83 protein-coding genes and 2 pseudogenes (1 of these 85 only partly in view) are annotated in these 86,625 nt (G+C 61.3%); 28 read left to right on the plus strand and 57 right to left on the minus strand.

The window, feature by feature from the left end; genetic code table 11:
- On the minus strand, positions 1-717 hold the 5' portion of the coding sequence (locus tag HGP16_RS16100; protein WP_168841019.1) for a flagellin. The gene continues 195 nt to the left of window position 1, outside the view; the window shows 717 of its 912 coding nt (coding positions 1-717); its start codon is at positions 715-717; the stop codon falls past the left edge of the window.
- 335 nt (positions 718-1,052) lie between these two features.
- On the opposite strand from HGP16_RS16100, the gene HGP16_RS16105 reads away from it, so the two are divergent.
- Entirely contained in the window at positions 1,053-2,996 is a 1,944-nt protein-coding gene (locus HGP16_RS16105) for a glycosyl transferase (RefSeq protein WP_168841020.1), read from the plus strand.
- Between the two features lie 53 nt (positions 2,997-3,049).
- Here HGP16_RS16105 and fliP read toward each other — a convergent pair whose 3' ends face one another.
- The 13 genes from fliP to flgF all read right to left on the minus strand — a co-directional run bounded on the left by fliP (position 3,050) and on the right by flgF (position 12,165).
- A complete protein-coding gene (fliP, locus tag HGP16_RS16110; RefSeq protein WP_112343820.1) occupies positions 3,050-3,808 on the minus strand; it encodes a flagellar type III secretion system pore protein FliP in 759 nt (252 codons plus the stop codon).
- Positions 3,805-4,299 (minus strand): flagellar basal body-associated FliL family protein, encoded by a 495-nt coding sequence (locus tag HGP16_RS16115; protein WP_168841021.1) that lies wholly within the window; start codon positions 4,297-4,299, stop codon positions 3,805-3,807. The genes fliP and HGP16_RS16115 overlap by 4 nt, the downstream gene beginning before the upstream one ends.
- 43 nt (positions 4,300-4,342) lie before the next feature.
- Positions 4,343-5,056: a flagellar basal body L-ring protein FlgH gene (gene flgH, locus HGP16_RS16120; RefSeq protein ID WP_168841022.1), complete on the minus strand. Its 714-nt coding sequence runs from the start codon at positions 5,054-5,056 to the stop codon at positions 4,343-4,345.
- Positions 5,053-5,595, minus strand: coding sequence for a MotE family protein (locus HGP16_RS16125; RefSeq protein ID WP_168841023.1), 543 nt, complete (start codon positions 5,593-5,595; stop codon positions 5,053-5,055). The genes flgH and HGP16_RS16125 overlap by 4 nt, the downstream gene beginning before the upstream one ends.
- On the minus strand, positions 5,592-6,710 hold the full coding sequence (locus HGP16_RS16130; protein WP_168841024.1) for a flagellar basal body P-ring protein FlgI: 1,119 nt from the start codon (positions 6,708-6,710) through the stop codon (positions 5,592-5,594). Before HGP16_RS16130 ends, HGP16_RS16125 begins: the two co-directional genes overlap by 4 nt.
- Positions 6,707-7,192, minus strand: coding sequence for a flagellar basal body P-ring formation chaperone FlgA (gene flgA, locus HGP16_RS16135; protein ID WP_409526844.1), 486 nt, complete (start codon positions 7,190-7,192; stop codon positions 6,707-6,709). Before flgA ends, HGP16_RS16130 begins: the two co-directional genes overlap by 4 nt.
- A 34-nt stretch (positions 7,193-7,226) precedes the next feature.
- On the minus strand, positions 7,227-8,015 hold the full coding sequence (flgG, locus tag HGP16_RS16140; protein ID WP_168841026.1) for a flagellar basal-body rod protein FlgG: 789 nt from the start codon (positions 8,013-8,015) through the stop codon (positions 7,227-7,229).
- Positions 8,016-8,112: 97 nt separating this feature from the next.
- Positions 8,113-8,463 (minus strand): flagellar hook-basal body complex protein FliE, encoded by a 351-nt coding sequence (locus HGP16_RS16145; protein WP_120662980.1) that lies wholly within the window; start codon positions 8,461-8,463, stop codon positions 8,113-8,115.
- Positions 8,460-8,876: a flagellar basal body rod protein FlgC gene (flgC, locus tag HGP16_RS16150; RefSeq protein ID WP_168841027.1), complete on the minus strand. Its 417-nt coding sequence runs from the start codon at positions 8,874-8,876 to the stop codon at positions 8,460-8,462. Before flgC ends, HGP16_RS16145 begins: the two co-directional genes overlap by 4 nt.
- A 16-nt stretch (positions 8,877-8,892) precedes the next feature.
- Positions 8,893-9,285 carry a flagellar basal body rod protein FlgB gene (gene flgB / locus HGP16_RS16155; RefSeq protein ID WP_168841028.1) on the minus strand — a complete coding sequence of 131 codons (393 nt, stop codon included), beginning with the start codon at positions 9,283-9,285 and terminating at the stop codon, positions 8,893-8,895.
- 117 nt (positions 9,286-9,402) lie between these two features.
- On the minus strand, positions 9,403-9,948 hold the full coding sequence (locus tag HGP16_RS16160; protein WP_168841029.1) for a flagellar protein: 546 nt from the start codon (positions 9,946-9,948) through the stop codon (positions 9,403-9,405).
- An 85-nt stretch (positions 9,949-10,033) separates the two neighbouring features.
- Positions 10,034-11,419, minus strand: a complete 1,386-nt coding sequence (fliI, locus tag HGP16_RS16165) for a flagellar protein export ATPase FliI (RefSeq protein WP_168841114.1) — start codon at positions 11,417-11,419, stop codon at positions 10,034-10,036.
- Between the two features lie 11 nt (positions 11,420-11,430).
- Positions 11,431-12,165: a flagellar basal-body rod protein FlgF gene (flgF, locus tag HGP16_RS16170; protein ID WP_168841030.1), complete on the minus strand. Its 735-nt coding sequence runs from the start codon at positions 12,163-12,165 to the stop codon at positions 11,431-11,433.
- Positions 12,166-12,388: 223 nt separating this feature from the next.
- Here flgF and motA point away from each other — a divergent pair, with 223 nt between their 5' ends.
- The 6 genes from motA (at position 12,389) to HGP16_RS16200 (ending at position 17,521) form a co-directional block, all read left to right on the plus strand.
- Positions 12,389-13,261, plus strand: coding sequence for a flagellar motor stator protein MotA (gene motA, locus HGP16_RS16175; RefSeq protein WP_168841031.1), 873 nt, complete (start codon positions 12,389-12,391; stop codon positions 13,259-13,261).
- A 5-nt stretch (positions 13,262-13,266) separates the two neighbouring features.
- Positions 13,267-14,211, plus strand: a complete 945-nt coding sequence (locus tag HGP16_RS16180) for a FliM/FliN family flagellar motor switch protein (RefSeq protein ID WP_168841032.1) — start codon at positions 13,267-13,269, stop codon at positions 14,209-14,211.
- Positions 14,212-14,279: 68 nt separating this feature from the next.
- Positions 14,280-14,810 (plus strand): flagellar motor switch protein FliN, encoded by a 531-nt coding sequence (fliN, locus tag HGP16_RS16185; RefSeq protein WP_168841033.1) that lies wholly within the window; start codon positions 14,280-14,282, stop codon positions 14,808-14,810.
- Between the two features lie 48 nt (positions 14,811-14,858).
- Positions 14,859-15,902: a flagellar motor switch protein FliG gene (gene fliG, locus HGP16_RS16190; RefSeq protein ID WP_168841034.1), complete on the plus strand. Its 1,044-nt coding sequence runs from the start codon at positions 14,859-14,861 to the stop codon at positions 15,900-15,902.
- A gap of 93 nt (positions 15,903-15,995) precedes the next feature.
- Positions 15,996-17,075: a flagellar biosynthesis protein FlhB gene (gene flhB / locus HGP16_RS16195; protein WP_168841035.1), complete on the plus strand. Its 1,080-nt coding sequence runs from the start codon at positions 15,996-15,998 to the stop codon at positions 17,073-17,075.
- A 5-nt stretch (positions 17,076-17,080) separates the two neighbouring features.
- Positions 17,081-17,521: a hypothetical protein gene (locus tag HGP16_RS16200; RefSeq protein WP_168841036.1), complete on the plus strand. Its 441-nt coding sequence runs from the start codon at positions 17,081-17,083 to the stop codon at positions 17,519-17,521.
- A gap of 52 nt (positions 17,522-17,573) precedes the next feature.
- Here the strand turns inward: HGP16_RS16200 and visR are convergent, their stop codons facing one another.
- The 13 genes from visR to HGP16_RS16265 form a co-directional block, all read right to left on the minus strand.
- Positions 17,574-18,320: a transcriptional regulator VisR gene (visR, locus tag HGP16_RS16205; protein WP_168841037.1), complete on the minus strand. Its 747-nt coding sequence runs from the start codon at positions 18,318-18,320 to the stop codon at positions 17,574-17,576.
- Positions 18,321-18,331: 11 nt separating this feature from the next.
- Positions 18,332-19,069 (minus strand): transcriptional regulator VisN, encoded by a 738-nt coding sequence (gene visN, locus HGP16_RS16210; protein ID WP_168841038.1) that lies wholly within the window; start codon positions 19,067-19,069, stop codon positions 18,332-18,334.
- Between the two features lie 526 nt (positions 19,070-19,595).
- Positions 19,596-21,272, minus strand: coding sequence for a flagellar basal-body MS-ring/collar protein FliF (fliF, locus tag HGP16_RS16215; protein WP_168841039.1), 1,677 nt, complete (start codon positions 21,270-21,272; stop codon positions 19,596-19,598).
- Between the two features lie 165 nt (positions 21,273-21,437).
- The gene (locus tag HGP16_RS16220) at positions 21,438-21,827 is read right to left on the minus strand and encodes a hypothetical protein (protein WP_168841040.1); all 390 of its coding nucleotides are present in this window, start codon (positions 21,825-21,827) and stop codon (positions 21,438-21,440) included.
- 16 nt (positions 21,828-21,843) lie between these two features.
- Positions 21,844-22,398 (minus strand): chemoreceptor glutamine deamidase CheD, encoded by a 555-nt coding sequence (gene cheD, locus HGP16_RS16225; RefSeq protein ID WP_168841041.1) that lies wholly within the window; start codon positions 22,396-22,398, stop codon positions 21,844-21,846.
- Positions 22,395-22,784: a response regulator gene (locus HGP16_RS16230; RefSeq protein WP_004128537.1), complete on the minus strand. Its 390-nt coding sequence runs from the start codon at positions 22,782-22,784 to the stop codon at positions 22,395-22,397. Before HGP16_RS16230 ends, cheD begins: the two co-directional genes overlap by 4 nt.
- A complete protein-coding gene (gene cheB / locus HGP16_RS16235) occupies positions 22,784-23,827 on the minus strand; it encodes a protein-glutamate O-methylesterase CheB (protein WP_168841042.1) in 1,044 nt (347 codons plus the stop codon). The genes HGP16_RS16230 and cheB overlap by 1 nt, the downstream gene beginning before the upstream one ends.
- A complete protein-coding gene (gene cheR, locus HGP16_RS16240) occupies positions 23,824-24,732 on the minus strand; it encodes a protein-glutamate O-methyltransferase CheR (RefSeq protein WP_168841043.1) in 909 nt (302 codons plus the stop codon). Before cheR ends, cheB begins: the two co-directional genes overlap by 4 nt.
- Positions 24,729-25,196: a chemotaxis protein CheW gene (locus HGP16_RS16245; RefSeq protein ID WP_168841044.1), complete on the minus strand. Its 468-nt coding sequence runs from the start codon at positions 25,194-25,196 to the stop codon at positions 24,729-24,731. Before HGP16_RS16245 ends, cheR begins: the two co-directional genes overlap by 4 nt.
- 4 nt (positions 25,197-25,200) lie before the next feature.
- A complete protein-coding gene (locus tag HGP16_RS16250) occupies positions 25,201-27,486 on the minus strand; it encodes a chemotaxis protein CheA (RefSeq protein ID WP_168841045.1) in 2,286 nt (761 codons plus the stop codon).
- Positions 27,487-27,502: 16 nt separating this feature from the next.
- On the minus strand, positions 27,503-27,868 hold the full coding sequence (gene cheY1, locus HGP16_RS16255; RefSeq protein WP_034488652.1) for a chemotaxis response regulator CheY1: 366 nt from the start codon (positions 27,866-27,868) through the stop codon (positions 27,503-27,505).
- Positions 27,865-28,161: an STAS domain-containing protein gene (locus HGP16_RS16260; protein WP_168841046.1), complete on the minus strand. Its 297-nt coding sequence runs from the start codon at positions 28,159-28,161 to the stop codon at positions 27,865-27,867. Before HGP16_RS16260 ends, cheY1 begins: the two co-directional genes overlap by 4 nt.
- A gap of 62 nt (positions 28,162-28,223) precedes the next feature.
- Positions 28,224-29,870, minus strand: a complete 1,647-nt coding sequence (locus HGP16_RS16265) for a globin-coupled sensor protein (protein WP_168841047.1) — start codon at positions 29,868-29,870, stop codon at positions 28,224-28,226.
- Positions 29,871-30,588: 718 nt separating this feature from the next.
- On the opposite strand from HGP16_RS16265, the gene HGP16_RS16270 reads away from it, so the two are divergent.
- The 3 genes from HGP16_RS16270 to secD all read left to right on the plus strand — a co-directional run bounded on the left by HGP16_RS16270 (position 30,589) and on the right by secD (position 35,420).
- Positions 30,589-32,118 (plus strand): glycosyltransferase family 39 protein, encoded by a 1,530-nt coding sequence (locus HGP16_RS16270; RefSeq protein ID WP_168841048.1) that lies wholly within the window; start codon positions 30,589-30,591, stop codon positions 32,116-32,118.
- A 237-nt stretch (positions 32,119-32,355) separates the two neighbouring features.
- On the plus strand, positions 32,356-32,772 hold the full coding sequence (locus HGP16_RS16275; RefSeq protein WP_168841049.1) for a hypothetical protein: 417 nt from the start codon (positions 32,356-32,358) through the stop codon (positions 32,770-32,772).
- 92 nt (positions 32,773-32,864) lie between these two features.
- The gene (secD, locus tag HGP16_RS16280) at positions 32,865-35,420 is read left to right on the plus strand and encodes a protein translocase subunit SecD (RefSeq protein WP_168841050.1); all 2,556 of its coding nucleotides are present in this window, start codon (positions 32,865-32,867) and stop codon (positions 35,418-35,420) included.
- A 97-nt stretch (positions 35,421-35,517) separates the two neighbouring features.
- Here secD and HGP16_RS16285 read toward each other — a convergent pair whose 3' ends face one another.
- Complete coding sequence (locus tag HGP16_RS16285) at positions 35,518-36,393, minus strand: SMP-30/gluconolactonase/LRE family protein (protein WP_168841051.1); 876 nt, start codon at positions 36,391-36,393, stop codon at positions 35,518-35,520.
- 267 nt (positions 36,394-36,660) lie between these two features.
- On the opposite strand from HGP16_RS16285, the gene HGP16_RS16290 reads away from it, so the two are divergent.
- Complete coding sequence (locus HGP16_RS16290) at positions 36,661-38,730, plus strand: ATP-dependent helicase (protein ID WP_168841052.1); 2,070 nt, start codon at positions 36,661-36,663, stop codon at positions 38,728-38,730.
- Positions 38,731-38,822: 92 nt separating this feature from the next.
- Here HGP16_RS16290 and mmsB read toward each other — a convergent pair whose 3' ends face one another.
- From mmsB to HGP16_RS16330, 8 genes are all read right to left on the minus strand, one after another.
- A complete protein-coding gene (gene mmsB, locus HGP16_RS16295) occupies positions 38,823-39,704 on the minus strand; it encodes a 3-hydroxyisobutyrate dehydrogenase (RefSeq protein ID WP_168841053.1) in 882 nt (293 codons plus the stop codon).
- An 83-nt stretch (positions 39,705-39,787) separates the two neighbouring features.
- The gene (locus HGP16_RS16300; RefSeq protein WP_168841054.1) at positions 39,788-40,846 is read right to left on the minus strand and encodes an enoyl-CoA hydratase/isomerase family protein; all 1,059 of its coding nucleotides are present in this window, start codon (positions 40,844-40,846) and stop codon (positions 39,788-39,790) included.
- A 39-nt stretch (positions 40,847-40,885) separates the two neighbouring features.
- Complete coding sequence (locus HGP16_RS16305; RefSeq protein WP_168841055.1) at positions 40,886-42,481, minus strand: GMC family oxidoreductase; 1,596 nt, start codon at positions 42,479-42,481, stop codon at positions 40,886-40,888.
- Positions 42,482-42,642: 161 nt separating this feature from the next.
- Positions 42,643-43,626, minus strand: a complete 984-nt coding sequence (locus HGP16_RS16310; protein ID WP_168841056.1) for a branched-chain amino acid ABC transporter permease — start codon at positions 43,624-43,626, stop codon at positions 42,643-42,645.
- Between the two features lies 1 nt (position 43,627).
- Positions 43,628-44,515, minus strand: coding sequence for a branched-chain amino acid ABC transporter permease (locus HGP16_RS16315; protein ID WP_168841057.1), 888 nt, complete (start codon positions 44,513-44,515; stop codon positions 43,628-43,630).
- A gap of 3 nt (positions 44,516-44,518) precedes the next feature.
- A complete protein-coding gene (locus HGP16_RS16320) occupies positions 44,519-45,220 on the minus strand; it encodes an ABC transporter ATP-binding protein (RefSeq protein WP_168841058.1) in 702 nt (233 codons plus the stop codon).
- A gap of 2 nt (positions 45,221-45,222) precedes the next feature.
- Entirely contained in the window at positions 45,223-46,005 is a 783-nt protein-coding gene (locus tag HGP16_RS16325; protein WP_168841059.1) for an ABC transporter ATP-binding protein, read from the minus strand.
- Positions 46,006-46,020: 15 nt separating this feature from the next.
- The gene (locus tag HGP16_RS16330; protein WP_168841060.1) at positions 46,021-47,229 is read right to left on the minus strand and encodes an ABC transporter substrate-binding protein; all 1,209 of its coding nucleotides are present in this window, start codon (positions 47,227-47,229) and stop codon (positions 46,021-46,023) included.
- Between the two features lie 172 nt (positions 47,230-47,401).
- Between HGP16_RS16330 and HGP16_RS16335 the strand changes: the two genes are divergently transcribed.
- Complete coding sequence (locus HGP16_RS16335) at positions 47,402-48,328, plus strand: LysR family transcriptional regulator (protein WP_168841061.1); 927 nt, start codon at positions 47,402-47,404, stop codon at positions 48,326-48,328.
- A gap of 46 nt (positions 48,329-48,374) precedes the next feature.
- On the opposite strand, the gene galE is transcribed toward HGP16_RS16335, so the two are convergent.
- From galE to HGP16_RS16355, 4 genes are all read right to left on the minus strand, one after another.
- Entirely contained in the window at positions 48,375-49,436 is a 1,062-nt protein-coding gene (galE, locus tag HGP16_RS16340; RefSeq protein ID WP_168841062.1) for a UDP-glucose 4-epimerase GalE, read from the minus strand.
- Between the two features lie 415 nt (positions 49,437-49,851).
- The gene (locus tag HGP16_RS16345) at positions 49,852-51,018 is read right to left on the minus strand and encodes a pyridoxal phosphate-dependent aminotransferase (RefSeq protein ID WP_168841063.1); all 1,167 of its coding nucleotides are present in this window, start codon (positions 51,016-51,018) and stop codon (positions 49,852-49,854) included.
- 142 nt (positions 51,019-51,160) lie between these two features.
- Positions 51,161-51,586: a large conductance mechanosensitive channel protein MscL gene (mscL, locus tag HGP16_RS16350; protein WP_168841064.1), complete on the minus strand. Its 426-nt coding sequence runs from the start codon at positions 51,584-51,586 to the stop codon at positions 51,161-51,163.
- Between the two features lie 261 nt (positions 51,587-51,847).
- Complete coding sequence (locus HGP16_RS16355) at positions 51,848-52,405, minus strand: TetR/AcrR family transcriptional regulator (protein ID WP_168841065.1); 558 nt, start codon at positions 52,403-52,405, stop codon at positions 51,848-51,850.
- A gap of 138 nt (positions 52,406-52,543) precedes the next feature.
- Here HGP16_RS16355 and HGP16_RS16360 point away from each other — a divergent pair, with 138 nt between their 5' ends.
- Positions 52,544-53,755, plus strand: coding sequence for an MFS transporter (locus HGP16_RS16360; protein ID WP_168841066.1), 1,212 nt, complete (start codon positions 52,544-52,546; stop codon positions 53,753-53,755).
- Positions 53,756-53,763: 8 nt separating this feature from the next.
- Here HGP16_RS16360 and HGP16_RS16365 read toward each other — a convergent pair whose 3' ends face one another.
- The 4 genes from HGP16_RS16365 to HGP16_RS16380 form a co-directional block, all read right to left on the minus strand.
- Positions 53,764-54,207, minus strand: a complete 444-nt coding sequence (locus HGP16_RS16365; protein WP_168841067.1) for a YybH family protein — start codon at positions 54,205-54,207, stop codon at positions 53,764-53,766.
- A gap of 101 nt (positions 54,208-54,308) precedes the next feature.
- The gene (locus HGP16_RS16370) at positions 54,309-56,519 is read right to left on the minus strand and encodes an FAD-dependent oxidoreductase (RefSeq protein WP_168841068.1); all 2,211 of its coding nucleotides are present in this window, start codon (positions 56,517-56,519) and stop codon (positions 54,309-54,311) included.
- 13 nt (positions 56,520-56,532) lie between these two features.
- Entirely contained in the window at positions 56,533-57,741 is a 1,209-nt protein-coding gene (locus HGP16_RS16375) for an acetyl-CoA C-acetyltransferase (protein WP_168841069.1), read from the minus strand.
- 95 nt (positions 57,742-57,836) lie between these two features.
- Positions 57,837-59,633 carry an acyl-CoA dehydrogenase C-terminal domain-containing protein gene (locus HGP16_RS16380; protein ID WP_168841070.1) on the minus strand — a complete coding sequence of 599 codons (1,797 nt, stop codon included), beginning with the start codon at positions 59,631-59,633 and terminating at the stop codon, positions 57,837-57,839.
- A gap of 478 nt (positions 59,634-60,111) precedes the next feature.
- On the opposite strand from HGP16_RS16380, the gene HGP16_RS16385 reads away from it, so the two are divergent.
- From HGP16_RS16385 to HGP16_RS16395, 3 genes are all read left to right on the plus strand, one after another.
- The gene (locus tag HGP16_RS16385) at positions 60,112-63,792 is read left to right on the plus strand and encodes a peptidoglycan-binding protein (protein ID WP_168841071.1); all 3,681 of its coding nucleotides are present in this window, start codon (positions 60,112-60,114) and stop codon (positions 63,790-63,792) included.
- A gap of 289 nt (positions 63,793-64,081) precedes the next feature.
- Entirely contained in the window at positions 64,082-65,005 is a 924-nt protein-coding gene (locus HGP16_RS16390) for a sulfite exporter TauE/SafE family protein (protein WP_168841072.1), read from the plus strand.
- Complete coding sequence (locus tag HGP16_RS16395) at positions 65,002-65,811, plus strand: TIGR02186 family protein (protein ID WP_168841073.1); 810 nt, start codon at positions 65,002-65,004, stop codon at positions 65,809-65,811. Before HGP16_RS16390 ends, HGP16_RS16395 begins: the two co-directional genes overlap by 4 nt.
- Here HGP16_RS16395 and HGP16_RS16400 read toward each other — a convergent pair whose 3' ends face one another.
- Complete coding sequence (locus HGP16_RS16400) at positions 65,812-66,315, minus strand: helix-turn-helix domain-containing protein (RefSeq protein WP_168841074.1); 504 nt, start codon at positions 66,313-66,315, stop codon at positions 65,812-65,814.
- Positions 66,316-66,427: 112 nt separating this feature from the next.
- Here HGP16_RS16400 and HGP16_RS16405 point away from each other — a divergent pair, with 112 nt between their 5' ends.
- Entirely contained in the window at positions 66,428-66,982 is a 555-nt protein-coding gene (locus tag HGP16_RS16405; RefSeq protein ID WP_168841075.1) for a dihydrofolate reductase family protein, read from the plus strand.
- 1 nt (position 66,983) lies between these two features.
- Here HGP16_RS16405 and pdeM read toward each other — a convergent pair whose 3' ends face one another.
- A complete protein-coding gene (pdeM, locus tag HGP16_RS16410; protein ID WP_168841076.1) occupies positions 66,984-67,727 on the minus strand; it encodes a ligase-associated DNA damage response endonuclease PdeM in 744 nt (247 codons plus the stop codon).
- A gap of 64 nt (positions 67,728-67,791) precedes the next feature.
- Positions 67,792-70,302 (minus strand): ligase-associated DNA damage response DEXH box helicase, encoded by a 2,511-nt coding sequence (locus tag HGP16_RS16415; protein WP_168841077.1) that lies wholly within the window; start codon positions 70,300-70,302, stop codon positions 67,792-67,794.
- A 177-nt stretch (positions 70,303-70,479) separates the two neighbouring features.
- On the opposite strand from HGP16_RS16415, the gene HGP16_RS16420 reads away from it, so the two are divergent.
- Together HGP16_RS16420 and HGP16_RS16425 are read left to right on the plus strand one after the other, a co-directional pair.
- Positions 70,480-70,998 carry an Rrf2 family transcriptional regulator gene (locus HGP16_RS16420; RefSeq protein WP_168841078.1) on the plus strand — a complete coding sequence of 173 codons (519 nt, stop codon included), beginning with the start codon at positions 70,480-70,482 and terminating at the stop codon, positions 70,996-70,998.
- Positions 70,999-71,014: 16 nt separating this feature from the next.
- Positions 71,015-71,476: a carboxymuconolactone decarboxylase family protein gene (locus tag HGP16_RS16425; protein ID WP_168841079.1), complete on the plus strand. Its 462-nt coding sequence runs from the start codon at positions 71,015-71,017 to the stop codon at positions 71,474-71,476.
- A gap of 348 nt (positions 71,477-71,824) precedes the next feature.
- Here HGP16_RS16425 and HGP16_RS16430 read toward each other — a convergent pair whose 3' ends face one another.
- The gene (locus HGP16_RS16430; RefSeq protein ID WP_168841080.1) at positions 71,825-72,865 is read right to left on the minus strand and encodes a glutamine synthetase beta-grasp domain-containing protein; all 1,041 of its coding nucleotides are present in this window, start codon (positions 72,863-72,865) and stop codon (positions 71,825-71,827) included.
- Between the two features lie 446 nt (positions 72,866-73,311).
- On the opposite strand from HGP16_RS16430, the gene HGP16_RS16435 reads away from it, so the two are divergent.
- On the plus strand, positions 73,312-73,503 hold the full coding sequence (locus HGP16_RS16435; protein ID WP_168841081.1) for a DUF2735 domain-containing protein: 192 nt from the start codon (positions 73,312-73,314) through the stop codon (positions 73,501-73,503).
- Positions 73,504-73,527: 24 nt separating this feature from the next.
- On the opposite strand, the gene HGP16_RS16440 is transcribed toward HGP16_RS16435, so the two are convergent.
- Positions 73,528-74,163 carry a YitT family protein gene (locus tag HGP16_RS16440; protein WP_168841082.1) on the minus strand — a complete coding sequence of 212 codons (636 nt, stop codon included), beginning with the start codon at positions 74,161-74,163 and terminating at the stop codon, positions 73,528-73,530.
- Between the two features lie 106 nt (positions 74,164-74,269).
- A complete protein-coding gene (locus HGP16_RS16445) occupies positions 74,270-75,214 on the minus strand; it encodes a methyltransferase domain-containing protein (protein ID WP_168841083.1) in 945 nt (314 codons plus the stop codon).
- A 166-nt stretch (positions 75,215-75,380) separates the two neighbouring features.
- Between HGP16_RS16445 and HGP16_RS16450 the strand changes: the two genes are divergently transcribed.
- Genes HGP16_RS16450 through HGP16_RS16460 form a run of 3 tightly spaced genes read left to right on the plus strand, consistent with a single transcriptional unit; the run spans position 75,381 to position 77,518 of the window.
- On the plus strand, positions 75,381-75,647 hold the full coding sequence (locus HGP16_RS16450) for a DUF6460 domain-containing protein (protein ID WP_168841084.1): 267 nt from the start codon (positions 75,381-75,383) through the stop codon (positions 75,645-75,647).
- 1 nt (position 75,648) lies between these two features.
- Positions 75,649-76,152 (plus strand): CAP domain-containing protein, encoded by a 504-nt coding sequence (locus HGP16_RS16455; protein WP_168841085.1) that lies wholly within the window; start codon positions 75,649-75,651, stop codon positions 76,150-76,152.
- A gap of 16 nt (positions 76,153-76,168) precedes the next feature.
- Entirely contained in the window at positions 76,169-77,518 is a 1,350-nt protein-coding gene (locus tag HGP16_RS16460; RefSeq protein ID WP_168841086.1) for an MATE family efflux transporter, read from the plus strand.
- Here the strand turns inward: HGP16_RS16460 and HGP16_RS16465 are convergent.
- Positions 77,494-78,582 carry a quinone-dependent dihydroorotate dehydrogenase gene (locus tag HGP16_RS16465; RefSeq protein ID WP_168841087.1) on the minus strand — a complete coding sequence of 363 codons (1,089 nt, stop codon included), beginning with the start codon at positions 78,580-78,582 and terminating at the stop codon, positions 77,494-77,496. The genes HGP16_RS16460 and HGP16_RS16465 overlap by 25 nt on opposite strands.
- Positions 78,579-78,935 carry a DUF952 domain-containing protein gene (locus HGP16_RS16470; protein WP_168841115.1) on the minus strand — a complete coding sequence of 119 codons (357 nt, stop codon included), beginning with the start codon at positions 78,933-78,935 and terminating at the stop codon, positions 78,579-78,581. The genes HGP16_RS16465 and HGP16_RS16470 overlap by 4 nt, the downstream gene beginning before the upstream one ends.
- Positions 78,936-79,040: 105 nt before the next feature.
- On the opposite strand from HGP16_RS16470, the gene HGP16_RS16475 reads away from it, so the two are divergent.
- The 4 genes from HGP16_RS16475 to HGP16_RS16490 all read left to right on the plus strand — a co-directional run bounded on the left by HGP16_RS16475 (position 79,041) and on the right by HGP16_RS16490 (position 81,926).
- A complete protein-coding gene (locus HGP16_RS16475; RefSeq protein ID WP_168841088.1) occupies positions 79,041-79,469 on the plus strand; it encodes a hypothetical protein in 429 nt (142 codons plus the stop codon).
- 138 nt (positions 79,470-79,607) lie between these two features.
- A complete protein-coding gene (locus HGP16_RS16480; RefSeq protein ID WP_168841089.1) occupies positions 79,608-80,273 on the plus strand; it encodes a helix-turn-helix transcriptional regulator in 666 nt (221 codons plus the stop codon).
- Positions 80,274-80,288: 15 nt separating this feature from the next.
- Complete coding sequence (locus HGP16_RS16485) at positions 80,289-81,335, plus strand: thermonuclease family protein (RefSeq protein WP_168841090.1); 1,047 nt, start codon at positions 80,289-80,291, stop codon at positions 81,333-81,335.
- Between the two features lie 177 nt (positions 81,336-81,512).
- Positions 81,513-81,926: a tellurite resistance TerB family protein gene (locus HGP16_RS16490; protein ID WP_112343752.1), complete on the plus strand. Its 414-nt coding sequence runs from the start codon at positions 81,513-81,515 to the stop codon at positions 81,924-81,926.
- Between the two features lie 65 nt (positions 81,927-81,991).
- Here HGP16_RS16490 and HGP16_RS16495 read toward each other — a convergent pair whose 3' ends face one another.
- The 3 genes from HGP16_RS16495 to HGP16_RS16505 form a co-directional block, all read right to left on the minus strand.
- A complete protein-coding gene (locus HGP16_RS16495) occupies positions 81,992-82,837 on the minus strand; it encodes a transporter substrate-binding domain-containing protein (RefSeq protein WP_246703486.1) in 846 nt (281 codons plus the stop codon).
- A 145-nt stretch (positions 82,838-82,982) separates the two neighbouring features.
- Positions 82,983-83,558, minus strand: a complete 576-nt coding sequence (locus HGP16_RS16500; protein WP_168841092.1) for an acyltransferase — start codon at positions 83,556-83,558, stop codon at positions 82,983-82,985.
- A 121-nt stretch (positions 83,559-83,679) separates the two neighbouring features.
- Positions 83,680-84,906, minus strand: a complete 1,227-nt coding sequence (locus HGP16_RS16505) for an MFS transporter (RefSeq protein ID WP_168841093.1) — start codon at positions 84,904-84,906, stop codon at positions 83,680-83,682.
- A gap of 105 nt (positions 84,907-85,011) precedes the next feature.
- Here HGP16_RS16505 and HGP16_RS16510 point away from each other — a divergent pair, with 105 nt between their 5' ends.
- Complete coding sequence (locus tag HGP16_RS16510) at positions 85,012-85,914, plus strand: LysR family transcriptional regulator (RefSeq protein WP_168841094.1); 903 nt, start codon at positions 85,012-85,014, stop codon at positions 85,912-85,914.
- 13 nt (positions 85,915-85,927) lie between these two features.
- Here the strand turns inward: HGP16_RS16510 and HGP16_RS16515 are convergent.
- Together HGP16_RS16515 and HGP16_RS33765 are read right to left on the minus strand one after the other, a co-directional pair.
- Positions 85,928-86,304 (minus strand): annotated as a pseudogene (locus HGP16_RS16515) (VOC family protein).
- 77 nt (positions 86,305-86,381) lie between these two features.
- Positions 86,382-86,625 (minus strand): annotated as a pseudogene (locus HGP16_RS33765) (hypothetical protein); the annotation flags it as partial.

The raw sequence follows: 86,625 nt of genomic DNA on the forward strand, positions 1-86,625 counted from the left end.
GCTGGAAACGGAGCCCAGCTTCGAGCCGAGGCTGGTCATGGAGTTCAGAGCGGTCTGAACCATGTTCAGGGCGCTGGAGATCTGACCGCTCGTCATGCTGGAGATGTCAAGGCTGAAGACCGAAGCGCCAACCGAACCATCCGACGTACCCAGGATGCCCGAAGTCGTGTCGATCGTGCCGCCGCTCGAGCCGAACAGAACGTTGCCGGTCGCGCTGGTGTCGAAGGCGTAAGAGGTCGTGCTGACCGAAACGGTGCCGTTGGTGCCGCGGATGAAGGACGAGACAACCGAAGCGGAGTCGCCGCTCTGAGCCATGACCCAGTTTTCGCCGTTGAACGAAGCCGACTGGGCAACGCTCTGCAGCTGCTGCTGCAGCTGGCCGATTTCTTCCTGAACAGACTTCTTGTCGACCGAACCTTCCATGGCGGTGGCAAGCTTGTTCTTGATCTGACCCACGATGTCGATGGCGCTGCTGACGGCCGTCGATGCGGTGTCAACCTTGGCGGCGCCGAGGCCGAGAGCGTCGGATACAGCGCCGATAGCGCCATTGTCGGACTTCATGCTGGTGGCGATCGACCAATAAGCAGCGTTGTCGGAAGCCTTGGAGATGCGCAGGCCGGAAGAAACGGCGCTCTGCGTGTCCTGCAGGCTGGAGCTGATGCCGCGCAGCGTCTGGAGAGCGGCCATTGCGGAATTGTTGGTGATGATGCTCGTCATTGAGTGTGTCCCCTGGAAACTGGATACGAAAGGAGGACATACCGGACTGGAAATACCGGCGATGACGGAGCAGCTTCATGCCCCTCGATCCAATTTTCCTGGAGGACCAAACCCGTCATGTTGCGAGGAAGGTCGCACCCATTGCTTGCCAATTTCTTAAACTTGGGACCACCGGGAACCGCCTGTCCTGAACTTGGCTAACAATGCGTAAAGGCACTTTCGACCAATGCTTCGGTTTCAGGCAAGCTACGTTAGAGATGATCAGGCGAATCCATGATGCCGGTGCTCGGCCTTTGTCGAGAGCCAGTTCAACATTCCGCTTGGAGTTCTCGCTCGTGAATACGAAAAATGCCTTTGTGACAGCGTCCGGCTTCTATCAAAAGGGGCAATATACGCGCGCACTCGAAACGTTGAACGAGCTGCTGAATAGCGACGGGTCGCCAAAGACCTACGCATTGCTGGCAAAGACGCTGCTCAAACTCGGCTTCAGATCGGATGCGGCAAGCGCCTATGAGCTGGCCGGCCGGCAAAAGCCCCAGCGAGACGAATTTCTGCGCGAAGCCCTCCTGCTGCACGGCGATTGCGGCAATGATGATCAGGCGCTCGCGGTTGGCAACCTGATCCTTCCAATGGCGTTCAAGGATCCGGATCTTGCCTTCATCCTCGTTCGCATTTTCCTGAGCCGACAGCAGAAAGAACTCCTCACCGGCTTCAAGACGGTACTGGTCGAGGGACCGGAGCTCAGGCATCGGCTCATGGCGGCGAAACTCCTCACCGACGATCTCTATGACGAAAGCAACCGACACCTGGTTGCGACGCTGTTCAAGAAACATCCCGAGAGCATTATCTCTCGCATACTCCATCTGATCTTCGCGCGAGAAATATCCGATCTCGCGGCTGTCGACAGGCACATGGCGCCGATCACAGCGGCACTGGCGAAGGGCAATCTCGACTACGTGATCCCGGACAACCCCTTCTTCCACCTGCATTGGTGTGGCGATGAAGCAATTAACAAGCACGCTGTCCACGACACGAAACCCCTGTCCGCCGGCCATGCCGAGGCTCGTCGCAAGTTGCCGCACGCGTGGAGCAACAAGATCCGCGTCGGCTATCTCTCATCGGATTTCTGGCCTGGCCACGCGACGATGAAACTGATGCAGCGGACCTTGGAGCTGCACGACAGGGATCGGTTCGAGATCACCCTCTTCGACCATTCCGATCTCGCTTCCCAAAAGGAACAAGCGTTCGACCATCAGAAGTGGGGAACGATGGTCGATGTTCGCGGTCTGTCCGACCAGGGCGCAGCAGAGGCGATCCGCGCCCGGAATATCGACATTCTCGTCGATCTCAAGGGACACACCAAAGGAAGTCGCGCGCTCATCCTCAACCATATGGCGGCTCCGATCCAGGTTTCCTGGCTTGGTTTTCCGGGCTCTGTCGTCAATATCGACCTCGACTATATCATCGGCGATCATTATGTGCTTCCAGATCATTCGAAGCCGCATTTCCACGAGAAGTTCTGCCGCCTGCCCGAATGCTACCAGCCGAACGATCCGCTCAACCGCCCGAAGCCACGGCCGACGACGCGCGCGCAGCACGGGCTGCCCGAAGACGCCTTCGTCTTCGCCTCCTTCAACGGCAACCGCAAGATCACCCCGCAGATGGTCGACGTGTGGTGCAATATCCTCAAGCGCAGCAAGAACAGCGTGCTTTGGCTGCTCTGTAACGGCGCCCGTGCAGAAGCCAATCTCTGGGCACGTCTGGAAGCGCATGGCATCAACCGCAAGCGCGTCGTCTTCACCACCCGCATTCGCTACGAGGATCACATCGATCGCCAGCAGCTGGCCGATCTCGGCCTCGACACCTTCCCGGTCAACGGCCACACGACTACGTCCGAGCAGCTCTGGGGCGGTCTGCCTGTTCTCACCGTGAAGGGCACCAATTTCGCCTCGCGCGTCAGCGAGAGCCTGTTGAACACCATCGGCCTGCCGGAACTGGTTGCCGATGACATCAAGGCCTATGAGGACATGGCGGTAGAACTTGCCGGCCAGCCGGAGCGCATTGCGCAGTTCAAGCAAACCCTTGCCGCCAATCGCCACATCAAGCCGCTCTTCGACGCGGAACGCTTCACGCACCATCTGGAAACCGCATTCGAGATGATGGCGGCCCGCGCCAAGCAGGGCCTCGCACCCGATCACATGGATGTGCCGGCGCTGCCGGTGCGCACGGAAGCCTTTATGGAAGAAGACCAGAACTCGGCGGCGATCGCGGCCGAGTAAGCTGTCGCGATTGCCGGGAGGATACTTCCGGCAATCGTTTCAAACTGGCTCTGTCAGTGGAAAGAGCGGACCAGGCTGCCGACCAGCAGGTTCCAGCCGTCGATCAGCACGAAGAAGAGAATCTTGAACGGCAGCGAAATCGAGGTCGGCGGCAGCATCATCATGCCCATGGCCATCACGATGGTCGACACGATCAGGTCGATGACCAGAAACGGCAGTACGACAAGGAAACCGATTTCGAAGCCGCGGCGAATCTCCGAGATCATGAAGGCCGGAATCAGGACACGATAATCGATCTTGTTGTCGACCACGGTCGTCTGACCGCGCTCCTGCGCCAGATCGACGAAAAGCTTCAGATCCTTGTCGCGCGTATTGTTCGACATGAAGGTGCGGAACGGCTCGGCGATGCGCTGCACGGCATCGGCTTCCGAAATCTGATTGGCAAGCAGCGGCTGCACGCCATCCTTCCAAGCCTGATCGAATGTCGGCGACATGACATAGAAGGTCATGAACAGGGCGAGGCTCAGCAGGATCATGTTCGACGGCGTCGACGAAAGGCCCATGCCGGTGCGCAGGATCGAAAACGCAATGATGAAGCGCGGAAAGCTCGTCACCATGATCAGGATGCCCGGCGCGATCGACAGGATCGTCAGGAGCCCGAACGTGCGGATGATCCAGGCGGCGACCGAGCCGTTGACCGGAGCGTTCAGAAGATCGGTGGGAAGCTGTTGCGACAATTGCTGCGCCATCGCCAGTTCAGGCGACAATACAGAAATCACTAATATAGACAGGGCAAGTATTAATCGAATCATTCGATCACGAAAGTTCTGAACATAACTTTCGATACTCGTCCTTCAGAGCGTAGGTCAACACGCTCCTGAATGTCATCCCGAAGATATTGCAGGCCCCGCGCACCCTCGATCTGCTGCAGGGAAACCGTGCGGATATAAGCAAGAATATCCTGATGGATCGCCTGGGCGAGCTGAGCATCCGTAGGTCCCTTGAAGACCAGGGCGAGTTCCAGCCTTACCCAGCTCTGCGAGGGATAGGCAAGATTGGTGGTGATCGGATCGAGCGCTATGATGCCGTTCGCCTGTGCCGCGGCGGCCGCTTGCTTGCTGTCGCCGGCGGCCTGGATCGTCATCTGCACGGCAGCGGTCGCCGCCTTGATCCTCGGCGCGACGACGGTTCCCAGCACCCAGCCGCCGCCGCCGCCAAGAACGGTCAGCACCAGCAGTCCGACGATCGTCATGATCAGCGGCGATCCCTTGCCCTTTGCCGGTTCGTCTGTCGCTGCTGCCATGTTCTCCGTCCGTCCGTTGTCTACTAGCCGATACCGTCAGCCGTCAGAGCGGCGACAGCAGGTCCACGGCCTGCTGGCCCCGCGGCGGCTGCTGTATTTCCGTCAGACGACCGCGTCCGCCATAGGAGATGCGCGCCTCGGCGATCTTGTCGTAGGAAATCGTATTATCCGCGGTGACGTCCTGCGGCCGCACGATGCCGGCGACATTGAGGATGCGGATTTCCTGGTTCATGCGGACTTCCTGCGAGCCGCTGATCATCAGGTTGCCGTTTTCGAGAATGCCTGTGACGACGGCAGCGACCAGAAGGTTGATCTGCTCGGAGCGCTGCATCTTGCCCTTGCTGTCGGTGCTGGTGTCGGAGCCTGAGGTGGCGTCGGCGTTGGTGGCGGGTCTCCAGCCGAAGATCTTGGCCGAAATATCCCAGTTCATGTCGCTCTTGTTCGTGCGATTGCGGTTGGTCTCGTTGTCCCAGTTCGCCTTGTCGTTGATCTGGATCGTGACGGTCAGGATGTCGCCGACATTGAGCGCGCGCGAGTCCTTGAAGAGCGCCGCCTGCGAATCGTTCCAGAGCGAATAGCCCTGCGCAACCTGGTGCGGCCGCTTTGGATATTGCAGCATCTGCGGCGTCTGCGCATATTGCAGGCCGCTGCCGATCGGACTCATGGCAGGCGCCCTGCCGATTTCCCTGAGGGCCTGCGACTGGCAACCGGCGAGAAAGACGACGATTGCGCAGGCGGCCGTAAGACGCGTGTTCATGAGGGGTCCTTCGACTTCGATGTATTCGGGTCGGATGCGCTGGCGATGATATTGGTGATGACGGCCGCCTTCTTCGCATCCATTTCCGCAAGGATCAGGCTCGATTGACGCGACGAAAGCTTCATGATGATCGCAGCAGCAATCGTGGTTCTGACGTCGTTGAGGCTCGCCGCCGCCGCATCCGGCTTCATGTTCTTGTAGATATCGACGAGGCCGAGATCGGCTGTCTTGAGGAAGTCGTCGCGGCGTTTCAGCCAGTCCTCGTATTCGGCCTTGCGCTTGTCCATGATGGCGATGCGCTGATCGACATCGGCCTGGAGCTTTTCCAGCTCCTGCTTCTGCAGCAGGTAGCGCTGATCGCGGGCCGGATCGGCAATATTGGTGCAGAACTGCCGGATCTCGTCCTGGCTGGAGGCCGGATCGGCGGCAACCGGCTTCGGCGCCTCCTGCGCCGCCGCCATGTCGAGCGGTAACAGCATGGCGACCGTTGCGAGACTGCAGGCAATCAGCATTTTTCTGGCGATGGCGGTCAAGATCATTGCAGCACGAGCTCCGCTTGCAGGGCGCCAGCCGACTTGATGCCTTGCAGGATGGCGATGATGCCGTCCGGCTTGACGCCGATATTGTTGAGGCCGGAGACCAGCGTCTTCAGATCAGGCCCTTCCAGCACCGCAACGCGGCCACCGCTCTTGGTGGCGGTGATGTCGGTCTGGTCCTGGATGGCGGTCTCGCCATCCGAGAAGGGTTCGGGCTGGATCACCTGCGGGTTCTCGCTCACCTGCACGGTCAGCGTTCCGTAGCTGACGGCGACGGGGGAGACGCGGACGTCGGCGCCGATGACGATCGTTCCGGTGCGCTCGTTGATGACGACCTTGGCCGGCGTATCGGTCTGGACGTTGAGGTTTTCGATGTCGGCCATCAGCCGTGTCAGATCCGCCATCTTCGGCTTGGCGACCGTCACTTCCTGCGAGTCCTTGGCCTCAGCGATCGGTGCGCCGAAACGCGAGGTCGCCCAGGTATTGACCGTGTCGGCGATGCGGATCGAGGTGGAGAAGTCCGGATTGCGCAGCTGCAGAACCAGGTTGACCGAATCCTTGAAGCGTGACGGCAGCTCGCGCTCGATGATCGCGCCGCCGGGCACGCGGCCGGCCGTCGTAACGCCCTCGGTCACCGTTGCGGCGGCGCCCTGCGCCTGGAAGCCGGAGACGATGACGGAGCCCTGCGCCACGGCATAGATCTGCCCGTCCGCACCGCTCAGCGAAGTCATGATCAGCGTGCCGCCGCGCAGCGACGAGGCATCGCCGAGCGAGCTCACCGTCACATCGATACGGCTGCCGGGGCTTGCAAAGGGTGGCAGGTTCGCGGTCACCATGACGGCGGCCGTATTCTTCGCGGCGGATTGACCGCCCTGGGTCGAGATGCCGAGGTTCTGCAGCATCGCGCGCATGGATTGCTCGGTAAACGGCGAGGAACGCAGGCCGTCGCCGGTCCCCTGGAGGCCGACGATCAGGCCGTAGCCGATAAGCTGGTTGTCGCGGCCGGATTGCAGCGACGCGATATCCTTGATGCGCGATTGCATCGCCGCGGCCGGATCGGCGACGATCAGGCTCGGCAACGCGAACAGGACTGCGAGAAATTGACGAAGCCGTTTCATTTCGCGACCACTCGGATCGTACCGTTTTCAAGAACAGTGCCGTTGACGATGATGCCCGAATCCATGTTGCGGGCGCGCACATTGTCGCCGACGGCGCCATCATCCAGCGGCGTACCTGCCGCCGTGATCATCATGCTGCCCATGCTCATCACCAGGCGAACATTCGAACCGCGCATCACCGCATAGGGCTGGCGCAGGGCGGAAATGGAAATCGTACGGCCGGGAAGAAGCGTCCGCTTCGATACCAACCCCGTGACGTCGCGAAGCCGCTTGGCATAGTCGCCGCTCAGATTGGGATTGGTGACCTCAACCTCCTCAAGCTGACCGCTGCCGATGATATCGCCCGGATAGATCGTCTCGGTCGGCACCACGGCGGTACCGAGCGCGGAACCATCGGCGCTCACAGCCCAGGCGGGCATAGCCGAAACAACCACGACGGAAAGGCTCGCCGCGGCGAACCATGCCATTGCTAAGCTTTTCATCCGGCGAAACCTCATGTTCGGCCCGTCCCTCTTGCTACTTCAGGTTCTTGCTGACGATCTGCGCCATTTCGTCGGCCGTCGTGATGACCTTGGAATTCATCTCATAGGCGCGCTGCGCCGTGATCAGATCGGTGATTTCCTTGACCGGATCGACGTTCGACGATTCCAGGTAGTGCTGCTTCATGTAGGCGAAGCCGTTCTCGTTCGGATCAGAAACGACCGGATCGCCGGAAGCCGGCGTCTGAATGAAGAGGTTGCTTCCCATCGGCTGCAGGCCGGCTTCGTTGACGAAATTCGCGATCTGCAACTGGCCGAGCACGGTCGGCGTCGTCGCAGTGCCGATGATCGCGGACACCTGGCCGGACTGGCTGATGGTGAGGCTGCTGGCATTGTTCGGGACGGTGATGCCCGGCTCGAGCACGTTGCCATCCGGTGTGACGATCTGGCCTGTGTCGCTCTTGTTGAAGGAGCCGGCGCGGGTGTAGGCGGTCGTGCGGTCCGGCATCTGGATCTGGAACCAGCCGCGGCCGACGAGCGCGACGTCGAGATCGTTCTGCGTCTGCGACAGTTCGCCCTGGACCTGGATGTTGCGGACAGCCACGGTCTGTACGCCGAGGCCGATATTGGCGCCCTCCGGTACCACCGCCTGGTTCGGCCTGTTGGCAATGCCCTTGGCACGCTCCGTCTGGTAGAGAAGGTCGGAGAACTCGGCGCGCGAGCGCTTGTAACCCGTCGTATTGATGTTCGCGATGTTGTTCGCGATTACTTCGAGATTGGTCTGCTGGGCATCCATGCCCGTCGCGGCGATTGCGAGCGCTCTCATGCTTTCGTCCTTGGATCTAGGGCGGAACCTTCGAAGCCGTGGAAGGGCTTTCGAAAGACTCTCGCCAAATCAGGTAATTAGAACGGAGAGATCCGCTCTATATCTGCATCTTCGTGATATCGAGAAACGCTGAGACGACCTTGTCACGCAAGGCGATCGCGGTCTGCAGGGTCTGGTCGGCCTGCATGACCTTGTCGACCACCTCGCGGGTGCTCATCGTGCCCTTGATACCGGCAAAGGAGGCGTTTTCCGCTTCCTTCAGCGAATTGACGGAATCCTTCGCGACGTTCGACATGACCGACGCGAAACTCATTCCGGCGTCCGCTCCCATGGCGACGGCCGGTGAGGCATTCATCGCGCTGGAGGCGGCAGAGGTCAGATCCGTGGCGATGCTGCCGAGGCCGCGGGTCGCCGAGAGGGAGGCTACATTCTTAATCGTGTCGATCATTGGTTCTTCAGCAGATCAATAGTGGAGGAGATGAGATCACGGGCCTGCCGGACCGTCTGCAGATTGGCCTCGTAGGAGCGATTGGCTTCCCGCATATCGGCCATCTCGACGAGGACATTGACGTTAGGCATCTTGACGTAGCCCTTCTGGTTCGCCGCCGGGTTGTCGGGGTCGTATTCTTCGACGAACTTGCCTGTGTCTTCACCGAGCTTCTTGACACCGACCGTGGTAAGGCCGTTGGCGCGATCCATTTCCGCGCCGAAGGTCACCGTCTTGCGCCGGTAGGGATCGGCGCCGGGCGTATCGCCCGTCGAGCGGGCGTTGGCGATATTTTCAGAGACGATTCGCAGACGAGTCGATTGAGCCTCCAGGCCGGAGCCTGCAATTTTCAATGCGGCTGATAAGGGGTCCATGGCATCTTCACTTCATCTATTGTTTTACGGCCATCAACATCATGCGATGAAAGGAGCCTATGAGCGCGGTGTTCAAGCTGTACTGGCGCTTGATGTCCCCGGCCTTGGCGAGCTCGTCTTCCAGGCCGACGGTGTTACCCGATTCCTGGACGCCAATTTCCTGATTGAGCGACGCTTCCTCGACGTTGACGTTGCCGCTCGTGCTGAATTCATTGCCCGAAAGATGCGCGGGATTGGTGCGGACCATGTTGACGTTCTGATTATCCAGAACGGCCTGGAACGGCGTCACATCCTTCGCGCGATATTTCGGTGTATTGGCATTGGCGATATTGCCGGCAACAACCTCCTGGCGCACCTGGAGCCACTCGGCTTGCCGCGAGGCCAGGTCAAAGAGCTGTATGGGTTGCATGGCCTTCTCTCCGTTCTTACACTAGGAACCTAGCGGGATAATCTTGCGTGGGACTTGCGGGAAATACGTTCCTGAGAAGTCTTTGAAATACTTGAAATCCCGGCGTTTGCGGGTTTTTCAATTATTGCCGTAGACATCGCCCGCCGACGTGACGATGACCCACTTTCCGTCCCGTTGTTCGATCGAAGCCAGCCGGCTGCTGTCGGGCAGAACCGAGCCGACCCGCACGACATACATGCCGGTGTCGTCCTCGATGAGCGCGCGGCCATTTGCGATATGCAGCAGATGGAACGGGGACTTGCCAGGAAAAGGCTGCTGGTCGGCCGGTTCCCCCTGGTCATCCTCGCGGCCGGCGTTGCTGACCGTCGCGGTCGTCAGCGGATCGGGAATGATATCCTTCGGCTCGCCGGGATTCCTGTTGACCATGGCAAGCGGCGACACGCTGACGATCTCGCGGCCTGGCCAATTCGGCAGATCGCGCGTGCGGTCGCCTTCGGCCACGTGGATGCCGAACTTGTCCGGATTGAGAAAGACATACCAGGGAAAGAAGGCCGAGGCGCCGGCAAGCACCAGCCCCGTGAAGGCCAGCGCCCTATCCGCAACGGTTCGCCTTCTCGCCTGCTTCGGCGGGGCGACCGGCTCATCTGCGTCGGATTCTCTCACTTCTGGCCCCTCTTTCGGCACGAAATTCGGCGATACCCTGCTGCATGCGGACAAGGAAAAATCGAGCTAAGCTTCCTGGCGATCATCACTTGCCCCTGACCGGGACGCCGCTCGAGGCGTTCCTGAGAGCGGTGGCAAGATCGGTGAAGGCATCCGCCGACGGCTCTTCGCCCGGGGTCTGCTTCAGGATGTCGTAGATGATCGGCACCTGGCGCACCGCGATATCGAGATCGGCATCGCTGCCCTGGCGATAGCCGCCGATCAGGCGCAGATCGCGCGTTTCCTCGTAGCGGTGCACAAGCGCCTTCAGCCGCGAAACCAGTTTTTCCTGATCGGATGACCAGGCCTTGCGGGCGAGACGCGATACGGACGCCAACGGATCGATCGGCGGGTAGCGGCCTTCCTCGGCAAGGCTGCGCTGGAGAACGATATGGCCATCAAGAATGCCGCGGGTGGAATCGGCGATCGGATCGTTGTGATTGTCGCCATCGACGAGGATCGAGATGATGGCGGTGATCGTGCCGGTACCCTCCGGTCCCGGGCCGGCGCGCTCGAGAAGGCGCGGCAGCTCGGTGAACACCGACGCGGGATATCCGCGCGCGATCGGCGGCTCGCCGGATGCGGTCGCCACCTCGCGGATGGCATGGGCGAAGCGGGTGACGCTGTCGACGATCAGCAGCACATTGTCGCCCTGGTCGCGGAAATGCTCGGCGATGGTGACGGCCGAAAGCGGCGCCATCTTGCGCAGCATCGGGCTTTCATCGCTCGTCGCGACGACCGCCACCGATTTCTGCATGTGCGAACCCAGCGTATCCTCGATGAATTCGCGCACTTCGCGGCCGCGCTCGCCGACGAGCGCGATAACCACCTTGTCGAAGGCATCGGCTCTTGCCAGCATCGACAGCAGCGTCGATTTGCCGACGCCGGAGCCGGCAAAGATGCCGAGGCGCTGGCCGAGGCACAGCGGCGAGAAGATATCGATGGCGCGCACGCCGGTCTTGAACCCGGTTTCGACGCGCTTGCGCGTCATGGATGGCGGAGCGGTGTTGGAGATCGAGCGCGATTCCAGGCCCACCGTCAGCGGCCCGAGCCCGTCGATCGGCTCGCCCAGCGAATTGATCGTGCGGCCGCACCAGCTCTCGTCGGGCGCGATGCGGAAGGCTCCCTTGCGGATGATGGTGTCCTGGATACCGATCGGTTCGCCCGGCTCGATCGGGCAGACATAGGTGAGCTCCGGCTCGACGCGGACGACCTCGCCGAGATGAATGCCGGTCTGGGAACGATGCGCGACGAAATCGCCGAGACGTACCTGCCTGGAGAGGCCCGCGACGGTGTAGTGCCCGGCGGCGATGGTGCGCACATGGCCGCCATGGGCCACGGCATTCTCCGCCATCGCATATTGGCCCGCCAGAACGGCCATATGCGAAAGCTTCGGCGACATCACGCCCTCCGGCAACCGATCCTCGACCATCATCCGTCTCTTTACTGGCTGCCGCCGAGGGTCTTGATCGCGTCGGTGAGGGTGCCCTCACTGCTGCTGGTGAGCGTGCTGATATTGTCGAAGGCGCGGCTGACCTCGATCAGGTTGGTCATTTCCCGCATGCCGTTGACATTGGAATTTTCGAGGTAGCCCTGGGCGATGCCCACGTTGGAGCGATCAACAACCGGCTGCGGGGTATCGGTCGGCAGAATGCCGCTGTTCTCGTAGCGCAGGAAACCCTTGGTGACGTCTGAACTGTAGAGACCGATCTGGCCCATGCGCTTGCCGTTTTGCGAGATGGTTCCGTCCGACGAGACGCTCGGTGCGCCGCCGGTCGGGTCAAGCTGTATCGGCGCGCCGCCGGGATCGAGCACGGGAAAGCCGCGCGTGGAAACCAGCGCACCGCTCTCGCTCATGGTGAAGCGGCCGTCACGCGTGACAACCAGCCCCGCCGGCGTGTTGAGACCGAAATAGGCGTCACCCTTGACGGCGAAATCGAAAAGATTGCCGGTATTTTGCAATTCGCCGTTGTCGGTCGAGAGATAGTCGTTGCCTTGGGATACGAAGGCGACCTTGGCGTTGAGCTTGTTTTCGGTATTGCTGAGAACCTGATTGAACTTGACCTCGGTACCGCGGAAGCCCGTGGTGTTCACATTGGCCAAATTATCGGCGATGGTGGTCAGCCGCCGCTCGAGCGCCATCTGGGACGATAGCGCGACATAAATACCAGACTGCATTTTCAACGCCCTCCGGACATTGGAGAATAACGGGAAAGGAAACGCTACCGGCGCTCCTACATTTCGTTAGCGGGGCATGGATGCCCTTACCCATCATCCTGCAGGGCTTGGCTTGTGCGAAGCTGACAAGGCAAAAAGCGCTTCCGCGGACACATCGAACAGCCTCACGCAAGGCAGCTCCCCTAGTTCATCATATGAAGCAACGTTCAGGTGTGGACCGACGATGAATATTATTATCGGATTTGTAGTAACCTGCGGCTGCATCATAGGCAGCTTCATGGCCATGGGCGGAGACGTAGGGGCGCTGTTCCAGCCCTTCGAATTTGTCATTATCGCAGGCGCCGGTCTCGGCGGCTTCATCATGGCCAATCCGATGAAAGTGGTGAAGGATTCGGGCAGAGCGCTCGGAGAAGCCTTCCGGCATGCGGTTCCCAAGGAACGCGATTATCTCGACACGCTCGGCGTGCTCTATTCCCTGATGCGCGACCTGCGCACCAAGTCGCGCAACGAGATCGAGGCCCATATCGACAATCCCGATGAATCGACGATCTTCAAGGCCGCGCCGACGGTCCTGAAGAACAAGGACCTCACCGCCTTCATCTGCGACTATGTCCGCCTCATCATCATCGGCAACGCCCGCTCGCACGAGATCGAGGCGCTGATGGACGAAGAACTCGAAACCATGATGCACGACAAGATGAAGCCCTATCACTCGATCACGATCATGGGTGATTCCTTCCCGGCGATCGGTATCGTCGCGGCCGTTCTCGGCGTCATCAAGGCGATGAGCCACATCAACGAATCGCCCGAAGTGCTCGGCCATCTCATCGGCTCGGCGCTGGTCGGCACCTTCCTCGGTATCATCCTGTCCTATTCGGTCTGCGCGCCGCTGGTCTCGCAGATCAAGGTGGTGCGCAACAAGCAGCATCGCCTCTACGTGATCGTGAAGCAGACGCTGCTCGCCTACATGAACGGATCGGTGCCGCAGGTCGCGCTCGAATATGGCCGCAAGACCATCTCGTCCTACGAGCGTCCCTCGATCGACGCCGTTGAGCAGGAGATGATGAACCCCGGCGGTGAAAGCAAGGCAGCTTGACGATCATGAGCCAGCAACCCGCGTATAAGACACAGACGATGGACCGCACCCTCTTTGCCAGACTTACCGGCAATCTCGGCGATCAGGCAGCGCTTGCCAAGCTTGGCGCCGCCTTCACTCAGGTCTATGCCGAATTCCTGCCCGACATCATCAAGAACGAGACCGGCCTGGATATCAACATCGCCTATGGCGGCTGTCAGTCCGGCCCGATGAGCGACCTGATCGCCGGACTGGGCGGCAACCATGCCCTCGTCAACGGCTCGCTGCGCAACTGGGCGCAGAAATTCATCCTCGGCTGCGGCGCCGGCTTCATCATGACGCTGACGGAACATATGCTGGGCGCCCGCCCGGAAGACATGGAAGCCGCGGTCGCCCGGCCGCTTTCCGCGATCGAGCTCGACCTTTCCGTCATGGTGTTCGACAAGATCGCCAATGTGCTGCGCTCGGCGGTCAGCGCGCCCGGAGGCTTCGAACCCTATCTCGACCCGCCCTACAACATCGAGGATCGCCTGAAGGCCGTCGGCGACGAGGGCAATGATTTTGCGGCAGCGATCACCATGGCAATCTCGCTCGGCAAATCGACTTCCCATATCGTCATCATCGTGCCGCAACGCGATCTGCTGCGCACCGTCGTCAGCGCCCCCCGCGCCAAGAACCCGACGGCCGCCTCCCAGACATGGTCCGATCAGCTCAGCGAGCAGGTGCGCCGCTCGCAGGTGACATTGGAGGCGCGCATCCGGCTGCAGTCGCTGACGCTCGACACCATTTCCAAGCTCGCGGTCGGCGACGTCATCCCCTTCATGGATGCCGGCGACGTCCGGGTCGAAGTCAGCGCCAACAGCAAAGACCTTTACATCTGCGAATTCGGCCGCTCTGGCGAAAATTATACGGTGCGCGTCAAGGATAACGTCAATTCCGACGACGAGCTTCTTCGACACCTTATGAATTGACCAGCCGGAGGTGGTCGGTCGCCCACCCACGGCAGCTTGAGGCAAGTTTCAACTGGAATAGTGATTTCATGGCTACGAAGACGACAAAGCAAAGCAGCGAGGAATCGCTGGAAATTTCAAACAGCGACGCCGCCTTGGACGAGGCCATCGACGGTCTGCGCGGCGTTCTGAAGAAGGATAGCGACGGCGATCTGCCTGACTTCGACGCCGATACGTTCGGCGCAGAGACAAGCACCGACCTTTCTACCTTCGGCGATTTCGGCGACGACACTTCCGGTCCCGCCTTCGACGACGGTGACTTCGGCGGCGTTTCCGCGGAACCTTCAGCCCCCGGCAGCGCACTGACGGCCAATCTCGATCTGATCATGGATATTCCGATCGACGTCCAGATCGTGCTCGGCAGCAGCCGCATGCAGGTGTCGGGCCTGATGAATCTGACAGAGGGCGCAATCATCGCGCTCGACAAGAAGATCGGCGAACCCGTCGAGATCACAGTGAACGGCCGCAAGATCGGCCGGGGCGAAATTACCGTTCTGGAACATGATGACACCAGGTTCGGTATCAAGCTCACAGAAATCTACAACACGAAGAAAAGCTGAACCGGCTCAGGATGAGCCCACTCCCCCTGCGGGATGGAGACGAAGACCATGATGGACTTTGACGATTTCAGCGGCGCGCTTGCCGAGAAACCGTTGACTCAGACTGAAAAAGCAGCCGCCGTCCTTCTCGCAATGGGAAAGCAGGTAGCAGGACGGCTGCTCAAATATTTCACGCAGAACGAGTTGCAAATGATCATCGCCTCGGCGCAATCGCTGAGGCTCATTCCGCCGGATGAGCTCGCCCAGCTCGTGGCGGAATTCGAAGACCTCTTCACCGAGGGCGCCGGCCTCATGGACAACGCCAAGGCCATCGAAAGCATTCTCGAGGAGGGCCTGACGCCAGACGAGGTGGACAGCCTGCTCGGCCGCCGCACCGCGTTTCAGGCCTATGAGACATCGATATGGGATCGCCTGGGCGAAGCCGATCCGGTCTTCGTCGCCAAGTTCTTCCTGCGGGAACATCCGCAGACCATCGCCTATGTGCTGTCCATGATGCCTTCGGCCTTCGGCGCAAAGATCCTGCTGCAGCTTCCCGAAGCCCAGCGCGCCGATGTCATGAACCGCACCGTCAACATCAAGGACGTCAGCCCCAAGGCCGCCCAGATCATTGATAACCGCGTGCTCGGACTGATGGCCGAGATCGATGCCGAACGCAACACTTCCGGCTCCACGAAGGTCGCCGACCTGATGAACGAGCTCGACAAGCCGCAGGTCGATACCCTGCTGAGCTCGCTGGAAACGATCAACAAGGAATCGGTCGAGAAGGTCCGTCCGAAGATCTTCCTCTTCGACGACCTCACGCGCATGCCGCAGCCGAGCCGCGTGCTGCTGCTCAACGACATCGCCTCCGACATTCTGACGATGGCGCTGCGGGGATCCGGCAACGAGATTCGCGAGATCGTTCTGTCCTCGATCAGCCCGCGCCAGCGCCGAATGATCGAATCGGACCTGCAGATGGGCAATACCGGCATCAATCCGCGCGAAATCGCCATCGCCCGGCGCGCCATCGCCCAGGAAGCCATCAGGCTTGCCAATTCCGGCCAGATCGAACTCAAGCCCCGAGAAAATACGCCTGTGGAAGAAGCGGCGTGACCTCGGCGCGACTCACCTAAATCGTCTTAAACTGTTCAGTACCGGGCCGCGTATGATGCGCGGCCTCTTTCCGTTTCGCAAAGGGCGGCTGCTTTGGCTGACGAAGACAAGGACAGTAAAACAGAACGACCGACGGAGAAAAAACTCCGCGATACCGTCGAGAAGGGCAATGTGCCCCACTCCAGGGAGGCGACGCTCTTTGCCTCCATGCTGGCAACGGTCATCTACGTCACCTTCTTTCTGCCGACGCGCATGGGCCGCTTGGGCGAGATATTGCGGGATCTCTTCGAAAAGCCGGATCAATGGCGGCTCGATACGGGTCCCGACGCCATCTCCCTGTTTACCCGCATAGGCTGGGAGGCCGGAAACATGGTGTTGCCTGCCGTGGTGCTGTTCTTCGTCTTCGGCATCGGCGCCTCGATATTCCAGAACCTGCCCACGCCTGTCCTGGAGCGGATCCAGCCGCAGTTTTCGCGCATATCGCCCGCGTCGGGTTTCAAGCGCATCTTCAGCACGACCGGCCTGGTGGAATTCGGCAAATCGCTCGCAAAGATCGTGCTCGTCAGCATCGTCATGTTTTTCGTGTTGCGCGGCCAGTTCTTCCACGCGATCGATTCGATGGTTTCCGATCCGCAGACCATCTTCGTGCGCCTGTCGACGGTGGTTCAGCGGATTCTCATCATCGTGCTGATGGCGACCGCGATCGTCGGCATCGCCGACCTGCTGTGGAGCCGCCATCACTGGTTCGACCAGCTGAAAATGACCAAGCAGGAAGTCAAGGACGAACATAAGCAGTCCCAGGGCGACCCCATCGTCAAGTCGCGCCAGCGCTCGGTCGCACGCGACCGCGCCCGCCGCCGCATGATGAAGCAAGTGCCGCGCGCCACGCTCATCATCGCCAACCCGACTCATTTCGCCGTTGCGCTGCGCTATGTGCAGGCGGAAAACGATGCGCCTGTCGTCGTCGCCAAGGGCCAGGATCTGATTGCCTTGAAAATCAGAGAGATAGCCGAGGCAAACAATATTCCCGTTTTCGAAGATCCACCGCTCGCGCGCTCCATGTTTGCGCAAGTCTCGGTTGATAGCGTCATACCGTCAGTATTTTACAAAGCTGTCGCCGAGCTCATCCATCGGATCTACGCCGCGCAGTCGAATAGAAAACGGGTACGATAAACCAAATGAAAAAATGCCCCTACTCTGCCCAACGTGAACAAATACTAGCCGAAGCCATCAGCCCCGTCGCCAGCGAGCTGCGCCTCCTTGATGCAGCCGACCTGATCTCGCTGCTGCGCTTCGAACGATACGGCAATCTTGGTGACCTCGTGGCCTCGGCCGCCGAGCTCTATTTTCTTCCAGGCATTGTCAATTTCGGTCTTGGCGGCGACTACAAGCTCGATTGGGGCGGTCCGGCGGAGGTCACGCTCGACCTGGAAATCAAGCCGCAGGGCGTCACCATCTATGCCAAGCTGGCGCTGACGGAGCACCTTGCCGGCATCGAGATCAATCACATCGCCTTCGATAGGGCATCGTCCGACCCGGATGAAAACACGGCGCTGCTCGCACACAGCCTGAGAGAAGCGCGCTACGTCGTCCGCGGCGAAGCGGCGCACGCAATCTGAAAAGATTCATCATTTCGAATTTGCAAAGGCGATTTGCCGAGGCGCTGCAACGTCAGCTTATGTAGCCGAAGCGGATCGCCTTTGCGATTGCCTGGATACGGTTGACGCTGTCGAGCTTGATCGTCGCCGATCCGAGATAGGCATTGACGGTGTGGACCGACAATCCCAGCTTTTCGGCGATTTCGTCGCTGATGCGCCCGTCACCGGCAAGCTGCAGGCAGGCAATCTCACGCTCGCTCAACGCTTCGGCGGCCTGTGAGCGGCGCTCATCCAGCGACAGGAGCTCCATCATGATCTGGCAGCTGCGGCCATGCAGCTCGACGATCATGTCACTCGCAAGATCCATGAACTTGGCCGTGAAGACGATATAGCCGTTGCCGACCGCGCCCAGCCGCACCGGAAAAGCCACGCCGGCAAAGGGCAGAAGATGCGGCTTCAGCCGCTGCGTGAAAACGGCAAAGTCCGGTGTCTCGGCCGTGCTGTCGCTATCGCGCCCATTCCACATGAGCGGCAGCAGCGATTTGTCGATATGCTCGATCATCGCCTCGCCGTAGGCTTCCAGGAAGGATTTACCGACGACGGAATTGGCCGAGCCCCAGTTGTCGAGCTCGCAGACCAGCCGCTGCTTGTGCGGCAGGCCGGAGCCATGAAGGCGATAGACGGCGAAATGCTGCGCATCGATCAGCTTCTGCATCGACACCAGCTTCGGAAAGAGATCGGAGCGGCCAGAAATCCTGCCGGAACGGGTAAGCCGCGATTCGCCGGGCCTGTCCGTTGTCCTGTCTGGCTGATAGCGCATCCGGTAAGCCCTTAAACGAGATTGTTTCGCACCGCGAAGGCGATGGCCTCCGAGCGGGTCTTGGTGGCGGTCTTGCGCATGACGCTGGTGATGTAATTGTTGATGGTATTACGCGAGATCCCGAGAATCATGGCGATCTCGTCGCTCGTCTTGCCCTCGGCAATCCAAAACAGGCATTCCAGCTCGCGATCGGTCAGATCGAAATCGCGCTCCAGCTTGCCTCCGGCGCACCGGGTGGAGCTCGCGAGATAGCTAGACAGAAGACCGACATCGCGCAACCGCTCCGATGACGGCGTTACCGATTCACGCACCAGCAGCAGCAAAGAGAAGCGTGTACGCCCGACATTGAAGCTCAGGGCGTGATATTGGCGGCCGATGCCGTCAGGCAGGGTGACGTCGTCCGGCAAGAGCGCCGCGCTCGGCTGAAACACCGACATGCATTTTTCGAGCTCGCCGATGCGGCCATAACCGCTGGTCAGTTCCGCCGCCAGGCGCCTGACGAGATCAAAGGGCCAATCGGAGGAAATGACGAAGTCGAGACCACTTTCCTGGATAAGATCGGAGCGCACGAGGAGGTAGTAGGAGGCGCCGGCGTAGCTGGTCAGCGCATGCAGGCCGGCTTGCAGATAGGCCGGGCCTGCAACGGCATTCAGCTGCAGAATGAGCTGCTCGCGTGACATGGCTCCGGCATGCACGACTGATCGCGCATCCCTATCGCTTCTGCTCACCTGCGATATCTGCATGTCCATACTTGCATTTCCTGCCGCTGTTGGGCGATCGGCCGTCAACGAGAGCATTGTTTCGCCGGAACCCGGCACATCGCCCTGGAAAATCGACAGGGATTTTCCATGAGGCATCAAAACCGGATCTTCTCTACCGCGACACGAACACAACCCGGCGGAAACGGGCGGATGAGCGTACCCATCCCTGAATTCCACGTCGGCAATCGAGCCCGCATATACCGCCGCGGGCACGATCTACGAACCATGAACCGATTTTTCCGCGCTCCGGAATCTGCAAACGCTTTAAACATGCGAAACGCGGAAAACGAGGGCCAATTGGCTCCGGATACAGGGCCGTTACCCAATAAGCATACTATTTGTAAGTCGATTCTTTCTACCCAGCAACTGGATATCCGGGGAATTCCATCTTACGAGCACGTCAATTTACTTGGCAGCGGCTAATTGATCACAGTTGAAATGGCAGATATCGGCAAGATCAACGCGCCGGCGTTCTCGCAACGAAAAAGGACCGGGATATCTCCCGGTCCTTTGTTCATGCCGCCTGGTCGACAGCCCATTTTCTGAGGATCTTTGCGGCGCGCTCTTCGCTGATTTCCACCATCCGAGACAGGCGACGCTCCGGCCCTTCCTTGACGCGACGGTTGAAGGTGCCGCCATCGTCGCCCATCGTCAGCAGATCGTCGGTGCTGTCGAAGCCGAAGTCCGAACCGAAGCCGTCCATCAGCGCCGCGCCGGGACCGCCGGCGGCGGGCGCGAAGTCCGGCAGCTCCAGCCCGGCCGCCTCCGGCAGTGCCGTGCTGCTTGCGGAGCCGCCGAGCGAGCGGATCAGCGGACGGAAGCCCATCCAGACGATCAGGAAGGCGACGGCGACGAAGGCCAGCGAGTTGATGATGCCGGCCATATTACGGCTCAGCGTGTCCGTGATGCTGAAGCTGGAAGACGTATCCTCAAGCAGCTGGTTGTCGACGAAGTCCATCGCATTGACGGTGACCATGTCGCCGCGCGTCGTATCGACGCCAGCGGCCGTCGCGACGATCTTCTGCATCTCGGCGGTATAGGCATCGATCTTGGCCTGATCCGCGCCTTCGCCGACCATCTGCGCGATGCGGCCCTTGTTGACCACCACCGCGACGGACAGCTTTTCGATCTTGTAGCTGTTGCGCGTCGTGGCTGTCGTCTTGCTGTTGATTTCGTAATTGGTCTGCTCTTCGCGCTTGTCCGACTGGTCGTTCGACGTCGGCGTGTTGCCGCCGGACTGCGGGGCCGCCTGCGGAATATTCTGTTCCACGGTTGCGGCGCTGTCGGGCTGGCTCTGCTGCGATTTCTGCGCTTCCTTCACCGTACGGACGGAGCGTTCGACCTTCGAGTCCGGATCGTAGGTGGTTTCCTGCACCTGCTGACTGTCGGTGTTGAGCTGCGCCGTGACGCTCGAGCGGAAGTTATCCGCGCCGAGGAACGGCGCGAGCGCCTTGTTGATGTTGGATTCGACTTCGCTCTGTACATTCTGCACGATGCCGAGATTGCGGTTCAGAGCGCCATTGCTCGGGTCATCGCCCGATGCGAGCAGCTGGCCCGTCGAGTCGAGGATCGTGACGTCATCGACCTCCAGGCCCGGAACAGCGGAGGCGACAAGGTGGCGGATAGCCGACGCGGATTTGCGGGCTGCTTCCGCGCTGGCGCGGATCATGACGGACGCCGTCGGCTTCTGATCCGCCTTCCGGAAATTGCCGACGTCCTGCATGACGATATGGACGCGCGCGGCACTGATGCCGGCGATCGAGGTAATGGTGCGGCCGATTTCACCTTCAAGTGCGCGCACGCGGGTGACTTCCTGCATAAAGGAAGTCAGGCCGAGCGAACCGACATTGTCGAACAATTCATAGCCGGCATTGCCGCTATTGGGGAGGCCGCGCTCGGCAAGCAGTGCGCGAGCCTTGCCGGTCATGCCGGCTGGAACGGTCAGGCTGGTGCCGTCGGAGCCGACCTGGAAATTGATCTTTGCCTCTGCGAGAGCGATGCTGATCTGATTGAGATCGGTCGCATCCAGGCCGACATAAAGCGTCTCTTGGGAGGGCTTATTGACGTAAAGGGCGGCAAAAAGGATCAGCAGCATGGAGACGGCGCCGACACCCCCCAGGATCATCAGCCGCGTTCTCCCGAGATTCTGAATATTCCGAAACAGGGGAACTAATTGATTTAACAGATTCATTCTGTTCTCGCACGATTCGTCAAAGACCTGATGGCTTTGTACCCTGCGGAGAAAATAGAAATCGAAACTTGTGCGAACGTTTCGTCCGGCTGAAAAACGGGAAAAAGTCGGGAGGAAATGATGAAGATTATATAAGAAAAACAGTATTTATAACCGGCAACCAGATCAGAAGAAATCAAAGTCGCCGGCGGCCTTCGCCATGGGCTGAGAATGCGCATGGAAACCACCGCCGCCAAGCGCCTTTTGCATCTCCGTCAGCTTGACCAGGCTCAATGCCGTTGCCAGATCGACCGTCCAGCCCTCGGGCATGGTCCCGGCGATGGTGTCGATGAATTCGGCGATGCCGCGGGTCTTCTGCACGGCAAGGTCGATGCCCTGAACAACCTTCATCGCCTCCGGCGAGGCCATTATATCGGTGCCGCTGAGATCGAGCAGCTGCGGCTCGATCCGCTCGATCAGATAGGCGACGTCATGCAATTCGGAAACGACCCGCAGGAGGATGGCGGGAAGCGTCTCCTCGATGGCGGCCGTTTCAATACGCTGGAAGGGGGTCATGCGGTAGCCTCGCTGATCAGAAAAATTCGATCGTATTGTCGACCGGCTTGGGAGCCACGACCGGACGCTGTTCCAGCGCAACGGTCTTCTGCGTCTCCGCGCCGGTCAGCGGGTATTGCCTGGCCCTTCCGGAGATCGGCCAATATTCGATTTTGCGTCCATGCTCGCCGCCCGTGCTGGAGCTGACGACCGGTATGCCTTCGTCTTTCAGAAACTGCATGGCGAAGACAGCATTCTGCTCGCCGACATTGGAGAAGGTCGCGATCGTCTTGGCACCGCCGAAGACTTTTGCTTCCAGCCGGTCGCGCCGCGCCCCCTTTTTCAAGAGGCCGTTGATCAGAAGTTCCATCAGGTGCACGCCGTAACGCGTCGCGTCGCCACCGCTCATCGGCGAAGTGGCCATTCCCGGGAGGAGGAAATGGTTCATCCCGCCGACGCCGGCGATGGGATCGCGCAGGCACGCCGCTACGCAAGAGCCGAGAATGGTCGTCAGTACCACTTCTGGATCGCTGATGACCTTGTACTCGCCCTGAATAATATGCACGCGACGGGCAGCACCCTCGACGATCATTTCAACGCTCCGAAGACAGCCTCGATGGCAGCTTTCATCTTCTCGATGGTGAAGGGCTTGGCGAGCACGTTGTTGGCCCCGAGCTGCGCCGCCTTCTGGACCAGTGCGCGGTCGCCCTGCGCCGTCAGGATGATGAAGGCCGCCTTCTTCGTCGTCGGATTGGTCCGGACTGCCTGCAGCAGACCGAGCCCGTCCATTTTCGGCATGTTGAAATCGGAGATGACCAGATGATGGGGCTGCTGCTCCATGATCTTCATCCCCTGCTCACCGTCGCCGGCGGCGGTGATCTGCTTGAAACCGAGCTGCGTCAGAGCATCGCTCAGCAACAGGCGGCTGGTAACCTGATCGTCGACGATCAGAACTTTGATTTTCTCCGCTAGAGACATTATTCGCTCCCTTCCTTTCGGGCGGCTGTTATCTTCAAAATTTCCTCGCCAATGACGTTCAGCGGAAACTGTTGTTCGACGGCGCCAAGCTCATGGGCGACCCTCGGCATGCCGTAGACCACGCAGGTCTTTTCGTTCTGGCCGATGGTGCGCGCACCGGCGTGGCGCATCTTGAGGAGACCGGCGGCGCCATCGCGGCCCATACCGGTCAGGATTACGCCGACGGCATTGCGGCCTGCCAGCTCGGCAACCGAATCAAAGAGCACGTCGACCGAGGGGCGATGGCCGTTGACGGGCCCGCCGTCTACCAGACGGCAATGGGGTGCTGCGGCATTGGCGACCCGCAAATGCCTTTCGCCGCCCGGCGCCAGATAGATCTTGCCGATCTCCAGCCGCGCGCCGTCGGTCGCCTCCTGGACAACAGGCGCGCAGAGGCGGTTCAGCCGTTCAGCGAAACTGCGAGTGAAGGTCGGCGGCATATGCTGCGTGATGACGGTCGGCGGGCAATTGGCCGGGAATTTCTGCAGCACATTGATCAGTGCCTCGACACCACCGGTGGAGGAACCGATGGCGACGATCTTGCGTCCCACGCGGAAATCTGAAACGGCGGGCGGCGGCACGCGCTGCGCGGCCGGCTTGACATATTGCCGCTGAGAGCGGGCTGCCGCCTTTACCTTGTCCGCCAGGTCGCCGAAGGGGTGCGGCTCGCCCGGCGCCGGCTTTCCGACGCAGTCGAACGCGCCGATCTCGAGGGCTGCGAGCGTCGCGTCGGCGCCGCGATGCGTCATCGTGGATACCATGATGACGGGCATGGGCCTGAGCGTCATGATCTTTTCGAGGAATTCGAGGCCGTTCATGTTCGGCATCTCGATGTCGAGCGTGACGACATCCGGATTAAGGGCCTTGATGGCGGCGCGCGCTTCGAGCGCGTCGCCGGCCTGGCCAACGACGTCGACTTCCGGGTCGGAGCGCAATACGGCCGTGATCAGGCCGCGCATGGTCGGGGAGTCGTCGACCACGAGAACACGGGCAGCTGCGTTCATGGTTTCCTCCCCGCGCTCTTGCCGAGATAGCGATAGGTGGTGATGCCGATATTGTCGAAGACGTGCTTCGCCTCGCCGGAGACCCGTTCGGAGTGGCCGATATAAAGGTGGCCGCTGTCATGCAGCTGGCCGGCAAAGCGCGTCCAGATCTTCGTCTGCGTCGGCTCGTCGAAATAGATGACGACGTTGCGGCAGAAGATGACGTCGAACATGCCCTTGAAGGGCCATTGCGCCAGCAGGTTCAGCTCGTTGAAGGTGATCAGCCGCTTGACACGGTCGTCGATCTGGAATTTGCGCCTGCCCTGGACATTGACCTCCTGGAACCATTGCTTGCGCATGGCGGGCGAGACCGTTTCGAGCGCCGTCTCATCATAGGCGCCCGCGCGGGCCAGGCCGAGGATCTTGGGATCGATGTCCGTCGCCAGAATCTTGAAATCGAATTCCGCGGCATTCGGCATCAAGGCGAGTACGGTCAGCGCAATCGAATAGGGCTCCTGCCCGTCGGAACAGGCGGCCGACCAGATGCGTACCCGGCCACCGGCCTTGGCGCGCGCCAGGAGACCCGGCAGAACCTCGTCGCGCAGATGATCGAAATGATGGTTTTCGCGGAAGAAGCGCGTGAAATTGGTCGTCAGATGCGAGAGCATCTCACGACGCGCCGCACTTCCCGCCGGCGAGGAAACCAGCTGGCAGTAGTCGCGGAAACCGGCAAGACCCAGCGCGCGAATATGCTTCGACAGCCTGGAATAGACGAGCGACGCCTTGCTCTCATTGAGCGAAATGCCCGCATCCGCATAGATCATGGCGGCGATTTCCATGAGGTCGCGCCGCGTCAGCGGATATTCGCCGCTCGCCAGCACCTCGTCCGGAGACGCCTTGAAATCCATAGCTCCCATCACGCTCATGCTGCTTCGCTTTCGCTTTCAGGGAACAGGGCTTCCAGCTCGATCAGGCAGATCATGCGGCGGTCGATCGCCACGATGCCGCGCGCAAACTGCCGCTCTTGATCGAAGGAGACTTCCGGCGTCGGCTGGATGCTGTCGTCGGTGATGGTCAGGATGTCCGACACCGCATCGACGAGAAGGCCGACCGCCTTCCGCTTGACCTGGGCCACGATGATGACATGCCGCGCCGTCGGCTCCGCGCGCTTCATGCCGAGCCGGGAGGAGAGATCGATGATCGGCAAGACCGCGCCGCGCAGATTGATGACACCCAGCATATAGCCAGGCGCATGCGGCATGGCCGTTGCGGGCGTCCAGCCGCGAATTTCGCGAACCGACATGATGTTGACACAGAATTCCTGGTCGCCGATGCGGAAGGCGATCAGCTCGCGGATGCCCTGTGTCAGGTTCTTGACGGCATAGGACATGAACTCACCCCACCGCTGCGTAAGACATTTCAGGCTTCAGCGACTGGCCGCGCGAAGCACCGACCACGGCATCGACGTCAAGGATCAGCGCCACGCGGCCATCGCCGAGAATGGTCGCGGCCGCAATGCCCGGCACATGCGTGTAGTTGGCCTCGAGGCTCTTGATGACCACCTGACGCTGGCCCTGGATGGCATCGACCATGAGGGCGCGCTGACCGCCGCCTTCCGATTCCACCAGCAGCGCGACACCTTCGACGGGATTGGCCTGCGTGGCGCGGAAGTTCAGGATACGGCCGACATCGACCAGCGGGCAAAAGCTGTTGCGGATCGAAATCAGGCGATGGTTCGCGCCGAAGGAATGGATGGCGGAAGCCTCCGGCTGCAGCGTCTCGACGATCGCGGTCAGCGGCACGACAAGCGTCTGGCCGGCAACCGTCACCACCATGCCGTCAAGGACGGCGAGCGTCAGCGGCAGGCTCATGGTGAAAACCGAGCCCTGCCCCGGCCTGGAGCTGATGTTGATACGGCCGCCGAGCGCCTGGATCGAGCGCTTGACCACATCCATACCGACGCCCCGGCCGGAAATGTCGGAGATCTTGTCGGCGGTCGAGAAGCCCGGCAGGAAGATCAGATTGTCGATTTCCTCATCCGACAGATTAGCATCGGCCGGGATCAGATCGTTGTCGATGGCCTTCTGACGCACCTTCTCGCGATTGATACCGGCGCCGTCGTCGGCAAGTTCGATCAGGATGCGGCCGGAGCGGTGCTTTGCAGTCAGGCGAACCGTGCCTTCCGGATTCTTGCCGAGCGTCGCGCGCTTTTCCGGCGTTTCGATGCCGTGGTCGACGGCATTGCGGATCATATGCGTCAACGGTTCGGCCAGCTTGTCGATAACAGTCTTGTCGACTTCGGTGTTTTCGCCCTCGGTGATCAGGCGGATCGACTTGCCGGTCATGTCGGCGATTTCGCGGACGATGCGCGACATGCGCTGGAAGACCGGCTTCACAGGCTGGGCGCGGATCGCCATGACGCTGTCCTGGATCTCGCGGGTGAGCTGCTGCAGCTCTTCGAGACCCATGTTGATCGAGGATGCACCGTTGTTGTCGTTCTCGATGACGCTCTGCGACAGCATCGCCTGGTTGATGACGAGCTCGCCGACAAGGTTGATCAGGCGATCGACGCGGTCGAGGTCGACGCGGATGGTCTGGCCGACGCCCGCTGCGGCGGCGCTGTTCTGCGCGGCGGCCGCGTTGGCGGCAGCGGCGGCGGCAAGGGCAGCCTCCTTCTTCTCGACGCGAGCGGCAACTGAGGCAAGCTGCGTGACGTTGCTGGCGGTTTCAGCTGCGGCAACGGCAGCGGCGGCATCATTCTTCGGAGACGCCGCCTGCTCCACGCCTTCGGCGGCCGGTGCCGCGCCGTCATCATCGAGGGCGGAGAGATCGAAGGGTACAGGCACCATCGGCAATTCGTCGCCGCTCGAGGAGCCGGCGCTTTCGGCCTGCCTGATATCGAGATCGCAGTCCCATTCGGCAAATTCGAAGACGGTGCGAATGGCGTCTTCGCCCTTGTCCGTCTTGATCGAGATCGTCCATTTGAAATAGGCGCTTTCGGGATCGAGATCAGGAAGACCCGGCAACATATCCATGTCGCAAAAGATGTTCATCTCGCCCAGCCGCGCGAGGTCTCGCAGCAGCAGCGTTGCGTCGTTGCCCTTGGCATAGAGATCCGAGCGCGGCCTGAAGTCGACTTCATACTCCGGCACGCCGTCGCCGGCCGGCTCGTTGCCGCCGAAATCGTCATCGAAGCTGAAGGGGATCGGCTGGAAACCGCTATCATCAGTCGGAGCCGGTATGGCGGACTTGGGAGCGGCCTCGACGACGACTGCCGCGGCCGACGACGCGGGCAATTCGCCATGGGCCAACGCCTCCAGTTCCTTGACCAGGCCGCGGCTGCGGGCCTGATCGACACTGCCGCCATCGCGGGCGGCATTGGTAAGATCCGCCAGAACGTCGGCGGCCTTGAGCATGACCTTCAGGACATCCTGGGTCGGCTCCAGCTTGTTGGATCGAACGCAATCAAGCGTGGTCTCGAAGACGTGGGCGAATGCGACCAGGTCGTCCAGACCGAAGGCACCTGCCCCACCCTTGATGGAATGAACGGCGCGGAACACGGCATTGACGGTTTCCGGATCACGGTCGCCGTCATTCATTTTCAGGAGACCGGATTCCAGTTCGGCGAGCTGCTCTTCGCACTCCTGGAAGAAAATCTCTTTGATTTCGTTCATATCCATGAGGGGTGGATCCTGTTTAGGCGGTTACGCGCTCGATGGCATCGATCAGCTTGGCGGGGTCGAACGGCTTGACGATCCAGCCGGTCGCACCGGCCTGGCGGGCACGGTTCTTCTTCTCCGCATCGCTTTCGGTCGTCAGCACGAGGATCGGAACGGCACGGTATTTGTCGTTGCGGCGCACGCCCTCGATGAAGCCGAAGCCATCGAGGCGCGGCATGTTGATGTCCGTGACGATGACGTCAGGATTGGCCTCTTCCAGAATTTCCAGGCCCTCGACGCCATCTTCGGCCTGAATGGTCTCGAAACCCGCATTGTTGAGGGTCACGAGAAGCATGTTTCGGATGGTTCGTGAATCATCCACCGTCAGTACTTTTTTCTTCATTGCCGGATCTCCTTGGCAAGCAGATGGGAGATATCCACCCCGATCACCTGCATTGTTTTTTGAAATGCGTCCGACACCTTGGAGAAGGTGAAGGGGAGCTTGTCCTCATCCCACGTCTTGGCGGCGGCCATGATGACCTGAACGCACAAGGCTCCGATCCTCTCGACGCCGGACGCATCGATCGCGACATTGCTGCCGCGCATCCCCATCAGCGTGCCGCGAAGGGCTGAGGCCTCGTTGAGGTCCAGCACCGCGGCCAGACTGATTGTCTTTTCGCCTTTCTTGCTCGGCATCGCTTCATTCCTCGTTGTCTGAAATCAGGCCGCTCGGCCCGCATGTGCATGAAACTGAAAGATCAATAGGCATTGCGATCACCTCCCGATGCGGCCCTGCGAAGCGGGAAGCCGAAATCCGCCATCTCATCTTCGTCCCGCCCGTTGCTGGGCTCGTCGCGGGTGGGGAGCTGTCGTTGCTGAGAGGCTCTCGCCGGCGCCGAAAATGCCGCATGGCGCCGCTCGCGCTCGATGCGGAACTCGCGAATGGTCCGGCCGAGCTCGACGACGACGCTATGCAGATGATCGGCGCCTTCCTCGGAGCGGCTTGCCTCGCTTCCGGCAACCGCCGCGCGCTCGCCGTAGCCGCCGATGTCGGTCGTGAGTGCGTTGAGGCCGGCGACCTGCTCGTCGCTCGCCGCGGCAATCCCCGAGATCGCCTGGTTGATATCGGTCACCTGACGGACGATGCCGCCGATCGCATCCTGGGTGCGGCCGACCATCTGCACGCCGGCATCCACCTGCGCCTTGGTACCCGTGACCAGAACCTTGATCTCGCGCGCGGCATCGGCGGAACGCTGGGCGAGTGCGCGAACTTCCTGCGCGACGACGGCAAAGCCGCGGCCGCTGTCGCCGGCGCGAGCCGCCTCGATGCCGGCATTCAAGGCGAGAAGATTGGTCTGGAACGCGATTTCATCGATGACACCGATGATCTGGCCGATCTTTTCGGCTGATGTCTCGATATCGGCCATGGCCGATATCGCCTGGCCGACGATGCGGCCGCTGTCTTCCGCGGCCACGCGGGTCGATGCCGTGACGCGCTCGGCCGAGCGCGTATTGGCCGCATTGCCGCGCACCTGCTCGGCAAGCTCCGCGAGCTGTCGCGCCGAGACCGCGAGCGCACGCGATTGTTCGGACGATGTTTCCGCCAGGGATTTTGAGGCACGGGAAATGGCGTCGCTTGCCGCTTCCGCCGCCTGCACGCCAGCGGACAGAGCCGAAAACTGCTGCTGGATGTCCGCCAGCGCCGCATTCAAGGCCTCGGCGACCTCGGTATAGGCTTCCGGACAATCACTCGTCATCCGGGTTGTAAGGTCGCGATCGGCAAGGCCGTTGGCGAGCTCAGCGATGAATGCCGCCGCCTCGCCGCGATCGGCGGCCCGCTGTTCGGCCAGCGCCCGCTGATGGCCGACCCGCAATTCGTTGAAGCGCAGCGATACCGCGATCTCGACATCGACCATCACGAGGCGCACGACTGATGTGACGAGCTCGCTGAGCTCGCGGGCGCGGCGCTTGGCTCCGGGGAGGATGGCACGGCCCCCCATGTCGTCGAGAAGGCCGGTAAGCAAATGCTCGAGCATCACCCCATGGCCCGCGACGTGCCAGCGGGGGTCGAGACCCATCTTGCTTTCGCTGTCGGAAAGAACCTTGACGCGCTCGGCATAAAGACTGTCGAAACGGGCGTCCGTCAGCACATCCCAGTGTGAGGACTGCAGATCCTGAAGGCGTTCGAGCTGGTTTTCGCTGGAAAAATTGCGCGCGGCGTCCGGATAGGCCTGGAACCGATGGAAAAGATCACGCAGGCCGGCTTTCAGATGTGTCTCGAGCATCGGCCGGTTGCGGCGCAAGCTGTCGCATTGCCCGGCATCGAGACCAGCAAAACGCAAGCGGTCGCGAAGGCTGCCAGCCTGCGCCCTGCCTGCCTGATCTGATGGCGAATCCTGCGCCAATACCGTCCCCGCCGAACTGCCGCGCGCCCAAGCGCCGGCGAAACCGCTGATGATCCGCGCCAGGCGCAATGAGGAGGCGAGGAAAGGCTGTCATCGCCTTCGATCGATCGATCGCGGCGCTGAAGCTCGCTCGTTCATCAAAGTCTGCTGCGGACCTGTTTGATGAAGTGGATACCGGATCAGACCCGGTACGACGGGGCGGCTTCATGCCTGGTGAGAACGAGTCACAATTTTCCCATTCCGACGTTCAACTTCAATGTTTATGGTTAATTCCTTGCCCGAAGGTTAATGACGGAAGAAGGCGTGCTCTGCAGTACTTCGCCCTAAATTAGGCATTACTTTCAGATATATATTTTCGACCGGTAGAAACGCGGATCGCAAGTCACGAGCAAGCTTCATATCTTACTGCTCAGGGGATAGACAGCTTCGATGTCGATACGGAGAGAGCAATGATTGTTCTTGGTTTGACCGCCTCGCTGATGGCCGGCCTGACGCTCGCGGCGTTCATGCTTCTGTGCCGCATCGAGGAGACGCGCGGGAAAGCCGCTTCACGCGTCCTTTAGGCGCGCTGCAACACATCTCGGATTTCAAAATCGGATGCATGGCGCTTCGCGGCCATGCCGACCAGCATCGCTGTCTTCTGGATGACCAGGAGCTAGCTTTGGTCTCAATAGTTCCGTATTAAGCCTCACGATCAGGCACCGAGACCCATCCATTAATGCTCGACACGACCCATTCTCGAACGACTGCCCAGAAACTTTCTCTGCGCGTGGCCCTCGCAATCATCTTCGGAATAACGCTCTGGCGTATCCTCATGTTGCTGGTCAACAGGACGGACCTCTTTGTCGACGAGGCGCAATATTGGTTCTGGGGCCAGAACCTCGATTTCGGCTACTACTCCAAGCCGCCGATGATCGCCTGGGTCATCCGCTTCTTCAACGCGATTTCCGGGTCGGACTCAACATTCTGGATCCGCATTTCGGCGCCGCTCTTCCATCTCGCCACCGCCCTGATGCTCATGTGCACCACGCGGCGGCTGATCGAGGGCGAGGAGGGACGCGAGATTGCGCCGTGGGTCGGCGTCATCTTCACCACCCTTCCGGCCGCTTCACTTTCGGCCGTGCTGGTCTCGACCGACACGATCCAGATCCTGTTCGTGACGATCGCGATCTGGACCTTTCTCGGCCTGACCAGGCGGTCTTCGGCGCTTGAGGCTTTCATCCTCGGCGCCAGCCTTGGCATCGCCTTCCTGACAAAATATTCGGTGCTCTTCCTTTTGCCGGGGGTCGGCATCGCCATGCTGACAATGCGCTCGGCGCGCATCGCCTGGCGGGACGTCGCCATTGCCGCCATCGTCGGCGCCATCGTCGTTTCGCCCAATCTCTGGTGGAATTTCGCCCATGATGCGGCGACCATAAAGCACACCGAGAATATTGCCCAATGGAGCAAGGATGGTGGCAACAGCGGCCTTTTGAAGCATATGCTCAGCGGGCTCGGCTTCTTCGGCGCGCAATTCGGCGTGGTCGGTCCGGTCGTCTTCTATGCCCTGCTGTGGGCGACCTGGCGGCTGATCCGCGGACAGAGCGACGACCGGGAAAAGCTGCTGTTCTGGCTGTCGGTACCCGTCGTGGCTCTCATCACGCTGCAGGCCTTGTTCGCCAAGGCCTACGCCAACTGGGCCGTCTGCGCCTATGCCGCCGGCACCATACTCGCCGTCTGGATACTCTATCGCCTGACGAAGAAGGGATTGAGCACCTCGCTGATCATCGGCGCCGTCGTCGCCTTCGTGATCCCGGTGATGACGGTCTTTGCCTATGACATCAAGCTGCCGAACGGCGATCTCGTCATGAAGCGCTATGTCGGCCGCACCATCATCAGCCAGGAAATCGCCGACATAGCGACGGACGCGAAGACACCAGTTATCGTGGCCGAGGATCGCGATACCCTCGCCGATCTTTTCTATACGCTGAAGGGCAAGCCTTTCCGGATCTATGCTCGCAATTTCGGCGGCTTTCCCAACAACTATTACGAGCAGAACTTCTCCATGCCGGGCGACGTGACCGGGCGGGTGCTGTATATCGACAACGGCCCGTTCGAATGCCCGGAAAGCCAGGTAGACCTCATCAAGAGTTGGTCGCCGCCCTATGGCGAGATGAAAGGCAAAACGCTTCATGCCTATCGCGTTCAGGCATCCTGCCTGGCACCCAAACCGTCAGCCGCCGCCGGAACGGGAGCGACGGAAAATTAAGAAACCGAGCCGGGACTGTTGACCCATTCGCGCAAGTGCATCATGACATGCCGCACTATAGCGCCGCGCGTCACATGTGACGCGCAAAGGTCGCTAAAGCACTTTTGATCTGCTGCATAATTCCTTAAATCGATATCGATTTAAGGAATTATGCAGTGGGAAGACGCGAGGCGTCCTGATATCATGACCGCACCGTCGGCGTTCGCGCCGGCAAAGGAACAAAGGCATTTCTGACTGTTGAGCCCGCTCGAATTCGGCATTGCCGACAGCGAAGATAGAGACGACAGGACGCACCGCGCCGGAGCGCGCGTGATCGCCTCGCTGTTCGTCGCGTTTTTCGCCTATGTCGGATTGGCGCTCGGTGGCGGCAATCTGGCCGCGCGAGCCGATGCGGATGCTCTTTCTTCCGGCAAGGACAGCCAGCCGCTCTACCTTTCCCTGCGGGATCCGGTGCGCGGCATCGTCGTTGCCGACCGCCTGGCAGCGCCGAAAGCTACCTGGCACGATATTGGACCGGCGATACTCGCCTCCCTTCCCTCTCTCGGCTATCCGGCCATGCCCTGGCAGCCAGGCCATCCAGGCGATGCTGCCCGGCTCGAATCCCTGGCATTTAGCGCCTATTTCGCACGCGGCCCTCCGAGCGATTTCGCGTAAGCGATCGGCGCCGACGCGCCGCATCTCCGACATGACCTTAAGTCCGCCAGCGGTCGACCGCCGGCATCAGCGTATTTTCAAGGATAATACCCATGCGCACCTCACCATGGCTCGTGGCACTTTATACAGTCGTCATCCTGCTTGGCCTTCTTATCGCCCTCCCGAATGCGCTGCCGCCGGCGGTTCTCAGCAAAATCCCGTCCTGGCTGCCGCATAGCCAGGTATCCCTCGGCCTCGACCTTCGCGGCGGCTCCTATCTCGTGCTCGAAGTCGACGAGAAGGATCTGACGAATGGCCGGCTGCAGTCGCTGCAGCAGGACGCACGCCGCGTGCTGCGCGACAAGAACATCCAGGTCCGTTCGGTCGTGCGCAACGGCGACCAGATTGTCGTGACGCTCAACGATGCCTCGCAGAGCGGTGACGCGGTGACGCAGTTGCAGACGCTGGCCAATACGATCACCTCGGGCCTCTCGGCCGGCCAGTCCGATCTCAACATCAAGCCAAACGGCGCAACGATCGCCATGTCCTTCTCGCCGGCAGGCATCTCCGCCAACGTCGATTCCGCCGTTCAGCAGAGCCTTGAAGTCATCCGCAAGCGCGTCGACCAGGTGGGCGTTGCCGAGCCGACCATTCAGCGCGTCGGTCCAAACCGCGTTCTCGTCCAGCTTCCCGGTGCACAGGATCCGTCGCACCTGCGCGAGCTCCTCGGCTCGACCGCGAAGATGTCCTTCCACCTGCTTGCCGACAATGTCGACCCGAACAATCCCGGCCCCGGCGTCACCATTCTCAAGGACGACAAGGGCAACAGCTATCCGGTTCTCGACCGCATCGAGCTCTCCGGTGACCGTTTGACGGATGCCCGCGTCAGCTTCGATCCGAACACGCATGAGCCGCTCGTCACCTTCCGCTTCGATAGCGCCGGGGCCAACCGCTTTGCAGAAATCACCCGCGAAAATGTCGGCAAGCCCTTTGCTATTGTCCTCGACAACAAGGTTCTAAGCGCGCCGAACATCCGCGAGCCGATCACCGGCGGTTCGGGCCAGATCTCCGGCAACTTCACCGCAGACAGTGCCACCACGCTCGCAGCCCTGCTGCGCGCCGGCGCCCTTCCGGCGAAGCTCACCGTCATCGAAGAGCGCACGGTCGGCGCCGACCTTGGCAGCGACGCGATCCAAAAGGGCATCTATAGCGGCCTGATCGGCTTCGTCCTGGTTGCCGCCTTCATCTTCGTGCTCTACGGCGCCTGGGGAATTCTCGCGAATGTTGCGCTGCTCATCCACACGATCCTGACCTTCTCGGCCCTGACGCTGGTCGGCGCCACGCTGACGCTGCCCGGCATCGCCGGCGTCGTCCTCGGTATCGGCCTTGCGGTTGATGCCAACGTTCTCATCAACGAGCGCATCCGCGAAGAAACCCGCAAGGGCCGTGGCGCCTTCGCCGCCATCGATAACGGCTTCAAGAAGGCTTATTCGACGATTATCGACGGCAACATGACGGCCCTGATCGCCGCCGCCATCCTGTTCTACTTCGGCTCCGGCCCTGTTCGCGGCTTTGCCGTGACCATGGGTCTCGGCCTCATTATCTCGATGTTCACCTCCGTCGCCTTCGTGCGCGTCGTGATGATCGCCATCACCCGTCGCCGCAAGCTGAAGGTGCTCAACATCAGGCCGCTGATCCCCTTCAGCCCCTATGACAAGCACATCCAGTTCATGAAGGCCCGCTTCTTTGGCGTCACCGTCTCGGCGATCCTGTCGATCGCCTCGGTGGTACTGTTCGTCCATCCGGGCCTCAACTACGGCGTCGATTTCCGCGGCGGCATCCAGATGTCGGTCAAGACCAAGGACGCAGCCGATCTGTCTACGTTCCGCGAGGGCTTGAACACGCTCGGCCTCGGCGAAATCGCACTGCAGTCCTTCGGCGACAACAGCAGCCTCCTTGTCCGCGCCCAGCGCCAGGACGGCGGCGAAGAGGCGCAGACAGCCGCGGTGACCAAGCTCAAGGCGGAAATCGTCAAGATCGATCCAAGCGCGACGATCGAAGGCACCGATGTCATCGGTCCGAAGGTCTCGGGCGAGCTTGCCTGGGCCGGCATCCTGTCGGTCGTGATCGCAAGCCTGGCGATGCTGTTCTACATCTGGTATCGCTTCGAATGGCCGTTCGCGGTCGGCGCCATCGTCACGCTGGTACTCGACGTCACCAAGGCGATCGGCTTCTTCGCGATCACCGGCCTCGATTTCAACCTGACAGCCATCGCCGCGATCCTGACGCTTGTGGGATATTCGGTGAACGACAAGGTCGTGGTCTATGACCGCATGCGTGAAAACATGCGGCTCTACAAGTCGATGCCGCTGCGCGACATCATCGACAAGTCGATCAACGAAACCCTGGCGCGAAGCCTCTATACCAACGCCACCGCCTTCCTGGCGCTGGTGCCGATGGCGATCTGGGGCGGCAGCGCCGTCTCCAGCTTCGCAATCCCGATGGTGTTCGGCATACTTGTCGCTGGCGCCTCGTCGGTCTTCATCGCGGCGCCGATCTTGCTATTCCTCGGCGATTGGCGCCGCCGCCATGCCAAGGTGGTCGCCAACGACGCCAAGCCGGATGATAAGTCCGGCAAGGACAACAAGCAGATCCCCGCAGCTGAATAAACAGTCAATATATGAGAATAGGACATGCCCGGGGCGCCGGGCATGTCCGTCAGCCCGATGAAAGCATGCCGAGTGCCGCCCGAAGATCGCAGACGCTTCAGGAAATAAACGGCATATGCAACGGCAGGCCCGGACGGGGCGCCGTTATCTTCTCTATGACACCTTTTTCCTGTTCGCTGACCAGCAGGTGCTTGCCATCGACAGTGAAGGCGATGCCGCCCGGTCGCGGGCCATTGGTGCGGATATGGCCGGCCATCGTCCCCTCGGTATCGATCAGACAAATTTCGCCAAGGCCGGACATGGCACAATAGAGCGTGCCGCTGCGATCGAAGGCCAGGCCCGATGGCCCGCGCAGCACGTTTACCGCGGGCGATGTCATCGATTCCGCGAACATCTCCTGGCGCCCGCCGACGATCTGCCGATGGATTTTTCCAGTCAACATCTCACTGTAATAAAGCAGCCCGTCAGGTCCGAAGGCGACGCCGCTGGCAAGCAGCAGGCCGGCGGCCAGGACGCGAATCACCCGGCCTTCGGCGGGATCGATCTGATAGACGCAGCCATTATAGGCGGCCTTGAAAAAATCAGGATGGATGTGCCCTCTTTCCAGCAGATCGGCCAGGCGGATGCCGGAATCGGTCATGTAAAGCAGGCCGTCAGGCCCGAAAGCAAGCGAGTTCGGATGGAGAAACGGGCCGTCGGCACTCCCCTCTACCAGCTGACGAACCCGCCCCTGCGGCGAGAGCTTGATGAGCGAATTCTCCGGGCCGCCGGCCACCCAGAAACAGCCATCCCCATCGATCGCAATTCCGGTCGGGCTGCCGCCGATCCGACACAGCTCCTCGTAGGCGCCGCTCGCGTCGAAAAGCTTCAGATAACGGCGACTTGGGTCCGTCTCGACAAGTGCAATGCGCCCATCCGGCAGAGCCACCAGTCCGCCAGGCAGGCGCAACCCAGTGGCGATCGTCTCGTTCATCTTCGGGAACCTTCACTCAACGCACTGCGAAAACCCATACTCAAGAATACCGCACTACAATAATACATAAGAACGAAGAAAGTCCTTTTCGAGCCACATCGGCCAAATCCGAATGAAATTCTTGCGCAAAACTTCGCATCGACGAGGGAATTTCCCCAAACTTGACAGGTTCGGTCGATTCGGAACATCCATAGAACGCTCAGATATTTTCACGCCTGCGATTCGTCGCGGATCGTGCCCGGCTTCCTCGTCCATCCAGGAGAATTGATGACTGCCGCCTATCTGGAAAAATTGAACCCGGAGCAGCGGCTGGCGGTGGAACACGGCACGACCGCGGGTAATGGCCACGTCGCCGGACCGCTGCTCGTCATCGCCGGGGCCGGCTCCGGCAAGACGAATACGCTTGCCCATCGCGTGGCGCATCTGATCGTCAAGGGCGCCGATCCGCGCCGGACCCTGCTGATGACATTCTCGCGCCGCGCCGCCGCCGAGATGGGCCGCCGTGTCGAGCGGATCTGTCGCGAGGTGCTGGGCGCGAATGCCGGCATCACCGCCGATGCGCTTGCCTGGACCGGCACGTTCCATGGCATCGGCGCGCGCCTGCTGCGTGACTATGCCGAGCAGATCGGCATCGATCCGGCCTTTACGATCCACGACCGGGAAGACAGCGCCGACCTGATGAACCTTGCGCGCCACGACCTTGGTTTTTCCAAGACGGAGAACCGCTTCCCGACCAAGGCAACGTGTCTTGCCATCTATTCGCGCTCCGTCAACGCGGAAGCGTCGCTCGACGGCGTGCTGCGCGACTTCTTCCCCTGGTGCGCCATGTGGGAACAGCAGCTGCGCGATCTCTTCGCCTGTTATGTCGAAGCGAAGCAGGTGCAGAACGTGCTCGATTACGACGACCTGCTGCTCTATTGGGCGCACATGCTGCAGGAGCCGCTGATCGCCGAGGATATCGGCAGCCGTTTCGATCATGTGCTGGTTGATGAATATCAGGACACCAACCGGCTGCAGTCCTCCATCCTGCTCGCCCTGAAGCCGGATGGCCGCGGATTGACCGTCGTCGGCGACGACGCGCAGTCGATCTACTCCTTCCGTGCCGCGACCGTGCGCAACATTCTCGACTTCCCCAAGGCTTTCACGCCATCGGCCGATATCGTGACGCTCGACCGCAACTATCGCTCGACGCAGCCGATCCTTGCCGCCGCCAATGCCGTGATCGATCTCGCCTCGGAGCGCTTCACCAAGAACCTGCGCACCGAGCGGCAGAGCACGGAGCGCCCGCGGCTGGTGACGGTGCGCGACGAGGCCGATCAGGCGCGCTACATCGCCGACCAAGTGCTGGAAAATCGCGAGGGCGGCGCAAGGCTGAAGCAGCAGGCCGTGCTCTTCCGCACCTCGAGCCATAGCGGCCCGCTGGAGGTGGAGCTCACCCGGCGCAACATTCCCTTCGTCAAGTTCGGCGGCCTGAAATTTCTCGACAGCGCCCATGTCAAGGACATGCTGGCGGCTTTGCGCTTCGCGCAAAACCCGCGCGACCGCGTGGCGGGCTTCCGCCTGATGCAGCTTCTGCCCGGCGTCGGCCCATCGACGGCACAGCGCGTGCTCGACCAGATCGGCGAAGAGGCGAGCCCGATCACGGCACTCACGGAGCTACCGCCACCTCCACGCACCGGGGACGATTGGACCGCTTTCGTCGAGACGATGCGGGAGGTCAAAAGCGGCAAGGCCGGATGGCCGGCGGAAATCAGCCTGGTCCGCCAATGGTACGAGCCGCATCTGGAACGCGCGCATGAAGATGCCGCGACGCGCCAGGCGGATCTTGTCCAGCTCGAACAGATTGCCGCGGGCTACGGCTCGCGCGAGCGCTTCCTTACCGAATTGACGCTCGATCCGCCTGACGCCACCAGTGATCAGGCCGGCGTGCCGCTGCTCGACGAGGACTATCTGATCCTCTCGACCATCCATTCCGCCAAGGGACAGGAATGGACAAAGGTTTTCATCCTCAACGCCGTCGACGGCTGCATTCCCGCCGATCTCGCCGTCGGCTCATCCGCCGAAATCGAGGAGGAACGACGGCTGCTCTATGTCGCGATGACGCGGGCTAAGGACAATCTCGATCTCGTCATTCCGCAGCGCTTCTTCGTGCATGGCCAGCATGCGCAGGGGGACAAACATGTCTTCGCTTCGCGCACGCGCTTCATCCCGGCGACGTTGCTGCAGTTTTTCGAGGTCTGCGGCTGGCCGCAGGCGCGCGCCGAAAGCCCCGCCGCCATTCGGGCGCGGCAGGTAAGGGTCGATGTTGGGGCGCGCATGCGTGGCATGTGGCGGTAAGTGGTAGCGATTGAGATCGGCAGGTCAGGCATGTTCGTCGATCTCGCCTCTTAATGCCTGGCCCCTCACCCCGGCCAGCTATCCACCAATCCTTAATTCGCCTCGCGAAACATCTCGATGATCGCCGAAAAATCGCGGCCGCCGTTGCCGAGCTTTTCAAAGAGCGCGTAGAGCTGCGCCGCTTCCGCGCCCAGAGGTGTCGATGCACCGCTCGATAGAGCCGCTTCCTGAGACAGGCGCAGGTCCTTAAGCATCAAGGCTGCCGCAAAGCCGGGCTTGTAGTCGTTGTTGGCAGGCGAGGTCGGCACCGGGCCGGGCACGGGGCAATAGGTATTGATCGACCAGCACTGGCCCGACGACGTCGAGGCGACATCGAACAACGCTTGATGCGAAAGGCCGAGTTTCTCGCCGAGCACGAAGGCTTCGCAGACGCCGATCATGGAAATGCCGAGGATCATGTTGTTGCAGATCTTCGCGGCCTGGCCGGCTCCGGCATCGCCGCAATGGACGATCTTCTTGCCCATCACCTCGAGCAACGGCTTGGCGGCGGCGAAGCTCTCTCTGGAGCCGCCGGCCATGAAAGTCAGCGTGCCGGCGGCCGCTCCGCCCGTGCCGCCGGAGACCGGCGCATCGAGCGAAAGGCAGCCAACTTCGCCGGCCATCGCATGTGCCTTGCGGGCGCTGTCGACGTCGATGGTGGAGCTGTCGATCAGCAGGATTCCCTTCGGCACGGACCGCAGCACGTCGGTCCAGACGGTGAGGACATGCTGGCCCTTCGGCAGCATGGTGACGACCACTTCGGCATCGGCCAAGGCCTCCGTCAGCACGTTGGCGGCCTTCACACCCGACGCTTCCGCTGCCTTCAGCACATCATGCGAGAGGTCGAACCCGGTGACGGCATGGCCGGCCTTGACGAGATTGGCGGCCATCGGGCCTCCCATATTGCCGAGGCCGATGAATGCGATCCGTGTCATGATGTTTTCCTCCCATGATCCGTTGAAGCAATTCCAGAAAGGGTGCCGAGCGGTTCGGAAATTCCGCGATGAGCCGAACCATCCTAGTTTTCGAAAAGCGGCGGTTCAGCTGCGACGAAGAAGCGGTCGATATCGGCAACGGTCACCTCCGAAAGGCTGGCCGGCGACCATTTCGGATTGCGATCCTTGTCGATGACCGCGGCGCGCACGCCTTCATAGAAATCGTGATTATACAATATGCCCATGCAGGCGCCGAGTTCGCGATTGAGGCATTCGGCGAGATCGGCACTTGCCCTCCCTGCCCGCAGCAGCCGCAAGGTCAGCTTCAGGCTCGTCGGCGACCGGCCGGCGATCACGCCGGCGGCTTCAGTGGCGAACTCTCCTTGTTCGCCCGCCAATGTCCGCAGGATCTCTTCGACTGTATCGCCTGCAAAGGCGGGGTCGATCACATCGCGATTTGCCGCAAGCCGGCTCTCGCCGATATCCGTCGCCATTGCCCTGATCGCTACGTGCACCTCTTCCGGAGAGGCCGAGAGGGGAAGTGACGCAACTGCATTGATCAGCGCCGGCAGCGCCGACGACATCACATAGTGATCGGCAAAGCCGGCGTGGATGACATCGGCGGCCCCGATGGCAAGGCCGGTCAGTCCCATCCAGGTGCCGGCTTCGCCCGGCGCGCGCGGCAGCAGCCATGTGGCGCCGACATCCGGGAAGTAGCCGATACCAGTCTCCGGCATGGCAAGGCGTGTGCGCTCGGTGACGACGCGATGGCTGCCATGCGCCGAAAGGCCGACGCCGCCGCCCATGGTGATGCCGTCCATCAGCACGACATAAGGCTTAGAATAGCGCGAAATGGCATGATTGAGCCGGAATTCCTCGCGCCAAAAGGTTTCCGCTCCGCCGGAACCCTCCTTGCCGCTCTGGTGCAGCAGGCGGATATCGCCGCCGGCACAAAAGCCGCGCTCCCCCTCGCCCATGACGATGACGCTTGCGACCAGGGGATCGGCGGCGAAATCTTCCAAAGCCGAAGCGATGACCCGCACCATCGGCAGCGTCAGGCTGTTCAGCGCCTTCGGTCGGTTGAGCCGGATGATCCCAGCCGACCCGCGACGCTCGATGATGACCTCTTCGGTGCTGTCCATGCAAATCTCCTGTCCTCGCCTTGCTCTATCAATAGGCGCTCAGCGGTTATCGGCAAGGATCATCTCGGCTGCCTTTTCGGCGATCATGATGGTTGGCGAGTTGGTGTTGCCCGATGTGATCGACGGCATGACGGAGGCGTCGGCGATGCGCAGCCTTGCCAATGCCCGCAACCGCAGGCGGGGGTCCACAACACTTTGGACGTCGCTCCCCATGCGGCAAGTGCCGACCGGGTGGAAGATCGTCGTGCCGATATCGCCGGCGGCGCGCTCCAGATCAGCATCCGTCTCATAGGCCGGTCCAGGCTTGAATTCCTCCGGCCGGAACCGGGCGAAGGAGGGCTGCGCCACGATCCGCCGTGTCAGGCGAATGGAGCGCACGGCGATCTCCCGGTCTCGTGCAGCGGAGAGATAATTCGGGCTGATGGCCGGCTGCATGGCGAAATCCGGGCTGCGCAGATGCACGGAGCCGCGGCTTTCGGGGCGGAGATTGCAGACGCTGGCGGTGATCGCCGGGAAGGGATGGACGGGATCGCCGAACTTGTCGAGCGAGACCGGCTGAACGTGATATTGCAGATCCGGCGTTTCCTTGTCAGGCCCGGAGCGAGTGAAGATGCCGAGCTGGCTCGGCGCCATCGCCATCGGGCCTGAGCGGCGAACCAGATATTCGAGACCGATCGCCGCCTTGCCGATCAGCTTCGTCGCTTTCTCGTTCAAAGTGGGCACGCCGGTCACCTTGTAGGCGAGGCGAAGCTGCAGATGATCCTGCAGGTTTTCGCCGACGGACCGAACCTCGCGCACGACCTCGATGCCGGCTTTGCTAAGCACATCGCCATGGCCGATGCCCGAGAGCTCGAGAATATGCGGTGAGCCGATCGAGCCGGCCGATAGTACCGTCTCCTTGTTCGCGTAAGCGCATTTGGCCACGCCGTCATGCTGGAATTCGACGCCGGTCACGGCATCACCCTCGACGATCAGGCGGCGGACCTGTGCCTTGGTATAGACGGTGAGATTGCCGCGCTTCATCGCCGGGCGCAGGAAGGCTTTCGTGGTGTTCCAGCGAATGCCGGAGCGCTGGTTGACGTCGAAATAGCCCGAACCTTCATTGTTGCCGCGGTTGAAATCCGGCGTCTCGGGGATGCCGGCTTCCCTGGCTGCGGCCTGGAAGGCATCGAGCACCGCCCAGCGCACGCGCGCTTTCTCGACCCTCCACTCGCCGCCGGCACCATGCATCTCGTCCTTGCCGCGATAGTGATCCTCGGACTTGATGAAATAGGGCAGCACGTCGTCCCAGCCCCAGCCGGCGCAGCCGAGCTGGCGCCAGAGATCGTAGTCGCGGGCCTGGCCGCGCATGTAGATCATGCCGTTGATGGAGGAGCAGCCGCCAAGCACCTTGCCGCGTGGATAGCTGAGCGACCTGCCGTTGAGGCCCGCTTCCGGCGCCGTGGTAAAACACCAGTCGGTGCGGGGATTGTTGATGCAATAGAGATAGCCGACCGGAATGTGGATCCAGTGGTAATTATCGTTGCCGCCGGCTTCCAGGAGCAGCACCCTATTGTTGCGGTCGGCCGAAAGCCGGTTGGCCAGCACGCAGCCGGCACTGCCGGCGCCGATGATGATGTAGTCGAAACGATCCATTCCAAAAACTCTGTCGTCCCCTCTCCCTGCGCGCAAAGAGAGGGTTAGGGTGAGGGGCAGGAAGACCCTGCAAATTCCGTATTCGCTGGAAGTCCGTGCGGCCCCTCATCCGCCCTCCGGGCACCTTCTCCCCGCTTACGGGGAGAAGGAAAATCAAGCAGTCACCGCCGATATTCAAACCCCAATTTCCGTCCCAGCCGCGAGGCATAGAATTCGCCGACGATGCCGCGGCGGAAGAGCAGGACGCAAACCATGAAGACGATGCCGGTGATGATGGTGACCGGGAACTCAGAGGTCGCGAGGTAGTTTTCCAGCGTCGCCACGAAACCCGCGCCGAAAAGCGGGCCGATCAGCGTCCCGATGCCGCCGAGAAGCGTCATGAGGATGACCTCGCCGGACATCTGCCAGGCGACATCGGTGAGTGTCGCGAACTGGAAGACCAGCGCCTTGACGGCACCCGCAAGGCCGGCCAGTGCGGCCGACATGACGAAGGCGCCGAGCTTGTAACGGGCGACGGAATAGCCGAGCGAGATCGCCCTCTGCTCGTTCTCGCGGATCGACTTCAGGATCATGCCGAAGGGCGAATTGATGAAGCGCCAGATGATCAGCACGCCGATCAGGAAAACGGCAAGGACGAAGTAATACATGTTGAAGGAGTTGTTGAGATCGAGGACGCCGAAGAGGTAGCCGCGCGGCACCGACTGAATGCCATCCTCGCCATGGGTGAATTCCGCCTGCAGGCAGAAGAAATAGAACATGTAGGACAGCGCCAGCGTGATCATGGCGAAATAGATGCCCTGCCGGCGGATGGCGACGAAGCCCATGACGAAACCGAGCAGCGACGCGCCGGCAACGCCGATCAGGATGCCCAGTTCGGGCGGGAGGCCCCATTCCTTCACCGCGTGGGCCGTGAAATAGGCCGCGCCGCCGAAGAAGGTGGCATGACCAAAGGAGAGCAGGCCGGCATAGCCGAGCAGCAGATTGAAGGCACAGGCAAACAGCGCGAAGCAGAGCACCTTCATGACGAAGATCGGGTAGATGAAGAACGGCGCCCAGATCAAGCCGACGAGGCCGACGACCAAAAGCAGCTTCTGCACGGAAAGCTTCGGACGCTCCTTGGAACTCAAGCTGATTAATCCAGCCATATCACGCCTCCCGACCGAAGAGACCTGCAGGCCTCAGCAGCAGCACAATTGCCATGATCACGAAGATGACGATATTCGAGGCTTCAGGATAGAAAACCTTGGTGAGGCCCTCGGCAATCCCAAGCATATACCCTGTGACGATCGCGCCCATGATCGAGCCCATGCCGCCGACGACCACAACGGCAAAGACGATGATGATCATGTTCGATCCCATCAGCGGCGAGACCTGGTAGATCGGCGCGGCCAGCACACCGGCAAAGGCGGCGAGCGCGACGCCGAAGCCGTAGGTGAGCGTCAGCAACACCGGCACGTTGACGCCGAAAACCTGGACGAGCGTGGAGTTCTCGGTCGCGGCACGCAGATAGGCGCCGAGCTTCGTCTTCTCGATCAGCAGCCAGGTGCCGATGCAGACGACCAGCGAGGCGATGACAACCCAGCCGCGATAGACGGGCAGGAACATGAAGCCGATATTCCTCGCGCCCGCCAATTCCGTCGGGACGGCATAGGGCTGGCCGGAGGAGCCATAGAGATAACGGAAGGTTCCCTCGATGGTCAGCGCCATGCCGAAGGTGAAGAGCAATCCGTAGAGCGGATCGATCCCGTAGAGCCGGCGCAGGCAGAAACGCTCGACCAGCGCGCCGAACAGGCCGACGATCAGCGGTGCCAGAACGAGGGCTGGCCAATAGCCGATGCCGGCATAGGCAAGCAGCAGATACGCCGTGAAGGCGCCGAGCATATAGAGCGCGCCATGGGCGAAATTGATCACCCGCAGCATGCCGAAGATGATCGCCAAGCCGAGGCTTAGGAGCGCATAGAAGGAGCCGTTGATGAGACCGATCAGCAACTGACCGAGAAGCGCCTGGGCGGGAATGCCGAATATCGTCGTCATGGCTCAGACCCCCAGAACCTTATGCAGCATATCCATGCGCTCTGTGAGTTCGCCGACCGGAAATTCCGAGATCATCTGGCCGTGATCCATCACGTAGAAGCGATCGGCGATGCGGCTGGCGAAGCGGAAATTCTGCTCGACGAGCAATATGGTCATGCCACGGCCCTTTAGCTTCTGCAGGACCTCACCGATGCGCTGGACGATAACGGGAGCAAGACCCTCCGTAGGCTCGTCGAGCAATAGCATGCGAACGCCGGTGCGCAGAATGCGGGCCATGGCGAGCATCTGCTGCTCGCCGCCCGAAAGCCTGGTGCCGACACTGTTGCGCCGTTCATGCAGATTGGGAAACAGCTCGAAGATCTCATCGAGCGTCATGCCGCCAGCGGCGACGACGGGCGGCAGCATCAGGTTTTCATAGACGCTGAGCGTCGAGAAGATGCCGCGCTCCTCTGGCACGAAGCCAATGCCCTGATGCGCCGTCTTGTGCAGCGGCACCTGCATCATGTCCCTGCCCGCGAAGGTGATCCTGCCCTTGCGGGCGCGGACGATGCCGACAATGGTGCGCAGCGTCGTCGTCTTGCCGACGCCGTTGCGGCCGAGGATGGTGATGGTTTCCCCCTCGCCCACACGCATGTCGACGCCGTGCAGGATATGGCTTTCGCCATACCAGGCATTGAGGCCCTGAACTTCCAGAAGTGGGGCCATCGTCAAGCCTCCTCCGTGCCCATATAGGCTTCGCGGACGCGCGGATCCCGGCTGACGGTGCCATAATCGCCCTGGGCCAGGATCTCGCCGCGCTGCAGAACTGTGACATGGTGGCAGATATCGGCAACGACGGAGAGATTGTGCTCCACCATGAGGACTGCCCTGTCGCGCGCGACATCGCGAATGATGGCGGAGACGGTATTCACATCCTCCAGCCCCATGCCGGCCATCGGCTCGTCGAGCAGCAGCACTTTCGGATCGAGCGCAAGCGTGGTCGCGATCTCCAGCACGCGCTTGCGGCCATAGGAAAGGTCGGCGGCGATGGCATCGCGCTCCTTCGAGAGGCCTACCGACACTAGGAGCTGCTCGGCACGGGCGTTGAGGCTGTCAAGGGCCGAAAGCGGGCGCCAGAACTGATGGGCGAGATTGCTTGGCCGCTGCAATGCAACACGAACATTGTCCAGAACCGTCAGATGCGGAAAGACGGCCGAAATCTGGAAGGAACGCACGAGACCCATGCGTGCGACCTTGTCGGGTCTCGTCCGGGTGATATCGGTGCCAAGCAGCGTGATCGTGCCATGCGTCGGCTGCAGGAACTTGGTGAGCAGATTGAACACCGTCGTCTTACCGGCGCCGTTCGGGCCGATCAACGCGTGGACGCGGGCGTGATGCACGTCGAGATCGACATTCTTGACGGCGGTGAAGCCGCCGAAATCGCGGCGCAGTCCCCGGGCGGATAGGACCACCCGGGGCTCTTCCTGCTGATGTGTCGCGGACATCGCCATAAGCTGGTCTAAGCCCTATTGCTTGACGAGGTTGCAGCCGCTCTTGGCCGGATCGATATAGGCTTCCTTGCCGGGAATCGTTGCCAGCACATTGAAATAATCCCACGGCTCCTTGCTCTCTTCAGGCTTCTTGACCTGAAGCAGATACATATCGTGGATCATGCGGCCGTTGGCGCCGACCGTGCCGCCGCGACCGAAGAAATCGTCGACGGGCATTTCATGCAGTTCCTTGGCGACGGCCTCGGTATCGTCGGTGCCTGCCTTCTGCACCGCCTTCAGATATTGCATCACGGCGGAATAAGTGCCGGCATGGATCATGTTCGGCATCTTGCCGGTGCGGGCAAAGAAGCGCTTGCCGAATTCACGGCTCTTGTCATCAAGGTTCCAGTAATAGCCTTCCGTCAGCGTCAGGCCTTGAGCCGCCTGCAGGCCGAGGCCATGGACTTCGGCCAGCGTGAAGAGCAGCGCCGCCAGATGCTGGCCGCCCTGGGTGATGCCGAATTCCGAGGCCTGCTTGATGGCGTTGGAGGTATCGAGGCCGGCATTGGCAAGACCGATGACCTTGGCGCCCGACGATTGGGCCTGCAGCAGGAAGGACGAGAAATCATTCGTCGACAGCGGATGGCGGACGGAGCCCAGGATCTTGCCGCCGCTCGCCTTGACGTAATCGCCGGTCTGCTGCTCGAGCGAATAGCCGAAGGCGTAGTCGGCGGTCAGGAAGAACCAGGTGTCGCCGCCCTGCTTGACGAGCGCGCCGCCGGTGCCGACGGCCAGGGCATGCGTGTCATAGGCCCAATGGAAGCCGTAGGGCGAGCACTGCTTGCCGGTGAGATCCGTCGTCGCCGCACCCGTGACGATATCGATCTTCTTCTTTTCCTTGCCGACCGCCTGCACGGCGAGCGCGACCGAAGAGGTCGTCAGCTCCATGATGGCGTCGACCTTGTCCTGGTCATACCATTGGCGGGCGATGTTGGAGGCGATGTCGGGCTTGTTCTGGTGGTCGGCGTCGACGATCTCGATCGGCACGCCGAGAATCTTGCCGCCAAAATCCTCGGCGGCCATCTTGGCGGCCTCTACCGACGATTTGCCGCCGAAATCCGCATAGACGCCGGACTGGTCGTTGAGAATGCCGATCTTGACGACACCATCGGATGGACCGGCGGCGAAGGCCGCGGTGCTGGCTGCAAGCAGAAATGCAACGGACGTAATAAGACTCTTTCGCATATCCTCTCCTCCCAGAGATTTGGCAAAAACGAATCTGTTCAAAATTGGCCAGCCGCTTTCCTCAAAACGACTTTTCCCGACGGGCAAGATCACGGAATTCGCGCGTTGACGCAAGTCGCGATTGCAATTAATTCCAAACAATGTCTGTTCATTTTTGAACAGAGGAGGATGCATGAAGCGCACGCCGCACTTTACCTGGGACGATTTGCAGTTTTTCCTCGCCGTTGCGCGAACCGGGCAGCTTTCGACCGCGGCGCGGCAATTGCGCAGCAGCCACGCCACGGTCTCGCGCCGGATCGACCGGCTGGAATTTGCCTTGAAGGTCAAGCTCTTCGAACGCAATCCACGCGGCTACATGCTGACCAGCATGGGGCAGCGCTTCGTCGATACTGCCGAGCACATGGAGCAGGAGACCGAACGCCTTCGCGCCGATCTTTCCGCAGGACCAGCGGCACAAAGGGGTGTCGTGCGCATCAGTGCGCCGGAGGGCTTTTCAAACTTCTTCTTCACCGGCGTGCTGCCCGAATTCACCGCCCGGCATCCGAATATCTCGCTGGAGCTGATCACCATCCAGCAGATCATGTCGCTCTCGCGCAAGGAAGCCGATATCGTCGTGGTGCTCGACCCGCCGAAGGCTGGACCCTACTTCACCGAAAAGCTGACTGACTATCACCTGCAGGTCTACGGATCGCGCGATTACCTCGCCCGCCATCCACCGATCGAAAGCCGCGACGACCTGCCTGACTTCGCCTTCATCGGCTATATCGAGGATATGATCTTCGCGCCGGGCCTCGATTATCTCGACGATGTCCATCCCCGCATCAGGCCGCAATTCCAGAGCTCGAGCATCTTTGCGCAGTTGACGGCGACGAAGAACGGCCAGGGGCTGTGCGTGCTGCCGTTTTTCATCGCCGGCAAGCATCCGGACCTGCAGGTCGTCCTGCCGCATGAGGTGGATCTCAGACGCCACTACTGGATCACATGCCACCGCGACCTGCGCCAGTCGCCACGCGTGCGCACCGTCATCGATTTTCTGGCGGAAGCCGTGCGCAAGAACGCGCCGGCCTTTCTAGGCCCCTGGAGAAATACCGAAGGCTGACGCTGCTCGCCCTGCTACAGGATGCTTGCAGCGGCGCTGTAGCGCTTTAAATCTGCTGCATAATTTTTTCCTTAAATCGATTCCGATTTAAGGAGCTATGCAGTAGCTCGGCAGCATCGAAATCGGAGCGTTCGGCAAGACGAAGCTCCCAATCCAGCGACGAGCGCACGATCGTTTCCAGGCAATTGTATTTCGGCGTCCAGCCCAGTTCGCGATGGGCAAGCGCCGCATCCGCGACGATGCTGGCCATGTCGCCGGGACGGCGCGGCGCGATATGGATACGAAAGGCGCGGCCATGGACGCGCATCACCATATTGAGCACATCCAGAACCGAATAACCCTGACCGTAGCCGCAATTGGCGACCAATGAACGGCCGCCGTCGCGCAGATGCTGCAACGCCATCAGATGCGCCTCGACGAGATCGCTCACGTGAATATAGTCGCGAACGCCGGTACCGTCATGCGTCGGATAGTCCGTACCGTATATTTCCACCTGAGGGAGACGGTCGAGCGCCGCCTCGCAGGCGACCTTGATCAGGTGGGTGGCACCGTTGGTCGATTGGCCCGCCCGCCCCTCGGGATCGGCGCCGGCCACATTGAAATAGCGCAGCGCCACATAGCGGAAATCATAGGCTGCGGCGGCATCACGCAGCATCAGTTCAGACATCAGCTTGGATTGGCCATAGGGCGATTCCGGCCGCAACGGCGCGTTTTCGCTGACCGGCCTGTCCGCCGGCTGCTGACCGTAGACCGCGGCAGTGGAAGAGAAGACGAAATGGCGGATGCCAGCCCTGACGGCGGCGCTCATGAGGATGCGGGTCTTGCCGGTATTGTTCTCATAATAGGCAAGAGGGTCCTCGATCGACACCGGAACAACGGCCGAGCCGGCGAAATGAATGATGGCCTCTATATGGTTTTCAGCGAAAATCGTCTGCAGGAGCGCTTCATCGGCGATATCGCCGAGATAGAAGCGGGCAGCCGGTGGAACAGCCCAACGGAAACCCGTCGACAGGCGATCGAGAACCACCACGTCCTCGCCCGCGTCCAGCAATCTCCAGACCATGTGGCTGCCGATATAACCGGCTCCGCCCGTCACCAAGACCGTCATTCTTCGCGTCCCCGCCAAGTCTTACCGGCCCCATATGAGGCCGCTTCCCCTGCGAAATCGATTAAAAGCGGGAGGCCTGGCGGGAAAGATTGCGGGAATGGTTAGGCTGGGCTTTCGCGGATCGATTGCATTTTATGGATTGGGTGCGCGCTGACTATTATGAGGGATTTGAAGAGTACCCCCTCTGTCCCTATCGGGACATCTCCCCCACAAGGGGGGAGATCATTGGGAGTTTGTCGCACACCCCACAAAAGCGATGAGCCTCGGAGTCAACAGATGCGATGTTGGTTGGGTTCGAGAAGCCGCCACGAGTTTCCGATCTCCCCCCTTGTGGGGGAGATGTCGCGAAAGCGACAGAGGGGGGTATCAGGACCGGCCAAAGCGAACGCTGCTAGTTGCAGCGCGCAGGCCGCTCCTACAACCCCTGAATATACCGGCTCAGCCTTTCCGCCGCATCCGCCACCTGCACGGGATCACGCAGGAAGCAGGCGCGCATGAACAGCTCGCCGCCCTTTCCGAAGGCAGTTCCGGGCGCAAGGCCGACACCGGTCTTGTCGACGATATCGATGGCGGCCTTGCGGCTGTCGGTGACGCCGTCGATCTTCAGGAAGGAATAGAGCGCGCCATCCGGCTTCAGCGTCTGCACGCGATTGGTGGCGATCAGCGCATCGCAGAGGATATCGCGCGAGCGGGTCGCCTTGGCGATGTTGGAGCGGACGAAATCATCGCCCTCGTTCAGCGCTGCCACGGCACCCTTCTGCATGAATTGCGCCACGCCCGAGGTCGAATATTGCACGAGGTTTTCGATCACTTGCCCGAGTTCGGCAGGCGCGACGATCCAGCCGACGCGCCAGCCGGTCATCGACCAGTTTTTCGAGAAGGAATTGACGAAGAGGATCTTGTCGTCGGCTTCCTTGACGTCCAGGAAACTCGGCGCGCGACCGCCGGCATAATAGTAGAGCGCATAGATTTCGTCGGCCATGATCCACAGATCATGCTTGCGCGCCAGAGCCAGAATATCCCGGAGATCCTGATGGGTCGCCGTCCAGCCTGTCGGGTTGGACGGCGTATTGATGAACAGGCCCTTGGTCCTCGGCGTGATCGCCGCCTCCAGCCGGCCGAGATCGAGCGACCATTTGCCGTGCTCGAATTCCAGCGGCACGGGAACGGAGCGGGCGCCTGATATCTCCAAAGCAGCAGCGATATTCGGCCAGGCCGGCGAGAGATAGATCATCTCGTCGCCGGGAGAGGTGATCGCCTGCACGGAAAGCTGGATCGCCTGCATGCCGGAACCAACGACATAGAAATGCTCCATCGGCAGCGAGGTGCCGAAATGCCGGCCATAATAATCGGCGAGCGCCTGACGCAGCTCCGGAATGCCGCGCTGCCAGGTGTAAAAGGTTTCGCCGGCATTGAGCGAGGCCATGGCGGCGCGATTGATGAAATCCGGCGTTGGAAGATCGCCCTCGCCGACCCAGAGCGGCAGCAGGCCCTCGCGGCCGCGGGCATAATTGACGACTTCGACGATCCCGCTTTCGGGGGCTGCGAGGGCGCGCGGGCTGAGGCTATCTAGTATCGACATGCAAAGTCTCCGGTTTCCGCTTTCATAAAGCAGAGTGGCGGACAAATCCCATGACTTTGCCTTAGCGAATGATCGATTTTGGTGATGAATAAAGCCCCAGCCCTTGCGGGACCGAGGCTTTTAAAAGAGGCGGAGCCAAGCCTCAGCGTTTCGCGAGAAGATCACGGATTTCCGTCAGCAGCTGAACGTCGGCCGGCGGCGGTGCTGCCTCCGCAATCTTGTCTTCCTTGCGCTCGACCTGGGTGCGCAGCGTGTTTACGCCCTTGACCATCAGAAAGATGATCCAGGCGAGGATGAGGAAGTTGATGAGGACGGTGATGAAATTGCCATAGGCGAAAACCGCGCCCTGCGCGCGGGCGGCGGTGAGCGTCGGCGCATTGACCGCCGAGGACAGGCCGATAAAATAGTTCGAGAAGTCGAAGCCGCCAAAGATCGCGCCGACGATCGGCATGATGATATCGTCAACCAACGATTTCACGATACCTCCGAAAGCGCCGCCGATGATCACGCCGACCGCGAGATCCATGACATTGCCGCGGGCGATAAATGCCTTGAATTCATTAAGCATTGAGCAGTCCCCTTCGCGTTGCCGTTGAATTCACTGTCGGTGATTAGCACCATCTTTTTCCTTATTTTTCAACAGCAAAGTGGCACAGAAGCCTATCCAGACGCGCATATCCCACGATAATTCCATAGGCTCGGCAATTTTACCGCGCATATCGCGAGGCACGTGTTCGTCAGTTGCGAGCAACGCAATACGGGCAGTCGGATATGGATTTCAAAGCACCTTCGATGAGTCGCTTCGCGTTCACGGCCATCCTTCAGATCCTTAACGTTCCTTCGACATCACCTTCGCGATCAACTTACGGACATAATCCGGACCGGGAGCCTGGTCGAAAAGGATGCGATATATGATCGGCGAAATGACGTGGTCCATCAGTTCCGTCAGAGCCGGAAACGGCTCGCCTCGCTCCTTGGCGCGTGTAATGAAAACAGCAAGCTGCTGCTGCGTATAACCGCTGCACTTCTCAGCATTCGCCACGTCGGCGGCCGAAAGAATGTCGCGCAGCATTTGCCGCCCGACACCGGAGGCCATTTCATCGGCATATTGCTCTGCCCAGGCTTCCAGATCCTCGCGGGGGCTGCCTATTTTCGCCGGATCGCCTTCCGGCCGCAGGCGCGAGGCGGCAACGTCGGCCAGAAGCTCTTGAAGATCGCCCCAGCGGCGATAGATCGTAGAAGGCGTGACATTGGCGCGCTGCGCGATCAAAGGGATGGTGATGTCGGCGCGATCCATCGTCGCCAGCATGTCGCGGACGGATTGATGCACGGCCGCCTGCACTCTGGCACTGCGCCCGCCGGGGCGGGGATTTTCTCTGTAGCCCATAAGCCTTTGCCAATCTTTCCCTTTTGCCGCTGGTGAATGACCAGGCGCCATTCACTAAGGCAAATTATTTGCTTTTGTACGTTGGGCATCCTATATGCGCCTAACGCAATCTTTTAGCTTTAGGCTAGGATATAGTCGATGACCTCGCCCCATTCCACCGCCAGCGCACCGATTTCGCCAGCCAGACGCCTGGCGCCGTCCTACTATGCCGCGACCAGCGCCCTGTTTTTGGCCGCCTCGTCCGCACCGACACCTCTCTACCGCCTTTACCAGCAAGCCTTCGCCTTCTCGCCGGTGCTGCTCACGGTGATCTTCGCCGTCTACGCCTTCTCCCTTCTCGCCGCGCTGCTCATCGTCGGCTCGATTTCCGACCATCTCGGCCGTCGCCCGGTTATCTTCGCTTCGATCCTCCTCAATATGGTGGCGATAGCGCTATTTTTAATGGCCAGGGGTCCGGATTGGCTGATTGCCGCCCGCATCGTGCAGGGCTTTGCGACAGGCACCGCGGTCAGTTCCATCGGTGCCGCCCTTGTCGATCTCGATCCGATCAAGGGATCGATCACCAACAGCCTTGCCCCGCTTGTCGGCATGGCGATCGGTGCGCTCGCCACGGGCTTCCTGGTTCAGTTTGCGCCGGCGCCGACCCTGCTCGTCTATATCGTCACACTCGTCCTTCTCATCCTGCAAGCCGTGCTTCTATGGCTGGTGCCTGAGACAACGAACCGACGAGCCGGCTTAGTCGCATCACTGAAGCCGAAAGTTGCCGTTCCCGAGCAGGCGCGCCGGACGCTGCTGGCACTGACGCCGATCAACATCGCCGTCTGGGCGCTTGCCGGCTTCTATCTGTCGCTGGTGCCTTCGCTTGTCAGCACGACGACCGGCAGCACGGCGCCGCTGGTCGGCGGCTCCGTGGTCGCGGCCTTGACGATCAGCGGTGCTGCCGCCGTCTTCCTGCTACGCAAGAAATCCGCCACCACGATCATGAGATTCGGCATACCGACCATGACGCTCGGCATACTGACCGTTATCGCCGGCATGCATGCAGCCGAGGTCTCAATCCTCGCCGCGGGAACGCTGATCGCCGGCTCGGGCTTCGGCGCGGCCTTCCTCGGCACGGTTCGCAGCATCATGCCGCTGGCAAAGCCGGACGAGCGCGCCGGGCTGCTCTCTGCCTTCTACATCCAGAGCTATCTTGCCTTCAGCCTGCCCGCCATCCTGGCCGGCTTCCTGTCGAGGGCACTCGGATTTGCTGAAGCCGCAGATATCTACGCGGCGGCGATCCTTCTGCTCGTCGGCTGGGGTGTGCTGGCATTACGCACCGATCGAGAGAAACCACTAAGTGTATGGTAAGATTATGCTTACGGTTTAAGCTCAAGTTCGGCAAGGCCGCTGCCGTCCATCGCAAACGGCACCGACGTATGCTCGTGAACGATCTTCCAGATGCCTGCCTCCTTTCTGAGGCCGAGTGTCTGGCGAAACCATAGATCGCCTTCGACGCCGTCCGTCTTCCTGCCGGTCATATGTACAAGGCCGGTCCAGAAGGCGGCATCCCCGCCGACGGTCAGTCTCACATCGACGGCATCGCCGCCGATCGGTCCTTCCCAGGTCGAAAACCAGGCTTCCAGGCCCTTTTCGCCCTTACCTTTGTGCACCAGAGGTGCGGCCAAGGTGAAGCTGACAGTATCGTCGCTCAAATGCCTGACGACGCCGGCGGCGTCCTTGTTGCCAAGCGCGGACGCCCAGCTTGCAAGCATTGCGTTGATGGCTTCTGCCTCGTCGTGATTGCCGATAATCTCGATCATGTCATTCTCCTCGGTTTGATTAGACCCAGGCAGAGGACGAACGAAAAGGGCCGCTCCCGACAGGAGCGACCCATTATTTGTTGCCATTATGGCTTGTTGGTTCAAGCCGCCTTCTTGGCGCCGTAGGGATCGAAGCGCCCGTAGAAGGTCTCGCCCTTCGCGGCCATATCCTTCAGCAGCGCGGTCGGCTGGAAATGTGGGCCGTAGGTAGCTGCCAGCTTTTCGCAAAGCTCTACGAAAGCCTTGACGCCCATGCCGTCGATGTAGGACAGCGCGCCGCCGGTATAGGGGGCGAAGCCGAAGCCGAGGATGGAGCCGACATCGGCCTCGCGCGGATCGGTGACGATACCCTCTTCGATGGTGCGAGCCGCCTCGAGCGCGATGGTGGCGAGGAAGCGCTGCTTCAGCACGCCGACATCGACCTCATCGGCCTTCTTCTGCGGATAGAGATCCTTCAGGCCCGGCCAGAGGGACTTCTTGGCCGGCTTCGGCGGATAGTCGTAGAAGCCCTTGGAATTCTTGCGGCCGAGACGGCCCTCGCCTTCCACAAGACGGCTGATCAGCTGCATGTGACGCGGATCGACCGCCTTCTCGCCGAGATCGGCGACAGTCGCCTTCAGGATCTTGTAGGAAAGATCGATGGCGACCTCGTCGTTCAGCGCCAGAGGTCCCACAGGCATGCCGGCCATCTTGGCGGCATTCTCGATCATCGCCGCGGGCACGCCTTCAATCAGCATGTCGTAGGCTTCATGGATATAACGGAAGACGCAGCGATTGACGAAGAAGCCGCGTGTGTCGTTGACGACGATCGGGGTCTTTTTGATGGCGGCGACGTAATCGAGTGCGACAGCGAGCGCATGATCGCCGGTTTCCTTGCCCAAGATGACTTCCGTCAGCATCATCTTCTCGACCGGCGAGAAGAAATGGATGCCGATGAAATCGGAGGGGCGCTTGCAATTCTTGGCAAGACCTGTGATCGGCAGCGTCGAGGTGTTGGACGCGAAGACGGCGCCGGCCGGCAGCACGGCTTCGACGGCCTCGACAACGGCCTTCTTGACCTCGCGATCCTCGAACACCGCTTCGATGACAAGGTCGGAATCCTTCAGATCGGAATAATCGGCCGATGGCGTGATGCGGGAAAGCAGGGCTGCGCCCTCGTCTTGCGTCAGCCTTCCCTTACCGATCGAATCCTTGACCAGACCCTCGCCGACACCCTTGCCCTTGGTCGCGGCATCGATATCGCGATCGATGAGCGTGACCGAAATGCCCGCGGCCGCGGTGACATAGGCGATGGAAGCACCCATGAAGCCGGCGCCGACGACGCCGACCTTCTTCAGCTCCGTCTTCGGTTGCCCGGCCGGGCGGCGGGCGCCCTTGCCGAGTTCCTGCATGGAGATGAACAGCGAGCGGATCATCGAATAGGCTTCGGTGGTCTGCAGAACATGGGTGAAGTAGCGCTGCTCGATCTTCAGGCCGGTATCGAACGGAACCTGGAGGCCTTCGTAGACGCATTTGAGGATGGCGAGTGCGGCCGGATAATTGCCTGAGGTCTCGCGGCGCAGGATCGCCGGCGCCGCCGGCCAGAGCTGAGCCGCCGCTGGCGTCCAGATGCCGCCACCCGGCGCCTTGAAGCCCTTCTCGTCCCAGGGAGCGACAGGCTTCAAACCGTCCTTGATCATCTGCTTGGCGGCCGGGATCAGTTGATCCGGCTCGACCACCTGATGCACCAGGTTCATCGCCTTGGCGCGCGCCGCCGTCAGCGACTGGCCGGTCGTCATCATCTGCAGGGCAGATTGCGCATCCGTCAGCCGCGCGATGCGCTGCGTGCCGCCAGCGCCGGGGAAAATGCCGACCTTGACCTCTGGCAGGGCGATCTTGACGCTCTTGGCGCTGGAAGCGACACGGCCGTGGCAGGCGAGCGATAGCTCGAAGGCGCCGCCCATGCAGGTGCCGTTGATGGCCGAAACCCAGGGCTTGCCGCAGGTTTCGAGCTTGCGGAACAGGCCGGTCATGCGCCCGACTAGATCGAAGAGCTTCTGGGTTGCCGCGGCCGGATCCTTGGCTTTCTCCTCCCGATAGAAGGAGAACATGGACTTGATCATCGACAGATCGGCGCCGCCGGAGAAGGAGGATTTGCCCGAGGTGAAGACCACACCCTTGACGGCGGCATCGGCGACGGTCGCGTCGATGATGGCGTTCAGCTCTTCGAGAATTTCGGCGGTAAAGACGTTCATGGACTTGCCGGGCATGTCCCAGGTAACGAGTGCGATGCCGTCCGCGTCGGTCTCGACGGTGAAATTCGTGTAAGTCATTGGTTTCCCCTCCTCAGACGCGTTCGACGATCGTGGCGGTGCCCATGCCGGCGCCGATGCAGAGTGTAACGAGCGCCGTGTTGAGATCGCGGCGCTCCAGCTCGTCCAGCACGGTGCCGAGGATCATCGCGCCGGTAGCACCGAGCGGATGGCCCATGGCGATGGCGCCGCCGTTGACGTTGATCTTGTCATGCGGAATCTCGAAAGCCTGCATGTAGCGCAGCACGACGGCGGCGAAGGCTTCGTTGAGCTCGAAGAGATCAATGTCGGCAAGCGACATGCCGCTGCGCTTCAGGAGCTTTTCGGTGACGTCCACCGGGCCGGTCAGCATCAGCGCCGGGTCGGAGCCGACATTGGCAAAGGCCTTGATACGGCCGCGCGGCTTCAGCCCCATGCTCTGACCGCCTGCCTTGGAGCCGAGCAGCACGGCGGCGGCGCCATCGACGATGCCCGAGGAATTGCCAGCGTGATGGACGTAGTTGATGCGCTCCACTTCCGGATGCGCCTGGATGCCGACGGCTTCGAAGCCGCCCATTTCGCCCGGCATCTGGAAAGACGGATTGAGCGAGGCGAGCGCCTGCATGTCCGTGCCGGGGCGCATGTGCTCGTCGCGGTCAAGAATGGTCAGGCCGTTGATATCCTCGACCGCAATGACGGAATTGTTGAAATAACCCTTCTCCCAGGCATTGGCGGCGCGCTTCTGGCTCTCGACGGCATAGGCATCGACGTCGTCGCGGGAGAAGCCGTATTTGGTGGCGATGAGATCGGCCGATACGCCCTGCGGCATGAAATAGGCCGGGAAGTTGACCGAAGGATCCATGAACCAGGCACCGCCGGACATGCCCAAACCAACGCGCGACATGCTTTCGACACCGCCGGCAATGACTATATCGTCAGCCCCTTGCGCGATCTTGGCTGCGCCGAAATTCACGGCATCGAGGCCGGAGGCGCAGAAGCGCGAGATCTGCATGCCGGGGGCCTTTGTGGAATAGCCTGCCTCGAAGGCGGCGCCCCTCGGAATGACGGCGCCGGCTTCCATGACCGGATCGACGCAGCCCATGATGATGTCGTCCACCGTCTCGGTATCGAGGCCGTTGCGGTCGCGGATCGCCTCCAGCGTCTTGGCGGCGAGGCGGACGGACGGCACTTCGTGCAGCGCCCCATCCTTCTTGCCCCGCCCGCGCGGCGTGCGCACATGGTCGTAAATGAAAACCTCGGTCATGTCTCATCTCCCTGCGGCGGCAAGCCGCCTTCGAACTCAGTATATAGCGACCAAAGCCGCGAATTCCCCTTCTCCCCTCGGGGAGACGGTAGAACTCAAAAAGCTTCCGCCGCCATTTCCATCATCGTGTCGGCGCCGGTTTCGATGCGGGTCTTACGCAATGCCGTTTCCGGCATGATGCGCTCCATGTAGAACCGCGCCGTGACAAGCTTGTTCTTCAGATAATCCTCGCGCGCGCTGTCGCCGTTCGCAAGGCCCGTCTGCGCCGCCTTTGCCATCTTCGCCCACATGTAGCCGAGGACGACGAGGCCGAAGAGATGCATGTAGTCGGTCGAGCCGGCGCCGGCATTGTCGGGCTTGGCCATAGCGTTCTGCATGAACCACATGGTCGCGGCCTGAACGTCGTTCAAGCCCTTCTTCAGATGCTTGGTGTAGAAAGCCATCTGCTCGTCGTTGCGGTTTTCCTCGCAGAAATCGCCAATCTCCTTGAAGAGCGCCATAACCGCCCGGCCGCCGTTCAGCGCCAGCTTGCGGCCGACGAGATCGAGAGCCTGGATGCCGTTGGCACCTTCGTAGATCATGGCGATGCGGGCATCGCGGACATACTGGCTCATGCCATGCTCTTCGATATAGCCATGGCCGCCGAAGACCTGCTGCGCCATGACGGCGTGTTCGAAGCCCTTGTCGGTCATGACACCCTTGAGGATCGGCGTCGCAAGGCCAAGGATATCGTCGGCCGACTGACGCTCCTTCTCATCAGGAGAGCGATGGGCGATATCGGACTTCAGCGCCGTCCAAAGCAGAAAGGCGCGGCCGGCTTCGTTGAAGGCGCGGATCGTCATCAGCGAGCGGCGGATATCGGGATGGACGATGATCGGATCGGCCTTCTTGTCCGGTGCTTTCGGGCCGGAAAGCGAACGGCCCTGGATGCGCTCGCGGGCATAGTTGGCGGCATTCTGATAGGCGATTTCAGCGACGGAGAGACCCTGCAGGCCAACGCCGAGACGCGCCTCGTTCATCATGACGAACATGGCGTTGAGGCCCTTGTTTTCGGCGCCGATCAGGAAGCCCGTGGCCTCGTCATAATTCATGACGCATGTGGCGTTGCCGTGGATACCCATCTTGTGCTCGATCGCGCCGCAGGAGACCGGATTGCGCGCGCCGAGCGAACCGTCTTGCTTGACGAGGAATTTCGGCACGATGAACAGCGAGATACCCTTGGTGCCTTCAGGCGCGCCTTCGATGCGGGCGAGGACGAGATGGACGATATTGTCAGTCATGTCGTGCTCGCCGGCGGAGATGAAGATCTTCTGCCCGGAAATCTTGTAGCTGCCGTCTGCCTGCGGCACCGCCTTGGTGCGCAGCAGGCCGAGATCGGTTCCGCAATGCGGTTCCGTGAGGTTCATGGTGCCGGACCAGGTGCCCTCGACCATCTTCGGCAGATAGGTCTGCTTCTGCGCGTCCGAACCGTGGACGAGGATGGCGGCGATCGCGCCCTGTGTCAGGCCCGGATACATCATCAGCGACATGTTGGCGGCGGAGGTATATTCGCCGACGGCGCAGTGCAGCACATAGGGAAGCCCCTGCCCGCCGAACACCTCCGGCACCGCCAGGCCGAGCCAGCCACCTTCGCGATAGGCGCGATAGGCCTCCTTGAATCCCTTCGGCGTCGAGACCGTGCCATCGTCATGGCGCACGCAGCCTTCCTGATCGCCGGAATAGTTGAGCGGGAAGAGCACTTCCTCCGACATCTTGGCCGCCTCGCCGACGATCGCCTCGATCATGTCGGGCGTGGCATCGGCATAGCCCGGGAGATTGTTATAGCGCTCCAGCCCGAGCACATCGTTCAGGACGAAGAGTGTATCGTTCACCGGGGCCTTATAGACTGGCATTTCTCGAATTCCTCCAATTCGCCGCCGGACCTCAGATTCCGGCCACTGGCTATCCTTACAAAATATTGACGTTTGCGTAAACGTCAAATTTCGAAAGGATGTTGAAATTTTGGTGAAGGCGATCGAGGGGATGGCTGATACCCACGCGCCGCGAACCCTATCCGGCAGCCTACATGTACTGCCTGCTCACAAGAATATCGGGCCGCGAGACAGCAGAACCGAAATAAAAGGTTAAGACTTCCCACAAACTTAACGAGTTGTTTACCACGTTTTGTAAATTGTACGAGTTGAGCGGCAGTGCTTCGCGCTTCTTCAACTTATCCTTTGAAGGCGCGCCGTTTTGCAGCTCGGTTTGAGGAAAGCCAATACATTTATCCCTTTCCGAACGGTGGGATGCAGGCGGTGCGGCAAAGCCACGACGTCTTCTTTCCGTCAGTATATTGGCCCGGGTGGTCCATAGTTCGAAGCGAGCAAAGATATGAGCGGATCGCGATCAAATCCTACCGGCACGGGCGACTGGGCGTCCCTGGATGCTCTGAGCCGCACGATCGAAGGGCTGGAAGCGCGCATCGAGGGGCTGATGGGTACGGCCGCCTCCCGCGACACGCGCCAGCATGCCGTCGCCGGCTATGCACCCGCGCCGGAACGCGCAGCAGCAGCGGAGCGGATGCCGCCGCGCGCCGAACGCGAGCAGCTCGCCAGCCGACCCTATGAACGCCCCGTGCGCAACGAACGTCCCGAGAGCGATCCTCGCTCCGATCCGCTTGCCGAGATCCGCCAGCGTCAACGCGCGCTGGAAGCAAACCGCGAACGGCTGCAGGCGCGCCGCGAGGACGTTGCGCATGCCGAGCCGCAGCCGGCGCGGCGTCTGCCCGATGCCTATGCCCAGCGCCAGCCGATGCGTCCTTCGGCTGAAAACTCCGTCGACATCGCACAGGCACTCGTCAACCTTCGCCAGGATTTGAAGCGCGACATCGCCGAGAGCGTGACCCGCGAGGTCGGCGCCTTGCGCGCCGAAATCCGCGATATTCGCGAAAATGCCGAGGACAAGCATTTCGTCGCCGATGTCCGCGAGGACATGGCCCGGCTCGCCGACAGCATCAACCAGCTCGCCGGTCAGCCGGAAACGGCGGGCCTGAAAGCCGAATTCGACGAGCTGCGCTCGCTGATGGACGGCCTCGCCCGCGAGGAATCCCTGCATCATGTCGGGCGCCAGGTGAAGGCGATCGATACGACGGGCCTGCAGGACGAGCTCGTTTCGCTTGCCTATCGCCTTGACGACATCAAGCAGCAGCTCGGCGGCATGAACGACAGCCCGGCCGTGCATGCGCTGGAAAACAAGCTGCTGACGATCGCGACCGCGATGGAGAGCCTCGGCTCCATGATGCAGCCGCAGGATCAGGCCATGCAGCGGCTGGAAGGCCGCCTGAGCGGCCTTGCCGACCAAATCGACCTGATGGGCCGCGATGCGGCGCGGCGCCAGCCGGCTGACGACCTTTCCGGCCGTCTCGAGGCGCTCGCCATGCGCATCGACGAGCTGGGCAGCGCCAAGGCCGTCGCCCGCCTCGAGGAACGCCTCGACCAGCTCTCGTATCTGATGGAGCACTCGCAGAAGGCGGCGCCGCAGCCCGAACTCGTCAGCTACCTCGCCGATATCTCCCACAAGATCGATGCACTGGAACATGGGTCCGTCGACAATGCGCTGGCGGACCGGCTGGACTACCTTGCCCGCCGCATCGACGAGATGGATTTCCATCCGCCGCTTCCGGCTGCCGGCATCGATGACGGCCTGGTTCGCCGGCTGGAGGGACGCCTCTCCGACATTGCGGCACGGCTGGAGGCCAGCACGGCCGCACCGCCCACGGATATGCAGGCGCTACGCAGTCTCGAAGAGCAGATCGCCAACCTCTCGACATTGTTGACGAACGAGCCACGGGCCATGGCCGATCGCATGACCTCGGATTTCGACCACCGGATGAGCGCGATCGAAGACTATATGGCGACCAATGACGAATATGTCATCGAGGCGGCACGCCATGCGGCGGAAGCCGTCGTCGAGGCCTATTCGCGCGGAGGCATGACGGGCAATGGCGTGCAGGCCGCCGACATGTCCGCGCTGGCGGCACTTGCCGAGGACCTTCGCCATCTCGAGGACATCAGCCGCGCCAGCGACGAGCGCACGCACCGCACCTTCGAAGCGCTGCACGATACGCTGCTGCAGATCGCCGACCGGCTCGACCACATGGAACATCGCAGGCCGGCGCCTCTGATGCCGGCCGCGGCATTCGAAAGCGACGTTTTCGCCCAAGAGGCTGCTCCGGCGATAAAGCCGCCGATGGCCGCGCAACAGCAGAAGGCTGGGCCGATCATCCGCACGGTCGCGTCTGCCGAAGCCACCATCTCCTCCGAAGCCGCCGTCGCACAGGCGACCGACGCCAATACGAAGGCTGAAATCAAGGCTGCCGCCAAGAGCGGCAAGACCAGCCTCTTCGCCAGCCTCGGCAAGCGCTTCTTCACGCCGGAAAAGGCCGAGCCGATCTTCCCGCCGGACCGTCCCGTGATCGAGCAGGCCCCATCGATCGATCCGGCCGACCTGATGCCCGGCGAAGAGGCCAACGAATTGCTGGAGCCGGGCTCCGGCGCACCCGATATCAAGAAGATTCTCGAGCGCGTACGCGCCAGCCAGAATGCGTCGCGCAGCGGAAATGCGCGTCAACCGACGGAAAACGAGCGGGCTGATTATATCGCGGCTGCCCGGCGCGCTGCACAGGCGGCGGCCATGGAAGTCGACCAGACGCAGCGCTCGGCTCCCGTCTCCAAGAAGGACGCGAAAAAAGGCGGGGCATTCTCGCGCTTCCGCCGGCCGATCCTGCTGGCCGTCGGCGCGGCACTTCTCGCCATCATGGCCTTCCCACTGGTCAACACGCTGACGCGCGGTCACAAGGCGCCTCCGCCTGCCGAAGTCTCCTCGATGATCGCGCCGCCGGCCAATGCCGCGGGCAGCAACGTCGTGGCGACGGTGAACCCGGCCGATAACAAGCTGCAGCCCGCAGTCAACCAGGCTGCAGCACCCGCAGGCTCGACCGAGACAACGGACACTCAAGCTGCAAGCGCGCCCGCCAATCCGGCGCCTGCACCCGCAAGCCATCACCTGACGGCAGCAGCGCCGCTCGACGGCAACCAGGCGGCAAGCGAGACCTTATCCCCTGCCGGCACCGCCGCACCCGCGCAGCAGACGGCTGCTTTCGTCCAGCCGGACAAGGCGGCCGCAGCTCCCGTTGCTGCCCCGGCGGCGCCGGAGATCGCGGTGCCCGACGGCATCCAGCCGCCATCGCTCGTCGCAGCCGCCAAATCGGCCGACCCTGTGGCGCTCTTCGAAATTGGCGCACGCTACACGGATGGACGCGGCGTCGCGGCCGACATGAAGCAGGCGGCAAGCTGGTATCAGCTTTCGGCCGAAAAGGGCTATGCGCCCGCGCAGTACCGCCTTGCCAGCATGTATGAGAAGGGCAACGGCGTCGATCGCGATCTCGTCAAGGCCAAGCAATATTACGGGCAGGCGGCCAATCAGGGCAATGCCAGCGCCATGCACAATCTTGCCGTCCTTTTTGCTTCGGGCACGGCCGGACCGCAGGACTATGATTCCGCCGCAAGCTGGTTTACCCGCGCCGCCGATCTCGGCGTCTCCGACAGCCAGTTCAACCTCGCGATCCTCTATGCACGCGGCAACGGCGTGAAACAGGACCTGCAGGAATCCTACAAGTGGTTTGCGATCGCCGCAAAGAGCGGCGACAAGGACGCCGCCCAGAAGCGCGATGAAGTTGCCAATGCGATGAAGCCGGCCGACCTCGAAAGCGCCCGCGCCAAGGTCGACCTTTGGAAGGTTCAGCCGGCCGATGCCAAGGCCAACGGCACCGACATTCCCGACGAATGGGCTACGGGCAAGGGCGTGAACACGGCCTCCATCGACATGAAGAAGGCCATCCGCAACATCCAGGCCATCCTCAACAAAAGCGGCTTCGACGCCGGTGCGCCGGATGGCGCCATGGGTGACAAGACGGTGGCCGCCCTGAAGAGCTTCCAGAAATCCGTGGGCTTGCCGGCGGACGGACGGGTGACCGATCAGGTGGTCAAGGAGCTTCTGGCCCGCAACAAGTAGGCCCGAGATCCTTTACGAAAAGCAGCTTATCGAACATGCCGGTGCGACCACACCGGCATGTTTCATTTGGCAGGGCTCGCGCAGCCTCACTCCACGTCATTCTTCCCCTCCGAGCGCAACGTCACAGAAATGCGAAAAAAGCCGCGCTAGAGTGAGCCCGGCTATTCGAAAACTGAAACGGCACGGCTTTTCCTAAGGCTCTGGCAAGGATTTCAGATTAGAATCCGCCGTTTAAAAGGGGAAAATGGTTCAGGCTCGGCCATCGGCCGCCTGTAGGTGGGAACAGCGCGTGACGATCTATCTGCCGATTGCAGAACTGTCGGTGAATATCCTCCTTATTCTCGGCATGGGCGCCGCCGTCGGGTTTCTTTCCGGCATGTTCGGCGTCGGCGGCGGCTTCCTCATCACGCCTCTCCTGATCTTCTACAATATCCCACCTGTTGTCGCGGTCGCCACCGGCTCCAACCAGGTCGTCGCCTCCTCGGTTTCGGGCGCGCTCACGCATTTCCGCCGCGGTTCGCTCGACCTGAAGCTGGGCGCGATCCTGCTTGCCGGCGGCCTGGTGGGCGCGACATTCGGCCTCTGGCTATTCGTCCTGCTGCGCCGGCTCGGCCAGATCGACCTGATCATTTCCCTGATCTACGTGCTGCTGCTCGGCACGGTGGGAACGCTGATGCTGTGGGAGAGCGTCAGGGCCATGCGCCGGGCGGCCGGCAAACTGCCGCCTTCGACCGGCAAGCCGCGCCACCACAACTGGGTGCAGCGGCTGCCGCTGAAGCTGCGGTTCAAGAAATCCAAGCTCTATCTCAGCGCCATCCCGGTGATCGGCCTCGGATTCTTCGTCGGCATGCTGACGCCGATGGGTATCGGCGGCGGCTTCATCCTCGTCCCGGCAATGATCTATCTGCTGCGCGTACCGACCAATGTCGTCGTTGGCACCTCGCTGTTCCAGGTCATCTTCGTGACTGCCTTTACCACCATCGTGCAGGCGGCCACCAATTATTCCGTCGACGTCGTCCTGGCCTTCCTGCTGATGGTGGCGGGGGTGATCGGCGCACAATACGGCGTGCGCGTCGGCCAGAGGCTGCGCGGCGAGCAATTGCGTGCCCTACTCGGCCTGCTCGTCCTGGCCGTCGGCCTTCGCCTGGCGATCGCCTTGGTGGTAACGCCGGCCGATTTCTATTCGGTCGTCATGGAGGGCGTGAGCCGATGAGAGGTTTCGGGCTGCTCATCGCCGTGACACTGCTGCTTGCGCCGCTTATGGCCCGAGCGCAGGTGATGCTCGACCAGCCGACGACCTCGACCACGGCGCGAGAGACGATGGAGATCGGCACCTCGACGAGCGAGATCGCCATCACTTCCGATTTCACCGGCGCCGATCTGACGATTTTCGGCGCCCTGTCCAATACCGACCAGCTGCTTCTGGCGATCGGCCAGTATGACATCGTCGTCGTGCTGGAAGGCCCGCGCGAAAACGCCACGGTGCGCCGGAAGGAACGGGTCTTCGGCATCTGGGTCAATACCCGTTCGATGACGTTCGAGCATGTGCCGGAAGCCTACTCGCTGTCGAGCACGCGCGCCGTCGATAATATCACCACACCGCTCGAACTCAGCGATCGCGGTATCGGCGTCGAGCATATTCCGCTGACGCCGCTCGGCTTCGTCGGCAATGTCGGGGATGTACCGGAATTCCGCAACGCCTTCCGGCGGCTGCAGAAGACAGGCGGCCTTTATGAAAGCGACCCGGCAGGCGTGCGCTTCGTCAGCTCCTCGCTGTTCAAGGCGACGCTCAGAATTCCCGCCGATGTGCCGAATGGCGTGCACACGGTGCGCGCCTACCTCTTCAAGAGCGGCAAGTTCCTGAGCGAGAAATCCTTACCGCTGCGCGTCATCAAAACAGGCATAGAACAGACCATTACCGATGCCGCGCACCAGCAACCGATCGCCTATGGCGTGTTCTCCGTGTTGCTGGCCCTCGTCACCGGATGGGGTGCGAGCTTCATGTTCCGGAAGAACTGATCAGCCGCTTTTCCTGCGATTGACGACTTCGAGATAGGCCTCGGTCAGCCGGCCGAGCACCGAAGGGGTGCCTGGCGGCAGCTCCTTGCCGAGATGCTTGACGCGCAGCTCGTCCATGAAATCCTCCCAGAGCGTCGAACCGCCATTCTCCAGAAGCTCCGCCCGGATCGACAGTTCCTCCGACACCGGAAGATGCTTGCGCCCCCAGGCGCCCATATGGGCAAAGAGCGGCACGAGATCGATCGCCATTTCCGTCAGGCTGTAGATGGCCTTCTGCTTGTGGGTCGGATCATCCCCACGGGTCAGCAGGCCGCGCTCCACCAGCCGCTTCAGGCGGTCGGCGAGGATATTGGAGGCGATCCCCTCCTGCGACTTCTGCAGCAGCTCGCGAAAATGCCGGCGATTGCCGAACATGATGTCCCTGATGACGATCAGGCTCCAGCGATCGCCGAGGATTTCCAGCGTCAGATTGATCGGGCAGCCGGAACGATGCAGCGCGTCCATAATGATCTCCAAAAACCACTTGCATTTTGCCATCAGTTTGACTAGCTTGCAACTACTTGCTTTTAGCAACCAGTTTTAATTATGACATGGTTATCAAAACGGAGGAAAAGTGATGAGGAAGCTTGTTATCTGGAATCTCATGACGCTCGACGGCTATTTCGAAGGAAACAAGCCCTGGGACCTCGATTTTCACATGCTCGCCTGGGGCGATGAGCTGGAACACTATGCGAAAGAGCTCGGCAAGGAAGGCGATCTGCTGATCTTCGGCCGCAAGACCTATGAAGGCATGGCCGCCTATTGGCCGACCGCGACGGAAACATCCGATATCGCCGCCTACATGAACGGCATCGCCAAGATTGCCGCCTCGCGGACGCTCGACAAGGCGGATTGGAACAATACCCGCGTCGTCGGTGACATTGTCACTGAAGTGAAGAAGCTAAAGGAAGAGCCTAGCAAGACCATGTTCGTCTTCGGCAGCGCCGAGGTGACGGATGTGCTCCTCAAGGCGGGGCTGGTGGACGAGCTGCGGATCTGCCTCGTTCCCGTCGTGCTGGGATCGGGCAATCCGCACTTCAAGCTGGCAGCCGAACAACGGCCGATGAAGCTCATCGACTCCACGCCCCTCAAGACGGGGGCCGTCATCCTGCGTTACGAACCCGCGAAGTAGCTTAGGCCGAGAGGTTGCCGAACCTTACGGAATAAATGCGGTCGCGGCCGAGCAGGTGGGCGATCAGGCTTTCCCGCTCGAAGAGGCCGGCCATGGCCTTATGACGAAGATCGAGGCCGCCGGTCATCACGCCAAAGGCTGGCATCAGCAGGCGGGCGCCATCCGTTGCGAAGCACGGGCGGCGCACCGATTTCTCCCGCCTCCGAACGGTGGCGGAGGGGTGCAGATGGCCGGCGATCTCGCCGGCCTGCCGCCCCACCCTCGGTTCATGGCGGAAGGTCAATCCGCTATAATGCATTTCGTCGACCGAGTGCCCAGGCAGATCGACCGTGCCGTCCGGATCGTGATTGCCGTTGATCCAGATCCATTCGCGGCCACGCGCCATATTGACGATGAGGCTGCGAAACTCTTCCGGCAGATGCCGCGAACCGACCCGGTCGTGGAAATTGTCACCGAGCGAGACGACGAGCTTCGGATCGTAGCGGGAGATGACGGCGGCAAGCACGGTCAGCGTCGCCAGCGTATCGTAGGGCGGCAGCAGCATGCCGCGACGGGCGAAGGCCGCGCCCTTTTCCAGATGCAGATCGGAGGCGACGAGAATGCCGCTATCCGGCAGATGGAGTGCACCCATCGGATCGCAGACGGCGGCCACGCCTTGAACGACGGTTTCGACGCCCGCGGCGAACGCACGTCCACCGGCGTCTTGGCCATTCAAGTCCCGCGCCAGCGCCAGCCTGTTGATCACGTCGGTCTATCCTCATTCGTCCGCTCGCACGGTGCCGCGCCGCCCATCGGCTCGGCATCATACTCTATTCCATCGCCTCGCGGATCAGATCGTCAGCCGCTTCGGCAAGCAGGACATCGTGAGCCTCGCCCGGCACCGGCACCTTGCCGATTTCCAGCATCACCGGCACGGCGAGCGGGGAAATATGGTCCAGCGCGCGATGGGTGATATGGCCCTTGATTCGCTTCAGCATATCCGCAAGACGGCCAATATCCAAAAGTCCGGTTGCCGCATCCTGCCTCGTCGCCTGCAGCAGAATATGGTCTGGCTCGTGGCTGCGCAGCACGTCGTAGATCAGATCGGCCGAGACGGTCACCTGGCGGCCCGTCTTTTCCTTCCCCGGATGCCGGCGCTCGATCAAGCCGGCTATCACGGCGCAATTGCGGAAGGTGCGTTTCAAAAGGAAGGATTCGTCGAGCCAGGCCTCGAGATCGTCTCCGAGCATATCCTCGTCGAAGAGGTCGGAAAGACTGAGCCGCCTGTTGGCGATCATCAGCCCCATATCCTCCAGCCCCCATATGCCGAGCGAATAATCGGTCGCGACGAACCCCATGGGCTTGGCGCCCGCCCGCTCCAGCCTCCGGGTCAGGAGCATGCCGAGCGTCTGGTGCGCCAGCCTCCCCTCGAAAGGATAGGCAACCATGTAGGCGCGGCTGCCGCGCGGAAAGGTCTCGATGAGAAACTCGTCGCGCTTTGGCAGCAGCGACTTGTCCTTCTGAATCTCCAGCCAGTCGCGCACCTGATCCGGAAGGCGGTGCCGGCGGTCGGGGTCGGCGATCATCGCCCGCACCTGATCGGCGAGATAGGTCGACAGCGGAAACTTGCCGCCGGCATAAGAAGGGATTTTCGGATCCAGCGAGAAGGCCTGCGAGGCCAGGCATTCGCTCTCGCGGATGCCTTCGAAGCGAAGCACCTTGCCGGAAAAGAGAAAGGTATCGCCGGGCGAGAGCTGCTCGACGAAATATTCCTCGACTTTGCCGAGCGGCGCACCGCCTCTTCCGAGCGAACCAAGCGCATTGCGCTTCACCATACGGATGTTCAGCATCGCTTCTTCGACTATCGTGCCGAGGTTCAGGCGATATTGCTGGGCGACCTGCGGATTGGAGACACGCCAGCGCCCGTCCGCCATCTTGCGGATGCGGGCATAGCGCTCATAGGTCCGGAGCGCATAGCCGCCGGTGGCGACGAAATCGACGATGCGTTCGAAGGTTTCCCAGGAGAGCTCGGCATAGGGGGCGGCGCTCTGCACCTCATCATAAAGTTCGAGCATATCGAAGGGCTCGGCGCAGGCCATGCCGAGCACATGCTGGGCGAGAACGTCGAGCGCGCCGACGCCGATCGCCGGCGTATCCTGCGCGCCGATATAGTTGGCGTCGAGCGCTGCCTGGCATTCCATCACCTCGAAGCGATTGGCCGGCACCAGAATCGCCTTCGACGGCTCGTCCATGCGGTGGTTGGCGCGGCCGATGCGCTGGGCAAGGCGGCTTGCACCCTTCGGCGCACCGACATGGATGACGAGATCGACATCGCCCCAGTCTATGCCGAGATCGAGCGTCGAGGTGGCGACGACGGCACGCAGCCGGTTCTCCGCCATGGCCGCTTCCACCTTGCGGCGCTGGCCGACATCGAGCGAGCCATGATGAAGCGCAATCGGCAGATTGTCGTCATTGGCCGACCATAGCTCCTGAAAGAGCATTTCGGCCTGCGAGCGCGTGTTGACGAAGAGCAGCGTCGTGCGATGCGCCTTCAGCTCGCGATAGATATCGGGGATCGCATATTTGGCGGAGTGGCCGGACCAGGGGATGCGCTCTTCCGTCGACAAGATCGAGATATCCGGCTTGGCACCGCCTTCGACGATGACGAGGCCGGCATGGCGCTCCTCCCCCGGCTGCTGCGCCGCCAGCCATTTCTGCAGGTCCATGGGGTCGGCAACCGTCGCCGAAAGGCCGATGGTCTGGACGCGGGGCGCCAGCCTGCGGATGCGAGCAAGGCCCAGCGACAGCATATGACCGCGCTTTGAGGTGACGAGCGAATGCAACTCGTCGAAGACGATGTATTTCAGATCCTTGAAGAAGCGCTCGGCTTCGCGATTGGCGAGCAGCAGCGCCACCTGCTCGGGCGTCGTCAGCAGGATATCGGGCGGATTGAGCTTCTGGCGCTGCCGCTTGCCGCTTGGCGTATCGCCCGTGCGGTTTTCGACCGACACCGGCAGGCCCATTTCCGAGACGGGCTTCATCAGGTTGCGCTCGATATCGACGGCGAGCGCCTTCAAAGGCGAAATGTAAAGCGTGTGGATGCCGGTGAAAGCCGAGCCCGGCGGGATCTTGCCGCGCCGGGTGATATCCGTCAGCGACGGAAGGAAGCCGGCGAGCGTCTTGCCCGCTCCGGTCGGCGCAATCAGCAGCGTGCTTTCACCCGCTTCGGCGCGGGCTAGCAATTCCAGCTGATGAGCGCGCGGCTGCCAGCCCTTTTCCGCGAACCAGCGGGTGAAGGGGGCAGGCAGGGCAAGGGGTCGGTCGGCGTCGATCTGGTCCACGGGCTGAATGTAGTTGAAATGTGGAGGATAGGAAGCGGGGGATTGGAGAAGCACGAGTACGAGTTAGACGTTCCTTTGCCAAGGCCGAGGATGACGGCGTGTCGGGACGTTCGCATTTCCAACTTGACTCCCATCATAATCACGGATAAAAATTATCCACGATTAGAGAGGCTGAAAATGAAGCTCGGAGACGGTGTCGAACAATCCATTCATTGCGTTGGCATGCTGGCGGGATTGTCCGATGGCGGCGTGCTTTCGGCAGCTGCCCTTGCGGAATTTCACGGCGTTTCGGTCAGCTATCTTCTGAAGCATCTGCAGGGTCTTTCGGGCGCCGGCATTCTCGACACCGTGCCGGGCCCGAAGGGCGGCTACCGGCTGGCGCGCAAGCCGGCGGCGATCAGCCTGCTTGACATCGTGCTGGCAGCGGAAGGTCCGGCGCCTGCCTTTCGCTGCGCCGAAATCCGGCAACGCGGACCAAATCCGCTGCCGGGACGTTACTTTACCAAGCCCTGCGGCATCAATGCCGCCATGCTGGCGGCCGAGCGCGTCTATCGGGCTGAACTGGCCAAAACGAGCATCGCCGACGTGCTGATCGATCTGACAGAGACGGATACGGACGGCGGCATAGCCGCGAGAGGCTGCGCCTTTCTCGCGCTTCATGAGCGCAAGACAAAAGCTGAACCTTCAAAAACTTGAACCCAAGGAGAAGACCATGCATCCTCGTTTCAATTTCGGAAAAGCCTCGCCCGAATCCTACAAGGCCGTCGTCGCGCTGGAAAATTTCGTCCAGTCCTGTGGACTCGAGCGCCGCTTCATCCACCTGATCAAGCTTCGCGCCTCGCAGATCAACGGCTGCGCCTACTGCGTCGACATGCATGTGAAGGAAGCCCGGCACGATGGCTTGAGCGAACAGTGGATCAACCTGATGTGCGTCTGGTGGGAATCGCCCGTCTATGACGACCGCGAGCGCGCTTTGCTGCGCTGGGTCGACTCCGTCACCAAGATTGCCCAGACCGGCATACCGGACGCCGATTTCGAGCCGCTGAAGCAGCATTTCAGCGAAGAGGAGATCGTCAAGATCACGGTAGCGATCGGCACGATCAATATCTGGAACCGCCTTGCCGTCGGCTTCCGCTCGCAGCATCCGTTGGATGCGGCCAGCAAGGCTGCTTGAGCCTACTTCTCTGAGCATGTTATGCCCAGAGCCCTCCCTTGAACGCCGTGATCCTCGGGCTTGACCCGAGGATCCAGGCACAGGGAGGTCAGCGCGGCAAAAACGCCGCCGGCGAGAGCGCATCCTTGATGCGATACACACCAAAAACCCTCTCACATGGTCGGTAGCTTGGGCGTGGATCCGTCGGGTCAAGCCCGAGAATGACGGACCGTGGGGGGTTAGCAGCGGAGGTCCAAGAGGGACTGAGCGACAGCCGCGCCTGATAAAATTCCAAAACGAAAAACGCGGGGCGAAGGCCCCGCGTCATTTATTGGCTCTCTCGTGCTTGGCAGGCAAGCATGAAAGCTATTAGGCAGCAACCGAGCCGAAGCCAGCTGTCGGAACTTCCGAGATGGTCTTCAGAACCTGCGAAGCGATCTGGTAGGGGTCGCCTTGCGAGTTCGGACGACGATCTTCGAGGTAGCCCTTGTAATCGTTCTTGACGAAGGAGTGGGGAACGCGGATCGAAGCACCACGGTCGGCAACGCCATAGCTGAACTTGTTCCACGGAGCCGTTTCATGCTTGCCGGTCAGACGCAGATGGTTGTCCGGGCCGTAGACGGAGATGTGGGCATCCAGGTTCTTGTCGAACTGAGCCATGAGGGCTTCGAAATAGGCCTTGCCGCCGACTTCGCGCATGAACTTGGTCGAGAAGTTGCAGTGCATGCCCGAGCCGTTCCAGTCGGTGTCGCCGAGCGGCTTGCAATGGAACTCGATGTCGATGCCGTATTTTTCGCACAGACGCAGCAGCAGGTAGCGTGCCATCCAGATCTGGTCGGCGGCCTTCTTGGAGCCCTTGCCGAAAATCTGGAATTCCCACTGACCCTTGGCCACTTCGGCATTGATGCCTTCGTGGTTGATGCCTGCTTCGAGGCAAAGGTCGAGATGCTCTTCAACGATCTCGCGGGCGACATCGCCGACGTTCTTGTAGCCGACGCCGGTGTAGTACGGACCCTGCGGAGCCGGGTAGCCGGATTCCGGGAAGCCGAGAGGACGGCCGTCCTGGTAGAAGAAGTATTCCTGCTCGAAGCCGAACCAAGCGTCTTCGTCGTCGAGGATGGTGGCGCGGCTGTTGGACGAATGCGGGGTAACGCCATCCGGCATCATGACTTCGCACATGACGAGCGCGCCGTTGGTACGGGCCGGGTCCGGATAGATCGCGACGGGCTTCAGCACGCAATCGGAACTGCGGCCTTCCGCCTGCATCGTCGACGAACCGTCGAAGCCCCAAAGCGGAAGCTGCTCGAGCGTCGGAAATGCGTCGAATTCCTTGATCTGCGTTTTACCGCGCAGGTTCGGTACCGGGGTGTACCCGTCGAGCCAGATATACTCGAGCTTAAATTTCGTCATTACGCACCTCATAACAGTTAATCAAGCGAAGTAGGAAAAACTTGGCCCGGCGCGCCCGCCGGAAAATTCCTCGCTACGAACGGCTGCTAGGGGAGATGCATTTGCCGTGCCAGATCGCCGGGAAATGCCGACGCGACCGTTAAAGATTTTGCACGTCTGCCGCTCTCCTACCGGTTTCAGCGAGCTAAACGCCGGATTTCCTTTCGAGTCGAAAACCGGGGAACTGCCGAAAGCTGCCAACTTGTCGCAGGCCCGCCGATTCGGCCTGGCCCGGAAAATCGGCAGCGCATACTAGAGTAACGCAATGTAATGGCGATGAAATTGCCTATAATTTCAACGTTCAGCATTTTTTTTGAGCAAAATGCTGAAATCCGCATTCGACTTTGTTATATATGAGCTGTCTCTTTAAGCGCGCCCGCTTAGACACCAAAAGGGAGAGACATCGAATGGCAATCAGTGCTCAAAGCGAAACGGCAAAGATCTATCAATTTCCCGTCAAGGCCCGCGCCACGGCGGCGAGCCAGCGCCCGAAGGTGAACCTTACCCCGGATATCGGCCCGACCATTGCGACGGCTGCATTCGACAGCTGGTATCACGAAGAGGCGATCACCGAGACCGATCCCGGCCGCAAGCAGTAAGGCACCCGTCCATTACAAGCCCAGTCACAGGGCGATGTAGCGATCCGAACGATGATTGATCGCGACGAAGAGGTTGAGCGCGATTGCCCCGATCACCGAGCAGATGACCACAAAGGGCGTGGTCACCGCCAAAGCGACCGCGAGCACGCATAGATCGATCGCAAGCTGCACCAGCCCTGCCCTGATGCCGAACCGCTCCTGCAGATAAATCCCGAGAATACCGACGCCGCCGAGGCTGGCGCGATGGCGATAGAGCGCAAGCAGCCCGAAGCCGAGCAGAATGCCGCCGAGGACCGCCGACCACAGCGCATTGATATGCGCGACATCGAAGAGGAGCGGCTGCAGGTTGGTCAGCAGCGAGGTCAGGGCGATCGCGACGAAGGTCTTGATGGTGAAGGCCGGGCCAAGCTGTTTCAGCGACAGATAGAAGAAGGGCAAGTTGACGACGAAGAAGGCCAGGCCGAAATTCACGCCGATCGCGTAATGCAGCAGAAAAGCGATGCCGGCGGTGCTGCCGGTCAAAAGACCGGCGCTGGAAAGGCAGAACAGCCCGAGCGACGAAATCAGGCTGCCGCAAATGATACCCTGAATGTCCTCGACCCACGAATGCCGGGTCGCGGATGTATTCCAGACGCCAAAAGCGCTCTTCGCGTTCGCCATGTGCTTTCCCCTGTGTTTCAAGGCTTTTTGCTGAAAACTCAGGCGATAAGCAAGCGAAAATACGTAAGTAATGCTGACCTATTTGAAATTCGCAAGATTCGAATAATCAAGCCGATTTACTGGTAATGAACAGAATGCCATGGACCGGTTTGCCGCCATCCATGCGAATGACGCTGCGGGTAAGATCCCGCACGACGAAGCCGTGATCGGCCAGCATTTCCCTTATATAGGCTTCCGAATGCGCAAACCTCAGCGAGTCGCGCAGCACATAGCCGTCCGGCTGCTGCGCATCCTCGACCGAGAAAGCGAAGACGGCGTCATCGGCGGAAAGCTTGCGCACAATCGCCATCACGCCATGCAGATTGCCCAGATACATCAGCACGTCGGCGGCGGTGATCAGATCGGCGCGGCCGGGCGCCAGCCCGGCATCGAAAACGCCTGACAGCTCCGGCTCCTGCGACAGGTCGGCCTGGCCGAGATGGTCGTAGACGCCCTTTTCAGCCGCCTTGGCCAGCATGCCCTTCGACAAATCGTAACCCTCAAGCAAATCGACATGGGCGCGAATTTCCGGACCGAGAAGGCCGGTACCACAGCCGAGATCGACGGCGAGGCGGAAATGTTTCGGAAGACCGGCGGTCTCGGCAATCAACGCCGCAAGCTTGCCGGGCACGCTATAGCCGAGCTTCCCGACAAGCGAGGTTTCGAAACGGTCGGCATAATCATCGAACAACCGCTCGACATAGAGGCTCGGCGGCTGGTCGGGTACATCGGCGCCGCCGAGAACCGCAAGCTTCAGGCGGGCGCCGAAGACGTCACCCGCATCCAGCGCCAGCACTTCGTTCAGCGCGGCGATCGCGCCCGGCGCATCGCCGGCCTTCTCGCGATAGGTTGCAAGCGTGAACCAGCCCGCTGCCCAGCGCGGCGCCAGCTCCAGCGCCTGCTCCATCAGCTCGGAAGCACTCGCCGGCTCGCCGCTTTCGGCAAGCATCTTCGCATAATCGGCACGGCGGTCGGCAATGACATCGCCGGAGGAAAGCTGGCTCGGCAGCATGTGTTTCATCCTGTTTGACGCTCGCCTTTGAACGCGGCCACAAAAAAACTCAAGTCCTATTTCAGGCAGACGCTTGTTTGAGATGCGCGCCTGGCAAAAGTGCTTGCGAGTCGCAGGCCCCGACCCTATCTCAAGCACCACCGACTGCCATCATGGAGACGTCTGCATGTCCGATCAGGTGAACAGATTCCTTGGCGACTCGCCCGGCCGCACGCTGGTGAAGCTCATCATCGTGTCGCTCGTCGTCGGCTTCGTGATGAAGTTCTTCGGCTGGCGGCCGCTCGATTTCCTCTATGGCGTCCGCCGCTTCTTCCTCGACCTCTGGCACAGCGGTTTCGCTGCGCTCGGCGAGTTCGGCGATTATGTGCTGCTCGGCGCATCCATCGTCATTCCCATCTTTATCATCCTTCGTCTGTTCAATTATCGCCGCTGACATGACCTCCCAGACACTGACCTACACGCGCCGCGATGCGCTGCGCCTCGCCGCCCTTGCGCTCACCGCATCCGTCGCCAGCTGCGCCACGCCGCCTGCCCGGGTTTCCAATATCCCGGCCAGCGACCAAACCGCTTCGGCCCTGCCACTTGTCAATGCGCTTCGCGCCAAGAACGGCCTGCCGCCATTGAGGATCGATAGCGCCGCCAGCACCGCCGCCGTCTATCAGGCGCGGCGCATGGCCAATGCCGGCAAGATGGAACACCTGATCGGTATCGGCGACGATTTCGGCAAGCGCGTCAAGGCAAGCGGCGTCAAGCTGCCGGCAGCGGAGAACATCGCCGAAGGCCAGCACGACGTGAGCGCCGCGGTGACGGCCTGGATCAATTCGCCGAAGCATTTGCACAACATGCTCGGCAAATATGACGGCCTCGGCGTCGCTCTTGCCTATACCCCCTCTTCCGGTGACAGGCCCTATTGGTCCATGGTGCTTTCCTCGAACTGAGGAGGCGTAAGGTAACATGGATGTCCAGCAGAGGAGCGTAAGGGTCCTGCCCTTCGACGTGACGCATCGGCTTGTGCTGTCAATCGCGCTTCCGATGACGCTCGGCTTCATGACGACACCCCTGCTCGGTCTGGTCGACACGGCCGTCGTCGGCCACATGGGTCAGGCAGACGCCTTGGCGGGGCTTGCGATCGGTGCGGTGCTCTTCGATCTCATTTTCGCAAGCTTCAATTTTCTGCGCGCCTCGACGACGGGACTGACCGCCCAGGCCTATGGCCGCCACGATAAGCACGAACAGCAGGCCGTCTTCTGGCGCGCCCTGATCTCGGCGCTCGGCTGCGGCCTCCTGATCGTCCTTCTGTCGCCCCTCCTGCTCTGGCTCGGCATCACGCTGATGGGGCCGCAAGGCGGCATCGCCGAGGCAACGCGGACCTATTTCTCCATCCGCATGCTTTCGGGGCCGGCAGCCCTTGCCAATTACGCGCTGCTCGGCTTCGTGCTTGGCCGCGGCCAGGGCCGCATCGGGCTACTGCTGCAGACGGTCATTAATGGCGTCAATATCGTGCTCGCCGTGCTGCTTGGCCTCTGGCTCGGCTGGGGTGTGGCCGGCGTTGCCTGGGGCACGCTGATCGGCGAAGCGAGCGGCATGCTGCTGGGGCTTGGAATCGTATTGCGCGGCTTTGCCGGCGAGGATCGCCCACCGCGGGCGGAATTGTTCTCACGCGCCAAGCTCACGCAACTGTTCGCGCTCAACCGCGATATCCTGATCCGGACCTTCGTGCTTATCGGCGCCTTCACGCTGATGACGCGCATCGGCAACAGCTTCGGCGCCGTGATGCTGGCCGCCAATGCGGTGCTGATGAACTTCTTTCTGCTGTCGGGCTATTATCTCGATGGGCTGGCGAATGCCGCAGAGCAGATCACCGGCCGCGCGATCGGCGCCAATTATCGGCCGGCCTTCGAGCGCGGGCTGAAGCTGACCGGGCTTTGGTCCTTCGGGCTGGCGCTTGCCGCCGCCATCTTCTTCTTCACCGTCGGCCCTACCCTGATCCGCCTGCTGACCACCTCTGAAGAGGTCCGCGTTGCGGCCGGAACCTACCTTCCCTGGGCGGCGATCACAGGCTTGACCGGCGCGCTCGCCTTCCTGATGGATGGGGTCTTCATCGGCGCCACATGGTCGCGCGAGATGCGCAACAAGATGCTGCTCTCCTTCGGCGGCTATCTGATGGCGCTGGCCGTCTTCGTGCCGACGCTCGGCAATCATGGCCTCTGGATGGCCATGAACGCCTTCCTGCTGTTTCGCGGCATCTTCCTGGCCATGGGCTTGAAGAAGCGGGCCGATCAGACGTTCCGGTTCGCCCAGTAATCCAATCTGGTATCGCGCAGGTCGCGGATCGAACCGGCACGCTCGCGATCGAGCAGCTTCGAGAGATCCGTAACGATCCGGCCCGGCAATCCCGGCCCCTCGTAGACCATGCAGGAATAGAGCTGCACGAGATCGGCGCCGGCCTTGATCTTTTCCAGCGCGGTCTCCGCCGACGACACGCCGCCAACGCCGATGATCGGCAGCGCCGCGCCCACGCGGCGGCGCATCTTGGCCAGCACCGCGGTCGATTTTTCAAAGACCGGCTTCCCGGAAAGACCGCCGGCCTCCTTGGCCTGTCGCTGGTCCTTCAACCCGTCGCGCGAAAGCGTGGTGTTGGAGACAATCAGACCGTCGAGCCCGTGAGACAAGGCTTCGGCGGCGATATCGTCCATGCCCTCCTCGGTCAGATCCGGCGCGATCTTAAGGAAGACGGGGATACGTTTACCGGCCTTTACCGCTTCCTCGTCGCGGGCCGCAAGTACGGCCGACAAGAGGGCCGACAGGCTTTCGCGCGCCTGCAGATCGCGCAGGCCCGGCGTATTCGGCGAGGAAATATTGGCCGTAAAATAACGCGCCACGGAATAGAAGCGGCGGATGCCGGCGACGTAATCGGCGATACGGTCGGCGCTATCCTTGTTGGCGCCGATATTGACGCCGATGATGCCGTTGCCGCGAATCGTCTTTAGGCGCTGAAACGCTGCTTCATGACCCTCATTGTTGAAGCCGAGGCGGTTGATGACGCCCTCGTCCTCGACCAGGCGGAAGATGCGCGGGCGCGAATTGCCTGACTGCGGCTTCGGCGTCACCGTACCGATCTCGGTGAAACCGAAACCGAGCTTCAGCAATGCCTCCGGCACCTCTGCATTCTTGTCATAGCCGGCCGCCATGCCGATGGGATTGGCAAAATCGAGGCCGGCCACGGTCAGGCGCAGGCGGGGATCGGTGCTGACGCGGCAGGCCGGTACGAGGCCGGATTTCAGCGCCGCTATCGACATGCCGTGCGCCGTTTCCGGATCGAACAGGAACAGGCCGCGCCGGCCGAGATCACGAAAGGCGCCGATCATTCCGCCATCTCCGGAAAGACGTGCGCGCCATCGTCGCCAATTGGCAGCGGCTTTTCCCAGAGCACGGCCGAAAGCGGCAGCGGCGCATAGAGATGCGGGAAGAGATCGCCGCCGCGCGAGGGTTCGAACACCAGCTTGTCGCCGAGCGCGTCGCCGTCGATCGCCACCAGCAATAGGCCGGTCTGCCCCGTGAAATAAAGCTCCGCGGTTTTCTTTGCCTGCTTCGCGGTAGAGAAATGAATGAAGCCGTCGGTCAGATCGATCGCCGCGCCATGAAAAACGCCGGTTTGTCTGGCTTGCTGCCAGAGCGTGTCCGGCACGATCTTGTAAACCACTGGCATGGCAGTCATCATCCCCATGTAAAGCTGTCCTGATAGGGCTTTGCACGAAAACGGCAGCCCATGTCCACGGTTTCCGTAATGGATTTAGGATTTAACGCAGAAAATCCGGAGGATGACATGACGAAGGAACTGAAAATCGGTCTAGCGGCCATGCTGATGCCCGCTGCTTTTCTTCTGTCCACGCCGGCTCTTTCAGCCGAACCTGACGCGGCGCGCTTTCAGCTTGAGCGCAGCGGCGATCATTTCATCCGCCTCGACAAGCAGACGGGCGCCATGTCCATTTGCCAGGACCAGGGCGGCAATCTCGTCTGCCGCATGGCCGCCGACGAGCGCGCCGCCTATGACGACGAACTCGACCGCCTCGCCGATCGCGTGACGAAGCTGGAAAAGACGGTCGCTTCGGACAAGGGATCGAGCCTGCCCAGTGACGCCGAGGTCGACCGCACGCTCGGCATCATGCAGAAATTCATGCGCGGCTTCATGGGCATGGCGAAGGAATTCCAAAACGAGCAGCCGGACACCAAGCCGCAGCCGCAGAAGACCTGAAGCCGGCAAAAGGCCGCATGGTGAAAGCACGGGATAAAGGATCCTATTCCTATGCCGGCCTTTACTCGCCAACATGCCTCGGTTAACCTTTTGAAGAGTTGAGCGCCGGGCGAGCCGGCGCACGGATCCTGAGCGGCAATGCTGTCACACGAGCAGATATGGGGTGCGATCGACCGGCTTGCCGAGCGGCATGCCTTGACCCCTTCAGGCCTCGCACGCCGCGCCGGACTTGACGCCACTTCCTTCAACAAGTCGAAGCGATTGAGCCAGGACGGGCGCCTGCGCTGGCCGTCGACGGAATCGATCGCCAAGGTGCTGGATGCGACCGGAGCCAGCTTAGATCAGTTCCTGAGCTTCATCCGACCAGGCGAACCGTCGGGCACCAAGACAATGCACGGGATTTCGCCGGCTGGAAATGCCATACCGCTGATCGGCTTTGCCCAGGCGGGCGCCGGCGGCTTCTTCGACGACGGCGGCTTTCCGGCCGGTCAGGGCTGGGACATGGTGGAATTTCCCGTTGCGGCCGGGCAGAGGGCTGGTGTCTATGCGCTCGAGGTCCAGGGCGAAAGCATGTTGCCGCTCTATCGCGACGGGGATATTCTGATCGTCGAGCCAGGCGCTCAGATCAGGAAAAATGACCGTGTCGTTGTGAAGACCCGCGAGGGTGAGGTTATGGCCAAGGTCCTGCTGCGGCAGAGCGCGAAGTCGATAGAACTCCTGTCGCTCAACTCCGAACACCCCAACCGCAGCTTCGATCTTGCGGATGTGGAATGGATTGCCCGGATCATATGGGCCAGCCAATAGGAAAGTTTTCTCGTTATGCGTCGTAATATTTGGCTTGCAGGCGTGGTAAGCGCGATCGCCGGTTCTTGGTTGACCCTCGTCGCGGTTCAAATCGGTGAGCATGGCTTCGCCCTGCCTGGTCGAGGCGGCAGCGCGACGACGGCTGAGAACAAGTCCATCACGACCGCGCCAACGGAGACTGCCGGGACCGACGCAATGCCCGCAGAGGTTGCCGAGGCAGTGAAGCCCGCCGAAACGGCCAAGCGGGGCGATACGGCATCGAACAAATCGCAACCAAAGAATCAGTCGGCAGCGCAGGTGGCCAATTCCACGCAAGAAGCCACGAACGAAAAGACGACCCAGCCAGCAACGGCCACCGACAGCAATCCGGAATTATCCGTTATTGCGGTGGCGGCCGCCCAGACGCCTCAACCAACGGAGGCCGCCTCGAACAAAGCGGCCACTGCCGAGCAGGCGGAAGCCGACCCCGTCTCGGACAACCGGATACCGGCCGACCAGATCGATAGGGAAATGTCGGCAGCCGAACATCGGACCCTTCCCCCACAGTTGCCGCAGCAGGCCCAACCCAAGCCCGAGTCGCAACAGACTTCACTCGATCCGGCATCCAAGCCGCAGGGGCAGACGACGATCGAGCTTGTCCGCCCCTTCGCCGACCAGGCGGGCATATTGACCCTTGCCGGCAGGAGCGTGCAGCTGAGCGGGATCATTCCGACCGACGTCGACCGGATGTGCACCGGCCCGAGCGGCGACAGCTGGCCCTGCGGCCAGGCCGCGCGCACGGCCTTCCGCATGTATCTGCGCGGCCGCTCCATCGATTGCGATGTGCCGGACCCCGCCTGGAAGGGCATGGTCAAGGGCGAGTGCCGCTATGTCCGCGTCGATCTCAGCGCCTGGCTCGTCCGCTTCGGCTGGGCTGATCCGGAACCCGGCTCGCCGCTTGCGTCCCTTGTCGACGAGGCCAAGCAGAAGAAGCGCGGCATGTACGGAGACGATCCACGCAAGAACGGGAAATCGACGCTTGCGCCGCCGCCGGCCAAGGAAAATCCGCTCAATCCGATCTGACGCTTGCTTCCGCCACTACAGCGCCGCGCGTCATATGTGACGAGCAAAGGTCGCCGTAGCACTTTAAACCTGCTGCATAATTCCTTAAATCGATTTCGATTTAAGGAATTATGCAGTAACTTTTGCCATGAGACGCGCGACTTTTCAGTCTGCCAAATTCAAAGGACTTCGCCTGTCATGAACAAGCCGCTTTCCGCTCACGAGGCCCTGATCTACGTCATGGTACTGGCCTCGGCCGTCGACCGCACGATGAACGACCGGGAACTCAGCCGCATTGGAGAGCTCATTCACGCCCTGCCTGTTTTCAAGGGGTTCGACGACGAGAAGCTGATTTCCGTCTCCCGCGATTGCGCCAAGCTGCTTTCCAACAATGAGGGCCTGGATATCGTGCTCGAAACCGTGCGCGATACACTGCCGGCGCGCCTTTACGACACCGCCTATGCGCTTGCCGTCGAAGTCGCTTCGGCCGACCTGTCGGTCAAGGCCGAGGAATTGCGCCTGCTCAGCCTGCTTCGCGACCGTTTTGGCCTGGACAAGCTCACCTGCGCCGCCATAGAACGCAGCGCCATTGCCCGCTATCGCAAGGCCTGAAGCATTTTCCTGCTTTACGCATTCCGGACAGAAAACAGCTGGTTACTTTCCTGGAATTGCTCTGATCAGTAGAGCCCGTAAGGGAAATAGCGCAGATAGATTTCCTGCAGCCTGCCGTCGCGCGAAAGCGTGGCGAGGGCGTGGTTGATCGCGGCCGTCAGATCGGCATCCTGCTGGCGCAGCATGATGGTCATGCCTTCGCCGAGGAACTGCTGCGACAGGTAGGGGCCATCAAACAAGGCGCAGCATTTTTCCGCCTCCGGCGACGAGACCCAGAAGGAAAGCTGCAGACCGTCGGCAAAGGCGGCATCGATCTTGCCATCCTTGACGGCCGCGAGCAGTGTATCCTTGTCGTCGAACGGCACCGGCTTGATTGCGGGGAAGAAGGCGGCCAGCATGGCTTCATGCATCGTAGCCCTGACGACACCGACCGAATGGCCCGAAAGCGACGCAGCCGTGGTGCCGCTGATCGATGCCTTGAGATTGCGCATGAAGCGGGCCGGCAGCATCAGGAAGGGGCGCGAGAAGGCGAAGCTCTTGCGCAGCTCGGGCTTGACCGCGACGCCCGCGATCACCGCATCGCCCTGCGAGGCCGCAAGTGCGCCCTGCAATTCATCGAAGGGCAAGGCCTGGATCTGGCACTTGTCCGATATATCGAGTTCGTCGCAGATCTTGCGGGCAAGCTCGACATGGAAGCCCGTGAGCTTGCCGTTCTGATCGAGAAAGTTGAAGGGCGGAAAATCGATCGAGGTCAGGAAACGCAGCCTGACCAGCGTCGACAGATCGGGTTTCGGCAGGCGTTCGCGCGCATCGAAGAGGATCGGCAGGTTCGGTGGTTTCGCCTCCTGGGCGGCAACCGGCCAGGCGCAGGAGGCGGCGATCAATGCCGCATGCATCATAAGACGGGCCATGGAGATCGGCCACGAAAGGCAAACACGCATGGTCTTGATCGGCCTCCTGTCGTGGATGCACATTTCTGATTCACCGATATGATTTAGCAGAGTCATGCCGCAGGGGGAATATCGCGCTTGGCAGGGATGGCGGCAGCGCCCGCGACTACTTTTTTGCGCGGGCGAATTGTTCGACCCTTCCCGATCCGCGATCGCCGGTTTCTCCGCGCCGCTTCACAAGTCTTGCCGGAGCTCCGACATAAATGCCGTAGGGCTCGGTTTTTCCCTTGATGACGGCATTGGCGCCGATGACGCATCCCTTGGCGACATGGGCGCCGCCGAGGATCTTGGCTCCCGCCCCGATCCAGACGTCATCTTCGATGACGATCGGTTTCTTCGTCACGCCCTGAAGGCGGATAGGCTGCGAAACATCATCGAAATTATGATCGAAAGAGACGACCATCGCATGTGCTGCGATGCGCACGTCGTTGCCGATGGAGATGCCGCCGCGGCCCAGCAAAATGCTGTAATCGTTGAAGGAAAGGTGATTGCCGATTTCGATGCTGCCTTCTTGCGCGTCGATGACAACACCCTTGCGGAAACTCCCCCGCTCGCCAATACGAACATCGCCGCGCTTCCAGATGATCCTGGTGCCGAACGGAACTTTCGTACTACGAGCGATCTTGAGCACACCGCTCCGAAAGATTGCTCTCAACCTGTAAAACCATGCAATGCCGCGCATTCAGACGCTCCTGACAAGGGCGCCTTCTGTCATACCCGTCTGACGCCCACCTGAAGGGTTAGGGCATGACGATGGCGATGCGGAGGCGAGGCTGCAAATGCTTGTCCCCTCTCCGCATAGTTCATGCACGCGCCGCAAGGCCGGCGATCAAGGCAATCAGCCCGAAGCCAGCCGCCGCCGCACAGACGGCAATCCAACCGCCGAAATCCCACGCCGTACCGGCAAGCGCCGAGCCCAGGGCGCCGCCGAGGAAGAAGATGCCAACGAAGAGGCCATTAATGCGCCCTCTTGCTTCCGGCTTCAAAAGATTGACGGCGCGACGTCCGAGCGTCTGGTCGCCGGTCACACCGACATCGAGCATCACGGCGCTCAGACCCAGAAAGATTAGCAATACAACTGAGTCACCGGTGCTTATCTCGCCGGCCCAGGTGGCCAGCGCCATGGCGGCGAGCACGATCAGATGCGCGGCAAGCGTCGCCGTCCGCGTCCAGCCGCGGTCGCCCATCCGGCCAAAAGCGGAGGTGGCGGCGGCGCCGCCCGCCCCGACCAGCGCGAACAGAGCGATGCCGGACTGGCCAAGGGAAAATGGCGGCTGCGCCAGACGCAGGGCAACGGAAGTCCAGAAGAGGCTGAAGCTCGCCATCATCATGGCGGCGGTGAAGGCGCGCAGCCGCAGCACCGGCTCTTCCCGCAGCAGCTGGAAGAGCGAGCCGATTAGGGCTCTATAGCTGGTACTGACCAAAGGCCGCCGTTCGGGCAGGCGTAAGGCCAGCATAGCCGCCAAAAGCGCGAGCGTTGCGGCACTCATGGCATAGAAGTTCCTCCAGCCCCAGAAATCGGCAATCAGGCTCGCCAGTGGTCGGGACACCAATATGCCGACCATCAGGCCGCTCATGACATTGCCGATCACCCGGCCGCGATGTTCTGGCGGCGCCATGGCTGCTGCGATCGGCACGAGGATCTGGATTGCCGAACAGGCCGCGCCCAGCAGAAAGAGGAAGATCAGAAGGCTCCAACCCGTCGGCGCGAGGGTGGCGGCAACGGCCATGACCAAGGCCGACAGAAGCATGCGCAACACCAGCTGCCGGTTTTCCATCAGATCCGCCAACGGCACGAGGAAAAAGAGGCCGGTGGCATAACCGAGCAGCGACGCCATGGCCACCAGACCGGCGCCGCTTTCCGAAAAGCCCAGCGACGGGCCGATGATGCCGACCAGCGTCTGCGGCGCGAAAAGATTGATGACAATGACACCGGTGGCGACGGCAAACAGCAATGTCGAGGGAGCGGCAACGGCCTCTAGCGCATCGTCTTCGTCTTCACTCGCAATGCATTCGGGCACCTGGGACATGACCTCTCCAATGATTTCTGATAATATTGATTGTCATGTTTATCGCCTTGCTGCATAATGCGGCAATTGAAATAAAATGATAATGATTATGCGAGTTCGTTCATCATGAACATTCACGATCTGGAAGCTTTCGTCGCGGTGGTCGAAACGGGCTCGATCGTTGCCGCCTCAGCGCGCATCAATCTGACGCAGCCCGGCATCACCCGGCGTATCCAGAATCTGGAAGACAGCCTTGGCATTGCCCTGCTCGACCGGCAATCGAAGCCCCTCAAGCCGACGGCGGCGGGGCGCGAGGCCTATGAGCATGGACGCCGCGTCCTGCGCTCGCTCGACGACCTCAAGGCTGGCGTTTCGCCCGGCGGTGCGATCGGTGGCGAATTCCGCCTCGGCATCATGCCCTATCTCTCGGAGGCGGCGCTCTCGGCTCCGCTCGACCAGCTGCGCGGCCAGTTTCCACAATTGACGCTGCGCATCGTCTCGGGCTGGTCGCCACAACTCATCGAGCAAGTCGCGCATAGCCAACTGGATGCGGCCACCGTCTGCCTAGCGGAGGGCGTCGAGCCGCCTGATAATGTCGTCGGCGATGTGCTCGGGGTCCACAGCGTCATCCTCGTCGCCGCGCCGTCGCTTGGCGTCCCCAAGGCACCGCAGCTTGAAGAACTCTCCCGCTTCCCCTGGATCATGAACCAGAGCGGCTGCGGCTTCCGCGCCTTCATTCATCACCGCTTCGAAGCCGAGCGCCTGCCCTTCGAGGTCGCCGTCGAGGCGATGAGCGCCGATCTGCGCATGTCACTGGTGGCGCGCGGCCTCGGCATCGGCGTGCTGACACCTGCCGCACTGGCCGACAGCCGCTGGCGCAATGCGGTCGAGATCATCGAGCCGCCCGATTTCAGCCCGAAAGTCGTCAACTGGCTGGTGCATCGCCCGCCGGCGGGACGGCTGGCGCGGCCGATTTCGATCTTCGGCGAAACGCTGGCGGAGACGCTGAAGACGAGGGGCCGTTTTTGACCTTGATCCGGCCTCAAGACCCCGGCTTGTTGATCATGGCTTCGATATTGTAGCCATCAGGATCGAGAACGAGCAGGCGTAGTAATTCGCCGTATATTCGGGACGCGGACCGGGAGCGCCGTTGTCCTTGGCACCCGCCTCAAGAGCGGCGGAATAAAAGGCGTCGACCTCCGCCCTGGTTTGAACGCGAAAAGCAACATGCAAACGCGTCAAAGGCGGTTTGCTGCCGGTGTGCTGGATCTCGAACAAGCTCTCGTCGCCCACATCGAATGCCCAGAATACGCCCTCCTTTCCGAAGGAAAGGCGATACCCTAGCGGCTCCAGGGCCTTCTCATAGAACGACTTGCTCTTCTGCAGATCGCTGACTTCAATGGTTATGTGATCAATCACCTTGAGCGCTTCTTCCAGACAATGGTGGCGAAGGCAGGCTAGAACGGTTCAGCTCTTCACGGAACACAGTACACGACTCAAACTTTACTCGGACTTCTCAGGGGTCTTCTGGGGGCATTTTGCGTCCATGCAGAGAAGGCTTTTTCCGGATTGTGGATGATCCACTCCCTGAGAGCGTCGAGACCGATGCGGAGCCATGATTTCTGGCGCCGTCCGTGGCTTTTTCGCGTGATCGCCTTCATGCCCATGGTGTGAGTAGCGCATCGGTAGGCCCAGGTGATGGCCAGGATGAGGATGACGAGCAGGCTTGCGAGCTTGTCG

The organism is Rhizobium sp. P40RR-XXII (genome assembly GCF_012641405.1).
Lineage (GTDB): Bacteria > Pseudomonadota > Alphaproteobacteria > Rhizobiales > Rhizobiaceae > Rhizobium.

Excerpts from the sequence above, each read along its gene's own strand:
- HGP16_RS16180 (WP_168841032.1), top strand. The coding sequence starts at position 13,267 with ATGAGCCAGCAACCCGCGTATAAGACACAGACGATGGACCGCACCCTC.
- visR (WP_168841037.1), bottom strand. The coding sequence starts at position 18,320 with ATGCGCTATCAGCCAGACAGGACAACGGACAGGCCCGGCGAATCGCGG.
- HGP16_RS16465 (WP_168841087.1), bottom strand. The coding sequence starts at position 78,582 with ATGATCGGCGCCTTTCGTGATCTCGGCCGGCGCGGCCTGTTCCTGTTC.
- HGP16_RS16500 (WP_168841092.1), bottom strand. The coding sequence starts at position 83,558 with ATGCGCGGCATTGCATGGTTTTACAGGTTGAGAGCAATCTTTCGGAGC.
- visN (WP_168841038.1), bottom strand. The coding sequence starts at position 19,069 with ATGGACATGCAGATATCGCAGGTGAGCAGAAGCGATAGGGATGCGCGA.
- flgA (WP_409526844.1), bottom strand. The coding sequence starts at position 7,192 with ATGAAAAGCTTAGCAATGGCATGGTTCGCCGCGGCGAGCCTTTCCGTC.
- HGP16_RS16370 (WP_168841068.1), bottom strand. The coding sequence starts at position 56,519 with ATGACTTACACGAATTTCACCGTCGAGACCGACGCGGACGGCATCGCA.
- flgH (WP_168841022.1), bottom strand. The coding sequence starts at position 5,056 with ATGAACACGCGTCTTACGGCCGCCTGCGCAATCGTCGTCTTTCTCGCC.
- HGP16_RS16300 (WP_168841054.1), bottom strand. The coding sequence starts at position 40,846 with ATGGACAGCACCGAAGAGGTCATCATCGAGCGTCGCGGGTCGGCTGGG.
- HGP16_RS16510 (WP_168841094.1), top strand. The coding sequence starts at position 85,012 with ATGAACATTCACGATCTGGAAGCTTTCGTCGCGGTGGTCGAAACGGGC.
- HGP16_RS16125 (WP_168841023.1), bottom strand. The coding sequence starts at position 5,595 with ATGATCTTGACCGCCATCGCCAGAAAAATGCTGATTGCCTGCAGTCTC.
- HGP16_RS16430 (WP_168841080.1), bottom strand. The coding sequence starts at position 72,865 with ATGACGAAATTTAAGCTCGAGTATATCTGGCTCGACGGGTACACCCCG.
- HGP16_RS16380 (WP_168841070.1), bottom strand. The coding sequence starts at position 59,633 with ATGCCAGTCTATAAGGCCCCGGTGAACGATACACTCTTCGTCCTGAAC.
- HGP16_RS16305 (WP_168841055.1), bottom strand. The coding sequence starts at position 42,481 with ATGGATCGTTTCGACTACATCATCATCGGCGCCGGCAGTGCCGGCTGC.
- cheD (WP_168841041.1), bottom strand. The coding sequence starts at position 22,398 with ATGATCGTCGAGGGTGCTGCCCGTCGCGTGCATATTATTCAGGGCGAG.
- HGP16_RS16385 (WP_168841071.1), top strand. The coding sequence starts at position 60,112 with ATGAGCGGATCGCGATCAAATCCTACCGGCACGGGCGACTGGGCGTCC.
- HGP16_RS16375 (WP_168841069.1), bottom strand. The coding sequence starts at position 57,741 with ATGACCGAGGTTTTCATTTACGACCATGTGCGCACGCCGCGCGGGCGG.
- galE (WP_168841062.1), bottom strand. The coding sequence starts at position 49,436 with ATGACGGTCTTGGTGACGGGCGGAGCCGGTTATATCGGCAGCCACATG.
- mmsB (WP_168841053.1), bottom strand. The coding sequence starts at position 39,704 with ATGACACGGATCGCATTCATCGGCCTCGGCAATATGGGAGGCCCGATG.
- fliP (WP_112343820.1), bottom strand. The coding sequence starts at position 3,808 with ATGATTCGATTAATACTTGCCCTGTCTATATTAGTGATTTCTGTATTG.
- HGP16_RS16480 (WP_168841089.1), top strand. The coding sequence starts at position 79,608 with ATGCTGTCACACGAGCAGATATGGGGTGCGATCGACCGGCTTGCCGAG.
- HGP16_RS16365 (WP_168841067.1), bottom strand. The coding sequence starts at position 54,207 with ATGATCGAGATTATCGGCAATCACGACGAGGCAGAAGCCATCAACGCA.
- HGP16_RS16130 (WP_168841024.1), bottom strand. The coding sequence starts at position 6,710 with ATGAAACGGCTTCGTCAATTTCTCGCAGTCCTGTTCGCGTTGCCGAGC.
- fliN (WP_168841033.1), top strand. The coding sequence starts at position 14,280 with ATGGCTACGAAGACGACAAAGCAAAGCAGCGAGGAATCGCTGGAAATT.
- fliG (WP_168841034.1), top strand. The coding sequence starts at position 14,859 with ATGATGGACTTTGACGATTTCAGCGGCGCGCTTGCCGAGAAACCGTTG.
- HGP16_RS16450 (WP_168841084.1), top strand. The coding sequence starts at position 75,381 with ATGTCCGATCAGGTGAACAGATTCCTTGGCGACTCGCCCGGCCGCACG.
- HGP16_RS16405 (WP_168841075.1), top strand. The coding sequence starts at position 66,428 with ATGAGGAAGCTTGTTATCTGGAATCTCATGACGCTCGACGGCTATTTC.
- HGP16_RS16470 (WP_168841115.1), bottom strand. The coding sequence starts at position 78,935 with ATGATGACTGCCATGCCAGTGGTTTACAAGATCGTGCCGGACACGCTC.
- HGP16_RS16145 (WP_120662980.1), bottom strand. The coding sequence starts at position 8,463 with ATGATCGACACGATTAAGAATGTAGCCTCCCTCTCGGCGACCCGCGGC.
- HGP16_RS16395 (WP_168841073.1), top strand. The coding sequence starts at position 65,002 with ATGAGAGGTTTCGGGCTGCTCATCGCCGTGACACTGCTGCTTGCGCCG.
- HGP16_RS16490 (WP_112343752.1), top strand. The coding sequence starts at position 81,513 with ATGAACAAGCCGCTTTCCGCTCACGAGGCCCTGATCTACGTCATGGTA.
- cheB (WP_168841042.1), bottom strand. The coding sequence starts at position 23,827 with ATGAACGCAGCTGCCCGTGTTCTCGTGGTCGACGACTCCCCGACCATG.
- mscL (WP_168841064.1), bottom strand. The coding sequence starts at position 51,586 with ATGCTTAATGAATTCAAGGCATTTATCGCCCGCGGCAATGTCATGGAT.
- HGP16_RS16355 (WP_168841065.1), bottom strand. The coding sequence starts at position 52,405 with ATGGGCTACAGAGAAAATCCCCGCCCCGGCGGGCGCAGTGCCAGAGTG.
- flgB (WP_168841028.1), bottom strand. The coding sequence starts at position 9,285 with ATGCAACCCATACAGCTCTTTGACCTGGCCTCGCGGCAAGCCGAGTGG.
- HGP16_RS16400 (WP_168841074.1), bottom strand. The coding sequence starts at position 66,315 with ATGGACGCGCTGCATCGTTCCGGCTGCCCGATCAATCTGACGCTGGAA.
- HGP16_RS16290 (WP_168841052.1), top strand. The coding sequence starts at position 36,661 with ATGACTGCCGCCTATCTGGAAAAATTGAACCCGGAGCAGCGGCTGGCG.
- HGP16_RS16425 (WP_168841079.1), top strand. The coding sequence starts at position 71,015 with ATGCATCCTCGTTTCAATTTCGGAAAAGCCTCGCCCGAATCCTACAAG.
- motA (WP_168841031.1), top strand. The coding sequence starts at position 12,389 with ATGAATATTATTATCGGATTTGTAGTAACCTGCGGCTGCATCATAGGC.
- HGP16_RS16435 (WP_168841081.1), top strand. The coding sequence starts at position 73,312 with ATGGCAATCAGTGCTCAAAGCGAAACGGCAAAGATCTATCAATTTCCC.
- HGP16_RS16460 (WP_168841086.1), top strand. The coding sequence starts at position 76,169 with ATGGATGTCCAGCAGAGGAGCGTAAGGGTCCTGCCCTTCGACGTGACG.
- flgG (WP_168841026.1), bottom strand. The coding sequence starts at position 8,015 with ATGAGAGCGCTCGCAATCGCCGCGACGGGCATGGATGCCCAGCAGACC.
- HGP16_RS16220 (WP_168841040.1), bottom strand. The coding sequence starts at position 21,827 with ATGACCCCCTTCCAGCGTATTGAAACGGCCGCCATCGAGGAGACGCTT.
- HGP16_RS16345 (WP_168841063.1), bottom strand. The coding sequence starts at position 51,018 with ATGTCGATACTAGATAGCCTCAGCCCGCGCGCCCTCGCAGCCCCCGAA.
- HGP16_RS16495 (WP_246703486.1), bottom strand. The coding sequence starts at position 82,837 with ATGGCCCGTCTTATGATGCATGCGGCATTGATCGCCGCCTCCTGCGCC.
- HGP16_RS16230 (WP_004128537.1), bottom strand. The coding sequence starts at position 22,784 with ATGTCTCTAGCGGAGAAAATCAAAGTTCTGATCGTCGACGATCAGGTT.
- HGP16_RS16260 (WP_168841046.1), bottom strand. The coding sequence starts at position 28,161 with ATGCCGAGCAAGAAAGGCGAAAAGACAATCAGTCTGGCCGCGGTGCTG.
- HGP16_RS16270 (WP_168841048.1), top strand. The coding sequence starts at position 30,589 with ATGCTCGACACGACCCATTCTCGAACGACTGCCCAGAAACTTTCTCTG.
- fliI (WP_168841114.1), bottom strand. The coding sequence starts at position 11,419 with ATGGTCGAGGATCGGTTGCCGGAGGGCGTGATGTCGCCGAAGCTTTCG.
- HGP16_RS16310 (WP_168841056.1), bottom strand. The coding sequence starts at position 43,626 with ATGGCTGGATTAATCAGCTTGAGTTCCAAGGAGCGTCCGAAGCTTTCC.
- HGP16_RS16360 (WP_168841066.1), top strand. The coding sequence starts at position 52,544 with ATGACCTCGCCCCATTCCACCGCCAGCGCACCGATTTCGCCAGCCAGA.
- flgF (WP_168841030.1), bottom strand. The coding sequence starts at position 12,165 with ATGCAGTCTGGTATTTATGTCGCGCTATCGTCCCAGATGGCGCTCGAG.
- HGP16_RS16475 (WP_168841088.1), top strand. The coding sequence starts at position 79,041 with ATGACGAAGGAACTGAAAATCGGTCTAGCGGCCATGCTGATGCCCGCT.
- HGP16_RS16485 (WP_168841090.1), top strand. The coding sequence starts at position 80,289 with ATGCGTCGTAATATTTGGCTTGCAGGCGTGGTAAGCGCGATCGCCGGT.
- HGP16_RS16335 (WP_168841061.1), top strand. The coding sequence starts at position 47,402 with ATGAAGCGCACGCCGCACTTTACCTGGGACGATTTGCAGTTTTTCCTC.
- HGP16_RS16440 (WP_168841082.1), bottom strand. The coding sequence starts at position 74,163 with ATGGCGAACGCGAAGAGCGCTTTTGGCGTCTGGAATACATCCGCGACC.
- fliF (WP_168841039.1), bottom strand. The coding sequence starts at position 21,272 with ATGAATCTGTTAAATCAATTAGTTCCCCTGTTTCGGAATATTCAGAAT.
- HGP16_RS16505 (WP_168841093.1), bottom strand. The coding sequence starts at position 84,906 with ATGTCCCAGGTGCCCGAATGCATTGCGAGTGAAGACGAAGACGATGCG.
- cheY1 (WP_034488652.1), bottom strand. The coding sequence starts at position 27,868 with ATGAAGAAAAAAGTACTGACGGTGGATGATTCACGAACCATCCGAAAC.
- HGP16_RS16200 (WP_168841036.1), top strand. The coding sequence starts at position 17,081 with ATGAAAAAATGCCCCTACTCTGCCCAACGTGAACAAATACTAGCCGAA.
- HGP16_RS16330 (WP_168841060.1), bottom strand. The coding sequence starts at position 47,229 with ATGCGAAAGAGTCTTATTACGTCCGTTGCATTTCTGCTTGCAGCCAGC.
- secD (WP_168841050.1), top strand. The coding sequence starts at position 32,865 with ATGCGCACCTCACCATGGCTCGTGGCACTTTATACAGTCGTCATCCTG.
- HGP16_RS16315 (WP_168841057.1), bottom strand. The coding sequence starts at position 44,515 with ATGACGACGATATTCGGCATTCCCGCCCAGGCGCTTCTCGGTCAGTTG.
- HGP16_RS16420 (WP_168841078.1), top strand. The coding sequence starts at position 70,480 with ATGAAGCTCGGAGACGGTGTCGAACAATCCATTCATTGCGTTGGCATG.
- cheR (WP_168841043.1), bottom strand. The coding sequence starts at position 24,732 with ATGAGCGTGATGGGAGCTATGGATTTCAAGGCGTCTCCGGACGAGGTG.
- HGP16_RS16115 (WP_168841021.1), bottom strand. The coding sequence starts at position 4,299 with ATGGCAGCAGCGACAGACGAACCGGCAAAGGGCAAGGGATCGCCGCTG.
- flgC (WP_168841027.1), bottom strand. The coding sequence starts at position 8,876 with ATGGACCCCTTATCAGCCGCATTGAAAATTGCAGGCTCCGGCCTGGAG.
- HGP16_RS16445 (WP_168841083.1), bottom strand. The coding sequence starts at position 75,214 with ATGCTGCCGAGCCAGCTTTCCTCCGGCGATGTCATTGCCGACCGCCGT.
- HGP16_RS16245 (WP_168841044.1), bottom strand. The coding sequence starts at position 25,196 with ATGTCCTATGCCGTCAAGAACCTGACACAGGGCATCCGCGAGCTGATC.
- HGP16_RS16250 (WP_168841045.1), bottom strand. The coding sequence starts at position 27,486 with ATGGATATGAACGAAATCAAAGAGATTTTCTTCCAGGAGTGCGAAGAG.
- HGP16_RS16320 (WP_168841058.1), bottom strand. The coding sequence starts at position 45,220 with ATGGCCCCACTTCTGGAAGTTCAGGGCCTCAATGCCTGGTATGGCGAA.
- HGP16_RS16455 (WP_168841085.1), top strand. The coding sequence starts at position 75,649 with ATGACCTCCCAGACACTGACCTACACGCGCCGCGATGCGCTGCGCCTC.
- HGP16_RS16285 (WP_168841051.1), bottom strand. The coding sequence starts at position 36,393 with ATGAACGAGACGATCGCCACTGGGTTGCGCCTGCCTGGCGGACTGGTG.
- HGP16_RS16325 (WP_168841059.1), bottom strand. The coding sequence starts at position 46,005 with ATGGCGATGTCCGCGACACATCAGCAGGAAGAGCCCCGGGTGGTCCTA.